The 100,640-nt window shown below is 70.3% G+C and carries 89 protein-coding genes and 2 riboswitches; of the genes, 28 read left to right on the top strand and 61 right to left on the bottom strand.

The window, feature by feature from the left end; translation table 11 throughout:
* Positions 1–145 precede the first annotated feature (145 nt).
* The 3 genes from ACWC1K_RS37565 to ACWC1K_RS37575 all read right to left on the bottom strand — a co-directional run bounded on the left by ACWC1K_RS37565 (position 146) and on the right by ACWC1K_RS37575 (position 4,448).
* Complete coding sequence (locus ACWC1K_RS37565) at positions 146–340, bottom strand: acyl-CoA carboxylase subunit epsilon (RefSeq protein ID WP_450837386.1); 195 nt, start codon at positions 338–340, stop codon at positions 146–148.
* A gap of 57 nt (positions 341–397) precedes the next feature.
* Entirely contained in the window at positions 398–1,981 is a 1,584-nt protein-coding gene (locus ACWC1K_RS37570) for an acyl-CoA carboxylase subunit beta (RefSeq protein WP_450837387.1), read from the bottom strand.
* A gap of 154 nt (positions 1,982–2,135) precedes the next feature.
* Entirely contained in the window at positions 2,136–4,448 is a 2,313-nt protein-coding gene (locus ACWC1K_RS37575; RefSeq protein ID WP_450837388.1) for a polysaccharide lyase 8 family protein, read from the bottom strand.
* Positions 4,449–4,606: 158 nt separating this feature from the next.
* Between ACWC1K_RS37575 and ACWC1K_RS37580 the strand changes: the two genes are divergently transcribed.
* On the top strand, positions 4,607–5,161 hold the full coding sequence (locus tag ACWC1K_RS37580; RefSeq protein ID WP_450837389.1) for a YceI family protein: 555 nt from the start codon (positions 4,607–4,609) through the stop codon (positions 5,159–5,161).
* A 122-nt stretch (positions 5,162–5,283) separates the two neighbouring features.
* Positions 5,284–5,922 carry a hypothetical protein gene (locus tag ACWC1K_RS37585; RefSeq protein ID WP_450837390.1) on the top strand — a complete coding sequence of 213 codons (639 nt, stop codon included), beginning with the start codon at positions 5,284–5,286 and terminating at the stop codon, positions 5,920–5,922.
* Between the two features lie 82 nt (positions 5,923–6,004).
* Here ACWC1K_RS37585 and ACWC1K_RS37590 read toward each other — a convergent pair whose 3' ends face one another.
* Both ACWC1K_RS37590 and ACWC1K_RS37595 read right to left on the bottom strand, forming a co-directional pair.
* Positions 6,005–6,553 carry a hypothetical protein gene (locus ACWC1K_RS37590; protein WP_450837391.1) on the bottom strand — a complete coding sequence of 183 codons (549 nt, stop codon included), beginning with the start codon at positions 6,551–6,553 and terminating at the stop codon, positions 6,005–6,007.
* Entirely contained in the window at positions 6,480–7,640 is a 1,161-nt protein-coding gene (locus ACWC1K_RS37595; protein ID WP_450837392.1) for an FUSC family protein, read from the bottom strand. The genes ACWC1K_RS37590 and ACWC1K_RS37595 overlap by 74 nt, the downstream gene beginning before the upstream one ends.
* Positions 7,641–7,702: 62 nt before the next feature.
* On the opposite strand from ACWC1K_RS37595, the gene ACWC1K_RS37600 reads away from it, so the two are divergent.
* A complete protein-coding gene (locus ACWC1K_RS37600) occupies positions 7,703–8,128 on the top strand; it encodes a MarR family winged helix-turn-helix transcriptional regulator (protein WP_450837393.1) in 426 nt (141 codons plus the stop codon).
* 20 nt (positions 8,129–8,148) lie between these two features.
* Here ACWC1K_RS37600 and ACWC1K_RS37605 read toward each other — a convergent pair whose 3' ends face one another.
* From ACWC1K_RS37605 to ACWC1K_RS37615, 3 genes are all read right to left on the bottom strand, one after another.
* On the bottom strand, positions 8,149–9,504 hold the full coding sequence (locus ACWC1K_RS37605; RefSeq protein WP_450837394.1) for a hypothetical protein: 1,356 nt from the start codon (positions 9,502–9,504) through the stop codon (positions 8,149–8,151).
* Positions 9,505–9,561: 57 nt separating this feature from the next.
* Positions 9,562–12,573: a glycoside hydrolase family 3 protein gene (locus ACWC1K_RS37610; protein ID WP_450837395.1), complete on the bottom strand. Its 3,012-nt coding sequence runs from the start codon at positions 12,571–12,573 to the stop codon at positions 9,562–9,564.
* Positions 12,574–12,647: 74 nt separating this feature from the next.
* On the bottom strand, positions 12,648–13,061 hold the full coding sequence (locus ACWC1K_RS37615; RefSeq protein WP_450837396.1) for an ATP-binding protein: 414 nt from the start codon (positions 13,059–13,061) through the stop codon (positions 12,648–12,650).
* 112 nt (positions 13,062–13,173) lie between these two features.
* Here ACWC1K_RS37615 and ACWC1K_RS37620 point away from each other — a divergent pair, with 112 nt between their 5' ends.
* Both ACWC1K_RS37620 and ACWC1K_RS37625 read left to right on the top strand, forming a co-directional pair.
* Entirely contained in the window at positions 13,174–13,980 is an 807-nt protein-coding gene (locus tag ACWC1K_RS37620; protein WP_450837397.1) for a helix-turn-helix domain-containing protein, read from the top strand.
* Positions 13,977–14,168, top strand: a complete 192-nt coding sequence (locus tag ACWC1K_RS37625; RefSeq protein ID WP_450837398.1) for a DUF397 domain-containing protein — start codon at positions 13,977–13,979, stop codon at positions 14,166–14,168. The genes ACWC1K_RS37620 and ACWC1K_RS37625 overlap by 4 nt, the downstream gene beginning before the upstream one ends.
* Positions 14,169–14,210: 42 nt before the next feature.
* Here ACWC1K_RS37625 and cimA read toward each other — a convergent pair whose 3' ends face one another.
* The 7 genes from cimA to ureA all read right to left on the bottom strand — a co-directional run bounded on the left by cimA (position 14,211) and on the right by ureA (position 22,173).
* Positions 14,211–15,815 carry a citramalate synthase gene (gene cimA, locus ACWC1K_RS37630; protein ID WP_450837399.1) on the bottom strand — a complete coding sequence of 535 codons (1,605 nt, stop codon included), beginning with the start codon at positions 15,813–15,815 and terminating at the stop codon, positions 14,211–14,213.
* A gap of 335 nt (positions 15,816–16,150) precedes the next feature.
* Entirely contained in the window at positions 16,151–17,428 is a 1,278-nt protein-coding gene (locus ACWC1K_RS37635; RefSeq protein WP_450837400.1) for a TolB family protein, read from the bottom strand.
* A 135-nt stretch (positions 17,429–17,563) separates the two neighbouring features.
* Positions 17,564–18,166 (bottom strand): TetR/AcrR family transcriptional regulator, encoded by a 603-nt coding sequence (locus tag ACWC1K_RS37640; protein WP_450837401.1) that lies wholly within the window; start codon positions 18,164–18,166, stop codon positions 17,564–17,566.
* Entirely contained in the window at positions 18,163–18,660 is a 498-nt protein-coding gene (locus tag ACWC1K_RS37645; protein WP_450837402.1) for a hypothetical protein, read from the bottom strand. Before ACWC1K_RS37645 ends, ACWC1K_RS37640 begins: the two co-directional genes overlap by 4 nt.
* A gap of 37 nt (positions 18,661–18,697) precedes the next feature.
* Complete coding sequence (locus ACWC1K_RS37650) at positions 18,698–19,765, bottom strand: agmatine deiminase family protein (RefSeq protein ID WP_450837403.1); 1,068 nt, start codon at positions 19,763–19,765, stop codon at positions 18,698–18,700.
* A gap of 33 nt (positions 19,766–19,798) precedes the next feature.
* Positions 19,799–21,493 (bottom strand): urease subunit alpha, encoded by a 1,695-nt coding sequence (locus ACWC1K_RS37655; RefSeq protein WP_450837404.1) that lies wholly within the window; start codon positions 21,491–21,493, stop codon positions 19,799–19,801.
* Positions 21,490–22,173: an urease subunit gamma gene (gene ureA, locus ACWC1K_RS37660; RefSeq protein WP_450837405.1), complete on the bottom strand. Its 684-nt coding sequence runs from the start codon at positions 22,171–22,173 to the stop codon at positions 21,490–21,492. The genes ACWC1K_RS37655 and ureA overlap by 4 nt, the downstream gene beginning before the upstream one ends.
* A 119-nt stretch (positions 22,174–22,292) precedes the next feature.
* Between ureA and ACWC1K_RS37665 the strand changes: the two genes are divergently transcribed.
* Positions 22,293–23,774 (top strand): cytosine permease, encoded by a 1,482-nt coding sequence (locus ACWC1K_RS37665; protein WP_450837406.1) that lies wholly within the window; start codon positions 22,293–22,295, stop codon positions 23,772–23,774.
* Positions 23,775–23,811: 37 nt separating this feature from the next.
* Here ACWC1K_RS37665 and ACWC1K_RS37670 read toward each other — a convergent pair whose 3' ends face one another.
* On the bottom strand, positions 23,812–24,900 hold the full coding sequence (locus ACWC1K_RS37670; RefSeq protein ID WP_450837407.1) for a branched-chain amino acid aminotransferase: 1,089 nt from the start codon (positions 24,898–24,900) through the stop codon (positions 23,812–23,814).
* 252 nt (positions 24,901–25,152) lie between these two features.
* Positions 25,153–26,196 (bottom strand): 3-isopropylmalate dehydrogenase, encoded by a 1,044-nt coding sequence (locus tag ACWC1K_RS37675; RefSeq protein WP_344404915.1) that lies wholly within the window; start codon positions 26,194–26,196, stop codon positions 25,153–25,155.
* 250 nt (positions 26,197–26,446) lie between these two features.
* Here ACWC1K_RS37675 and ACWC1K_RS37680 point away from each other — a divergent pair, with 250 nt between their 5' ends.
* Entirely contained in the window at positions 26,447–27,952 is a 1,506-nt protein-coding gene (locus ACWC1K_RS37680) for a purple acid phosphatase family protein (protein WP_450837408.1), read from the top strand.
* Positions 27,953–28,006: 54 nt separating this feature from the next.
* Here ACWC1K_RS37680 and ACWC1K_RS37685 read toward each other — a convergent pair whose 3' ends face one another.
* Entirely contained in the window at positions 28,007–28,138 is a 132-nt protein-coding gene (locus ACWC1K_RS37685) for a hypothetical protein (protein WP_115905715.1), read from the bottom strand.
* 285 nt (positions 28,139–28,423) lie between these two features.
* On the opposite strand from ACWC1K_RS37685, the gene ACWC1K_RS37690 reads away from it, so the two are divergent.
* On the top strand, positions 28,424–28,630 hold the full coding sequence (locus ACWC1K_RS37690) for a DUF5988 family protein (RefSeq protein WP_351475510.1): 207 nt from the start codon (positions 28,424–28,426) through the stop codon (positions 28,628–28,630).
* Here ACWC1K_RS37690 and ACWC1K_RS37695 read toward each other — a convergent pair.
* Genes ACWC1K_RS37695 through ACWC1K_RS37705 form a run of 3 tightly spaced genes read right to left on the bottom strand, consistent with a single transcriptional unit; the run spans position 28,627 to position 32,122 of the window.
* Positions 28,627–29,499 (bottom strand): alpha/beta fold hydrolase, encoded by an 873-nt coding sequence (locus ACWC1K_RS37695; RefSeq protein WP_450837409.1) that lies wholly within the window; start codon positions 29,497–29,499, stop codon positions 28,627–28,629. The genes ACWC1K_RS37690 and ACWC1K_RS37695 overlap by 4 nt on opposite strands.
* Before the next feature lie 26 nt (positions 29,500–29,525).
* Complete coding sequence (pruA, locus tag ACWC1K_RS37700; protein WP_450837410.1) at positions 29,526–31,157, bottom strand: L-glutamate gamma-semialdehyde dehydrogenase; 1,632 nt, start codon at positions 31,155–31,157, stop codon at positions 29,526–29,528.
* A 38-nt stretch (positions 31,158–31,195) separates the two neighbouring features.
* Complete coding sequence (locus ACWC1K_RS37705; RefSeq protein ID WP_450837411.1) at positions 31,196–32,122, bottom strand: proline dehydrogenase family protein; 927 nt, start codon at positions 32,120–32,122, stop codon at positions 31,196–31,198.
* Between the two features lie 128 nt (positions 32,123–32,250).
* On the opposite strand from ACWC1K_RS37705, the gene ACWC1K_RS37710 reads away from it, so the two are divergent.
* On the top strand, positions 32,251–33,462 hold the full coding sequence (locus ACWC1K_RS37710) for a PucR family transcriptional regulator (RefSeq protein WP_450837412.1): 1,212 nt from the start codon (positions 32,251–32,253) through the stop codon (positions 33,460–33,462).
* A 53-nt stretch (positions 33,463–33,515) separates the two neighbouring features.
* On the opposite strand, the gene ACWC1K_RS37715 is transcribed toward ACWC1K_RS37710, so the two are convergent.
* Complete coding sequence (locus ACWC1K_RS37715) at positions 33,516–34,097, bottom strand: TetR/AcrR family transcriptional regulator (RefSeq protein WP_450837413.1); 582 nt, start codon at positions 34,095–34,097, stop codon at positions 33,516–33,518.
* 95 nt (positions 34,098–34,192) lie between these two features.
* Here ACWC1K_RS37715 and ACWC1K_RS37720 point away from each other — a divergent pair, with 95 nt between their 5' ends.
* Complete coding sequence (locus ACWC1K_RS37720) at positions 34,193–35,713, top strand: MFS transporter (protein ID WP_450837414.1); 1,521 nt, start codon at positions 34,193–34,195, stop codon at positions 35,711–35,713.
* A 73-nt stretch (positions 35,714–35,786) separates the two neighbouring features.
* Here ACWC1K_RS37720 and serA read toward each other — a convergent pair whose 3' ends face one another.
* The 6 genes from serA to ACWC1K_RS37750 form a co-directional block, all read right to left on the bottom strand.
* Entirely contained in the window at positions 35,787–37,376 is a 1,590-nt protein-coding gene (gene serA / locus ACWC1K_RS37725; protein WP_450837415.1) for a phosphoglycerate dehydrogenase, read from the bottom strand.
* Between the two features lie 232 nt (positions 37,377–37,608).
* On the bottom strand, positions 37,609–38,607 hold the full coding sequence (ilvC, locus tag ACWC1K_RS37730; protein WP_030942878.1) for a ketol-acid reductoisomerase: 999 nt from the start codon (positions 38,605–38,607) through the stop codon (positions 37,609–37,611).
* A gap of 118 nt (positions 38,608–38,725) precedes the next feature.
* The gene (ilvN, locus tag ACWC1K_RS37735) at positions 38,726–39,250 is read right to left on the bottom strand and encodes an acetolactate synthase small subunit (protein ID WP_059128941.1); all 525 of its coding nucleotides are present in this window, start codon (positions 39,248–39,250) and stop codon (positions 38,726–38,728) included.
* Positions 39,251–39,272: 22 nt separating this feature from the next.
* Complete coding sequence (locus ACWC1K_RS37740; RefSeq protein ID WP_450837416.1) at positions 39,273–41,117, bottom strand: acetolactate synthase large subunit; 1,845 nt, start codon at positions 41,115–41,117, stop codon at positions 39,273–39,275.
* Positions 41,118–41,359: 242 nt separating this feature from the next.
* A complete protein-coding gene (locus ACWC1K_RS37745; protein ID WP_450837417.1) occupies positions 41,360–44,371 on the bottom strand; it encodes a putative bifunctional diguanylate cyclase/phosphodiesterase in 3,012 nt (1,003 codons plus the stop codon).
* 447 nt (positions 44,372–44,818) lie between these two features.
* Positions 44,819–45,769: a 2-hydroxyacid dehydrogenase gene (locus tag ACWC1K_RS37750; protein ID WP_450837418.1), complete on the bottom strand. Its 951-nt coding sequence runs from the start codon at positions 45,767–45,769 to the stop codon at positions 44,819–44,821.
* 74 nt (positions 45,770–45,843) lie between these two features.
* Between ACWC1K_RS37750 and ACWC1K_RS37755 the strand changes: the two genes are divergently transcribed.
* On the top strand, positions 45,844–46,842 hold the full coding sequence (locus ACWC1K_RS37755; protein WP_450837419.1) for an aldo/keto reductase: 999 nt from the start codon (positions 45,844–45,846) through the stop codon (positions 46,840–46,842).
* A 214-nt stretch (positions 46,843–47,056) separates the two neighbouring features.
* Positions 47,057–48,199 carry a PQQ-dependent sugar dehydrogenase gene (locus ACWC1K_RS37760; RefSeq protein ID WP_450837470.1) on the top strand — a complete coding sequence of 381 codons (1,143 nt, stop codon included), beginning with the start codon at positions 47,057–47,059 and terminating at the stop codon, positions 48,197–48,199.
* Positions 48,200–48,203: 4 nt separating this feature from the next.
* On the opposite strand, the gene ACWC1K_RS37765 is transcribed toward ACWC1K_RS37760, so the two are convergent.
* From ACWC1K_RS37765 to ACWC1K_RS37795, 7 genes are all read right to left on the bottom strand, one after another.
* A complete protein-coding gene (locus tag ACWC1K_RS37765; protein ID WP_450837420.1) occupies positions 48,204–48,395 on the bottom strand; it encodes a DUF6191 domain-containing protein in 192 nt (63 codons plus the stop codon).
* Positions 48,396–48,417: 22 nt separating this feature from the next.
* On the bottom strand, positions 48,418–51,456 hold the full coding sequence (locus tag ACWC1K_RS37770; protein WP_450837471.1) for a helix-turn-helix transcriptional regulator: 3,039 nt from the start codon (positions 51,454–51,456) through the stop codon (positions 48,418–48,420).
* A 143-nt stretch (positions 51,457–51,599) separates the two neighbouring features.
* Positions 51,600–51,785: a hypothetical protein gene (locus ACWC1K_RS37775; protein ID WP_450837421.1), complete on the bottom strand. Its 186-nt coding sequence runs from the start codon at positions 51,783–51,785 to the stop codon at positions 51,600–51,602.
* A gap of 209 nt (positions 51,786–51,994) precedes the next feature.
* The gene (locus ACWC1K_RS37780; protein WP_450837422.1) at positions 51,995–52,552 is read right to left on the bottom strand and encodes a hypothetical protein; all 558 of its coding nucleotides are present in this window, start codon (positions 52,550–52,552) and stop codon (positions 51,995–51,997) included.
* A gap of 87 nt (positions 52,553–52,639) precedes the next feature.
* The gene (locus ACWC1K_RS37785) at positions 52,640–53,212 is read right to left on the bottom strand and encodes a GNAT family N-acetyltransferase (protein ID WP_450837423.1); all 573 of its coding nucleotides are present in this window, start codon (positions 53,210–53,212) and stop codon (positions 52,640–52,642) included.
* A complete protein-coding gene (locus ACWC1K_RS37790; protein WP_450837424.1) occupies positions 53,190–55,433 on the bottom strand; it encodes an MMPL family transporter in 2,244 nt (747 codons plus the stop codon). Before ACWC1K_RS37790 ends, ACWC1K_RS37785 begins: the two co-directional genes overlap by 23 nt.
* 203 nt (positions 55,434–55,636) lie before the next feature.
* The gene (locus ACWC1K_RS37795; protein WP_450837425.1) at positions 55,637–55,924 is read right to left on the bottom strand and encodes a hypothetical protein; all 288 of its coding nucleotides are present in this window, start codon (positions 55,922–55,924) and stop codon (positions 55,637–55,639) included.
* Between the two features lie 186 nt (positions 55,925–56,110).
* Between ACWC1K_RS37795 and ACWC1K_RS37800 the strand changes: the two genes are divergently transcribed.
* A complete protein-coding gene (locus ACWC1K_RS37800) occupies positions 56,111–56,914 on the top strand; it encodes an SAM-dependent methyltransferase (RefSeq protein ID WP_450837426.1) in 804 nt (267 codons plus the stop codon).
* A 56-nt stretch (positions 56,915–56,970) separates the two neighbouring features.
* On the opposite strand, the gene gatB is transcribed toward ACWC1K_RS37800, so the two are convergent.
* The 9 genes from gatB to ACWC1K_RS37845 all read right to left on the bottom strand — a co-directional run bounded on the left by gatB (position 56,971) and on the right by ACWC1K_RS37845 (position 68,085).
* Positions 56,971–58,485, bottom strand: a complete 1,515-nt coding sequence (gene gatB, locus ACWC1K_RS37805; protein ID WP_450837427.1) for an Asp-tRNA(Asn)/Glu-tRNA(Gln) amidotransferase subunit GatB — start codon at positions 58,483–58,485, stop codon at positions 56,971–56,973.
* Between the two features lie 15 nt (positions 58,486–58,500).
* Entirely contained in the window at positions 58,501–58,743 is a 243-nt protein-coding gene (locus ACWC1K_RS37810) for a hypothetical protein (RefSeq protein WP_030942833.1), read from the bottom strand.
* Positions 58,740–60,242 (bottom strand): Asp-tRNA(Asn)/Glu-tRNA(Gln) amidotransferase subunit GatA, encoded by a 1,503-nt coding sequence (gene gatA, locus ACWC1K_RS37815; protein ID WP_450837428.1) that lies wholly within the window; start codon positions 60,240–60,242, stop codon positions 58,740–58,742. The genes ACWC1K_RS37810 and gatA overlap by 4 nt, the downstream gene beginning before the upstream one ends.
* 5 nt (positions 60,243–60,247) lie before the next feature.
* Positions 60,248–60,544 (bottom strand): Asp-tRNA(Asn)/Glu-tRNA(Gln) amidotransferase subunit GatC, encoded by a 297-nt coding sequence (gene gatC / locus ACWC1K_RS37820; protein ID WP_030851400.1) that lies wholly within the window; start codon positions 60,542–60,544, stop codon positions 60,248–60,250.
* A gap of 351 nt (positions 60,545–60,895) precedes the next feature.
* The gene (locus ACWC1K_RS37825; RefSeq protein ID WP_450837429.1) at positions 60,896–63,142 is read right to left on the bottom strand and encodes a putative bifunctional diguanylate cyclase/phosphodiesterase; all 2,247 of its coding nucleotides are present in this window, start codon (positions 63,140–63,142) and stop codon (positions 60,896–60,898) included.
* Between the two features lie 259 nt (positions 63,143–63,401).
* Positions 63,402–65,594, bottom strand: a complete 2,193-nt coding sequence (ligA, locus tag ACWC1K_RS37830; RefSeq protein ID WP_450837430.1) for an NAD-dependent DNA ligase LigA — start codon at positions 65,592–65,594, stop codon at positions 63,402–63,404.
* A gap of 15 nt (positions 65,595–65,609) precedes the next feature.
* Positions 65,610–66,611: a methionine synthase gene (locus tag ACWC1K_RS37835; RefSeq protein WP_450837431.1), complete on the bottom strand. Its 1,002-nt coding sequence runs from the start codon at positions 66,609–66,611 to the stop codon at positions 65,610–65,612.
* A gap of 173 nt (positions 66,612–66,784) precedes the next feature.
* A complete protein-coding gene (locus ACWC1K_RS37840) occupies positions 66,785–67,483 on the bottom strand; it encodes an SDR family oxidoreductase (protein ID WP_450837432.1) in 699 nt (232 codons plus the stop codon).
* Positions 67,484–67,545: 62 nt separating this feature from the next.
* Positions 67,546–68,085, bottom strand: coding sequence for an LOG family protein (locus tag ACWC1K_RS37845; protein ID WP_266960726.1), 540 nt, complete (start codon positions 68,083–68,085; stop codon positions 67,546–67,548).
* 50 nt (positions 68,086–68,135) lie between these two features.
* Here ACWC1K_RS37845 and ACWC1K_RS37850 point away from each other — a divergent pair, with 50 nt between their 5' ends.
* From ACWC1K_RS37850 to ACWC1K_RS37870, 5 genes are all read left to right on the top strand, one after another.
* Positions 68,136–68,459 (top strand): DUF427 domain-containing protein, encoded by a 324-nt coding sequence (locus tag ACWC1K_RS37850; protein ID WP_450837433.1) that lies wholly within the window; start codon positions 68,136–68,138, stop codon positions 68,457–68,459.
* Positions 68,460–68,518: 59 nt separating this feature from the next.
* Positions 68,519–69,292 carry an alpha/beta fold hydrolase gene (locus ACWC1K_RS37855; RefSeq protein ID WP_450837434.1) on the top strand — a complete coding sequence of 258 codons (774 nt, stop codon included), beginning with the start codon at positions 68,519–68,521 and terminating at the stop codon, positions 69,290–69,292.
* 140 nt (positions 69,293–69,432) lie between these two features.
* Positions 69,433–71,061: a glycosyltransferase family 2 protein gene (locus tag ACWC1K_RS37860; RefSeq protein WP_450837435.1), complete on the top strand. Its 1,629-nt coding sequence runs from the start codon at positions 69,433–69,435 to the stop codon at positions 71,059–71,061.
* Complete coding sequence (locus tag ACWC1K_RS37865; protein WP_450837436.1) at positions 71,058–72,086, top strand: glycoside hydrolase family 26 protein; 1,029 nt, start codon at positions 71,058–71,060, stop codon at positions 72,084–72,086. The genes ACWC1K_RS37860 and ACWC1K_RS37865 overlap by 4 nt, the downstream gene beginning before the upstream one ends.
* 10 nt (positions 72,087–72,096) lie before the next feature.
* Positions 72,097–73,737 (top strand): glycosyltransferase family 39 protein, encoded by a 1,641-nt coding sequence (locus ACWC1K_RS37870; RefSeq protein WP_450837438.1) that lies wholly within the window; start codon positions 72,097–72,099, stop codon positions 73,735–73,737.
* A gap of 6 nt (positions 73,738–73,743) precedes the next feature.
* Here the strand turns inward: ACWC1K_RS37870 and mnmA are convergent, their stop codons facing one another.
* Positions 73,744–74,880 carry a tRNA 2-thiouridine(34) synthase MnmA gene (mnmA, locus tag ACWC1K_RS37875; protein ID WP_450837440.1) on the bottom strand — a complete coding sequence of 379 codons (1,137 nt, stop codon included), beginning with the start codon at positions 74,878–74,880 and terminating at the stop codon, positions 73,744–73,746.
* A 60-nt stretch (positions 74,881–74,940) separates the two neighbouring features.
* Here mnmA and ACWC1K_RS37880 point away from each other — a divergent pair, with 60 nt between their 5' ends.
* A complete protein-coding gene (locus tag ACWC1K_RS37880) occupies positions 74,941–75,600 on the top strand; it encodes an N-acetylmuramoyl-L-alanine amidase (RefSeq protein ID WP_450837441.1) in 660 nt (219 codons plus the stop codon).
* Between the two features lie 80 nt (positions 75,601–75,680).
* Here ACWC1K_RS37880 and ACWC1K_RS37885 read toward each other — a convergent pair whose 3' ends face one another.
* The 3 genes from ACWC1K_RS37885 to ACWC1K_RS37895 form a co-directional block, all read right to left on the bottom strand.
* Positions 75,681–76,844 (bottom strand): cysteine desulfurase family protein, encoded by a 1,164-nt coding sequence (locus ACWC1K_RS37885; RefSeq protein ID WP_450837443.1) that lies wholly within the window; start codon positions 76,842–76,844, stop codon positions 75,681–75,683.
* Positions 76,845–76,961: 117 nt separating this feature from the next.
* The gene (locus tag ACWC1K_RS37890) at positions 76,962–77,246 is read right to left on the bottom strand and encodes a DUF4190 domain-containing protein (RefSeq protein ID WP_450837445.1); all 285 of its coding nucleotides are present in this window, start codon (positions 77,244–77,246) and stop codon (positions 76,962–76,964) included.
* Positions 77,247–77,283: 37 nt separating this feature from the next.
* Complete coding sequence (locus ACWC1K_RS37895) at positions 77,284–77,445, bottom strand: hypothetical protein (protein WP_181922309.1); 162 nt, start codon at positions 77,443–77,445, stop codon at positions 77,284–77,286.
* Positions 77,446–77,591: 146 nt separating this feature from the next.
* Between ACWC1K_RS37895 and ACWC1K_RS37900 the strand changes: the two genes are divergently transcribed.
* Entirely contained in the window at positions 77,592–78,218 is a 627-nt protein-coding gene (locus ACWC1K_RS37900; protein WP_450837446.1) for a TetR family transcriptional regulator, read from the top strand.
* 71 nt (positions 78,219–78,289) lie between these two features.
* Here ACWC1K_RS37900 and ACWC1K_RS37905 read toward each other — a convergent pair whose 3' ends face one another.
* The gene (locus ACWC1K_RS37905; protein ID WP_450837447.1) at positions 78,290–78,607 is read right to left on the bottom strand and encodes a hypothetical protein; all 318 of its coding nucleotides are present in this window, start codon (positions 78,605–78,607) and stop codon (positions 78,290–78,292) included.
* Positions 78,608–78,758: 151 nt separating this feature from the next.
* Positions 78,759–79,736, bottom strand: coding sequence for a helix-turn-helix transcriptional regulator (locus ACWC1K_RS37910; protein WP_450837449.1), 978 nt, complete (start codon positions 79,734–79,736; stop codon positions 78,759–78,761).
* Positions 79,737–79,840: 104 nt separating this feature from the next.
* On the opposite strand from ACWC1K_RS37910, the gene ACWC1K_RS37915 reads away from it, so the two are divergent.
* Positions 79,841–80,437, top strand: a complete 597-nt coding sequence (locus tag ACWC1K_RS37915; protein ID WP_450837450.1) for a TIGR03086 family metal-binding protein — start codon at positions 79,841–79,843, stop codon at positions 80,435–80,437.
* 372 nt (positions 80,438–80,809) lie between these two features.
* On the opposite strand, the gene ACWC1K_RS37920 is transcribed toward ACWC1K_RS37915, so the two are convergent.
* Positions 80,810–81,670, bottom strand: a complete 861-nt coding sequence (locus ACWC1K_RS37920; protein ID WP_450837452.1) for a thioesterase family protein — start codon at positions 81,668–81,670, stop codon at positions 80,810–80,812.
* A gap of 165 nt (positions 81,671–81,835) precedes the next feature.
* Between ACWC1K_RS37920 and ACWC1K_RS37925 the strand changes: the two genes are divergently transcribed.
* Positions 81,836–83,059: an alpha/beta hydrolase gene (locus ACWC1K_RS37925; RefSeq protein ID WP_450837454.1), complete on the top strand. Its 1,224-nt coding sequence runs from the start codon at positions 81,836–81,838 to the stop codon at positions 83,057–83,059.
* Here the strand turns inward: ACWC1K_RS37925 and ACWC1K_RS37930 are convergent.
* The 7 genes from ACWC1K_RS37930 to ACWC1K_RS37960 form a co-directional block, all read right to left on the bottom strand.
* A complete protein-coding gene (locus ACWC1K_RS37930) occupies positions 82,968–83,624 on the bottom strand; it encodes a trimeric intracellular cation channel family protein (RefSeq protein ID WP_450837455.1) in 657 nt (218 codons plus the stop codon). The genes ACWC1K_RS37925 and ACWC1K_RS37930 overlap by 92 nt on opposite strands.
* Before the next feature lie 32 nt (positions 83,625–83,656).
* The gene (locus tag ACWC1K_RS37935; protein ID WP_450837456.1) at positions 83,657–85,048 is read right to left on the bottom strand and encodes a M1 family metallopeptidase; all 1,392 of its coding nucleotides are present in this window, start codon (positions 85,046–85,048) and stop codon (positions 83,657–83,659) included.
* Positions 85,049–85,240: 192 nt separating this feature from the next.
* Positions 85,241–86,515 carry an ABC transporter ATP-binding protein gene (locus ACWC1K_RS37940; RefSeq protein WP_450837457.1) on the bottom strand — a complete coding sequence of 425 codons (1,275 nt, stop codon included), beginning with the start codon at positions 86,513–86,515 and terminating at the stop codon, positions 85,241–85,243.
* 14 nt (positions 86,516–86,529) lie between these two features.
* The gene (locus ACWC1K_RS37945) at positions 86,530–87,627 is read right to left on the bottom strand and encodes an ABC transporter ATP-binding protein (RefSeq protein WP_450837459.1); all 1,098 of its coding nucleotides are present in this window, start codon (positions 87,625–87,627) and stop codon (positions 86,530–86,532) included.
* The gene (locus tag ACWC1K_RS37950; RefSeq protein ID WP_450837460.1) at positions 87,624–88,625 is read right to left on the bottom strand and encodes an ABC transporter permease; all 1,002 of its coding nucleotides are present in this window, start codon (positions 88,623–88,625) and stop codon (positions 87,624–87,626) included. The genes ACWC1K_RS37945 and ACWC1K_RS37950 overlap by 4 nt, the downstream gene beginning before the upstream one ends.
* A 127-nt stretch (positions 88,626–88,752) precedes the next feature.
* On the bottom strand, positions 88,753–90,519 hold the full coding sequence (locus tag ACWC1K_RS37955) for an ABC transporter substrate-binding protein (RefSeq protein ID WP_450837461.1): 1,767 nt from the start codon (positions 90,517–90,519) through the stop codon (positions 88,753–88,755).
* Positions 90,520–90,611: 92 nt separating this feature from the next.
* Entirely contained in the window at positions 90,612–91,613 is a 1,002-nt protein-coding gene (locus ACWC1K_RS37960; RefSeq protein WP_450837462.1) for an ABC transporter permease, read from the bottom strand.
* A gap of 483 nt (positions 91,614–92,096) precedes the next feature.
* Here ACWC1K_RS37960 and ACWC1K_RS37965 point away from each other — a divergent pair, with 483 nt between their 5' ends.
* Both ACWC1K_RS37965 and ACWC1K_RS37970 read left to right on the top strand, forming a co-directional pair.
* A complete protein-coding gene (locus tag ACWC1K_RS37965) occupies positions 92,097–92,285 on the top strand; it encodes a hypothetical protein (protein ID WP_450837463.1) in 189 nt (62 codons plus the stop codon).
* Between the two features lie 559 nt (positions 92,286–92,844).
* Positions 92,845–93,357 (top strand): hypothetical protein, encoded by a 513-nt coding sequence (locus ACWC1K_RS37970; protein WP_450837464.1) that lies wholly within the window; start codon positions 92,845–92,847, stop codon positions 93,355–93,357.
* A gap of 199 nt (positions 93,358–93,556) precedes the next feature.
* Here the strand turns inward: ACWC1K_RS37970 and ACWC1K_RS37975 are convergent, their stop codons facing one another.
* From ACWC1K_RS37975 to ACWC1K_RS37985, 3 genes are all read right to left on the bottom strand, one after another.
* Positions 93,557–94,351, bottom strand: a complete 795-nt coding sequence (locus ACWC1K_RS37975) for an enhanced serine sensitivity protein SseB C-terminal domain-containing protein (protein ID WP_450837465.1) — start codon at positions 94,349–94,351, stop codon at positions 93,557–93,559.
* Between the two features lie 92 nt (positions 94,352–94,443).
* Positions 94,444–95,238, bottom strand: a complete 795-nt coding sequence (locus ACWC1K_RS37980) for an enhanced serine sensitivity protein SseB (protein ID WP_450837466.1) — start codon at positions 95,236–95,238, stop codon at positions 94,444–94,446.
* Between the two features lie 82 nt (positions 95,239–95,320).
* Positions 95,321–96,025, bottom strand: coding sequence for an AAA family ATPase (locus tag ACWC1K_RS37985; RefSeq protein ID WP_450837472.1), 705 nt, complete (start codon positions 96,023–96,025; stop codon positions 95,321–95,323).
* 172 nt (positions 96,026–96,197) lie between these two features.
* A riboswitch (glycine riboswitch) is annotated at positions 96,198–96,302 on the top strand.
* A riboswitch (glycine riboswitch) is annotated at positions 96,303–96,403 on the top strand. It begins immediately after the preceding riboswitch.
* Between the two features lie 43 nt (positions 96,404–96,446).
* On the opposite strand from ACWC1K_RS37985, the gene gcvT reads away from it, so the two are divergent.
* The 4 genes from gcvT to ACWC1K_RS38005 form a co-directional block, all read left to right on the top strand.
* Positions 96,447–97,565, top strand: a complete 1,119-nt coding sequence (gene gcvT / locus ACWC1K_RS37990; RefSeq protein ID WP_450837467.1) for a glycine cleavage system aminomethyltransferase GcvT — start codon at positions 96,447–96,449, stop codon at positions 97,563–97,565.
* Positions 97,566–97,694: 129 nt separating this feature from the next.
* Positions 97,695–98,072 (top strand): glycine cleavage system protein GcvH, encoded by a 378-nt coding sequence (gene gcvH / locus ACWC1K_RS37995; protein ID WP_099931447.1) that lies wholly within the window; start codon positions 97,695–97,697, stop codon positions 98,070–98,072.
* Between the two features lie 14 nt (positions 98,073–98,086).
* Entirely contained in the window at positions 98,087–99,352 is a 1,266-nt protein-coding gene (gene glyA / locus ACWC1K_RS38000) for a serine hydroxymethyltransferase (RefSeq protein WP_450837468.1), read from the top strand.
* A gap of 56 nt (positions 99,353–99,408) precedes the next feature.
* Positions 99,409–100,640: L-serine ammonia-lyase (locus ACWC1K_RS38005; RefSeq protein ID WP_450837469.1), on the top strand; the 1,232-nt coding region annotated here is incomplete at its 3' end.

Below are 100,640 nucleotides of genomic sequence, written 5' to 3' on the forward strand. Positions count from 1 at the left end.
GGCCGAGGAAGAGGTCGTCCATCCCTTCGCCCGCAAGCACATCGACGGCGGCGCCCGCACCACCTCGTGGCTGGCCACGACCGGATGGCTCTCCTACGCTCTGGCCACCCGTCCCACCCTGCTGACGATGGCGTTCGGCGGCGGCTCAGTGCCAGCTGTGCGGGGCGCGGAAGCCGCCCTCGCGCTCCAGGCGGCGCCAGCCTGCTTTGGCGCGGCCGCGGTGGGTCTGGGTGTCGTCCGACGGGGCGGCCGCGGCGCGGGCCAGGAGGACGGCCGTGATGGCGGCGACCTCCTCGGGCTCGGCGTGGCCCTTCTCGACACGAATGTCAGGGGAGTTCATAGGTCTCAGTCTCCGTGAGAGAGGTTTCCGCGAGGGTGTCGCGGAGGGTCCGCTGGGTTACTGCGGGGGGTTGCCGTGCTTGCGGGACGGCAGATCGGCGTGCTTGGTCTGCAGCATCGCCAGGGAGCGGATGAGGATCTCTCGGGTCTCGGTCGGGTCGATGACGTCGTCGACCAGGCCGCGCTCAGCCGCGTAGTAGGGGTGCATCAGCTCGGACTTGTACTCCTTGACCATGCGGGCCCGCATGGCCTCGGGGTCCTCGGCCTCTGCGATCTGTCGCCGGAAGATGACGTTGGCGGCCCCTTCGGCGCCCATCACGGCGATCTCGTTCGTCGGCCAGGCATAGGTGAGGTCGGCACCGATGGACTGGCTGTCCATGACGATGTAGGCACCTCCGTACGCCTTGCGCAGGATCAGCGAAATCCTCGGCACGGTCGCGTTGCAGTAGGCGTAGAGGAGCTTCGCGCCGTGGCGGATGATTCCGCCGTGCTCCTGGTCGACACCGGGGAGGAACCCCGGGACGTCCAGGAAGGTGACGATCGGGATGTTAAAAGCGTCACACATCTGGACGAAACGCGCAGCTTTTTCCGATGCCTCGATGTCCAGGACGCCGGCGAGGGTCTGCGGCTGGTTGGCGACGATGCCCACCACCTGGCCGTCCAGGCGGCCCAGCGCACAGATGATGTTGCGCGCCCAGCGCTCGTGGACCTCCAGGTACTCGCCGTCGTCGACGATCTCCTCGATCACCTTGGCCATGTCGTACGGCCGGTTGCCGTCCGCCGGGACCAGGTCGAGCAGCACGTCGCTGCGGCGGTCCGCCGCGTCCGTGGACTCCACCCGCGGCGGGTTCTCCCGGTTGTTCTGCGGGAGGAGGGAGAGCAGGTAGCGGACCTCGGCGATGCAGGTCTCTTCGTCGTCGTAGGCGAAGTGGCACACGCCGCTGGTCTCCGCGTGGACGTCCGCGCCGCCCAGGCCGTTCTGGGTGATCTCCTCGCCGGTCACCGCCTTGACCACGTCCGGGCCGGTGATGAACATCTGCGAGGTCTCGCGGACCATGAAGACGAAGTCCGTCAGGGCCGGCGAGTACGCGGCGCCACCGGCGCAGGGGCCGAGCATCACCGAGATCTGCGGGATGACGCCGGAGGCCTTGGTGTTGCGCTGGAAGATGCCGCCGTAGCCGGCGAGCGCCGAGACGCCCTCCTGGATACGGGCGCCGGCGCCGTCGTTCAGGGAGACCAGCGGGGCGCCTGCCGCGATGGCCATGTCCATGATCTTGTGGATCTTGGTGGCGTGGGCCTCGCCCAGCGCGCCGCCGAAGATGCGGAAGTCATGGGCGTAGACGAAGACCGTACGGCCCTCCACCGTGCCCCAGCCGGTGATCACACCGTCCGTGTACGGCTTCTTCGCCTCCAGGCCGAAACCGACCGCGCGGTGCCTGCGCAGCTGCTCGACCTCCTGGAAGGAGCCCGGGTCGAGGAGCAGCTCGATGCGCTCCCGGCCGGTCAGCTTGCCCTTGGCGTGCTGCGCCTCGGTCGCCTTCTCGCTCGGGCCGGCCAGCGCCTGCGCACGGATCCCGTGCAGTTCGGCCACTCGCCCGCGCGCGTCCGTCGGCTCACCCGGCGCCTCATCCAAAACGGTCATGTAGTGACCTTACGAAGCCCACCCAAGAAAGCGAGCCGTCGACTCCGTACAGTCTCCGGCCCGTTTTCCTGGTGCCACTGAACAGAACCCCGGCGGCATGCAGGCCTTCCGACTGCTCAGAGGGCGTCCGGCTTGTAGGGGACCCACAAAGCCGTCAGGTGAGAGCCAGCTCACAGCGATGAGTCGCACATGACACGCCTGGGGTAATCCGGAGCGTCGTTCGGCGGCCGGCGCAGAGGACTTCGACGGTGTCGTCGGCTCGCACCACCCCGCGCACCGGGTGGCTCCAGGTGATCTCGAACGGCTCGCCCGTTCGGGGTGGCTCGCTCACGCAGAGGGTAGCGGTGCGAGCGTGATGGCGTACGAGGACGCTCGCGGCCGCTGAGGCGGTCAGCGGGCCCGCCGTGCCGGGTCCCCAGAAGTTGGCGGCCGTCAGCCCGAGGGAGGGGACGCGGACGGCCTGGCAGGTGCTGTCGTTGGCGAGGAGCGACAGCCAGTGGGGGTCGGCGGCGCGGGAGGCCACGGCTCGGCGGGAGGCCCCGGGCATGAGGACGTAGACGTACGTGGCGTCGGTGGGGTCCGTGCCGTGGTCGAGCCAGAGGGTCTGCCAGCGGCGGGTGGCCCGCCGGGTGGTGCTGGTGGTGTTGATGTCGGACCAGGCGCCGGTGCGGTCCTCACGGAGGGTGTGCAGCCCGCCGCCGGGGACGACCCAGCCGCCGTGACCCTCCAGATGGGCCCAGCCCCTCCCCCGTACGAACTCCTGCGTCCCGCCCTCCCCCAGGTTGCGGTTGTCCACGACGGTCTCGACCGGGACGCCGTCGGAGCAGGTGATGCCCGCGCCGAGGCAGACCACCGCGTCCGTGACGCAGAACCACGACTTGCGGGCCTGGAGCGTCGAGCCGAGGCCCTTGAGGTGCTGGCCGACGGCCGCGTACTCGCCGTCCGTCGTGCCGCCGACCCAGCGAACGTCCGGCTTGGGCGCGCCCCACTCGCCGCCCGCCTTGTCGGGCAGCGGAAGGGTGGAGACGGTGGTGCCCGGGAGGCGGTACCAGTCGACGGTGGGCCAGAACCAGTCCGTGTACTGATCGGACCGACCGCTGCGCCCTTTCGGCCACCAGTAGAGCATTCCGGCGCCCGTGTGCCAGCCGCGCGGGTTCTCGCCGTTGCCGCACTCGTAGTACGCGATGCGGTCGCTGCACATGGCGATGCTCGCCGTGAAGTCCGGGCCGCGGTGGACGGCGCGGTCCATGGCCGGGAAGAGGCGGTGGCCGACGGGTTCGGGGGCGGCCGGGACCGGTGCGCCGGCGACCGCGTGCAGCCGGGCCAGGTCGGCGACGCCGAACTGAGGCGCCGTCAGGATCGGTGTCACGGTGTCCCGTTCGATCCAGCCCTTGAGGTACGAGTGCCAGCGGTCCCGTTCCGCCGCGCTCGCCCCGCCGGCCAGCAGGGCGACCGCCGCGATGATGCCCTGCCCGTGGAAGTGGTCGCTGCGCATGACCTGGCGGTCGTCGCTCTTGAGGTAACCGCGGCTGATCGCACGGCCGTTGACGCCGTCCATCACCAACCCGTCGTGGATCAGGGGCGCATAGGCGTGCTCGACGCTGTCGAGGACGATCTGCCGGTTCGGGTCGGTCACCTCCCACGCGGATCCCGCGAGGAGCGTGAAGAGGCGGCCGAGGCCGTCGAGCATCACCTGTCCGTACGTCCCCGAGTACGCGACCCAGGTGTGCTGCACGAACGAGCCGTCCGCGTACAGCCCGTCCCCCTTCGTGACGTACGGGAAGACCGGGGAGAGGCCGTCGCGGGCGAGGGCCAGCTTGGCGTCCGCGCGGCCCAGGATGCCGCGCAGGGCGACCGAGCGGCACAGGTCGACGCGGTTGGCGCCGGTGGAGGTGCCGGAGTAGTCCGTGAGCATCGTGTCGGGGATGAAGTGGTCGACGGCGGCGCAGGCCGCTTGCCGCCGGGCATCGGTGAGGTCGTCGTACAGGACCGCCGTGATGTCCATCAGCAGGCGGGGGCTGCCGATCTGCCATTCCCACCAGTTGCCGTAGCGGGTGGTGGAGGGGTTGTAGATCGTGGCGGAGAGGTGGTCGAGGCCGCGCAGGACGGCCTCGAGGAGGGCGGGGTCGCCGGTCGAGCCGGTGCCCTGCTGGACGTAGGCCTGGGTCATCGTCCACAGGCGGCCGTAGCTCTGGGTGATGCCGGAGGGCGGGTCGTAGGGGTAGCCGGGCCAGAGGGAGGTGGGGGTGGGGGCCATGGTGGCCCGGGCGGCGCGGGCGAGTGCGCCGGTTTCGGCGAGCCGGGAGGCGTACGGCTCCGCGGTGGGGTCGTAGCCGGCGCCGAGGGCGAGGTCGAGCCAGCGGCGGCGGAGGGCGTCGTAGGGGTCGGGGGCGGCGGCGCGGGCGGGGGGCGCGGCCGTGGCCAGGAGGGCCGCCGCGAGTAAGACAGCTCTGCGGGTGGGTCTCATGGAACCCCTGCGGTGTGTGGTCATGCCATGGGCACCTACCACCTCAGCGTAACCACGCCAACACTTTGCGGATGACGTTGAAACCCGAAGGGAATAGGTCTACGGTCGTTCCCGTTGAGTAGTTCAACGTTCAACATACTCACCCAGGGAGCACCGTCATGACGAACCCCGACCTGACCGCACTGACCGGCGACTACACGATCGACACGGCCCACTCCACCATCGGCTTCACCGTCCGCCACGCCATGGTCACCAACGTCAAGGGCAAGTTCCTCGACTTCACCGGGTCCCTGCACCTGGACGGCGGCGACCCGTCCGCGTCGTCGGCCTCCATCGACGTCAAGATGGACAGCATCGACACGGGGTCGGCCGACCGTGACGGTCACCTGAAGAGCGCGGACTTCTTCAAGATCGACGAGTTCCCGACCATGACCTTCCGCTCGACCTCGGCGGAGGCCCTGGGCGGCGAGGACTACCGCATCACCGGCGATCTCACGATCCTCGGCACCACCAAGCCCCTCACCATCGACCTCGAGTTCAACGGCGCCGCGAAGGACCCCTTCGGCAACGAGCGCGTGGGCTTCGAGGGCAAGGCGGAGATCAAGCGCTCCGAGTGGGGTCTGACGTGGAACGCGGCGCTGGAGACGGGTGGTGTGCTGGTCTCCGACAAGATCAAGCTGAACTTCGACATCTCGGCGATCAAGAACGCCTGATCCGGCGCCTGAACCCGCCCCACTGAGCCTTCACGGCATCTGCACCTGAGCGCGCCCGTCCTTCTGCATCAGAGGGGCGGGCGCTCGGTCATGCCCATGGAACGTCAGACCCAGGGGGACCCATGACCAAGAAGTCAGGACCACAGCACTATCCGGGAGCCGACCGCACCCACTGGTACCAGAAGCGCTGGCCGGGCGACGCCATGGAGGTCAACGTCGTCGTCCTGCACACCACCGAGTGCCGCACGCTGCCCGACTACGACGGCGGCCGGATGGCGCCGAACCTGACGGCGGTGCCGGACCTCACGGGCCGCAAGCTCGGCTGGTTCCAGCACTTCGACATCGACGTCTCCTCGCGCGCCCTGGTCAACCTGCCCGGCGGTGTCGAGACGAACACGCTCAATGTCTGCCAGGTCGAACTGGTCGGCACCTGCGACCCCGCCACCCACCGGACGTGGACGGATGCCGGGAAGGCGCACCTCTACTGGCCCGAGGCCCCGGAGTGGGCGCTGCGCGAGCTCGCCCGGTTCCTCGCCTGGATGCACGAGGAGCACGAGGTGCCGCTGAGCGGGCCCGAGCTGTGGCCGCCGTACCCGAAGTCGTTCGGGAGCCGGGCCGGGCAGCGGATGAGCGGGCGGGAGTGGAACGCGTTCAACGGGGTGTGCGGGCATACGCATGTACCCGAGAACGACCACGGGGATCCCGGGGCGATCGACTTCGACGGGTTGCTCCGGTTCGCGAAGTCGGCACTGGACGACTGAGCCGGCAGCTCAGCCGCCTTCGGGGACTCGGGACGCAGGGGCGGTCGCACTGATTTCTCGTGCGTCCCGTTTCTTCGAACGGTCACCGTCGGCAGATCTGCCGCACCGCGCGGTCGATGCCGGCGAGTTGGGCGGCGGTGGGCACGACGGGGGCCCGGCCCTCGCGGCGGGCGTTGCGCACGGTCACGAACAGCAGGGGCGTTCCCTGCCGCGGCAGGGGCAGCTGGCAGTAGACGTTCAGGCGGGTGTGCAGGATGCGGACCTGACCGGGCAGGAGCGCGGCGCCGGGAACGGGGAGGGTCTGCAGGAAGCCGTCGTAGCCCTGCCTCGTTCCCGTGAGGGTGACGGGAGAGGCGGAGGCGACGCGGAGGGTGATGCCGAGGTCCAGGGTGTAGCGCTGCGGCATCTCCACAGCGGTGATCCGGACGGTGGTGGCGGCGACCGGGTCGGGCGGCGGGCGCGTGGCGACGACGTATCCGAGAAGCACGCCCAGCAGGACCGCGCAGACCATCCCGACGACCGTCACCCGGACCCGGCGCGACAACGCCCGCCATCGCTCACCGAGCAGCGGTCGATCGTCGCCGAAGCCCTCGACGACGTCCTGTTCCTCCCCCTCGGGCGGGGTCACCATTCCCCAAGGGTAGGAGCGCGTGCGGTCGTTGGACATCCGTCGGAGCAGTCTTTGCCGCCGTCGCCCGCCTCCGCGGCACCGGCAGCAGCCACCACGCCGACGCCACCGACAGCGCCGCGCCCACGGCGATCCCTTCGAGGCGGGTAGGCAGCAGGTGCGCGGCGTCCTGGCCGAAGTAGCCGAGGAGGAGGGAGAGGGCGCAGGTCATTCCGGCGGCCCAGTAGGCGTAGTTGAGCGGGCGCAGCCACAGGGCGACCGCGAGGATCGTGAACATCAGCGCCACGGAGGCGTGACCGGTGACGCCGGCCGCGGCCACGCCCGTCGCCAGCAGCGTGCCGACACAGGCCCCGGCGAGGCGCTCGATCCCCTTGCGCAGCACGTCGTTCCGGCCGCGGTTGCCGCTCGCGGCGACGTACGCGGTGAGGACCACCCAGGGCCAGTGGTCGTCGAGGACCAGGCGGCCGAGGGCGAAGGCGCCGGCGATGCCGGCCGCCATCTGGAGGGCCATGCGGGTGCTCGGGCGGGGGTGCAGACGGGAGCGGCGCGGCGGCTGCTCGGGGACCGGCTCGGCGCGCCAGGGGCCGTACCGGTCTCCCAGTCCCTGCACCAGCCAGACCGAGCAGCACGCCAGCGCCCCGACCAGCGCCGACCAGAACCAGGTCACCAGCCCGCTCTGCGCCTCGGGCGGCAGTGCGGGGCCCGGGACGACCAGGAGGGCGATGAGCGGGAGCGTCAGCAGGGTGCCGGCCTTCGTGGCGGCCGGGCCGTAGCGGCGGATCCAGATGGCCAGCGAGATGCCCGCGGTGAAGACGGCGGCCCCGATCACGTAGTGGGCGGCGATCAGCCGGCCGAGGAAGATCGACGCGCCTGCCGTCACGGGCAGCACCACCAGCGCGGTGAGCCGGCGGCGGGTGTCCGCGGTGCGCTGGGTCGAGGACAGGGTGAGCGACAGGGCGACCGCGAGGACGAGCACGTCGGTGTGCAGTCCGGCGGCGCCCTCCAGCACGAGGGCGGCGGCCCAGCAGAGCAGCATCGCGGTCATCGTCAGAGCCGCTTCGTACGCGTTGCGTATTAATTTTGCGGTCACTCACCCGACAGTACAGGCCTTGCTGGCATCCAGATAGTAAGTAATCGCGTACGATCTCTTCCATGGACCATCTCGCCGAAGCCGCCCGCATCCGCCGTGGCGTCATGCGTCTGAACCGTCGGCTGCGGCAGGAGCGCGGCGACGGGAGTCTCAGCGCCAACCAGCTGTTGGTCCTCGGCCACCTGCACCGTCACGGTTCGGCCACCCCCGGCGAGGTCGCGGCGGCCGAGCGGCAGCGGCCGCAGTCGCTGACCCGGGTCTTCGCGGAGCTGGAGGCGGAGGGGCTGATCGTGCGGGAGCCGGGCGCGGTCGACCGGCGGCAGTCCGTGCTGTCGCCGACCGAGGCGGGGCGGCGGGCGCTGGAGCGGGACATGGCCGAGCGGGACGCCTGGCTGTCGCGTGCGCTGGCGTCGCTGAGCCCGACCGAGCGGGGCCTGCTGGAGCTGGCGGGGGCGCTGATGGAGCAGCTGGCGGACGCGGAGGTCTGAACCGCCCTTGCGCAGGGGCCTCAGAAACCTCCGCCGAAGTCCCCGCCGCCCCCGAAGTCCCCTCCCCCGCCGTCGCCGAAGCCGCCCCCGAAGTCACCCGGGTCGAAGTCCGCGCCGGAGGTGTCCCCGCCCTCGTATCCGCCGCCGAAGTCCCCGTAACCCGTTCCGTAGTCGGCCGCGTACGACGGGGTCGCCATCATGCTGCCCAGCAGGGTGCCGACGAGCAGGCCGGGCAGCAGGCCGCCGCCGAAGTAGCCGCCCGCCCAGGGGCCGTAGGCCGGGCCCGCGTCCCAGTACGGGCGGCGGCCCTGATCGGTGTCGACCTCGCGGACGACGGGGTCGCGGCCGTCGGCGAGGCGGGTGGCGTCGGCCGCGCAGACGGGGACCTCGCGCGGGGCACCGCCCGGGGGCGTCCACTCGGCGTCGGCGACGGACGGGCCGTGGCGGGGGTCGAAGAAGCAGGGCGGCCGCCGTTCGGGCAGCGGGCGGCCCTCGCGGCGGGCGGCGAGCAGCGCCAGCGAGAAGCGGCCGTCCTCCAGGGCCTGGGTCACGGCCCGCACGTCCTCGGGTCTACGGGCCTCGGCCATGGCCGACTTCGCCTGCTCGTAGGCGTCCAGTGCCCGTTCGTAGTCGGCACGCATGGCGTCGTCGGCGCCCGCCTCCGCCGGGTGGAAGTCGAGACGGTCCAGTTCCTCGCCGAAGGCCGTGATGTCCTCGTTGACCACGACCCGCAGTCGGTCCAGCGCGGCCCGCTGCTCCTCGGCCCTGCGGCGCCGGTTGCGGCGTACGAGCGTGTAGGCGCCCGCGCCGCCGGCCACCACCACCGCGCCCGCGGTGATCAGCGCGGTGGTCGAGATCCCGCCGCCACCTGAGGAGGGTCCCCAGCCCGACGGGGCGGAGCCGCCCATGTTGGTGAGGGCGCTGTTCGTGAAGTCGGTCAGCTGGGTGTGGGCGTCCTTCTCCCCCTGGACGCTGGTGACCAGGTTCTGCACGGCGGTGCGCGGCAGGACGGAGGAGTCGGCCCTCGCGTCGAAGCGGTCGCCCAGGCGGATCGCGTACAGGCCCGTGATGCCGGTGGCGGTGCGCAGGTTCCGGAAGAGGTTCGCCGTGGGGTAGCCGGCGGGCAGGACCGCCACGAAGAGGGGCTTGTCGGCGTCCTTGATCTGCTTGGCCAGGGCGTCGGCCTCGCCGGACGACAACTGGGCGCTCGCCGCCGGGTCGACGTAGACCGGGCCCTTGCGCAGGGCCTCGGCGATCGTCGAGACGCTCGTGGCGGCGGAGGCCGGCGGGGAGCCCGCCGACAGTACGGTCAGGGCGGCGAGCAGCAGGGCCAGGAGCAGCCCCGGGAGGCTTCGGGTCCGTACGACGGCCTTCATGGTTCGAAGCTACCCGAAGCCTCCCAAAACTGGTCGTCCTCGCCGGTGTCGTCCTCCTCAGGTGGTGGCGCGGTAGGCCGTGATCAGCTTCTCCACGGCCGCTTCGTACCGTCCGGTGAGCGAGAGGTGGTCCGCGTCGGCGAAGGGTTTCGCCACCGCCTGCGTGATGCCCGTGCCCGCCTTCTGCTGGACGATCAGCCGGGCCTTGGTGACGAGCGCGCGGCCGGTCTCGTCCGCGCCCTTCTTCTCGGCGCCGGCGGCTGCCACGGCGAGCGCCTTCAGAGTCGCCGCACCGCCCTCGGGCACCTTGGTCAGGGTCGTCAGACCCCAGCCGTACGGGAACTGCGGGTCGTACGCCGTGTCGCCGACGTTGATCGGCAGCTGGGCCTCGGACTTCGGCCAGGTGACCGGGAGCTGACCGGTGAAGGGGCGTTTGCCGTACAGCACGTCGGCCACCCCGTCGCCCTCCGTGCCCGGCAGCCAGGAGGCGACCAGGCCGTCGATCTCGCCGAGCCGGTCACCGATCAGCTGGGGGCGTCCGGAGACGATCAGCACCGCGCACTTCATGGCCGCGCACACCTTGTCGACGGCGGCCCGGTCGGCGGCGGAGAGCTGCAGATCGTGCCCGTTGCCGACGTCTCCGACGCCCTCGGCGTACGGGGTCTCGCCGACGACGACCACGCCGACGTCATAGCCGGCCGTGGGCGCGGAGGCGTCCTTGGAGTAGGTGACGTCTCCGTCCTTGCGCATCCCGGCGAGGATCGTCGTGCCCTCGGTGTGGGTGCCGGACGCGCCCTGCCAGGTGACGGTCCAGCCGCCGGTCTGGTTGCCGAGGTCGTCGGCGTTCGACCCGGCCACATAGACCTTCTGGTTCTGCTTCAGGGGCAGCACGCCGTTCGCGTTCTTCAGCAGGACCTGCGACTCGGCGGCCGCCTGCCTCGCGACGGCCCGGTGCGCGGCGGAACCGATCGCCGGGGCGCCGCTCGTGTCGGCGTACGGCTTCTCGAAGAGCCCCAGCCGGAACTTCTGCGTGAGGATGCGCGAGACGGCGTCGTCGATCCGCCGCTCGCTGATGCGACCGGCCTTCACCTCGTCGACGAGCTGCGCGGTGAAGTCCTTGTACGAGTACGGCACCATCATCATGTCGACGCCCGCGTCGACGGATGTGCGCACGTGGGAGGAGTAGTCGCCGGGGAGCTGGTCGATGGCGTTCCAGTCGCTGATCACGAAGCCGTCGAAGCCCATCCGGCCCTTGAGCACACCGTTGATCATGTCGGCGCGGGCGTGCATCTTCACCGGGCCCTGTCCGTCGCCGAGGATGTCGAGCGAGGAGTACGACGGCATGACCGTACCGATGCCCCGGTCGACGGCGGTCCGGTACGGAGCCAGGTGGACGGCCTCCAGCTGCTGCCGGGTGACCTTGGTGACGCCCTGGTCGATGGTGTACGTGCCGGTCGTGGACGAGCCGTACTCGGTGCCGCCGTCGCCGACGAAGTGCTTGGCGGTGGCGAGGACCTTGTCGTCGTGCTTCAAGTCCCGTCCGTCCGCCCGCCCTTGGAGGCCCTGGATGATCGTCTCCATGGACTCGACGAGGGCCGGGTCCTCGCCGAAGGACTCGTAGGAGCGCCCCCAGCGTTCGTCGCGGGAGACACAGAGGCAGGGGGCGAAGTCCCAGGGGATGCCGGTGGAGCGGACCTCGGACGCGGTCACCGCGCCTGCCTTCTCCGCCAGGCGGGGATCGCGGGTGGCGCCGAGGCCGATGTTGTGCGGCATGATCGTGGCCCCGACCAGGTTGTTGTGGCCGTGGACGGCGTCGACTCCGTAGATCAGCGGAATCTGGAACCGCGTTGCCTGCGCCCGCAGTTGGAAGCCGTCGATCATCTTCGCCCAGGCCTCGGGGGTGTTGGGCGTGGGCGTGGAGCCGCCGCCGGACAGGAGCGAGCCGAGGTCGTAGGCGGCGACGTCCCCGCCGTTCCCCACGGCTCCGCGCTCGGCCTGGGTCATCTGGCCGGCCTTCTCCGCCAGGGACATACGGGAGACGAGGTCGGCGACGCGCTTCCTGACCGGCAACTTGGCGTCCAGGTACGGCAGTCCGTGGGCGTCGATGACCGCCTGCGGGGTCTCGGCCGGGGGCTTGGCGCCGGTGACCGTGAGCTTGAGCGGGATCGTCTCGGCGGGCTCGGCGGACTTGTCGCGCAGGGTCGGTACGTGGATGGTCCGCGTCGCACCCGAGGCCGTACCGGCGGGGAAGGTGAGGGTTCCGGTGACCGGTGTGTAGTCCTTGCCGGGGTCGGCCGTACCGCCGGTGGTCTCGTACGTGACGGTCACTGGGTCGTCGACGGGGGCGGAGCCGGTGGTGGCGAGGGTGACCTTGACGGTGGCCGTGCCGCCCTCCTTCACCGGGTACACGGCGGCGTCCGTGGTGACGGAGGCACGCAGGGACTGGTCGGCCTTGCCGTACAACTCGACGTCGTCCATGGCGAATCGGCCCTTGACGCCGACCGGGAGGGTGACGGAGTAACCCCACATCTGCGTCAGCCCGAGGACGTGGTCGATGCCGCCGACGGGCTGGTAGTCGGTGCGGTAGACGAAGTCGGTGAAGGGGATCTCGACCTGTTTCCAGCCGGTGAAGTCGTCGGTGAAGGAGGTCGTCCAGAGTTCGGAGGCCTCGCCGTTCGCGCCGCCGTCCTTGATCTCGAAGGCGACCTTCTTGTTGGTGTCCTGGCCGTCCCACCAGAAGCGGATTCCCTTGTGGGCGGACCAGTCGTGGGCGGGTGCGTTGGCGGCGTAGTCGTGGGTGAAGCCGCCGTAGCCGCTGATGTCGTAGGTGCCGGTGAGCACCTTCTCGCCCTCGGGGGCGTCCGGTCTGGCGGTCAGTTGCAGCGTGGGCGGATCGTCGCTGTCGCCGCCCCAGGTGAAGATGCCCTCCGCGGGCTGGGAGGCGAAGGGGACCTCGCCCTCGAAGCGGTCGACGGGCGTGGGAGCCGGATCGTCGACCGCCTGCGCGACGGCGAGGGGTAACAGGGCGGTGAGCAAGGCGGTGGAGACGAGCAGGGCGGCTCTTCGCATGGCGTTCCCTCAACTCTCTTGTCCCACAAATGACTTAGTTCACCTCGTGAGTTAACGAGTGGCGCAGGAAGCCGTCAAGACGGCCGACAGCCCCGGAACTCACACCAGACCACCTTGCCGGGCTCCCGCTGCCGCACGCCCCAGTCGTCGGACAGCGCGGCGACCAGCAGGAGCCCGCGACCGCGCTCCGACTCCGGCGTGACGTCCGGGGTACGGACCTCGCCGGGACCGCTGTCCTGGACCTCGACGCGGAGTACTCCGGCGGTGTCGAGCCCCAGATCCAGCCGGAAACAGCGGCCCGGCGGGACGCCGTGCAGGAGGGCGTTGGTGGCGAGTTCGCTCACGCAGAGCAGTACGTCGTCGCTCCGCCGGGTCAGCGCCCAGTCGGCGAGGGTGATACGGGCGAGATCTCTGGCCACGGCTACTGACCTGCGGTCGCGGGGGTAGAGGGCGGTACGGGCGTGGAGGAGTTGGGGGTGGGTGTTCATGGGGCGACTGTCACAGGGAGTCACTACAGTGGGGCAGTGGGTGAGGTCGTAGTTCTGATTACTACGAGCTCAGTACGAGGCATTCCGGTGCGCACGGGGGAAGAGGTTGGCCATGACGAAGAAGGTCAGTGCGTGGCAGGTGGTTGGTGCACTCGTGGCGCACTTCCGGAGGGAAACCCGCCTGACGCAGGAGCAGTTCGCCGAGATGGCGAGCATTCACGTCGACACGGTCGGGTCGATCGAGCAGGGGAGGCTGGCGCTCCAGCCGGACCGTGCGGAACAGTTCGATGAACTGCTGGAAACCAAGGGGGCGTTGGCGCTGCTGGTGGCGCGGATGCCGGTGCGGGAGAAGGTGGTGCAGTTCGCGCAGGGGTACGTGGATCACGAACAGGAAGCGCTGAGCATCCTCTCGTACCAGAGCCTGATGGTTCACGGACTGCTTCAGACCAGGGAATACTGTCGCGCCGCCTTCGACGCTCGATACCCCTCCCTCGGCAGCGAGACCGCCGAACAATGGGTGAACGCGCGCATGGAACGGCAGTTGGTCTTTGAGCAGGAGCGGCCTCCCGTGTGCCATTTCGTCATGGAGGAGAGCATCCTCAAACGCCAAGTCGGCGGTCCGGAAGTGATGCGGGAGCAGTACCGGCGGATCCTGGAGTACACGAAACCCGTCCACATGAGCTTTCAGATCATGCCCATGGACCGGATGCCCCACGCCGGACTCGCCGGACCCATGACCCTGCTGAAAACCCGCGAGCATGCGGACCTCGTCTACCTGGAGGTACAGCGCGCCAGCTTCCTCGTTGACGACCCGAACGAGGTCAATGACTATCAGCTGAAGTATGGAATGCTGCGGTCACAGGCGCTCTCGCCGGATGAGAGCGTGCGCCTCGTCGAGGGATTGCTAGGAGACCGATGAGCACCGCACTGCAGTGGTTCAAGTCCAGCTACAGCAGCAATGAGGGCGGCGAATGCATCGAGGTCGCCACGCAGCCCACCGCCGTCCACATACGCGACTCCAAGACCACCGGCCCCAACCTCACCGTGTCGCCGCGCACTTGGGCGGCCTTCGTCGGGCTCGCCCGGCAGGAAGGGCACGGCGCCTAGCGGGGGCCTTCGCGGACGAAGGCCCCCGCCCGACCGACGGAGTTACTCCGCGGGCTCCACCCCGGCCCGCAGCAGCCCGTACGTGTACGCGTCCTCAAGTGCCTGCCAGGACGCGGCGATCACGTTCTCCGCGACGCCGACCGTGGACCACTCGCCGGAGCCGTCCGACGTCGAGATGAGGACCCGGGTCGTGGACTGGGTGCCGTGGACGCCCTCCAGGATGCGGACCTTGTAGTCGACGAGGTCCAGCTTGGCCAGCTGGGGGTAGATCTTCTCCAGCGCCACGCGCAGGGCGCGGTCGAGGGCGTTGACCGGGCCGTTGCCCTCCGCGGTGGCGACGATGCGCTCGCCCTTGGCGTAGAGCTTGACGGTGGCCTCGTTGGCGTGGGTGCCGTCGGGGCGGTCCTCGACGATGGCCCGCCAGGACTCGACCTCGAAGTACTTCAGCGGCTTGCCCTCGACCTCGGAGCGGAGCAGCAGCTCGAACGAAGCGTCCGCGGCCTCGTACGTGTAGCCCTTGAGCTCGCGCTCCTTGACCCGCTCGACGACCCGGCCGACCAGTTCGCGGTCGCCGCCGAGGTCGACGCCGAGTTCCTTGCCCTTGAGCTCGATCGAGGCGCGGCCCGCCATGTCGGACACCAGCATGCGCATCGTGTTGCCGACCAGCTCGGGGTCGATGTGCTGGTACAGGTCGGGGTCGACCTTGATGGCGGAGGCGTGCAGGCCGGCCTTGTGGGCGAAGGCCGAGACACCGACGTACGGCTGGTGCGTGGAGGGGGTGAGGTTCACGACCTCGGCGATGGCGTGCGAGATCCGGGTCATCTCGCGCAGCGAGCCCTCGGGCAGGACCTTCTTGGCGTACTTGAGCTCCAGGGCCGCGACGACCGGGAAGAGGTTGGCGTTGCCGACGCGCTCGCCGTAGCCGTTCGCCGTGCACTGGACGTGGGTGGCGCCCGCGTCGACGGCGGCAAGGGTGTTGGCGACCGCGCAGCCGGTGTCGTCCTGGGCGTGGATGCCGAGCCGGGCGCCGGTGTCGGCCAACACCGTGGAGACCACGGCCTGGACCTGGGCGGGCAGCATGCCGCCGTTGGTGTCGCAGAGGATGACGACGGACGCACCGGCATCCGACGCGGCCCGTACGACGGCCTTGGCGTACTCCGGGTTGGCGCGGTAGCCGTCGAAGAAGTGCTCGCAGTCGACGAACACCCGGCGGCCCTGCTCACGCAGGTACGAGACGGTGTCGCGGACCATCTCCAGGTTCTCGTCCAGCGTCGTCCGCAGGGCCAGCTCCACATGCCGGTCGTGGGACTTCGCGACCAGGGTGATCACCTCGGCGCCCGAGTCCAGGAGCGCCTTGACCTGCGGGTCCTCGCTCGCCTTCGCGCCGGCCCGGCGGGTGGCGCCGAAGGCGACGAGCTGGGCGTGACGGAAGTCGATCTCCTGCCGGGCGCGGGCGAAGAACTCGGTGTCCCGCGGGTTGGCGCCGGGCCAGCCGCCCTCGATGAAGCCCACGCCGAAGTCGTCCAGGTGCCGTGCGATCGCGAGCTTGTCGGCGACGGTGAGGTTGATGCCCTCACGCTGCGCGCCGTCGCGCAGGGTGGTGTCGAAGACGTGGAACGAATCGTCGAGCTCGCTGGTTGCGGTCATGGTGTTCAAGGCTCCTGCTGTTGGATCCCGTTGGATCGCGGTCTGTACCGGAATGACCGGCTCCACCGTCCCCAATGGTCCCTCGCGCTCCGCTCCCGGCTAGGGGTGGGCCAGAAAAGCGAAAAACCCCTCGCGGGTGCGAGAGGTCTGCGCGCGGGTCGAGGACGACGGTGTCCACCCGTACCTGGTCGTACGTGGCGGTCACTGCGGACCGGCGCGCCTGCTGCCAATAATCGTGGCGAACGAGAGCACGGGGGCAGTCTGGCACAATCCGCCCCCGTGTTCACTGTCCGTCTCAGGATGCGAGCACTGTGCTGATCAACGCAGGTGGCGGGTCAGCGCATACGGCGGACGAAGCCGTCGTAGAAGCCGTTGGTGTCGCCCGCGACGAGCCGGCCGGACTCGCTGCCGAGGCCGATACGGCGGGCGCCCGCGCTCACCGCGTACACGGCGACGGGCTCGTCCGTGACGGGTCCGCCCGTGACGGACTCGCTGACCAGGCGGGTGGAGCCGGTGCGCAGGTCGCGGAGGTAGACGTTGTCGGGCCCGGGGCGGCCGTCCGCCAGCCGCGGCTGTGCCTGATAGGTGACGTACCGGCCGTCGGGACTGAGCACGGGTTGGCTGATCCCGTCCTCGCCCGCGGGGCCGGCCTTGACCCGCCGGGTGACGTCCCGGCGCAGGTCGCGGACGTAGACCGTGGAACCGGTGCCGGGGTCCTCGCCCGGGACCAGTTCCTCGTCGCCCCAGTAGGAGAAGGCGATGGTGCGGCCGTCCGCGGAGAGCGAGGCGGGCAGCGCGTACCGCTGGGCCGGGGTGCCGTCCGGTGTGACGTTGACCTGTTCCTCGGTGCCGGTGCGGCGGTCGTGCACCCAGGTGCGGCCGTAGGAGCTGCGCGGCACCAGCTGGGTGTACGCCACATAGCGGCCGTTGTCGCTCAGGCCCTGGAGCAGGGAGGGGTTGTCCGGGCGGTCCCGGTTGCTGATCCGCTCCACGGTTCCGGTGCGGCGGTCGAGGAGATACACGATCCCGAAGAGGTCGCGGGCGTTCGTCTCCATCCGGTCGGCCTTGGCGTTGAAGGCGATGTAGCGGGCGTTCGGTGACATCACGGCGGCGGCGGTGAAGGCGGAGCCCCCGTCGAGGGCGACGCTGATCCGCTCCGTGCGGCCGGTGCGCCGGTCGTGCAGATAGACGTCCTGGGCCGCCTCGTTCGTGGGCGGGTTGTCCCAGTGGACCAGGTTCCTGGCGTTGGAGCTGAACAGCACGTACCGGCCGTCCGCGCTGATGGCCCGTGCCTCCGACCAGCCGCCGACCGCCTGCGCGCCGTCCGAGGCGACATTGACCCGCTCGACCGTCCCCCTGCGCAGGTCACGCACGAAGACGTCCGAGGTCCTGTTGGTGTCGCCCGGCACCAGATTGGACGCGTACGCCGTGAAGAGCGCGAACCGGCCGTCCGCGCTGAACTGCGGTCCGTACGCGTTGTCGTCGGCCTGCTCCCCCGTCGCCGACAACGTGACCCGTTCGATCCCCGGCCCGGGCGCCGCTGCCGCGGACGGTGACGTCGCCGTCAACGCGACCATGGCTCCCGCCACCACCGCGACGGACATCCCACGCATGACTCTGAGCACGATTCCCCCTGTGTTCCCCGTATGACGCTTGTCCCCGGCCCTGCGCCAAGGGCTCCTTTCGAGGCAAACGCACCAGACGGGACAGCGTCAATCCGCCGAATTGAGTACAACCGGGGCGCGGGCTCAGCCGTCCGCGAGCAGGCTCTCGTCCAGGAACTCCCGTACATGGCCGAGAACTTGCGCCCGGTCGGTCCCGCGCAGCCCGATCGCCACATGGATCGAGAAGCCGTCCAGCAGGGCTCGCAGCCGGGCCGCGTAACGGTCGGGGTCGACGCGGCGGAACTCTCCCCGCGACACCCCCTCCGCGATCAGCGCCACCAGGTCGCGGTGCCAGACGCCCTCGATGGCGGCCTGCCGGTCGCGGGCGTCCTCGTCGGCGTTCTGCGACCGGTTCCAGACCTCCAGCCAGAGGGTCCAGTGCGGGTCGCGGTGGCCGTCGGGGACATACAGGTCGACGTAGGCGTCGAGCCGCCCACGGGCCGTGCCGCCGCGCGCCAGCAGCCGTCCGCGCTCGGCGCCCAGCCGGCCCTCGCTCCACTCCAGGGCCTGGAGCAGCAGCTCGTCCTTGGTGCGGAAGTAGTAGAGGAGATGCCCGCTGCTCATGCCGACCTCATGGCCGAGCGCCGCCATGGTGAGCTTCTCCAGACCGCGCTCGGCGATCATCTCCATCGCGGCGGTGAGAATGCGTTCCCGGGGCGGGGCGGGGGTGCGGCGGGGGCTGCTCATACGGCGGTCACCCGGACCGCGTCGGGCAGGAAGTGCGTCTCGTACGGCCCGGTGCAGTCGGCGAAGAGGGTCGCCACGACCGCTCCGCACGCGCCGCACACCTCGTTGGGCCCCTCGCGGCCGGGCGGCCCGCAGCAGCCGATCTCCTGGAACGCGGGATTCTGCGCGAGATACCCGCGGGTGTCCCCGGGGTGGACGACCAGGGTGTCGCGCGGCCCGGCCGAGACCAGGAACCCCGGGCCGTCGGGGTCCCCCATCCAGGAGTTGCCCGGGTGGGCGATGCCGGCCCACTCCGGGTCGGGGTGCGGCACGTACGGCGCCCCGCACGCCTCCGGGTCCACGGCGTACGTCCCGCGCGGCATCGTCGCCGGGGCGCGGCGCACGCCGTCGGCGCCCTTGCTGCCGTCGTACTCCGGGCGGGCCGGTACCTCGAGCAGCGGACGCAGTGGCTCGGTCAGCCGGCCTCCGCAGGCGGCGCAGATCAGCACGTTCACCCGTATGTTCTACCTGACGGTGCTGCCCCGCGGGCCTTCACCGGACCTTCGGCTGCTGCTGCGTGATGCAGTGGATGCCGCCCCCGCCCGCGAAGATCGTCCGGGCGTCCACGAGGGTCACCGTCCGCTCCGGGAAGAGCCGGCGGAAGATCCCGGCGGCGATCTCGTCGCGCGGGTCGTCGAAGGCGCAGAGCACGACACCGCCGTTGCAGAGGTAGTGGTTGATGTAGGAGTAGTCGGCCCAGTGGCCGTCGGCCTCCAGCACGGTGGGCGCCGGGACCTCGACGACCTCCAGGCTGCGGCCCCGCGCGTCGGTCTGCGCCCTCAGCAGCCCGATGACCTCCTTCGTCACCTCGTGGTCCGGGTGCGCGGGGTCCGGCTGGGAGTGCGCGACCACGACACCGGGGCGTGCGAACGCGGCGACGATGTCGACATGGCCGAGGGTGCCGAAGACGTTGGGGGTCCCCCCACGCCCTTCAGGCAGTGGGGGAGGGTAGTCGCCGGTGAGGCCGCGGGGCAGCCAGATCGCCTTGCGCGTGCCGAGCTGCGCGTGGATCTCCGCCTCGACCTGCTCCTTCGTCCAGCCCGGGTTGCGCTCGGGGCCGAGCTGCACGGTCTCCGTGAGCAGGACCGTCCCCTCGCCGTCGACGTGGATCGCACCGCCTTCGTTGACGAGCTTCGAGGCGTACGTCCTCGCGCCCGCGAGGTCCGAGACATACGCGGCGATCTTCGCGTCGTGCTCCCAGCGGGCCCAGCCCTGGGCGCCCCAGCCGTTGAACGTCCAGTCGACGGCGGCGAGTTCACGCCCGTTCGTGAGGAACGTCGGGCCGATGTCCCGCATCCACGCGTCGTCCAGCTCGCGCTCGACCGTGTCGACGTCCGGGCCCAGCAGCGCCTGCGCGTGCGCCGACTGCCCCGGCCCGCACACCACCGTCACCGGCTCGAAGCGGCGGATCGCACGAGCGACCGCGGCCCAGGCGACGCGCGAGGCGGCGAGATCCTCCGGGTCCTCGAAGGTGGGATTCGGCCCCGGCCACGCCATCCAGGTGCGCTCGTGCGGGGTCCATTCGGCGGGCATGCGGAAGCCGTCGGCGGCAGCAGACATGAGCGGTCCTTGTCAGAGGATTCAGAGGAAGTATCAGAGGAAGTAGAGGCGGTTGAGGGAGACGGAATCGGCCGGCTGCGAGCGGACCGGCTCTCCGTCGAGGGTGACCAGTCCGGTCCGCTGGTCGACATCGACCGCTCCGGTACGGGAGTTGAGCCGCAGGTCGGCCGGTCCGATGCCGCGAGTGCCGCGCACGGCGACCCTTCTGCGCCGGGTCGGCATGGTGTCGTTGCCCTGGTCCAGGGCGGCCTGGGCGACGAAGGCGACGGAGATCTCGGCGGGCGTCGCGCCGTGCGCCCCGAACTGCGGTCCGAGGACCAGCGGTTCACAGGTGTCCGTCGCCGCGTTGGGGTCGCCGACCACGCCGTACGCGGGGAAGCCGGACTTGAGGACGAGCTGCGGCTTCGCTCCGAAGTACTCCGGCCGCCACAGCACGATGTCGGCCAGCTTGCCGACCTCGATCGAGCCGACCTCGTGCGAGAGGCCGTGCGCGATGGCCGGGTTGACGGTCAGTTTGGCCATGTACCGCAGGACGCGCTCGTTGTCGTGCTCGGCCGGGGCGCCGAACTCGGCCTTCATCTTCCCGGCCATGGCGAAGGTACGGCGGACGGTCTCGCCGGCCCGCCCCATGCCCTGCGCGTCGGACGAGGTGATGCCGATCGCCCCCAGGTCGTGCAGCACGTCCTCGGCGCCCATGGTCCCGGCGCGGATGCGGTCGCGGGCCATGGCGGCGTCGCCCGGCAGGTCGGTCTTCAGGTCGTGGACGGAGACGATCATGCCGTAGTGCTCGGCGACGGCGTCCCGCCCGAAGGGGAGGGTGGGGTTGGTGGAGGAGCCGATGACGTTCGGGACACCCGCCATCTTCAGGACGTTGGGGACGTGCCCGCCGCCGCACCCCTCGATGTGGAAGGCGTGGATGGTCCGCCCCTCCAGCACCCGCAGGGTGTCCTCCACCGACAGGCACTCGTTCAACCCGTCGCTGTGCAGGGCGACTTGGACGTCGTGCTCCTCGGCGACGCGCAACGCGGTGTCCAGGGCGCGGGTATGGGCGCCCATGTCCTCGTGCACCTTGAAGCCGCTCGCGCCGCCCTCCGCCAGCGCCTCCACCAGGGGCGCGGAGTGCGAGGACGAACCGCGCCCCAGGAAGCCGATGTTGACCGGCCAGGCGTCGAAGGCGTTGAAGGCGTGCCGCAGCGCCCAGGGCGAGTTGACGCCGACCCCCCACACGGGTCCGAACTCCTGCCCGATGAGCGTGGTCACGCCGGACGCCAGCGAGGCCTCCATGATCCGCGGCGAGAGCAGGTGCACGTGCGTGTCGACGGCACCGGCGGTGGCGATGAGCCCCTCACCCGACACGATCGAGGTACCCGTACCGACGACGACATCGACCCCGTCGAGGGTGTCGGGGTTCCCGGCGCGCCCGATCGAGCAGATCCGCCCCTCCCGGATGCCGATCGACACCTTCCGGATCCCCTGCACGGCATCGATCACCACCACATTGCTGATCACGACGTCGCAGGTCTCCCGGACGGCCGCCGCCTTGAGGTGCAGCCCGTCGCGGGCGGTCTTGCCGAAGCCGGCCAGGAACTCGTCGCCGTACCGCTGGGAGTCGGACTCGACGCGGACGGTCAGCCCGGAGTCCCCGAGCCGGATGCGGTCGCCGGCGCGGGGACCGTGGGTGGCGGCGTAGGCACGAGGGTCGATGCTCGGGCGCTGGTCGTTGCTCATCGTTCTGCTCCCAGATATCCGCAGGCGGCGGCCCTGCGCAGGGCCTCTTCCTTCGCCCCCGGCGCGTCCAGCGCCCCGTCGACGAGCCCCGCGAACCCGATCGCGACCCGCTCACCCCCGACCGGCACCAGCCCGACCTCGACGCTCTCCCCCGGCCCGAACCGCACCGACGACCCGGCGGGCACGGCGAGCCGCATCCCGTAGGCCTGTTCCCGTACGAAGTCGAGGCGCGGGTTGGCCTCGAAGAAGTGGAAGTGGGAGGTGACGGAGACCGGCACGGTGGCCGTGTTGGTCACCGTCAGCCGCACGGCCGCCTCGGGCTCGGCATGCTCGGGCCCGGGCAGCAGCGCGCCCGGCGCCTGCTCCCCCAGCCCGCCCCCGCCGATCGGATCGCTCACCACCGCGAGCCGCGAACCGTCGTCGAAGACGGCCTCGACATGCACCTCGGTGACGACGTCCGCGACGCCCGGCAGCACATCGGCCGGGCCGAGGACCGACCGGGCGCGCTCGATGGCCTCGGAGAGCCGGGCGCCGTCGCGGGCGGCCTCGCAGACGGTGTCCGCTATCAGCGCGGTGGCCTCGGGCACGTTGAGCCGAAGGCCCCTCGCCCGCCGCGCCCGGGCCAGCTCGGCGGCCCCGAAGAGCAGCAGCCGGTCGCGTTCGGTCGGTGTCAGCCGCATGTCCATCCCTCCATTTAGAGCAGCACTCTAAACATAGAAATGCGGAAGAGGAAGGTCTTGACGACCATGACGTGAAGGGTCACATTGAGTGCCGCTCTAACCCAACCGAAAGGGCCGCCATGCCGATCTCGATGGAACAGCGCGGAGTGGACACCATCCCCGAGGAGGAACGCACCAGCGGGCCCCGCGACCTCGTCTCGATCCTCCTGGGCTCCAACCTCTGTCTGGGCGTGATCATCTTCGGCTGGCTGCCGCCGTCGTTCGGCCTGGACTGGTGGTCGTCGCTGAGCTCGATCGTGGTCGGCACGGTGGCGGGCACGGCCCTGACGGCGCCCCTGGCGCTGATCTCCCTGCGCACCGCGACGAACCTCTCCACCTCCTCCGGCGCCCAGTTCGGAGTGCGCGGGCGGCTGGTCGGCTCGGTGGTCGGACTGCTCCTCGCCCTCGGCTACACGGCGCTGACCGTGTGGATCGGCGGTGACGTGATGGTGGGCGTGCTGCGGCGGCTGTTCGGTCTGCCGGTGGACGGAGTGGCGTACGCCCTGGTCTACGCGGTCCTCGCCGGGGCGACGGTCGCCGGCGCGGTGTACGGCTACCGGGTGCTGCTGGCCATGTCCCGGGTCCTGGCGATCGGCATGACGGCGCTGCTGGCGCTGGGCGTCGTCGCGTACGCCCCGCACTTCACGACGTCGGCGATCCCGGAGACCGGCGGCTACCTGCTGGGTGGCTACTGGCCGACCTGGTTCCTGGCGACGGTGGCCGCGGGCCTGTCCGGCCCGATCGCCTTCATCACCCTCCTCGGCGACTACACCCGCTACATCTCCCCGGCCCGCCACTCCTCCCGCCGGGTCCTGCACGCAACCTGGCTCGGACTGATCCTGGGCCTGCTGGTCCCCCAGCTCTTCGGCACCTTCACTGCGTACGCGGCCCGCGCGGCGGCGGACTACGCGGGCCCGCTGGTGACGGCGTCCCCCGCCTGGTACCTGATCCCGCTCCTGCTGTCCGCCTCCGCGGGCTCGGTCGGCAACGCGGGTCTGATGCTGTACTCCATGGGCCTCGACCTGGACGCGATCCTGCCGCGGGCGTCCCGGGCCCGAGCCACGTACACCGTCGCGATCGTCGCCACGGCCTGCGTCTTCATCGGCCACTACACCTGGAACGCCCAGTCGGCGATGACGTCCTTCGTCCTGCTCCTGACGGCCATCGGCACCCCGTGGGCGGTCATCACCCTCATCGGCTTCGTGCGCTGCCGCGGGGTGTACGACGCGGACGCCCTCCAGGTGTTCAACCGGCGCTCGCGGGGCGGGATCTACTGGTACCGGGCGGGGTGGAACGTGCGGGCGGCGGTGTCCTGGGCGGTGGGCGCCGGGTTCGGCCTGCTGGCGGTGTCACTGCCGTCGTACGAGGGCCCGCTGCTGTCACTGACGGGCGGGGTGGACTGCAGCTTCGTACTGTCGGGGCTGGTGGGCGGCCTGACGTACGCGGTGCTGCACCTGAGGGTGCTTCCCAAGCCCCGGCCGGCCTCCCCAGCCCGTCCGGCGCTTGAGGACGAGGCCGTCCAGGCCGAAGCGGAGCGCCTGGGGGGCGCAGCCCCCCAGTAGGGTCACCGCACCCCCCGCACAGAACCCCGCTCAGCCCTCAGCCGAGAACGTGCATCCAGCCGTGCTTGTCCTCCGCCGTGCCGCGCTGGATGTTCAGCAGGGCCTCGCGGAGCTTGAGGGTGACCTCGCCGGGCTCGCCGCCCGCCTGCTGCCACTCGGCGGTCGCGCGCTTGACGGTGCCGACGGGGGTGATCACGGCGGCGGTGCCGCAGGCGAAGACCTCCGTCAGCGTGCCGTTCTCGGCGTCGCGCTGCCACTGGTCGATGGAGACGCGGCCCTCCTCGGACTCGTAGCCGAGGTCGCGGGCGACGGTCAGGAGCGAGTCACGCGTCACGCCCTCCAGGATGGAGCCGGTCAGCGACGGGGTGACGATCTTGTCGCCGTACACGAAGTACAGGTTCATGCCGCCGAGTTCCTCGACCCACTTGTGCTCGACCGCGTCGAGGTAGCAGACCTGGTCGCAGCCCTTGGCGGCGGCCTCGGCCTGGGCGAGCAGGGAGGCCGCGTAGTTGCCGCCCGTCTTCGCGTCGCCCATGCCGCCGGGGACGGCGCGGACGCGGTCCTCGGAGAGCCAGATGGAGACCGGCTTGACGCCGCCGGGGAAGTAGGCGCCGGCCGGGGAGGCGATGACCAGGAAGAGGTACTCGTTGGCGGGCTTCACGCCCAGGCCGACCTCGGTCGCGATCATGAAGGGGCGCAGGTAGAGGGACTCCTCGCCGCCGTGCGCGGGCACCCATGCCTTGTCCTGCTGGACGAGGACGTCACAGGCCTCGATGAAGGTCTCGACCGGCAGCTCGGGCATGCCGAGGCGGTGCGCGGAGCGCTGGAAGCGGCGGGCGTTCATCTCGGGGCGGAAGGTGGCGACCGAGCCGTCCGGACGGCGGTAGGCCTTGAGGCCCTCGAAGATCTCCTGCGCGTAGTGCAGGGTCATGTTCGCCGGGTCGAGCGAGAGCGGGCCGTAGGGGACGAGCTGGCCGTCGTGCCAGCCGCGGCCCTCGGTCCACTTGATCGTCACCATGTGGTCGGTGAAGTGGCGGCCGAACCCGGGGTTCGCCAGGATCGCCTCGCGCTCCGCGTCGGAGAGCGGCGAGGCCGAGGGCTTGAGCTCGATCGTGGGCGTCGTCATGAGTGGTTGTCCTTCACCGGTTGTGTGTGACGGGCCGCGCTCACGTCCGTACGGCCGGTGGCCAGTGCCAGGACGCCCGAGCATTCCCTCATTCCGCGGCTCCGCGTTCGATTATCGCAAGGCGGGGACCGTGGAAGAAACGGCGTGAAATGCGGCCCAGGGGATGATGGTGGCACCCGGCGGGGACACAGCGGAAGCCGCCGGGTGCTGATGCGACCCGGCGGCTTCGAAAGGTTCGAGAGGCGGCGGGGGTCAGCCGGCTACTCGTACGGCCAGCGCGTCGCCGATCTCCGACGTGGAGCGGGCGGGCTTGCCGGTGCGCTCGGCGAGGTCGGCGGAGACCGCCTCGTCGATACGGGCGGCCTCGGCCTCGTAGCCGAGGTGGCGCAGGAGCAGCGCGACGGACAGGACCGTGGCGGAGGGGTCGGCCTTGCCCTGGCCCGCGATGTCGGGCGCCGAGCCGTGCACGGGCTCGAACATCGAGGGGAACTCGCCGGAGGGGTTGATGTTCCCGCTGGCGGCGACGCCGATGCCGCCGGAGACGGCCGCGGCGAGGTCGGTGATGATGTCGCCGAAGAGGTTGTCGGTGACGATCACGTCGAAACGGCCGGGGTCGGTGACCAGGTAGATGGTCGCGGCGTCGACGTGGATGTAGTCGGTGGTGACCTCGGGGAACTCCTCGGCCACCTTGTTGAAGATGTTCGTCCACAGGTGCCCCGCGAAGGTCAGCACGTTGTTCTTGTGGACCAGCGTGAGCTTCTTGCGCGGGCGGGCCTGGGCGCGGGCGAAGGCGTCGCGGACGACGCGCTCGACACCGAAGGCCGTGTTCACGGAGACCTCGGTGGCGACCTCGTGCTCGGTGCCCTTGCGGATGGTGCCGCCATTGCCGGTGTACGGGCCCTCGGTGCCCTCGCGGACCACGACGAAGTCGATGCTCGGCTCGCCGGCCAGCGGGGTGGCGACACCCGGCAGGAGCTTCGACGGACGCAGGTTGACGTGGTGGTCGAAGGCGAAGCGGAGCTTGAGCAGGAAGCCGCGCTCCAGGACGCCGGAGGGGACGCTCGGGTCGCCGATGGCGCCCAGCAGGATGGCGTCGTGCTTCTTCAGCGCGTCGAGGTCGGCGTCGGTGAGGGTCTCACCGGTGGCGTGGTAGCGCTGGGCGCCGAAGTCGTACTCCTTGGTCTCCAGCTTCACATCCTGCGGAAGGACGGCGGAGAGGACCTTCAGACCTTCGGCCACGACCTCCTGGCCGATGCCGTCACCGGGAATCACTGCGAGATTGATGCTGCGAGACATGTCGGCACCCTACTCCCCGTCCCATGGAATGACATGCCGTGTCCGCCATACGGACATGCCGGTGACGGGTGGCGCCAACTGGTCGTCGCCCGTTCACCCGTATGTCTGGCGGGCGTTGGCCATCGCTGGGAAGTTCCTTCCCATGACTGTGCCCTCCAGGGGACGGCCCCCATCAGCGGCTCCGCCGCGGGCCCCCGGACCCCCCGTACCCGACGTCGGCATCCCGCCGCAGCTCGCAAGCCGCATGAGCATGGCCGAGCAGCACGAGTACCTGCGTACCAAGCTGATCCGGCGCCGCACGCTGGTGACCGCGGGCGCGGTGGCGGCGGGCGGGCTGCTGAGCGGCTGCGGCGGTGGATCGGGAGCGCAGGGCACGAGGACCTCGGCGCCCGGGAGCCCGGCGGTGCACGGCTCGGTCGTCGCCCCGTTCGGCCGGCATCTCGCCTTCGGGGCCGACCCGAAGTCGCAGATGCGGGTCTCCTGGCAGGTCCCGCTGGCCGTGCGGAAGCCATATGTCCGCATCGGCCTGAAGCCCGAGGATCTGAGCCGGAAGATCGAGGCCGAGGTCCGCGCCCTGCACACCCCGGGCGTCACGGGCGTACGGCCGGCGCTGGAGCAGTACTACCTCCATGCGGCCCTGGACGGCCTGCGCCCCGGCACCACGTACTACTACGGCGTGGGCCACGAGGGCTTCGACCCGGCAGCCCCGAAGCACCGCTCGACGATCGGCACCTTCCGCACCGCGCCGGCCTCCCCGGAGAAGTTCGTGTTCACGGCCTTCGGCGACCAGGGGGTCAGCCAGGCCGCGGCCGCCAACGACCACGTCATCCTGCGCCAGAAGCCCGCCTTCCACCTGCACGCGGGCGACATCTGCTACGCCGACACCAATGGCCGGGGCGAGAAGTCGGACGGCTACGACCCCGCCTTCTGGGACCTGTTCCTCAAGCAGAACGAGCCGGTGGCGAGGTCGGTGCCGTGGATGGTGACGACCGGCAACCACGACATGGAGGCCTGGTACTCGCCGGAGGGCTACGGCGGCCAGCTGGCCCGCTTCTCCCTCCCGGACAGCGGCTTCGACCCGCGCACCGCGCCCGGGGTGTACGCGTTCACCTACGGCAACGTCGGCTTCGTGGCGCTGGACGCGAACGACGTCTCGTACGAGATCCCCGCCAACTTCGGCTACAGCGGCGGCAGGCAGACGAAGTGGCTGGACGAGAAGCTGGCCGAGCTGCGGTCGGCGCAGGGGATCGACTTCGTCGTCGTCTTCTTCCACCACTGCGCCTACTCGACCTCCGCGCACGCCTCCGACGGCGGGGTACGGGCGGAATGGTTGCCGCTGTTCGCCAGGCACCAGGTGGACCTGGTGATCAACGGGCACAACCATGTGTACGAGCGGACGGACGCCATCAGGAACGGCGGGGTCGGCAGGCCGGTCCCCATCGGCGCGTCGACCGACCCGGCACGGGACGGGATCGTGTACGTCACGGCGGGTGGCGGCGGCCGTGATCTGTACGGCTTCCCTGCGAAGGAGAGCTACGAGGGACACGTCACGCCCCACGACTCCGTCGACACCTTCCGCTGGACGAAGTCGAAGGCGTCCGCGCCGGAGAGCGTGGAGTGGTCGCGGGTGCGCTACCGGGGCTTCTCGCTGCTCACGGTGGAGGCGGAGAGCGGCGCGAGGCCCGCCCTGAAGGTGTCGGCGCTCACGGACAGCGGCGAGCGCATCGATCACTTCGAGGTGCGGCGCGGGGTGTGAGTCCGCGCCGCACCTCATGCGGGTGCGGCTCCCGGCTCAGTGGTGATGCCCGGCTCAGTGGCCGGTCGAACCGCCGTTGTCCCTGCGGTCCAGGGCGCGCTGGAGGGCGGCTGCGGCGTTCTTTCGGTCGGACTCGCTCGTACGGGAGAGGTGACGGACTCGGCGGCGTGCGGTCGTCTCGGCCATGGGAAATCGACTCCTTCGACATCCGGGAGTGCGGAAAGGGGTTACGAGACGCCGGATGGGGCGGGGAGCGGTGCCGCAGGGGTTGCCTGCACGGGGCACGCTCACGACCGCCATTCGCTTGGTCGAGCGAGACGTTCGGCTCCTACAAAAGTAAGCGAGCGGGCCCGGTCTGTCTCCACAATTACTCGGACTTCCTACTATCTGAGACGGTGGATTGGGTCACACGTCTCTGATCAGGTGTAATGTCGTTTTCTGCCGGACTCCAACCGAGGGAAGGGTGAGGTCATGCCCGACACGGTCAAGGCACTTCTCGAGGGCGGCCCGCAGGATCTGCCCGCACGGATCGTCCCGGTCGACACCTCCGGACCGGACCTGAAGATCGAGCTCCGGAACGGCTACGAGCACTTCAGGGCGACCTCGCGTCACGCGAACACCCCGGAAGGCAGCCTGCCGGTGTACGAGTGGTGGGAGCGGACGGAGATGCCCGGCTAGGCCACCACCGACCCGACCGCCTCCCGGAAGCCCTTCGGGTCGTCCGTCCACACCATGTGCCCCGCGTCCGGCAGGATCACCCGGCGGACGCGAGGCAGAGCACGTTCCAGGGAGTCCACGGCGGAGCGGGGGCGGATGTCCTGGGCGCCGTCGAGGATCAGGACCGGCAGATCGAGGGCGCGGCAGGCGTCGTGGAGCTCGGGAGTCCCCCAACTGCGCCCGCGTTCCTGGTTGAGGGCCTTGCCGCACTCGCGGTTGATCCCGAACCAGGGGTCGGCCATCCGTTCGGCACGCTCCAGCGCCCGCTCATGGTCCTGGAACTCGGCCGACCACTGCAGGACCGCCGACTCCCGGTCCTCGTCGTCGGATCGCACCGGCCGGTCGTCCAACTCCCGCCGGCGGGCGAGGCGTTCGGGCTGCTCGCCGAGGCGGGCGAGGAGGTTGGCCAGGAAGGCGGGGTGCCAGTCGGAGTCAGGTCCGATGCCCGTGCCGGCCACGTACACGAGCAGGCTCACCCGCTCCGGGTGCGCCAGGGCGTAGCTCAACGCGAGCTGCGCGCCCCACGAGTGGCCCAGCAGCCGCATCCGCTCAAGACCGAAGTGCCGTCGTACGGCGTCGAGATCGGCGACGAAGCGGTCGAGCGTCCAGGGACCGGTGACCTCCCGCTCCGAACGCCCGCAGCCCCGCTGGTCCCAGCGGACCACCGGCGTCAGGTCGGCGAGCAGCTCCGCCAGGTCCTCGAAGTAGTCCCAGAGCCCCGGCCCGCCGTGGCAGAGCACCAGGGGTTCGCCGGAGCCCGACCGGGCGGCCCACAGACGTACGCCGTCGTCGGCCACCACGGTCGGGCTCTCGTCCTGCTTCACCGTCATGAGGGGCAGTCTGCCCCGGTGCCGGGTCAGCCCATGTGCGGGTAGGTGTAGTCGGTCGGCGGGACCAGCGTCTCCTTGATCGCTCGGGTCAGGGTCCAGCGCATCAGGTTCTGCGGCGCGCCGGCCTTGTCGTTGGTGCCGGAGGCGCGGCCGCCGCCGAAGGGCTGCTGGCCGACGACGGCGCCGGTCGACTTGTCGTTGATGTAGAAGTTGCCGGCCGCGTAGCGGAGCTTGTCCATGGTGTACGCGGCCGCCGCGCGGTCGCCCGAGATAACCGAGCCGGTCAGCGCGTAGTCGGACACCGACTCCATCTGGGTCAGCATCTCCTCGTACTTGTCGTCCTCGTAGACGTGCACGGCGAGGAACGGGCCGAAGTACTCGGTACGGAACACCTCGTTCTCCGGGTCGGAGCACTCGACGACGGTCGGGCGGACGAAGTAGCCGACCGAGTCGTCGTAGCTGCCGCCCGCGACGATCGTGCAGGTGGGGTCGGACTTGGCGCGGTCGATGGCCGCCTTGTTCTTGGCGAACGCGCGCTCGTCGATGACCGCGCCGATGAAGTTCGAGAGGTCGGTGACGTCACCCATGGTCAGGTAGTCGACCTCGGCCGCGAACTCCTCCTTGAAGCCGGAGTTCCAGATCGACGCCGGGATGTAGGCGCGGGAGGTGGCGCTGCACTTCTGGCCCTGGTACTCGAAGGCACCGCGGGTCAGGGCGGTCTTGAGGATCGCCTTGTCGGCGCTCGGGTGGGCGACGACGAAGTCCTTGCCGCCGGTCTCGCCGACCAGACGCGGGTAGGAGCGGTACTTCTCGATGTTGTTGCCGACCGTCTTCCACAGGTACTGGAAGGTCTTGGTGGAGCCGGTGAAGTGGATGCCGGCGAGGTCGCGGTGGACCAGGGCGACCTTCGACACCTCGATGCCGTCACCGGTGACCAGGTTGATGACGCCCTTGGGCAGGCCCGCCTCCTCCAGGAGCTGCATCAGCAGCACTGCGGCGTGGGTCTGGGTCGGGGACGGCTTCCACACGACCACGTTGCCCATCAGCGCGGGCGCGGTGGGCAGGTTGCCCGCGATCGCCGTGAAGTTGAACGGCGTGATCGCGTAGACGAAGCCTTCGAGCGGGCGGTGGTCGAGACGGTTCCAGACGCCCGGGGAGTTGGCCGGGGGCTGCTCGGCGAGCAGGTCGCGGGCGTACTTGACGTTGAAGCGCCAGAAGTCGACCAGCTCGCAGGGGGTGTCGATCTCGGCCTGCTGGGCGGTCTTGGACTGGCCCAGCATGGTGGAAGCGGCCAGCGTCTCGCGCCAGGGGCCGGCGAGGAGTTCGGCCGCGCGCAGGATGATCGCGGCGCGGTCGTCGAAGGACATCGCGCGCCAGGCGGGCGCGGCGGCGAGGGCCGCGTCGATCGCGTCCTGCGCGTCCTGCTGGGTGGCGTTGGCGTACGTGCCGAGGCGTGCCTTGTGGTTGTGCGGCTGCACGACGTCGAACCGCTCGCCGCCGCCCATCCGCTTCTCGCCGCCGATGGTCATCGGCAGGTCGATGGGGTTGTCGGCCAGCTCCTTGAGCTTGGCCTCCAGGCGGGCACGCTCGGGCGAGCCGGGGGCGTAGCCGTGCACCGGCTCGTTGACGGGGGTGGGGACCTGGGTCACAGCGTCCATGGGATCCGTAACTCCTTGTACGTGAGCGGGTGTTCGGGTCAGCCCTTGGTGAGGGTCGAGCGGACGAAGAAGAGGAGGTTCGCCGGCTTCTCCGCCAGGCGGCGCATGAAGTAGCCGTACCAGTCGGTGCCGTAGGCGGTGTAGACGCGCATGCGGTGACCTTCGGCGGCGAGCCGCAGATGCTCGTCGCTGCGGATGCCGTACAGCATCTGGAACTCGTACTCGTCCAGCTTGCGCCCGGCCTTGCGGGCGAGTTCCTGGGCGATGGAGATCAGGCGCGGGTCGTGGGAGCCGATCATCGGGTACCCCTCGCCCTCCATCAGAGTCTTGAGGATGCGGACGTACGCCTTGTCGATCTCGTGCTTCTGCTGGTACGCGACCTCGGCGGGCTCCTTGTACGCGCCCTTCACGAGCCGGACGCGGCTGCCGGCGTCGGCGAGGCGTCGGGCGTCGGCCTCGGTGCGGAAGAGGTACGCCTGGATCACGCAGCCGGTCTGCGGGAAGTCCTTCCGCAGTTCCTCGTGGATGGCGAACATCGAGTCGAGCGTGGTGTGGTCCTCGGCATCGAGGGTGACGGTCGTCCCGATGGCGGCGGCGGCCTCGACGACGGGGCGGACGTTGGCGAGCGCGAGTTCGTGCCCGCCCTCCAGCGCCTGCCCGAACATCGACAGCTTGACGGACATCTCGACCCGCTCGCCGAGGCCCAGGTCGCTCAGCCGGTCGATCAGCGCGAGGTAGGCGTCGCGGGCGGCGGTGGCCTGCTCGGGGGTGGTGATGTCCTCACCGACGACGTCCATCGTCAGCTCGAGGCCCCGGCCGGTGAGGCTCTCGATGATCGGTACGACGTCGTCGACGGTCTCGCCGGGGATAAAGCGGTCGACGACCTGCTTGGTCACCGGGGCCGCCGAGATCAGGCGTCGCATCCGGTCGCTGCGCGACGCGGCAAGAATCACGGGACCCAGCACGGGGCACCTCCACAAACCAGCAGATAGAACCACCGTGAAACCTAAGGATCTCTCCGATCCTCAGCCATCGACAGCTGTCACGCATCCGTGCCGCAGATCTCAGACAGATGTATGAAGCGGGCCCGGAAATGCGGGAGAATGCCCGAGTGACGTCCGAAGCTTTCAGCCATGCCGGTGACTACCAGGAGCTGGTCGACGAGATCTCCGAGCTCCTCGGCGTCCCCGCGACCCTGGAGAACCGGGACTTCGAGCTGATCGCCTTCGGCGCGTACGACAGCGAGGGCGACCTCGACGCCTCCGCGCTGGACCCGGTGCGCACCCGCTCGATCCTGACGCGGCGCTCCACGTCCGCGGTCCGTTCGTGGTTCGAGGGCTTCGGCATCACCCGGGCGACGGGCCCGGTCCGTATCCCGCCGACCCCCGAGGCGGGCGTGTACCGGGGACGCATCTGCCTTCCGGTACGCCATCGGGGTGTCGTCCTCGGCTATGTCTGGCTGCTGGACTCCGACCCCGGCCCGACCGAGCGGCAGCTGACCGCCGCCATGGACGTGGCGGCACGCATCGGCGCGCTGCTGGCGGACGAGGCGCAGCACGGCGCCGACCTCACCCGGGAGCTGCGGGCCGTGCTCACCGCGGAGCGCGGCTGGCCGCAGGACATGGCGGTGGCGGAGCTGCGCACCGCGCTGGGCTCGCGCGCGGACGGTCTGCACACGGTGGTCTGCGTGACCCCCTGGCCGTCCGCCGACCCGGACGACGCCCCTTCGGTGCGTACGGTGCCGGGGGCGACGGCGCTGTGCACGGTGCCGTGGGGCGCGTCCTCCCATGCCCTCGCCCTGCTGGTACGGCTGCGTTCGGCGGACGTCCTGACGCCGGCCACCTCGGCGGCGGGGCGGCTGCTGGAGCGGGCGCGGCAGCTGGAGGGGGGCGGCACGGCGGCGTGCGGGATCGCGGCCGCGCGCACGGGGCTCGCGGAGCTGGCGACGGCCTGGCGCGAGGCCCTGGCGGCGGCGCGGGCCGCACTGGCGGAGCCCCGGCTCGGTCCGGTCGCGGAGTGGGCGCACATCGGCCCGTTCCGCCTGCTGACCGCGCTGCCCTCCGAAGCGGCCCACGACCCTGCCGTACACCCCCTGTTGTCCCCCACCTACCGCGAACTCGCCCGCACGGCCGAGATCTACCTCGACTGCGCGGGCCAGGCCGCCCGCACGGCGGCCGAACTGGGCATCCACCGCCAGACCCTGTACTACCGCCTGTCCCGCGTGGAAAAACTGACGGGCCTCGACCTGGACGACGGCGAGGACCGGCTGCTCCTGCACATGGCGTTGAAGGGCGCGAGGCTGTAGCCGTGCCGCTGCCGATGCGGTAACTCGTCACACCGCATACGGCCCCAGGAGGCTCAGCTCCTCGTAGCCCCGGCGATCACCTGGCGCAGCCCCTCGGTGAGCTGCTCCGCGGTGGGCGCGGTCTTCGGGTCGAAGTTCCACTGGGCGATGAGGCCTGTCATGAGGGTCACGTAGAACATGCCGAGCGTGTCGGCGGTCTCGTCCGAGACGTCCTCCTCGCGCCCGCCCATGAGCATCGGCACGAACCCGCGCCCCGCCTCCCGCTGGGCCCGCACCAAGTGGTCGCGCAGCTCGGGCATTTGGTCGCCCATGACCACGATCTCCATGCTGAGGTGCCAGATCGAGCCCGGCGCGCGCATGGTGCCGATGACGTTCGACCACACCTCCTGGAACCGTTCGAGGGAACCGGGCTCGGCGCTCGTCGCGGCTCCGTCCCCCTCGAAGGCGTCCCCCATCCCCTCGACCAGCGACACATACGCCTGCGCCAGCAGGGCGTCCTTCGACCCGTAGTGGTAGCCGATCGAGGCCAGGTTGGTCCCCGAGGCCTTGACGATGTCGCGCGCCGTAGTGCGCGCGAACCCCTTCTCCAGCAGGCAGCGCTTGGCGCCTTCGAGCAGATCCTCACGGTGTCCCATGCCCCCACCCTACTCCGATCCATACAACCGTCCTATACGAACGACTTATACAAGCGTTCTAGACAAACGTTTAATACGCCCGTACAGTCCCTGTCATGACGAACCCGACGAGCACCACCACAACCCCGGCCGGCCACCTGGCCGGCCGCCGCGAATGGACCGCACTGGGCGTGCTGATGCTCCCGTTGCTGCTGGTCTCGATGGATGTCTCGGTCCTGTACTTCGCGATCCCGGCGATCAGCGCGGACCTGGAGCCGAGTGGCACCCAGCAGCTGTGGATCTTCGACATCTACGCCTTCGTCCTGGCCGGCCTGCTGATGACGATGGGCTCCCTGGGCGACCGCATAGGCCGTCGCAAGCTGCTGCTGATCGGCGCGGCGGCCTTCGGCATCGCGTCGCTCACCGCGGCCTACGCGAACAGCGCCGAGACCCTGATCGCGGCCCGCGCGGTCCTCGGCGTCGGCGGCGCGACCCTGATGCCGTCGACGATGGCGCTGATCCGCACGATGTTCACCGACCCGGGCCAGCGCGCGAAGGCGATCGGCCTGTGGTCCGGTGTGATGACGGCCGGCATCGCGCTCGGCTCGGTGATGAGCGGTGTCCTCGTGCAGTACTTCTGGTGGGGCTCGGTCTTCCTGGTCAACCTGCCCGCGATGGCCCTGCTGCTGATCCTCGGCCCGTTCCTGCTGCCCGAGTCCCGCGACCCCGCCCCCGGCCGCTTCGACTGGCTCAGCGTGCCCCTTTCGATGGCCGCGGTGCTCCCCGTCATCTACGGCCTCAAGGAGATCCCGTCCGAGGGCTGGCATGCCCAGTACGTCGTCTCGATCACCGTCGGCCTGCTCTTCGCGACCGCCTTCGTCCACCGTCAGCGCACCGCCGCCGCACCGATGATCTCGCCGGCGCTGTTCCGCGGCCGTGGCTTCGCGCCCTCCGTCGTCCTCAACCTCATCGGCTCGTTCGCCATGATGGGCTCGGCGTACTTCACCACGCAGTACCTTCAGTCGGTGCTCGACAAGAGCGCCATGGAAGCGGCCCTGTGGGCACTGCTGCCCTCGGTGCCGATCGGCATGGCGGCCCCACTGGCGACCTCCCTGGTCCAGAAGGGCGTCGACCGCGCCTACGTGGTCACCGCGGGCTTCGCGATCGGCGCGGCCGGCTACGCGCTCTTGGCCTTCGTGGGCACGGACTCCCTCTGGCTGGTCCTGGTCGCGTGCGGCGTCCTCGCCTCGGGAATCGTCATGGTCATCTCCCAGATCACGGACCTGGCGATGAGCAGCGCCCCGGTGGAACGGGCGGGCTCGGCGTCCTCCCTGATGGAGACCGGCGCCGAGTTCGGCGGCGCGCTCGGGATGGCGATCCTCGGCTCCGTCGGTACGGCGCTCTACCGCCACGAGATCCCCGCCTCGGCCCCCGCTCCGGCCCACGAAACACTGGGCGGCGCACTGGCGGTGGCCGCTCAGCTCCCGGGGCGCGCGGGAGACGCCCTGGCGGCGACGGCGCGCGAGGCGTTCACCAGCGGAATGCACGGCGCGGCGATCGCCGGGACGGTGGTCCTGGTGGGGGCGGCGGCACTGGCGGCGAGGGCGCTGCGGGGGATTCGCGTCAGCGACAAGTAGCAAGCAGCAAGCAGGGCAACGCGAAGGGGCCGAGCCGACTCACGTCGGCTCGGCCCCTTCGGTTGGTGATCTGTCAGACCAGGTTCACCGAGCGGGCGAACGTCGCCCCGATCTCCGCCTCGACCTCGACCAGCACCGCGGGGGGCACCGTGTCGTCCACGGTCAGTACGGCCAGCGCCTCGCCGCCGGCCACGGCCCGCGAGACCTGCATACCGGCGATGTTGATCCCCGCCTCGCCGAAGATACGGCCGACCGTGCCGACGACACCGGGACGGTCCTCGTACCGCAGCACCACCATGTGGTCGGCAAGGGCGAGATCGACGTCGTAGTCGCCGACGGCCACGATCTTCTGGAGGTGCTTCGGGCCGGCCAGCGTGCCGGAGACCGAGACCTCCTCGCCGCCGGTGAGCGTGCCGCGCACGGTGACGACGTTGCGGTGGTCGGCCGACTCGGAGCTGGTGGTCAGCCGCACCTCGACGCCGCGCTCCTGCGCGAACAGCGGGGCGTTGACGTACGACACCGTCTCGTCGACGACGTCCTCGAAGACACCCTTGAGGGCGCTGAGCTCCAGCACCTTCACATCGTGCTGGGTGATCTCGCCGTACACCTCGACGTCGAGGCGGACGGCGACCTCGCCCGCGAGCGCGGTGAAGATACGGCCGAGACGCTCCGCGAGGGGCAGGCCCGGCTTGACGTCCTCGGCGATGACGCCGCCCTGGACGTTCACCGCGTCCGGCACGAGCTCACCGGCGAGGGCGAGGCGCACCGAGCGGGCGACGGCGATACCGGCCTTCTCCTGCGCCTCGTCGGTGGAGGCACCGAGGTGCGGGGTGGCGACGACCTGGTCGAACTCGAACAGCGGGGAGTCCGTGCAGGGCTCCTTCGCGTACACGTCGAGACCGGCACCGGCGACCCGGCCCTCCTTGAGGGCGGAGTACAGCGCCTCCTCGTCGACGATCCCGCCGCGCGCGGCGTTGACGATGCGCACGCTCGGCTTGACCTTGCGCAGCGCCTCGTCGCCGATGAGGCCCACGGTCTCGGGGGTCTTGGGCAGGTGGACGGTGATGAAGTCGGAGACCTCGAGCAGCTCGTCCAGGGACAGCACCTTCACGCCCATCTGGGCGGCGCGCGCGGGCTGGATGTACGGGTCGTAGGCGACGACCTTCATACCGAACCCGGACATGCGCTGGGCGACCAGCGCACCGATCCGGCCGAGGCCGACGACACCCAGGGTCTTCTCGGCGAGCTCGACGCCCGTGTACTTGCTGCGCTTCCACTCGCCGTTCTTCAGCGCGGCGTTGGCCTGCGGGATGTGGCGGGCGGTGGCGACGAGGAGACCGCAGGCCAGCTCGGCGGCGGTCACGATGTTCGAGGTGGGGGCGTTGACGACCATCACGCCGGCCTTGGTGGCGGCGGAGACGTCGACGTTGTCCAGGCCGACGCCGGCTCGTGCGACGACCTTCAGCTTCTTCGCGGCGGCGATCGCCTCGGCGTCCACCTTGGTGGCGGAGCGGATCAGGATCGCGTCGACATCGGCGATGGCCGGGAGCAGTTCGGCTCGGTCCGCTCCGTTGCAGTGCCGGATCTCGAAGTCGGGGCCAAGCGCGTCCACGGTCGCGGGCGACAGCTCTTCAGCGATGAGTACGACGGGTTTCGAGCTCACGTGAGTCCTCACAAGTCCAATGCGGACGGCCGTCCCGACGGCCGCAGGCGGTGGAGGTTTGCTAGCCGCGTGGAAGACGCACGACGCTGTGGGCCTGACGCGTATGTAGTACGGCAGTGTAGTGGCGCCGCGACCATCGTCCTGCGCCTCTCCGGAAGGATCACCCGTCCGTGAGTGGACGGTCTGGACAACGGGGCCGGAGCAGTCCGCTCCGGCCCCGTCGCCATGAGGCTTACGCCTCCTCGTCGACCCAGCTCATCAGCTTGCGCAGCTGCTTGCCGGTGGTCTCCAGCAGGTGCTCGGAGTCGGCCGTCTTGTACTCGTTGTACTTCTTCAGACCGCCGTGGTACTCGGCCATCCACTCACGCGCGAAGGTGCCGTCCTGGATCTCGGCGAGGACCTTCTTCATCTCGGCCTTGGTGGCGTCGGTGATGATCCGCGGGCCGGTGACGTAGTCGCCCCACTCGGCGGTCTCGGAGATCGACCAGCGCATCTTCTCCAGGCCGCCCTCGTACATGAGGTCCACGATCAGCTTCAGCTCGTGCAGGCACTCGAAGTACGCGATCTCCGGCTGGTAGCCCGCCTCGGTCAGCGTCTCGAAACCGGCCTTCACCAGCGCGGCCGTACCACCGCACAGGACGGCCTGCTCACCGAAGAGGTCGGTCTCGGTCTCCTCGGTGAAGGTCGTCTTGATGACGCCGGCGCGGGTGCCGCCGATGCCCTTGGCGTACGACAGCGCGAGCGCGAAGGCGTTACCGGTCGCGTCCTGCTCGACGGCCGCGATACACGGAACGCCGCGGCCCTCCTCGTACTGGCGGCGCACCAGGTGGCCCGGGCCCTTGGGGGCGACCATGCAGACGTCGACGTTCGCCGGGGGCTTGATGAAGTCGAAGCGGATGTTCAGGCCGTGGCCGAAGAACAGCGCGTCGCCGTCCTTGAGGTTGTCCTTGATGGACTCCTCGTAGACCTGGGCCTGGATCGGGTCCGGGACCAGGATCATGATGACGTCGGCCTCGGCGGCGGCCTCGGACGGCGTCACCACGCGCAGGCCCTGCTCCTCGGCCTTGGCCTTGGACTTGGAGCCCTCGTGCAGACCGACACGGACGTCGACACCCGAGTCACGGAGCGACAGCGCGTGGGCGTGGCCCTGGCTGCCGTAACCGATGACCGCGACCTTGCGGCCCTGGATGATGGACAGGTCGGCGTCGGCGTCGTAGAACAGCTCGGCCACTTTGGGTTCTCTCCTTGAGTGCAGGTTGTGCGTCCCACCGTATGACGGCGGGCGGAAGGGAAGTTTCGGGGTCTCGGAATACGGGCGGCCGGTGTCACCCGGCCGCCTCAATACGTCGTTACGCCGACCGGTCGAGCGCGCGCAGCGACCGGTCCGTGATCGAGCGGGCGCCCCGGCCGATCGCGATGGTGCCGGACTGGACGAGCTCCTTGATGCCGTACGGCTCCAGCATCTTGAGCATGGCGGACAGCTTGTCGCTGCTGCCGGTGGCCTCGATCGTGACGGCCTCCGGGGAGACGTCGACGGTCTTGGCGCGGAACAGCTGGACGATCTCGACGATCTGGGAGCGCGTCTCGTTGTCGGCGCGCACCTTCACCAGGACGAGTTCGCGCTGCACGGCCTGGGCCGGCTCCAGCTCGACGATCTTCAGCACGTTGACCAGCTTGTTGAGCTGCTTGGTCACCTGCTCCAGCGGCAGGTCCTCGACGTTCACCACGATGGTGATGCGGGAGATGTCGGGGTGCTCGGTGACGCCGACCGCGAGCGAGTCGATGTTGAAGCCGCGGCGGGAGAACAGGGCGGCGATCCGGGCCAGGATGCCCGGGGTGTTCTCCACCAGGACGGAGAGCGTGTGCTTGGACATGGTCTGGTTGCGTCTCTCTCGCTCAGTCGTCTTCGTTGTCGCCGAAGTCGGGGCGGACGTCCCGGGCGGCCATGATGGTGTCGTTCGAGGTGCCGGCGGCGACCATCGGCCACACCATCGCGTCCTCGTGGACGATGAAGTCGATGACGACGGGGCGGTCGTTGATGGAGTTCGCCTCTTCGATGACCTTGTCGAGGTCGGCGGGGTTCTCGCAGCGGATCGCGTAGCAGCCCATGGCCTCCGACAGCTTCACGAAGTCGGGGACGCGGGTGCCCCTGGCCTCCGGGTTGACGTCGTCGGGCCCGGAGTGCAGCACGGTGTTGGAGTAGCGCTGGTTGTAGAACAGGGTCTGCCACTGGCGGACCATCCCGAGGGCGCCGTTGTTGATGACGGCGACCTTGATCGGGATGTTGTTCAGGGCGCAGGTGGTGAGTTCCTGGTTGGTCATCTGGAAGCAGCCGTCGCCGTCGATCGCCCAGACGGTCCGGTCCGGGGCCCCGGCCTTGGCGCCCATCGCGGCCGGGACCGCGTAGCCCATGGTTCCGGCGCCGCCGGAGTTCAGCCAGGTGGCGGGCTTCTCGTACTGGATGTAGTGCGCGGCCCACATCTGGTGCTGGCCGACGCCCGCGGCGAAGATCGTGCCCTCGGGCGCGAGCTGCCCGATGCGCTCGATGACCTGCTGCGGGGCCAGCGAGCCGTCCTCGGGCTGGTCGTAGCCGAGCGGGTAGGTGTCGCGCCACCGGGAGAGGTCCTTCCACCAGGCGCTGTAGTCGCCCTGATGGCCCTCGGCGTGCTCCTTCTGCACGGCCTGGACCAGGTCCGCGATGACCTCGCGGGCATCACCGACGATCGGCACGTCGGCCGCGCGGTTCTTGCCGATCTCGGCCGGGTCGATATCGGCGTGAACGATCTTGGCGTACGGGGCGAAGCTGTCCAGGTTGCCGGTGACGCGGTCGTCGAAACGGGCACCGAGGGCGACGATCAGGTCGGCCTTCTGCAGCGCGGTGACGGCGGTGACCGCACCGTGCATGCCCGGCATTCCCACGTGCAGCGGGTGGCTGTCGGGGAATGCGCCGAGCGCCATCAGGGTGGTGGTGACGGGCGCTCCGGTGAGTTCTGCGAGGACCTTCAGCTCGGCGGTGGCGCCGGCCTTGAGCACGCCGCCCCCGACGTAGAGGACCGGCCGCTTGGCGCTCGTGATCAGCTTGGCGGCCTCGCGGATCTGCTTGGCGTGCGGCTTGGTGACGGGCCGGTAGCCGGGCAGGTCCATGACCGGCGGCCAGGAGAAGGTGGTCTTCGCCTGGAGGATGTCCTTGGGGATGTCGACCAGGACCGGTCCCGGGCGCCCGGTGGCGGCGATGTGGAACGCCTGCGCGATCGCCCGGGGGATGTCCTCCGCCTTGGTGACCAGGAAGCTGTGCTTGGTGATCGGCATGGTGATGCCGACGATGTCCGCCTCCTGGAAGGCGTCCGTGCCGATCGACTTGGAGACGACCTGACCGGTGATCGCCACGAGCGGCACCGAGTCCATCATCGCGTCGGCGATCGGCGTCACCAGGTTGGTGGCACCGGGGCCACTGGTCGCCATACAGACACCGACCTTGCCGGTGGCCTGCGCGTAACCGGTGGCCGCGTGACCGGCGCCCTGCTCGTGGCGGACCAGCACGTGGCGCACCCGCGTGGAGTCCATCATCGGGTCGTACGCCGGCAGGATGGTGCCGCCAGGAATGCCGAATACCGTCTCGGCCCCGACCTCCTCGAGCGAACGGATGAGGGACTGCGCACCCGTCACGTGCTCGGGTGCGGACTGCTGTCCTCCGGATCGGGGCCGCGGCTGCGGATGGGCCCCGGTGGCCTGCTCGGTCATCGTCAGTCTCTTCTCGATGCTGAGGGTTTTTGCGAGGTTTGTACGGTGTTCAAGCGCTGCACGACTGGTGCCTGTGCAACAAAAAACCCCTCGTGCCGTAAGGCAAGCGAGGGGAGCGCGCCGGGTGTGGTCGCTGGGAGTTCCGGGTCCGTCCGGACATCGCCAGCTCAGCCGACGCGCTTTCCAAGTACGAGAATTCGGGTGCGCATGGCACAGACCCTCCCCCCGGCACGCACCACGTGTCAAGTGGGTGGGACGGGAGTCTCATTATGTGAGCGGAGGGCACTTCCGCCTCCCAGAACAGCGGGCACACCACTGGTGTACACCCCCGCGCCGCCGCCCGCGAACGCGGGCTCGATCGGGCCGTGCGGTACCGGATAGTGGCCGGAAGCCAGCGCCCGGCGCACCCGGACCTCGTCCAGCGGACCGGAGAACGCCATGCCCTGCCCGTGCGTGCACCCCATCGCGCGCAGTGCCACGACCTGTTCGGGCAGGTCCACGCCGTCGGCCACGGACTGCAGCCCGAGGTCGGTCGCGATCCGCAGCAGCCCACTGGTGATCTTGTGCAGCCGCGCGGACTCGACGACGCCCTCGACCAGGCTGCGGTCGAGTTTCAGCACGTCGACGGGGAGTCTGCGCAGCGCCGTGATCGCCGCGTAGCCGCTGCCGAAGCCGTCCAGGGCGATCCGCACGCCGAGCCTGCGCAGGGCGGCCAGGCGTCGCTCCAGCTCGTCCAGGGAGACCCGGGGGTCGGTGTCGGACAGCTCGATCACCAGGGAGCCGGACGGCAGCCCGTGCCGGGTCAGCAGGGCCTCGATCGAGCCGAGCGGCATCGAACGGTCGAGCAGCCGCCGGGCGCTCATCGGGACCGCGACGGGCACGGACAGCCCCGTGCCGGTGCGCTCGGCCGCCTGCTCCACGGCCTCCTCCAGCATCCAGCGGCCGAGCTCGGCGGTCTTGTCACTGTCCTCGGCGACCCGCAGGAACTCGGCGGGGGTGAACAGCACCCCCTGCGAGGACCGCCAGCGCGCCTGTGCCTCGACCGACGTGATCCGGCCATCCTCCAGACGGACCACGGGCTGGTGCAGCAGCGCGAACTCGCCGTCGTGCAGTGCGGCACGCAGCCGGGTGGCCAGCTCCGCCTTGCGTACGACGTCCTGCTGCATCTGCGGGGCGTACAGCTCGACGCGGCCCTTGCCGGCCGCCTTGGCGCGGTACATGGCGAGGTCGGCGTTGCGCAGCAGCTCGCCCGCGCCGAGGCCGGGCTCGGCGAAGGCGACGCCGATGGAGGCCGCCACCCGGACATCGTTGCCGTCGATGAGGTACGGCTGCGAGAGCGTGATCCTGAGGCGGTCGGCGAGCTCCAGGATGTGCCGTTCGCGCGCGGAGCGGTCCCGGGTGCCGTCCCCCACGATGAGGGCCGCGAACTCGTCACCGCCGAGCCGGGAGGCGGTGTCCCCGTGCCGGACCGCGTCCTGGAGTCTGCGGGCGGCCTGGACGAGCAGCTCGTCCCCGGCCTGGTGCCCGATCGTGTCGTTGACGGCCTTGAAGCCGTCGAGGTCGATGAAGAGGACGGCCGTACCGCGCAGGGACACCCGGTCGGCGGCCCGGCGGCCGGAGAGGGCCTGCTGGACGCGCTTGGTGAACAGGGCACGGTTGGGCAGGTCGGTGAGCGGGTCGTGCTCGGCGTTGTGCTGCAGCTGGGCCTGCAGGCGCACTCTTTCGGTCACGTCCCGGCTGTTGAAGATGAGGCCGCCGTGGTGGCGGTTGACCGTGGACTCGACGTTGAGCCAGCCGCCGTCGCCGGACCGGAAGCGGCATTCGATGCGCGTAGTGGGTTCCTCGGGCGGGCTGGCGGCGAGGAAGCGGCGCACCTCGTGCACCACGCAGCCCAGGTCCTCAGGGTGGATGAGATTGGCCAGTTCTGTACCCACGAGCTCCTCGGCGGGCCGTCCGTAGACCCCGGCGGCGGCCGGGGAGACATAGCGGAGGATGCCGTTGGGCGCGGCGATCATGATGACGTCGCTGGAGCCCTGCACCAGGGAGCGGAAGTGGTTCTCCTTCTGCGCCAGTTCCTGGGTGAGGGTGATGTTGTCGAGCAGCATGATGCCCTGGCGCACCACGAGGGCGAGCACCACCGTGCCGCCGGTGAGGAGCACCACGCGGTCGACCCGGTGGCCGTTGAGCACCGTGTAGAGGATCCCGAGGGTGCACACGGCTGCCGCGAGATAGGGCGTGAGGGCGGCCAGGGAGCCGGCGATGGGCCGGGCGCCCGGATACCGGCCGTGATCGCCTCCCTGTGGTGCCGGGTGGTGCTGGTGCGCGCCGCCCCGCTGGCCCGGCACGTGTTCGTGCACCACGCGCGTGTGCCCGTCGAGGTCGCACCGGTCGGCCTCGGGCTGCTGCCCCTGCCGGGGCGCGGCCCAGGGGGCGTACGCCAGGAGCAGGGAGCCGGCGAACCAGCCCGCGTCGAGCAACTGGCCCGAGTGGTAGCTGTTGTGCAGCAGCGGCGAGGTGAACAGGGCGTCGCACATCACCGTCAGCGCCAGCGCGCCGATGGCGGTGTTGACCGCCGTGCGGTTCACCGCGGAGCGCCTGAAGTGCAGCGCGAGCACCATGCTGACCAGGGCGATGTCCAGCAGGGGGTAGGCGAGCGACAGCGCGGTGTGCGCGACGCTCGGCCCGTCGAACTTGGCCGCCTGGGCGAGCGCGAGGCTCCACGACAGCGTGAGCAGCGAGCCGCCGATCAGCCAGGCGTCGAGCGCGAGGCACACCCAGCCGGCCTTGGTCACCGGCCGCTTGGCGAGCACCAGGAGTCCCACGATCGCGGGCGGCGCGAAGCACAGGAAGAACAGGTCGGCATAGCTGGGAGTGGGCACCTGCTCCGCCAGCACGACCTCGTACCACCCCCAGACCGCGTTGCCCAGGGCGGCCATGGCGGAGGAGAGGGCGAACAGCAGCCAGGCGGGTCGAAAGCGGACACGGCGGCTGCGGGCGTACAGGAACAGCGACACGGCGGCGGTGCCGGCCGCGGCGCTCAGTCCGAAGTCGCCCATGATCAGCGAGAGTTCGTCCGAACCCCAGCCGAACGCGGAACCGACGGCGTATCCCGCGCAGACCAGGGCCAGCACGAGTTGCGGGACCAGGCCGGGTCCGCGGCCGACGGCCGGCGGACGGGGCAGCAGCCTCCCCGGCGAGGGCTGTACCCGCACCACTGCGTCGAGGGTGGTCGTGGGGGGCGGGGGCGAGCTCACCGGGCCCACCCGGTCCGCATCGCTCCCAGGTCCCGCAGCTCCCGGTGCGCTGGGTGCGCATGCCCCCGGCGGCTGTGCCTGCGGTGGTGATGGCTGTGACGGCAGCCGTGACTGCCGTGGTGACCGCGTCTGCGCGCGGCCGTACGCCAGAGTCGCCTCCGGCGGCCCCGTCGCGTCGGATCGCTCGCCCATAGGCCGTGCATCGCCCGTCGCCCCCCTCACAGTCTGAATTTCCATCCCCGGCGCCGAACGGTGCGGCGCAGCCCCTGCTCGGGACGATACACCAGTCTCGTCACTCAGGGACATAGTTCCTCTACGCTCCGTGACGACCAGCGGGAATGTGAGCACGGACCGCGTCCGCAGGGTTGCGGAGGGTACCGGAAACGGATTGCACGCCCGTTGCGTCCCTCGCGCGGGGCGCGCACGGGGACGCTCAAGCCGTCGGGGTCACGCGCCGTCTGCGCCTGTCGTAAGGATCACGTTGCGCAGCGGCTCCCGGTTCACGAAACGGGTCAACTGGTCCACCAGCAGTCGCTTGGCGCGGGGCAGAAACGCGGACGTGGGGCCGCCGACATGGGGGCTGATGAGGACTCCCGGGGCACGCCACAGGGGGTGTTCGCGGGGCAGCGGCTCCGGGTCCGTGACGTCGAGTGCCGCGGTGATGCGGCCGGTCTCCACCTCGGCGAGCAGGGCCTTGGTGTCGACGACGGGGCCGCGGGAGACGTTCACCAGGAGCGCGCCGTCCTTCATGCGCGCGAGGAAGTCGGCGCCGGCGAGGCCGCGGGTGGCCTCGGTGAGGGGCGTGACGAGGACGACGACATCCGCTTGTGGCAGCAGGGTGGGCAGATCGGTGAGCGGATGCACCGGGCCGCGCGCCGTGGTGCGCTCAGAGCGCGCGACGCGCGCCACCCGCGCCACCTCGAACGGAACGAGCCGGTCCTCGATGGCGGCACCGATCGACCCGTATCCGACGATGAGGACGTTCTTGTCGGCCAGCGCGGGCCGGAATCCGCCGAGCCACTCCCCGCGGCCCTGGGCCCGCACGAAGTCGGGGACGCCGCGCAGCGAAGCGAGGATCAGCGTGAGCGCGAGCTCCGCGGTGCTCGCCTCGTGCACCCCGCGCGCGTTGCACACCTGCACGCCGGGACGCAGGTGCTTCAGCCCCGGCTCCAGGCTGTCGATGCCGGCCGACAGGGTCTGTACGACCTGCACGCCGCTCAACGCCGGCAGGGGACGTATGCCCACGTCACCGGGCTTCATGTAGGGAACGACGTAGTAGACGCAGTCGGCAGGGTCCCCGGGGAAGTCGTCGGCGCCGTCCCAGAAACGGTAGCTGGGGCCTTCGGGAAGCCCCTCGATGGTGTCGGGCGGGATGGGGAGCCACACGTCAGCAGTCATGTCAGGAGGCTATGTCAGGGCCACGGCAGCGCAGAGGTTAGGTTGGGGGCCAGGAGAGGGAGGGTCACGAGCAGGTGGAGCGCAGGACGATCGGCGCGGGGGCACTCGCGGTGGGGGCCGTCGGACTCGGGTGCATGCCGATGAGCTGGGCGTACAGCGGGTCGCGGCAGCGGGGTGACGCCTCGCTCAGGGCGGTGCACCGGGCGCTGGACGCGGGCTCGACGCTCCTGGACACGGCCGACATGTACGGCCCGTTCACCAACGAGCTGCTGGTGGGGCGGGCGTTGAAGGATCGCCGCCAGGACGCCTTCGTGTCGACGAAGGTCGGTCTGCTGGTGGGCGAGCAGCACATCGTGGCCAATGGCCGCCCCGGTTATGTGAAGCGCGCCTGCGACGCGTCCCTGAGGCGCCTGCAGACGGACGTCATCGACCTCTACCAGCTGCACCGCGAGGACCCGGAGGTCCCGGTCGAGGAGACGTGGGGCGCGATGGCGGAGCTCGTCCGGGCCGGAAAGGTACGGGCGTTGGGCCTGTGCGCGGTGGGCGCCCGCGGCGGCCGGCGCTCCGGCGGCCGACTGCACGACGCGACGATCAGGCAGCTGCAGCGCGTCCAGCAGGTGTTCCCGGTGAGCGCGGTGGAGGCCGAGCTGTCGGTGTGGTCGCCGGAGGCACTGGAGTCGCTGCTGCCGTGGTGCGAGGCGCGTGACGTCGGCTTCCTGGCCGCGATGCCGCTCGGCAACGGCTTCCTGACCGGCACGCTCACCCCGGGCCAGGGCTTCGAACCGGACGACGTGCGCGCCCGCCACCCCCGTTTCACCGCGGAGATGATGGCCGCGAACCAGCCGATCGTGGCCGGCCTGCGCCGGGTCGCGGCCCGGCACGGCGACGAGGTCACGCCCGCCCAGGTGGCCCTGGCCTGGGTGCTGGCCCAGGGACGGCACGTGGTCCCGGTCCCGGGCACCAAACACGAACACTGGGCAGCGGAGAACGCCGCGTCCGCAGCGCTCCGGCTGACCCCGCAGGACCTGGCCGAACTGGCGGAACTGCCGGGCGCGCGGGGATCCTGGGACTGACCCCGACGGTTCGCGCGGAGACGACAGCCGCACCGACCCATGCGCCGGCGCAGGCAGGGCGGTGGTCGTGGGACCGGGAGCGGGCGGGTGGGCGCGGCGGCGGAGATTCGGGATCCGTGGACCGGGAACCTGCGGGGACGCGAGCAGTGTAAGACAAGTAGAACCTGCCGCTGGACCGCCCCCCGAAGGGACCGAGACCGTGCTACGACGAGCTGTGCCGGCCGCGCTGGCCACGACCGCGCTCCTGCTGACAGCGGGCTGTTCCTCCGGCGGAGGGTCCGGCGGCGACGGTACGGGGGCCGGCAGCAGCACCGCCGCGAGCGCGTCCCCCTCGCGGCAGGCCGCCGAAAAGGCCCCGCCCGCCAAGGGCTCCGTCAAGGTGCTGCGCACGGTCGCCACCGGACTGAAGACCCCGTGGGGCCTCGCCCGGCTGCCCGGCGGGGGCCTGCTCGTCTCCTCCCGTGACGAGGGGACGATCACGAAGGTCGACGAGAAGACCGGCAGGAAGACCGAGCTGGGCAAGGTGTCCGGGGTCTCCCCCGCCGGAGAGGGCGGCCTCCTCGGCATCGCGCTCTCCCCGGACTACGCCGCGGACCACATGATCTACGCGTACTTCACCTCGGCCTCGGACAACCGCATCGTCCGTCTGCTGTACGACGCGAGGAAACCGGCCGGCGAACAGCTGGGCGCGCCGGACACGATCTTCAAGGGCATCCCGAGGGGCTACATCCACAACGGCGGCCGGATCGCCTTCGGCCCGGACAGGATGCTGTACGCGGGCACGGGCGAGAGCGGAAACCGCGGCCTGGCCCAGGACAAGAAGTCGCTGGGCGGCAAGATCCTCCGTCTGACCCCGGAGGGCGACCCGGCTCCCGGCAACCCCTTCCCCGACTCCCCCGTCTACACCTACGGTCACCGCAACGTTCAGGGCCTGGCCTGGGACCCCGAACAGCGCCTGTTCGCCTCGGAGTTCGGCCAGGACACCTGGGACGAGCTGAACGCGATCAAGCCTGGCGGCAACTACGGCTGGCCGGACGCCGAGGGCAGGTCGTCCGCTCCCGAGTACCACAACCCGATAGCCCAGTGGCACACGGACGACGCCTCGCCCAGCGGTATCGCCTACGCCAAGGGCTCGATCTGGATGGCGGGCCTGAAGGGGCAGCGTCTGTGGCGCATCCCCCTGAAGGGCACGGCGGCCTCGGCCGCTCCGCAGTCCTTCCTGCAGGGCGAGTACGGCCGCCTTCGGACCGTGGTCTCGGCCGGCGGCGACAAGCTGTGGCTGACGACGAGCAACACGGACGGCCGGGGAGACCCGAAGTCCGGCGACGACCGAATACTGGAGCTGCAGGTCGGCTGAGGGGTCACTCCTCGGCAGCGTCCGTCTGCTCCTCCTGCCGAGGCGGCCGTACGACGACCTTCCCGGACTCGAGGTCTATCGGCCCGCGTCCGGGGTCGTTGTCGCCGACGTCCTCGCGGGTCAGTTCCAGCCTCTTCTTCTCGTCGCGGGTGTGTTTGCGGCCGGGTGCGAAGAGTTCCTCGAAGACGTTGAACATCGCTTTCCCTTCAGCTGCTCCGTCATCCGGCGATCAGGCGGTCGCCGTCCCCCGGCGGGAAGAGTCCCCGTCGATGCGCCACCGCCGCCGCCTCTCCTCTTCCTGAGACGCCCAGCTTGCCCAGAATGTTCGACACATGGACGCTGGCGGTCTTCGGGGAGATGAAGAGTTCCTCGGCGATCTGGCGGTTGGTACGGCCTGCGGCGACCAGGCGCAGGACGTCACGTTCCCGGCCGGTGAGGCCGAGCGCCTCCGCCGGGTCGGCGGGCCGAGGGCCCGGGACGCGCTTGAGGGCGAGGCGGGCCCGCTGGGCGAGCAGGGCGACGGCGTCGGCAAGGGGGCGGGCGCCGAGGTGGTCGGCCACGGCGTGGGCCAGGCGCAGCAGTTCGGTGGCGCGGTCGCGCTCGTCGTCGCCGCCCGAGGCGAGAAGGGCCTCGGCCAGCCGGTGGCGGACACGGGCGAGGTCGTAGGGGCGGTCCAGGGCTTCGAAGGAGGTGACCACGTCCGACCAGGTGTCGGTGGTGTCGCGGCCCTCGGCGCGGGCGAGTTCGGCGCGGACCCACTGCTCGTGGGCGAGCCAGATGGGGGTGTCGGTGGTGGTCTTCTTGACGGCCTCGCGGAGCCGTTCCAGGGCGTCGGCACGGCCCTGGGCCGCCGCGGGCAGGGCCCGGGCGTCGGCCTCGGCGGTGGCTGCGGCGAGCAGCAGCGGCCAGCCGTAGCGCTGGGTGCCGGGCGGTATGTCGGAGACCAGGGCTCGGGCGAGTTCGGCCCGGGCGTCGAGGAGGCGGCCCTCGCCGGCGGCCACGCCGATCTCGATGCGGGAAAGAAGCAGGGTGTGCTGAGGCATGGGATCGTGCGTGCCCAAGTAGCCGCGGGCGGCGGCGAGTTGACGGGCGGCCTCGGGCAGGTCGCCGCGGCCGAGGGCGACGTGGGCGAGACAGCTGGCGCCGCCGCCCCGGGGCTTGGCGCCGTGTCCCACGCGCAGGGCGCCGGCCGCCGCGTCGGCGGCCTCGTCCCAGCGGCCCAGGGAGTAGAGCGCCTCGGAGAGGTTGGCCCACACCCAGGCCTCGGAGTCCAACTGGCCGAACTTCCTGGTGTAGACGAGGCCTTCCTGGAGGAGGGGAACGGCTTCGCGGGTACGGCCGACCGCGTCCAGTTCGGAGGCCAGATTGACGTAGGCGCGACCGGCGACGTACGAGACGCCTTCCTTCAGGGCCAGGTCCTTGACCTCGTGCATCTCGGCGAGGCCCGCCTCGACGGAACCCGCGTCGACCATCAGGCCGCCGTAGGTGAGGCGGGCGTTGAGCTCGGTCTCGCGGGCGCCGACCATGCGGGCGTACTCGACGGCACGCTCGGCGGAGGAGAGGGCGTCGGGGCCGGGTTCGTGCAGCATCGACCAGTTGGCGGCGGTGGAGAGCACCTCGGCGTGCACCTCGGAGGGCGGCAGTCCGCGGACCAGCTCCTGGGCGGTGCCGAGTTCCTTCCAGCCGTCGCCTCGGGCGAGGGCCTGCACGAGACGGGAGCGCTGGACCCAGAACCAGGCGGCGCGCAGGGGATCGCCCTCCTCCTCCAGCAGATGCAGTGCCCGCTTGGTGATCTGCAGGGCGCGTTCGCGTTCCCCGGACAGCCGGCCGGCGACCGCGGCCTCGGCCATGAGGTCCATGTAGCGCAGGGGTGTGGTGGCCGGGTCGCAGCCGCAGGGAGGGTAGACCTCGGTGTAGTCGATGGGGCGCAGCCGGTCCCGTACGTCCTCGGGGGCGGTGTCCCACAGCTCCATCGCCCGTTCCAGGAGCCGCAGTTGCTCGCTGTAGGCGTGGCGGCAGCGGGCCTCGACGGAGGCGTCCAGGACGGCGGGCAGGGCCTTGGCCGCGCTGTGGGCGTGGTACCAGTAGCTGGCCAGGCGCATGACGCGCTGGTCGGCGGGGACGAGCGCCGGGTCGGCCTCCAGGGCCTCGGCGTAGCGGCGGTTGAGGCGGGAGCGCTCGCCGGGCAGCAGGTCGTCGCTGACGGCCTCGCGGACCAGCGAGTGGCGGAAGCGGTAGCCGTCGCCGGCGGTCGTGGCCAGCAGGATGTTGGCGTTCACGGCGGCCCGCAGCGCTTCGATGAGGTCGTCCTCGGCGAGCCCGGCGACGGCGGCGAGCAGCGGGTACTCGACGGTGGAGCCGCCCTCGGCGACGATCCGGGCGACCCGCTGCGCGATCTCGGGCAGGCCCTCGACACGGACCAGGAGCAGGTCGCGGAGGGAGTCGGTGAGGCCGGTGCCGCAGCCCTCGCTGGCGCAGACGGCGAGTTCCTCGACGAAGAAGGCGTTGCCGTCGGAGCGTTCGAAGATGTCGTCGATCTGGGCGGGGTCCGGTTCGGCGGCGAGGATGCCGGCGATCTGACGGCCGACCTCCTCCCGGTTGAAGCGGCCGAGTTCGACGCGGCGGACGGTGCGCAGCCGGTCGAGTTCCGCGAGCAGGGGGCGCAGCGGGTGACGGCGGTGGATGTCGTCGGCGCGGTAGGTGGCGAGGACGACCAGGCGGCCGGTGCGCAGGGTGCGGAAGAGATAGGCGAGGAGGTGGCGGGTGGAGGCGTCGGCCCAGTGGAGGTCTTCGAGGGCGACGACGACGGTCCGGTCGCCGGCGGCACGCTCCAGGACGCGGGCGGTGAGTTCGAAGAGGCGGGCCATGCCCTCCTCGTCATGCCGCCCTCCGGAGGTTTCGCCCAGTTCGGGCAGGAGCCGGGTGAGCTCCTCCTCCTGGCCGGCGGCCGCGGCGGCGAGCTGGTCGGGCAGTTCGCGGCGCAGGGCGCGCAGGGCGGTGGAGAAGGGTGCGAAGGGCAGCCCGTCGGCGCCGATCTCCACACAGCCGCCGAGCGCGACGACGGCGCCCTGACGGCAGGCCGCGGTGGCGAACTCCTCGACCAGCCGGGTCTTGCCGACCCCGGCCTCGCCGCCGATCAGGAGGGCCTGGGGGGTGCCCGCGGCGGCTTGGGCGAGGGCGTCGTTCAGCGTGTCGAGTTCTTCTCTTCGGCCGACGAACACGGGGCTTACGGACCTGGTCTCCACGAAGCCGAGCATCGCACGGGGGTCCGACAGCGCGGGAACGGTTTTCGTCCGGGTGCTGCCGCCCCCGGACCCCGGCTTCGGCCCTGGAGGGGCCTTGTCCTCGAACGCCGGGAGGGCCGGCTTTCCGCGCCCGCCCTCCCGGAGCGAGACCGCGCTCACGCCGCGCGGGCGGAGCGTAGCCGGCGAAGACCCCGGCTATGGCTTTCCTCCTCGGCGGCGTGGCGGGTGGCCTCGTGGCGGGCGGCGCGGCGGCCGCGGACGACCTCGCGGGCCAGCCGCTCCTGCTCGGCCTCGCGGATGAGTTCGGCGGAGCGGAACTGGGAGATCTCGTACTCGTACATGGTGTGTCCCTTGTGAGTGGTGGTTTTCGGGCTTCGCTTGCTGCGATGCCTCAACCTTCGTCTCCAAGGGGGGTGCGCCACATCGGGAGAGTTCCGCATCTTCGGGCCCTCCGGGGGCCTTAGATGTGCGTGAGGGGCCTCAGGTACATCCGTAAGGTGCTCACGGATGCCCTAAGACCCCTCAGGACCTGCGGTGATGCGGTGGTGGTTCAGCTGGTCGACGGCAGGCCGAGCAGGATGTCGGTGTACTTCAGGACGGCCAGCAGCAGGCCGATGACGCCGAGCGCGACGCCGCCCCAGGCGACCGACTTGATCCAGACCGGCTGGGGCCTGCCGGGGGCGCCGAAGGCGGGCCGGGCGAGCACCACGACACCGACGACCAGCGCAAGCAGCGCGAACAGGCCGCCCCACAGGGCGCTGGTCTGCCAGGCGTCGCCGTAGACCTCCTTGACCTGCTTGGCGACGGTCGCGGTCTGCGAGGTCTGCAGCTGGCCCACGAGCGTCTCGCGCGCGGCGGCCACCGTGCCGATCCAGCTGCCGGTCAGCGAGACGATGCCGAGCCCGGCGGAGACGACGGCGCCCGCGCCCTGGCCGACGCCGGAGGGGCCTTCCTCGTCGCTCACCCGGTCGCTCTCGACAAGGTCCGCCTCGGCGGTCGCCTCCTCGGGGGTCTCCTCGGCTGCGGTGGCGTCCACCGTCTCCTCGTCGGGCTTCACTTCGGTGGCCTCGGTCGTGCCGGCCTCGTCATCAGTCTTGGTGGTTCCCATACCTCGCACCGTACGGACGCTGTCTGAGAAGTCTCTTAATGATCGTCGGGGCGATCGCGGAGGCCTCTTCTTACGGATTACGGATCGTCAATGATCGTTGTGTTCGGCACGCGCGCGTGCTTCGCGCCACTCCGGGGCGAGGATCGACCACACCTCGAGGTCGTGCCGCACCCCACCATAGGGGTGCGCCTGGCGCCGTACACCGTCGCGGGTCATTCCGAGGCGCCGGGCGACGTTCAGACTGGGTACGTTCCCCGAGGCCGCGACCCATTCGATGCGGTGGATGCCGCGCTCCTCGACCGCCCAGTCGATGAGCACCCGCATCGCCCGGGTGACCAGTCCACGGCCCGTCGCCGCGGGCTCCAGCCAGCAGCCGACCTCGGCGTTGCCGGTCTCCGCGTCGAAGTTCAGCGTGAGCACGCCACCCACCAGCTTTCCGTCCAGCCAGATGCCGTGGAGCGAGCCGGTGTCGGCGGCGCGCATGTCGGCGTACCGCTGGAGCACCTCCCGTGCGGAGGGGACGTCGACGGCCTTGGAGCCGAAGGCGATGAACTGTCCGATGAAGTCCCGTCCGCGCTCCAGATGCGCCAGGAACTCCTCGCCGTGCCACGGCTCCAGGGGACGCAGTTCGGCACCGTCACCCAGAGGTATCGCGTACATCCTCGTCCTGCCCCTTCGCCAGTACGTCCGCCACCTCGGCGTCCGTCGCCGCGGCCAGCCTCTCATGGGCCGCGCGGGCTTCTGGCGGTTCGATGCTGATGCGGGGCAGGCGCTGGTCGAGCCAGCGGGGCAGCCACCAGTTGGCGCCGCCGAGCATGTGCATGAGGGCCGGTACCAACAGGGTGCGGAGCACGAAGGCGTCGAGGGCGACCGCGGAGGCGAGCGCGATGCCGAACATGGCGATCACCCGGTCGCCGCTGAGCACGAAGGCGAGGAAGACCGAGATCATGATGACCGCGGCCGAGTTGATCACCCGGCTGGTCTCGGCGAGCCCGACGCGGACGGCGCGCCGGTTGTCGCCGGTCTCCAGCCACTCCTCGTACATCCGGCTGACCAGGAAGACCTGGTAGTCCATGGACAGCCCGAAGAGCACGGACACCATGATCACGGGGAGGAAGGGCTCGATGGGACCCGCGCGGCCGAGGCCCAGCAGCTCGCTGCCCCAGCCCCACTGGAAGATCGCGACGACGATTCCGAAGGCGGCGGCGACGGCGGCGACGTTCATCGCGGCGGCCTTCACCGGGATGCCGATGGACCGGAAGGCGAGCAGCAGGAGCAGACAGCCCAGGCCGATGACGACGCCCACGAACAGGGGCAGCTTGCCGACGATGACGGCGGCGAAGTCGTCGTAACTCGCCGTCACACCGCCCACGCGCAGATCGAGCGAGGTGCCGGTCTCGGCGCGCGGCAGCACCTCGGTGCGCAGCCGGTCGACGAGGTCGCTGGTCTTCTGCGACTGGGGCTCCGACTCGGGGACGATCGTGAAGTACGCGGTGTCGCCGCCGGTGTCGTAGGTCACCGGAGTCACCGACGCCACGCCCTCGGTGGTGCGGATGGTGGCGTCGAGGTTGTCGAGGGCGAGCTTGTCCTCGGCGCCGTCGACGCGCGTCACCACGGTCAGCGGCCCGTTCACGCCGGGCCCGAAACCGTCGGCGAGGAGGTCGTAGGCCTGCCTGGTGGTGGATGTCTTCGGGTCGTTGCCCTGGTCGGAGGTGCCCAGGTGGAGGGAGAGGGTGGGCAGCGCCAGGACGGTCATGACGACCAGCGCGACGATGCCGAGCACCTTGGGGTGGCGTTCCACGAAGGCGGACCAGCGGTGGGCGAGGCCGGTCGGCAGCTCCGGCTGCGGGCCGTGCTCCTCCAGATGGCGCCGCTCGCGCCGGCTCAGGGCGCGCGGGCCTATGAAGGACAGCAGGGCGGGCAGCAGGGTGACGGAGGCCGCGACCGTCAGGACGACGGTCAGCGAGGCGGCGATCGCGACGCCGTTGAGGAAGCTCAGCCTGAGGATCAGCATCCCCAGCAGGGCGATGCAAACGGTGGCACCCGCGAAGACCACGGCGCGTCCCGTGGTTGCCACCGCGCCGGTGACCGCCTCGGTGACGGACAGCCCGCGTTTGAGTCCGCGTCGGTGTCTGGTGACGATGAACAGCGCGTAGTCGATGCCGACGCCGAGTCCGATCAGCATGCCGAGCATGGGCGCGAAGTCGGCGACTGTCATGGCGTGCCCGAGCAGCACGATCGCGCCGTAGGCGGTGCCGACGCCGACCAGCGCGGTCGCGATGGGCAGCATCGAGGCGGCGAGCGAGCCGAAGGCGAGGAAGAGGACGGCGGCGGCCACGACCACGCCGACCACCTCGGCCAGATGTCCGCCCGCGGACTCGGTGAGCCCGATGGCGCTGCCGCCGAGTTCGACCTGGAGACCGTCGGCCCGGGCCGCCTCGGCCGTGCGGACGACGGCCTCGGCCTCGGGTTTCTTGATGTCCTCGGCCCGGTCCGCGAAGGTGACCGTGGCGTACGCGGTGTGCCCGTCGGCGCTGATCCGGCCCGCGCCCTGGCCGTCGTAGGGGCCGCTGACGGAGGCGATGCCGGGCAGGTCCGCGATCTTGTCCAGGGTCTCGGTCATCGTCTGCTCGACGTCGGCGGCCCGGACGGTGCCGGAGGTGGTGTGCCAGACCACGGTGTCGCTGTCGCCGCCGAACCCCGGGAAGCCGTCCTGCAGCAGCTGCATGGCCCGGCCGGACTCGGTGCCGGGAGCCTCGTAGTCGTTCGAGTACGCCGAGCCGGTGACGGCGGCGGCCGCGCTCACCCCGCCGAAGGCGAGGAGCCACAGCAGTACCGCGACGAGGCGGTGCCGAACACACCAGCGTGCAAGGGCTGCCACGAACGAGCTCCCGGAGGATGATTTGTGGATCTTTGACCGGGAACAGCCGTGAAACTGTCGTTCACAAGATGAACAGCCCGCAAAGAACGCATGAGCAATGCGAGGACCACTCTTGCAGGCAGAAATGATCGTTTACGCCGTTCATGGGCTTATTCACGGGAATGGGAGGCAGATCACAGGACAGTAACGACCACTCTGTCACCTCAGTCGAACTGGTCCCCCAGCGCCATCACCATCGCCCCGACGATCAGCAGCCACAGCGCCCGTCGGGTGCGCCCCCGGGAGCCGAGCACCGAGGCCAGCGCACAGACGGCGGCCCCGAAGGCGTAGGCGGCGGGCACCACCGCCGGGGCGGGACCAGAGGCTCGAAGCACGGAGGCGGCCAATCCCGCGAGGGTCAGCAGCGCTCCCGTTCCGGCCGCCGTCCAGCGGGCCCGGCGCGCGTCCACGACATCCGTGTCCGGTATCTCGGAATCAACGCGTCCGTTCATGGCGGGCGAGCGTAGCGCCTCCCGCCGGGAAACCAGGTGCGGGACGCCCACGAGGGCTGCTAGCTTCCGCCCGTCGACAGTCCCCGGCTCCTCGCCGACGACCGAAGCGGGTGCATTGTTTGAAGGTCCGACCGAGCTCCTACGCATCGACTTCCCCTACGAAGATCACAAGGAGCCCGTTCACCGATGTCCGACACCAGGACCACGAACGACGACCTGACTGACCGCCTCACCCACCCCCGATGGGCCCGCAGCAACCGCTACGACGCCCGCTGGACCGTCGAGAACCAGATGGGCCCGCACGCGCTGTGGCTGCTGGAGTGGCTGGCCCCCGCGCTCGGCCTGGAGGAGCTGCGCCCCGGCGCCCGCGTCCTCGACCTGGGCTGCGGCCGCGCGATGACGTCCGTCTTCCTCGCCAGGGAGTACGACGTCCAGGTCACCGCGGCCGACCTGTGGGTGAAGCCCGACGACAACGCCGTGCGCATCGCCGAGGCGGGCGTCGCCGACCGGGTGCTGCCCGTGTACGCCGAGGCCCACGACCTGCCCTTCGGCCAGGACACGTTCGACGCGATCGTGTCCGTCGACGCGTACCAGTACTTCGGCACCAACGACCTGTATCTGCCCACGCTGACCCGGCTGTTGAAGCCGGGCGGACGGATCGGGATCGTCGTACCGGCACTCCGGCAGGAACCGGAGGGCGCCGAGCCGCCGGAGCACCTGAAGGAGTACTGGGAGAAGGACCCCGGTTTCTGGGCGTTCCACACCCCCGCGTGGTGGCGCCGCCTGTGGACCCGCAGCAGGGCCGTGGAGGTCGAGACGGCCGACTGGCTCGAGGACGGCTGGCGCGACTGGCTGCTGTGGAGCGAGGTGTGCGCCGAGGAGAGCTCCAGCGCGTTCATGGCGGACATGGCGCGCTGGTCCGTGGACCTCATGCACGCCGACGTCGATCATCTGCTCGGCTTCGCACGGATCGTGGCACGCCGGCGGTGAGCTGACATGCCTCGGGGGCTGCGCCGGTACGCCGGCGCAGCCCCCGAGTCGCGTGCTCAGCCCTCGCTGACGCCCAGCTTCTGAAGGATCAGCTCCTTGACGCGGGCCGCGTCGGCCTGACCGCGGGTCGCCTTCATGACCGCGCCGACCAGGGCGCCCGCCGCGGCCACCTTGCCTCCGCGGATCTTGTCGGCGATGCCCGGGTTGCCGGCGATGGCCTCGTCGACCGCCGTACCCAGCGCCGAGTCGTCGGAGACGACCTTCAGACCGCGCTTGTCGACGACCTCGTCCGGGGTGCCCTCGCCCGCGAGAACGCCCTCGATGACCTGGCGGGCCAGCTTGTCGTTCAGATCACCGGAGTTGACCAGCGCGGTGACCCGGGCGACCTGCTCCGGCGTGATGGCCAGCTCGTCGAGCGAGATGCCCGACTCGTTGGCGCTGCGCGCCAGTTCACCCATCCACCACTTGCGGGCGGAGGCCGCGTCGGCACCGGCGTCGATCGTCGCGACGATCGGGTCCAGCGCACCGGCGTTGAGGATCGCCTGCATGTCGGTGGCGGAGATGCCCCACTCGGCGAGCAGCCGGGTGCGGCGGGCCAGCGGCAGCTCGGGAAGGGCCGCCCGGATCTCCTCGACCCACTCGCGCGAGGGGGCCACCGGCACCAGGTCCGGCTCGGGGAAGTACCGGTAGTCCTCGGCCTCTTCCTTCACCCGGCCCGAGGTCGTCGACCCGGTGTCCTCGTGGAAGTGGCGGGTCTCCTGGATGATCGTGCCGCCGCTGTTCAGCACGGCCGCGTGCCGCTGGATCTCGAAACGGGCCGCACGCTCCACGGACCGCAGCGAGTTGACGTTCTTCGTCTCGGAGCGCGTGCCGAACTTCTCGCTGCCCTTGGGCATCAGCGAGAGGTTCACGTCGCAGCGCATCTGCCCCATCTCCATGCGGGCTTCCGACACACCGAGCGCCTTGATGACCTCGCGCAGCTCACGGACGTACGCCTTCGCCACCTCGGGGGCACGGTCGCCCGCGCCGACGATCGGCTTGGTGACGATCTCGATGAGCGGGATGCCGGCGCGGTTGTAGTCGAGCAGCGAGTGCGAGGCGCCATGGATACGGCCCGTCGCGCCGCCCACATGGGTCGACTTGCCGGTGTCCTCCTCCATGTGGGCGCGCTCGATCTCCACACGGAAGGTCTCGCCGTCCTCCAGCTGTACGTCGAGGTAGCCGTTGAAGGCGATCGGCTCGTCGTACTGGGAGGTCTGGAAGTTCTTCGGCATGTCCGGATAGAAGTAGTTCTTCCGGGCGAAACGGCACCACTCGGCGATCTCGCAGTTCAGCGCGAGACCGATCTTGATCGCGGACTCGACGCCGGTCGCGTTGACGACCGGGAGCGAGCCGGGCAGGCCGAGGCAGGTGGGACAGGTCTGCGTGTTGGCGTCCTGACCGAGTTCGGTCGAACAGCCGCAGAACATCTTGGTCTTGGTGCCGAGTTCGACATGGACCTCGAGGCCCATGACGGGGTCGTACGACGCCAGCGCGTCCTCGTACGACACCAGGTCGGTCGTGGTGGTCACGGTGAAACTTCCCTCTCAGCCCAGCAGGACGTCGTCGTCGCCCAGCCGCTTCAGCTCGCGGTACAGGATGGCGAGGCCGGTGACGATGCCGACGGCGGCGACCGTCGCGTCGATCAGCCGCAGCGTGTCCTGTTCGGCCTTGGCCTTCTTGATCCGCTTGGCGACACCGAACGCGCCGAAGGCGGTGGTGGCGATGGACACGTACGTACCGGACTTGGACTTCTTGAAGTCCTTGGCCTTGGTCAGTGCCTTGGTCACAGCGACGGAGCCTCCTCGAGGAGCGGGTGCCCCCACCTTTCCACGAAGGCGGCCTCGACGGCTGCGCCGACCTTGTAAAGACGGTCGTCCTTCAGCGCCGGGGCGATGATCTGCAGCCCGACCGGGAGGTTGTCCTCCGGGGCCAGACCGCAGGGCAGCGACATGGCCGCGTTGCCCGCCAGGTTGGTCGGGATGGTGCAGAGGTCGTTGAGGTACATCGCCAGCGGGTCGTCGATGCGCTCGCCGATCGCGAAGGCGGTGGTCGGGGTCGTCGGCGAGACGATCACGTCGACCTGCTCGAAGGCCTTCTCGAAGTCGCGCGTGATGAGCGTGCGGACCTTCTGGGCGGAGCCGTAGTAGGCGTCGTAGTAGCCGCTGGACAGGGCGTAGGTGCCGAGGATGATGCGGCGCTTGACCTCCGGGCCGAAACCCTCCTCGCGGGTGAGGGAGGTGACCTCCTCGGCGGAGTGCGTGCCGTCGTCGCCGGAGCGCAGGCCGTAGCGCAGACCGTCGAAACGGGCGAGGTTCGAGGAACACTCGCTCGGCGCGATCAGGTAGTACGCCGACAGCGCGAGGTCGAAGCTGGGGCAGTCCAGCTCGACGATCTCGGCGCCCAGTTCCTTCAGCAGCGCGACGGACTCGTCGAACCGCTGGACGACGCCGGCCTGGTAGCCCTCGCCGCGGAACTGCTTGACGACGCCGACACGCATGCCCTCGACGCTGCCGTTGCGGGCGGCCTCGACGACCGGCGGGACCGGGGCGTCGATGGACGTGGAGTCCAGCGGGTCGTGCCCGGCGATGACCTCGTGCAGCAGCGCCGCGTCCAGGACCGTACGGGCGCAGGGACCGCCCTGGTCGAGGGAGGAGGAGAAGGCGACCATGCCGTAGCGGGAGACCGCTCCGTACGTCGGCTTCACACCCACCGTGCCGGTGACGGCGGCCGGCTGGCGGATGGAGCCGCCGGTGTCGGTGCCGATGGCGAGGGGCGCCTGGAAGGAGGCGAGCGCGGCACTCGACCCACCACCGGAGCCACCGGGGATCCTGGTCAGGTCCCACGGGTTGCCGGTCGGGCCGTACGCACTGTTCTCGGTGCTGGACCCCATGGCGAACTCGTCCATGTTGGTCTTGCCGAGGATGACGACGTCGGCCGCCTTCAGCTTCTTGGTGAGGGTCGCGTCGTACGGCGGGATCCAGCCCTCGAGGATCTTCGAACCGACGGTCGTCGGGACGCCCTCGGTGGTGAAGATGTCCTTGAGCGCGAGCGGGACACCGGCGAGGGGGCCGAGCTTCTCGCCCCGCTCCCGCTTCTCGTCGACGGCACGGGCCTGGGCCAGGGCACCCTCGCGGTCGACGTGCAGGAAGGCGTGCACCTTCTCGTCGACGGCCTCGATACGGGCCAGGTGGGCCTCGGCGACCTGGACGGCCGTGAGCTCGCCGGAGGCGATCTTCGCGGCGGTCTCGGCGGCCGTGAGCTTGATGATGCTGACGTTCTCCGTCATGGCGGTTAGTCCTCCCCCAGGATCTGCGGCACCTTGAAACGCTGCTGCTCCTGGGCCGGGGCGCCGGAGAGCGCCTGCTCGGGGGTGAGCGAGGGACGGACCTCGTCCTTGCGCATGACGTTCGTCAGCGGGAGCGGGTGCGAGGTCGGCGGTACGTCTTGGTCGGCGACCTCGCTGACGCGAGCCACCGCGCCGATGATGTCGTCCAGCTGGCCTGCGAAGTGTTCGAGCTCTTCGGGCTTCAGCTCCAGACGCGCCAGCCGGGCGAGGTGGGCGACCTCCTCGCGCGTAATGCCAGGCATGCAGCGTTCCTCTGGGGTGAGTGTGTGTGGTTTGGGCCGGGGCTGGTCGTCACATTCCCGTCGTCCGCCCGAAGGGCGGGCCTCGCGGCGTCCGGTGCGTGCGATCGCAAGGCGCCGGAGCGTCCTCGTGGCGGAGCCACGTGGACGATTCGGCAACGCGGCGAGCGTGCGTGCCAGGCGTCGCGAGGCAGACGGGAATGTGACGACTAGCCCCAATCCTATGGGGCGGGGCCCGGTGACCGTGAAACGGTTTCCCGGACCATACGCCCAAGAGGCCGTCGGGGGTCAACGGCGCCCGTCCCGGGTCTCGGCCCCCGCCTCCCACCGGCCCTAGGGGTGGGCCGTGGGGAACTACTCGTCGGTCGCCGCGGCCGGCAGGGCCGCCCGGGGCCGCTGCCAGCCCCGCGACCCGCGCGCCCGCAGCCACGCCGTCGTCTCCTCCGGCGGCATCGCGGCGGCGACCAGCCAGCCCTGTACGGCGTCGCAGCCGAGGTCCCGCAGCCGCTCCCAGGTCTCGTCGTCCTCGACGCCCTCCGCGACGACCAGCAGACCGAGGGAATGAGCGAGGTCGACGGTGCAGCGGACGATCTCCGCGTCCTCCGCGTCGACGGCGAGGCGGGCCACGAAGGAGCGGTCGATCTTCAGCTCGCTCACCGGAAGCCGCCGCAGGTGCACCAGGGAGGAGTAGCCGGTTCCGAAGTCGTCCAGTGACATCTTCACGCCGTGCCCGGTCAGCCCGGCGAGTGTGTCGGCGGCGCGCTGCGGGTCCTCGAGCAGGACGTGTTCCGTTATCTCCAGTTGGAGCGCTCCCGCCGGGACGCCGTGCCGGGCCAGCCGGGCGGCGACGGAGCCCGCGAAACCGGGGGTGTGGACATCACGCGGGGAGACGTTGACCGCGACCGGCACATACAGGCCCTGCGCCCGCCACCGGGCCACCTGAGCCAGGGCCGTCTCCAGGACGTACTCCGTGAGATGGGGCATCAGCCCCGAGGACTCGGCGATCGCTATGAACTCGTCCGGCGGCACCTTCCCGCGCTCGGGATGCACCCACCGGACCAGGGCCTCCAGGCCGGCGACCTGTCCGTCGAAGCGGACCTTGGGCTGGTAGTGCAGCTCCACCTCCTGCGCGTCCAGCGCCCGGCGCAGATCGCCCAGCAGGCCCAGCCGGTCCGGTGTGTTCGAGTCCCGCTTGGACTCGTACACCTCGACGCCGGTACGGTCCCGCTTCGCCTGGTACATCGCCACGTCCGCCCGCCGCAGCAGCCCTTCGGCATCCAGCGCGTGGTCCGGGAAGACGGCGACGCCCGCACTGGCCTCCAGCACGAGGGTGAGCCCGTCGAGGTCGAGCGGGGAGCTGAGCGCGGCGACCAGGCTCCGGGCGAGGCGGGTCGCGGAGGTCGTGGAGTCGGCGACCGGCAGTAAGACGGCGAACTCGTCACCGCCGAGCCGAGCGGCCTCCGCTCCCCGCGGGAGCGCCAGGCGCAGCCGGTCGGCTATCTGCAGGAGCAGCCGGTCACCGGCGAGATGGCCCAGGGTGTCGTTGACCGAGCGGAAGCGGTCCAGGTCGATCAGCATCAGGGCGGCGCGGGCGCCGATGCGTTCGGCGTCGTCCAGCGCGGTCCAGATGCGCTCAAGGAGCCACTGCCGGTTGGGCAGCCCGGTCAGCGGGTCGCGCAGCTGCTCCTCGGCGCGGGCGCGGGCTATCCACAGGGTGGAGTCGAGGGCGATCAGCGGGATGGCGAAGAGCGGCAGCAGCACCGGCTGGGCGGCGGCGACCACGCAGACCAGCGGGGCGATGCCGAGCAGCGCGACCGCGACCAGGCCCTGTCTGACCAGGGCGGTGCGGGCGACGGTGGGCAGCCCGCCGTGGCGCGGGGCGTGCAGGTACCAGAGGAGGGTGCGGGTGACCAGGAGGTACGCGACGGCGACCAGCATCACCTCGGGCGCCGTGTAGAGGGTCCAGGTGTCGGGGTTCCAGGGTTTCTCCACGGACGGCACGCGTCCGAAGGCGCCCAGCACCAGGGCTCCGGCTCCGATGCCGAGGATGTCCACCGCGCCGTGCAGCACGCCCTGACGCCAGCGGTTGCGCCGGGCTATGCCGACCAGCACGACCACGGTGAGGCTGACCATTCCGGCGGGCACCCAGCCGTACAGCATCAGGACGGCGAGGGTGAGGGCGGCGCCGGAGCCGGTGCCGCCCCACCAGCGGGAGCGGCCGAGCATGACCAGGTGGCCGACGATGATGCCGGTCAGCACGGCGAAGGACCAGCCGACGGTGCCGGCCGGGAAGAGCGCGTGCGTGCCGGTGAAACCGCGGTAGAAGCCGGCGCCCAGGACGAAGGCGGCCGCCGCGACGACCGCCGCGGGCAGCGCGGGCAAGGACATGTGCCGTTCGTGTTCGGGATCCGGCAGTCCGGGAGGGTGGTCGGCGGTGAGATGCGGGGCGCGCCCGTCCGTCACGGTGTACTGTCCGGTGGCGCGCCCCTCCGCACCCGGACGCTCCGAAGTCCGCCCGGCCCACCGGCTCGCCCGCCATGCACCGGTGACCCGGTGCAGGCGCAGCCGTGAGTCAGGGGCGGCGCTCTCGGTCGGTTCCATTCCCGTCCCTCTCACAGCCGGCGGTGCCCACGCCACGCGGCCCGTTGCCCGACATCCGTCAACGGCACCGCGTTGGAAAACCCTTCCCCTTGCTCGTCAGGAGCAAGGGGATGCCCCAACCGCAGCTGGGCACGGCAGGTGCACACCTCAACAGTAGGCCGCAGAAGGCTTCCACGGGCAGCGGTCGTAGACGGTTGCCCGAATGCACCCCGGCCACCCGTATGCATCTGGTATGCGCCGATCGGGTGGCCTTCAATCGCTATTCCTCAATGGGAATCGCAACTTCGGCCGCTGCGTCCGGCCCTTGTTCGAGCAGGACGTTGAAGCCCTCCTCGTTCAGAACGGGCACTTTGACCTGCATTGCCTTGTCAAATTTCGACCCAGGATTGTCACCTACGACAACGAAGGATGTCTTCTTCGAAACAGAACCGGTTACTTTCGCTCCGCGGCTCTGCAGCGCATCCTTCGCGCCGTCGCGGGTGAAGTGCTCGAGCGTGCCGGTGACCACGACGGTCAGCCCTTCGAGCGGGCGCGGGCCCTCCTCCTCGCCCGAGCTCTCCTCCTCCATGCGCACGCCCGCGGCGCGCCACTTGCGGAGGATCTCCTGGTGCCACTCCTCGGCGAACCATTCCTTGAGGGAGGCGGCGATGATTCCGCCGACGCCTTCCGTGTTCGCCAGCTCCTCCTCGGTGGCCTGCTCGATGCGCTCGATCGACCGGAACTCGCGGGCCAGCGCCTCGGCGGCGACCGGGCCGACGTGACGGATCGACAGGCCCGTGAGGATGCGGGCGAGTGGGCGCTCCTTGGCCGCGGCGATGTTCTCCAGCATGGCAACCGCGTTCTTCTTCGGCTCGCCCTGCTGGTTCGCGAAGACCGTGGCGACCTTCTCCTCGCCGGTCTTCGGGTCGCGCTTGGGCAGCCCGCTGTCCTGGTCGAGGACGTACGCCTTGATGGGCAGCAGCTGCTCGATGGTGAGGTCGAAGAGGTCGCCCTCGTCCACGAGCGGCGGGTCCTTCGGCTCCAGCGGCTTGGTGAGGGCGGCCGCGGCGACATAGCCGAAGTGCTCGATGTCCAGCGCCTTGCGGCCCGCCAGATAGAACAGCCGCTCGCGCAACTGCGCCGGGCAGGTGCGGGCGTTGGGGCAGCGCAGGTCGACGTCGCCCTCCTTCATGGGCCTCAGCGCCGTGCCGCACTCGGGGCACTCGGCCGGCATCACGAACTCGCGCTCGCTGCCGTCGCGCAGGTCGACGACCGGGCCGAGGATCTCCGGGATCACGTCACCGGCCTTGCGCAGCACCACGGTGTCGCCGATGAGGACGCCCTTGGCCTTGACGACGTCCTGGTTGTGCAGGGTGGCGAACTCGACCTCGGAGCCCGCCACCGTGACCGGCTCGACCTGGGCGTACGGAGTGACCCGGCCCGTGCGGCCCACGCCCACGCGGATGTTGATGAGCTTGGTGTTGACCTCCTCCGGCGCGTACTTGTACGCGATCGCCCAGCGCGGGGCGCGGGAGGTGGAACCGAGCCGTCCCTGGAGCGGGATCTCGTCCAGCTTGACGACGACTCCGTCGATCTCGTGCTCCACGGAGTGGCGGTTCTCGCCGTAGTACGCGATGAACTCCCGTACGCCGTCGAGGTCGTCGACCACCTTGTTGTGCCGGGAGGTGGGAAGGCCCCAGGTCTTGAGGAGGTCGTAGGCCTGGGAGAGGCGGGTGAGGCCCTCGAAGCCCTCCAGGGCGCCGATGCCGTGGACGACCATGTGGAGCGGGCGGGTGGCGGTGACGCGGGGGTCCTTCTGGCGCAGTGAACCGGCCGCCGCGTTGCGCGGGTTGGCGAAGGGCTTGTCGCCGGCCTCGACCAGGCGGGCGTTGAGCTCCTCGAACTTCTCCATCGGGAAGTAGACCTCGCCGCGGATCTCCACGAGGTCGGGGACGCGGTCACCGCTCAGCCTGTCCGGGATCTCCGCGATCGTACGGACATTGGGGGTGATGTCCTCGCCCGTGCGGCCGTCGCCGCGGGTCGCCGCGCGCGTGAGGCGGCCCCGCTCGTAGGTGAGGTTGACGGCGAGGCCGTCGACCTTGAGCTCGCACAGGAGGTGGTAGCCGGGCCCGCCGACGTCCCTGGCGACGCGCTCGGCCCAGGCGGCCAGCTCCTCGTCGCTGAAGGCGTTGTCCAGGGAGAGCATGCGTGAGCGGTGCTCGACGGAGGTGAACTCCGTCTCGTAGGCCCCCGCGACCTTCTGGGTCGGCGAGTCCGGCGTGCGCAGCTCGGAGTACTCCTCCTCCAGCGCCTCCAGGGAGCGCAGGAGCTTGTCGAACTCCGCGTCGCTGATGACCGGAGCGTCCTTCACGTAGTACCGGAAGCGGTGCTCCTCGATCTGCTCAGCGAGCTTCGCGTGCTTCTCCCGCGCCTCGGCGGGCACCGTCGTCTCCGCTTGCTTGTCGCCGGCCACCGTGTTGTCCTCCCGTTACTCTGGGTTGTCCGCGAGGGATCTCGCCGCCCGGACGCAGTGGGCGAGTGCCCTGCGTGCGTAGTCCGGGGAGGCCCCCGCGAGTCCGCACGACGGCGTGAGGGTGACCGCCTCCGCGAGAAGACCCGGTTGCAGCCCCAGCCTGCGCCACAGCGTCCTGACACCCATGACGCTACCGGCAGGGTCTGACAATGGGCCGTCCGTGCCCGGTACGACACCGGCGAAGAGCCGGGTACCCGCTTCCACCGCCTCTCCGATCGTGTCGTCGTCACGCTCGGTGAGGAGCGAGAAGTCGAAGGAGACCGCCGCCGCACCCGCCCGTCGCAGGAGGGCGAACGGGACGTCCGGTGCGCAGGAGTGGACCACGGTGGGGCCGTCGCTGTGAACCCCGACGACCTCGCGGAGGGTGGCCTCGACGAGCTGGCGGTCGACGGCGCGGTGGGTGCGGTAGCCGCTGGCGGTCTTCACCCGGCCGCGCAGGACGGCGGTGAGGGAGGGCTCGTCGAGCTGGAGGACGAGGTGGGCGCCGGGGATGCGGCGGGCGACCTCGGCGAGGTGCTGGCGGAGGCCTTCGGTGAGGGAGGCGGCCAGGTCGCGGCAGGCGCCGGGGTCGGAGAGGGCCGACTCGCCGTTCTTCAGCTCCAGGGCGGCGGCGAGGGTCCAGGGGCCGACGGCCTGCAGCTTGAGCGGCCCCTCGTACCCCTGCGTGAACTCCTCGAGTGCGTCGAGGTCCTCGCCGAGCCATGATCTGGCCCGCTTGGTGTCCCGTCCCGGGCGGTCCCCGATCCGCCAGCCGCTGGGCTCCACGCGCGCGTACAGCTCGACGAGCAGTCCGGCGGTTCTGCCGATCATGTCCGCGCCGGGGCCGCGGGCGGGCAGTTCGGGCAGGAAGGGGAAGTCCTCGAAGGTCCCGGTGACGGTTTTGGCCGCCTCGCGGGCGTCGCCGCCGGGCATGGATCCGATGCCGGTGGCGGGGCCGAAGGAAAGGTCTGCGTTCACATGTGAAGCCTATGTTTTTCGCCCCCGCCGCCCCTACCCGTCCCGGGGGCCGGCCCCCGGACCCCCGCTCCTCAAACGCCGGAGGGGCTGTTTTTGATCTTTTCAGCCCGTCCGGCGTTTGAGGGCGAGGCCGTTCAGGCCGAAAGCGGGGGTCTGGGGGCGCAGCCCCCAGGTCACCGACCCGGTCGTACCGTCAGGTCGTTGATCTCCGCGTCCCGCGGCAGATCCACCGCCAGCAGGATCGTCGTCGCGACCGACTCCGGGTCGATCCACTTCGACGCGTCGTACTCCTTGCCCTCCTGCTGGTGGACCTTGGCCTGCATCGGGCTGGCGGTACGCCCGGGGTACACGGAGGTGACGCGGACGCCGTTGCCGTGCTCCTCGTGCCGCAGGGCGTCCGCCAGGGCCTTCAGGCCGTGCTTCGAGGCCGCGTAGGCGGACCAGTCCGCGTGGGCGTTCAGGCCCGCGCCCGAGTTCACGAAGACCACCTGGCCCCGGGCGGCGCGGAGTTGGGGCAGGAAGTGCCGGGTCAGCTCGGCCGGGGCGATCAGGTTGACGTTGAGCTGGTGGCGCCAGGACTTCGGGGTGAGCTCGCCCACCGGGCCCAGGTCGACCACACCAGCGATGTGGAGCAGGGAGTCCACCCGGTCCGGCAGCGTCTGGTGCGAGAACGCCCAGGACAGCCTGTCCGGGTCGGCCAGGTCGCCGACCAGCGTCCTCGCACCGGGAAACTCGGCCGCGAGCTCCTTCGCGCGGCCCGCGTCGCGCGCGTGCAGGACGAGTTCGTCCCCGCGCGCGTGGAGGCGGCGGGCGACGGCCGCGCCGATGCCGGAGCCCGCTCCGGTGATCACATGGGTAGCCATGCCCGCCATGCTCGCACCCGCCGGCGCCCGCGGGCGCCCCGCCCTCTTTCGCCGCCCCCGTCATGCGCGCCTCACTCGACGCCCTGGCTCTCCTCCAGGTAGGCCAGCGCACCCACCGGCTCCTCCGCGAAGAACACCAGGTCGGTGAGGGGCCGGGGCAGGAACCCCTCGTCCTCCATGCGCCGGAACTGCTCCTTGAGGCCGTCGTAGAAGCCCGCCGTGTTGAGCAGGACGACCGGCTTGTCGGTGTGGCCGTGCTTCTTCAGTTCCAGGATCTCGGTGGCCTCGTCCAGGGTTCCCGTCCCGCCGACCATGACCACCACCGCGTCGGCCTTCTCCAGGAGCAGCTTCTTCCGCTCGGCGAGGTCACGGGCGATCACCATCTCGTCCGCGCCCTGCCGCGCCTTGGCCGCCAGGAAGTCCACGGAGACCCCGCACAGCCGTCCTCCGGCCTCCTGCACTCCGTCGGCGACCACCTTCATCAGGCCGACGTCCGAACCGCCCCACACCAGCGTGTGACCGCCCTTGCCCAGCAGCTTCGCGAACTCGCGCGCGGGGCGCGTGTAGCGGTCGTCGAGGTCGGCGGCGGAGAGGAAGACGCAGATTCGCATGCCCTCACCGTACGTGGGAAGAAAGGGGCCGCCGCGAGTGCTTTGCCGGTATGGCCGAAGGACACACGATCACCATCGAGCAGATTGACCGGCACGTGCGCGTGGTGCACGGCGAGCAGGTCCTGGCGGAGAGCGGACGGGCCCTCGTCCTCAGGGAGACGGGCTGTCCGCCGCGGTACTACCTGCCCGCCGAGGACGTACGGCTCGATCTGCTGACCCCGTCCGACACCCACACCTACTGCCCGTTCAAGGGCACCGCGAGCTACTGGTCGCTGCCGGACGCGGCGGACCTGGTGTGGTCCTATCCCGAGCCCAAGCCCGAGGTCGCCCAGATCAAGGACCACCTCTGCTTCTACGAAGTCGAGGTGTCGTGAGCGAGGTCTTCAGCGCGTAAGGGCGATTATTTCCCTGCCTTGGGGCAGTCTCCACAGGCATGGACAAGAAGACCATTTCGCACGACGGCACCTCCCTCGCGTATCAGCGCACCGGGCAGGGGCCCGCCGTCATCCTCGTCAGCGGAGCGATGTCGACGGGTGCCACCGTGGCGCCCCTCGCCGGGCCGCTCGCCGGCCGTTTCAGCGTCGTCTCCTACGACCGCCGGGGCCGCGGCGAGAGCGGTGACACCCAGCCGTACGCGGTGGCCCGCGAGGTCGAGGATCTCGCCGCCCTCATCGACGCGGTGGGCGGCGAGGCCTCGCTGTACGGCATCTCGTCGGGTGGCGCGCTGGTCCTGGAGGCGGCCGCGAGCGGGCTGCCGGTCCGTCGGGTCGCCGTGTACGAGGTGCCGTTCGCGGTGTACGAGGGCGGCGCGAAGGAGCGCGCCGAGTACACCGAGCGACTCGACGAGGCGCTCGGGCAGGGACGGCGCGGGGACGCGGTCGAGCTGTTCCTCAGGCTCACCGGGCTGGCCGAGGAGATGATCCAGGGCGCCCGCAACTCCCCCATGTGGTCCGGCATGGAGGCGATCGCGCCGAGCCTGGCGTACGACAACGCCGTGATGGGGGACGGTCTGGTGCCGCGGGACCGGCTGGCCGGGATCGATGTGCCCGTTCTGTCCCTCGCGGGCAGCGCGAGCCCCGCCTGGATGCGGAAGGCCGCCCGGATCGTGGCCGAAACGGTACCTCAGGGGACGTATCAGGTCCTGGAGGGTCAGACACACATGGTGGACCCGAACGTCCTTGCGCCGGTGCTGGCGGAGTTCTTCTAGATGGGCGCGCTCCCACGTCAAGACTTGAGGAAGGTGAAACACACCCGGGCGGAATAGTCACATAAGATTCACCACGAACTCGCGCTTCCGGCGAGCCTCCTTGTCCCCCGGCATTCCGGCTCGCTTGTGGAGCACGACCCATGAATACCGCGCACACCTTGTCCGACGGCGGCATCCCGGCGGTCCCGCCGCAGCGTCGCCGCCGGGCCGAACCGCGCAAGGCCCTTTCCGGCCAGGACCGGTCGGGGCTGCTGCCCTCCCCTCCCGACGACCGGGAGAAGATCTCGTACGTCAGGCGTCACACCTGGGTGCTGACGTACTCCTCCCTCGTCGGGTTCGTGTGCCTGGTGGTCAGTCAGGTGGAGGCGGCGGCGACCAGCTCGTGGATCTGGGCGTACATCCCGCTTCTGCTGCTGTCCGTGGTGAGCTTTCTGATCTCGTTCCGGCTGGACTCCTTCACCCCCAGCTTCGACCTGCGCGGGCACCGCCGTCTGGTCAAGGCCTGGCAGCCGGAGCGGTATCCGGACGTGGACGTGTTCCTGCCGGTGTGCGGGGAGCCCATCGAGGTGCTGCACAACACCTGGCTGCATGTGCGCACGCTGGCCGAGCGCTACCCGGGGACGGTCACCCCGATCGTGCTTGACGACTCCGACGACGCCGAGATCGGCGCGATGGCCGAGGACTTCGGCTTCCGGTACCTGGTGCGGCCCAACCGGGGCTGGATGAAGAAGGCGGGCAATCTGCGGCACGGCTTCGAGCGCTCCTCGGGCGAGTTCATCCTCATCCTGGACGCCGACTTCGCACCCCGCGCGGACCTGCTGCACGAGCTGCTGCCGTACATGGACCGCGAGCCGCGCACCGGAATCGTGCAGTCGCCGCAGTTCTTCCGGGTCCTGGACCAGCAGAACTGGATCGAGCGCGGGGCCGCGGCCGTGCAGGAGCTGTTCTACCGCAGCGTCCAGGTGTCCCGGCAGAAGAGCGACGGCTCGATCTGCGTCGGCAGCTGCGCGGTCTACCGGCGCAGCGCCCTGGCCGAGATCGGCGGCACCAGCCTGGTCGAGCACTCCGAGGACATGTACACCGGGTTCGAACTACGCGCGCGTGGATGGGATCTGACCTACGTACCGGTCGCGCTGTCCACCGGGGTGTGCCCGGACACCGTGGGCGCCTTCTACAGCCAGCAGTACCGCTGGTGCATGGCCTCGCTCGCGATGCTCGGCAGCAAGGACTTCTGGCGCACGAAGATGCGCTTCGTCAGCCGGCTGTGCTATCTGTCCGGATTCGTCTACTACATCGAGACCGGACTGCTGACCTTCAGCGGCCCGCTCATCGCCCTGACGATCATGCTGGCGGCCCCCGAGCAACTCAAGCTGGCCAACATCGGCCTGGTGCTGCCCAGCGTCATCTACCTGACCGTGATCTACCCGATCTGGCACCGCAACCCCTACCGCCTGGAGGCCTGGGCCACCCGCATCCTGTACGGCTGGGCGCACGCCTTCGCCATCTGGGACACCGTGCGCCGCCGCCCGATGGGCTGGACGCCGACCGGAGCGGGCGGCGCCAAGGGCAGCAAGACCCGCCGTCTGTGGATCGGCATGTGGGCCTGGAGCGGGACGACCGCCGTGGCCTGGATCGCGGTCGCGGTCTGGCGGATGAGCACCTCGCTCAGCCCGTCCGACTACGCCCTGATGCTCGCCTCCGGCCTCTTCTACGGCGTCGCGGTCGCCCGCGCCCTGATCCAGCCGCGCGCCGAAGAGGCCGCCGCATGAGCCGTATGACACGTATGAACCGGACGATCCGTGTGACCAGCCCCCGTCTCCTGCTGCTCGCCCTCAGCGGCTTCCTGCTCGCCGCGGTCTCCGCCTGCGCGCCGCCCGCCCCGCAGGTCCCCGCGGCCGCGGCGGCCGAGGCGCAGCAGCAGACGCAGAGCGCCGAACCGCCGTACGACATACGGCCGTTGCTGAAGCCGGACCACAAGTACCTCGGTGTCGCCTTCAACGGCTCGCCCCGCGCCACCGCGCCCGTGACCGCCTTCGCCGGGAAGGCGGGGAAGCAGCCCAACCTGCGTGAGTACTACGCGAAGTGGGGCGACCCGTTCCAGGCGGACGTCAACCGGGCCGTGTGGGACGACGGCCAACTGCCCTTCCTGGTCTGGGAACCCTTCTCCCGTACGGCCGCGCAGATCGCGGCCGGACAGGACGACGCGTACATCCGGGAGTTCGCGGACGCCGTGCGCGACTGCAACCGGCCGCTCGCGCTGAGCTTCGGGCACGAGATGAACGGCGGCTGGTACCCCTGGGGCAGCAAGAAGACCAGCGCGGCCGACTTCGCGCGCGCGTGGCGGCACATCCACGACCTGTTCACGGACGAGGGCGCGGCCGACGTCATCTGGGTGTGGAGCCCGAACGTCGTCAACCCGGTCCCGGACGTCCGGCTGAAGCCGTACTACCCGGGTGACGCGTACGTGGACTGGGTCGGCGTCGTCGGCTACTACGCGCTGCACGGCCCGACCACCTTCCGCACCCTGTTCGGGCCGACCATGACCGAGATCCGCCGCTTCAGCGACAAGCCGCTCCTGATCGCGGAGACGGGTGTCCAGGCCGGGGAGAGCAAGCCCACCGAGATCGCCGACCTGTTCGCGGGTGTACGCGCGCGTGCCGACGTCCTGGGCCTGGTCTGGTTCAACCTCAAGAAGGAGGCCGACTGGCGCATCGACAGCGGCCCCTTGTCGCTCGCCGCGTTCCGGAAGGCCGCCGCGGACGGCTCCTTCGGCTTCGACGTCCGCAATCCGTAGGGGGCCGCAGATGGAGCAGAACGACTCGACCATGCAACTGCCCGTGGCGCCGCCGAAGGCCCGCCGCCGGGTCGCCGAGACGATGCAGCTGCGGGTGCTGCGGCCCAGGCCGGGCGGCTACACCCTGCGCCCCGTCCCGGACTCGGGCTGGTCGGCGGAGGCCAGCTCGCGCCGTGTCTGGGTCAGCCGGCTGGTCCTGCTGGCCCTGCTGGTCGTACAGACCGCGCTGTCGCTGCGCCTGCAGAACACGGCCTTCGAGGACGAGGCGCTCTACCTGTTCGCCGGGCACGCCGAGCTCGGCCATCTGCTGCACGGCACGAAGCTCTACGGCGGCTTCGAGAGCTACTTCTCCGGCGCGCCCGTCCTCTACCCGGTCCTGGCGGCCGCCGCCGACTCCGTGTTCGGGCTGGCCGGGGCGCGCGCGCTGAGCCTCGCCTGCATGCTGGGCTGCACGTCCCTGCTGTACGCGATGACGCGCCGCCTGTTCAACGAGCGGGCGGGTCTGTGCGCGGCGGGTGTCTTCGCCATCGCCCAGTCCACGGCGTTCATGGGCAACTTCGCCACCTACGACGCCCTCGCCCTGTTCCTGCTGGCGCTGGCCGCCTGGATCGTCGTCCGCACCTCGGACGCGCACCCGCTGCTGACCCTGCTCGCGGCGCCCGTCGCCGCGCTCGCCGTGGCGGTCAAGTACGCCGCGGCGCTGTATCTGCCCACCGTGGTGCTGCTGTGCGTCCTGACCGCCTACCAACGGCGCGGTCTGCCGCGCGCGTTGCTGCGGGGCGTGCTGCTCTCCCTGGGCACCGCCGCGCTGTTGGGCGCGGGGCTGTACGCCTCCGGGTACCTCGCGGCGATCCAGTCCACCACGACGGCCCGCGCGGCCGGTACGACGCCCGCCGGGCAGATCCTGCGCGACTGCGCCCGCTGGGGCGGCCTGGCGGTCGCCGTGGCCCTGGTGGGGGCGTTCTCGTACGTCCGCACCGGACGGATGAGCGAGATGCCGGGCTGGCGCGGGAACCTGCCGGGGGCCCGCTGGCGGGCCGCGCTCGGAGTGGTGCTGGTCGGCACCGCCCTGCTCGCGCCCGCCTACCAGCTGCACCTGCACACCGAGGTCTCGCTGCACAAGCACATCGGCTACGGCCTGTTCTTCGCGGCGCCGCTCGCCGGGGTCGGCGTCACCCGGCTGATGGGCGCGCACTTCAAGTACCCGCAGTGGGCGATCTTCCTGGGCGTGGTGCTGCTCTCCAGCGGCATGTCCCAGGCGTACGACAACTTCCACGCCTGGCCCGACTCCAGGGGCCTGGTGGCCGCGATACGGCCCTATGTGAACGCCCACGGCCACTATCTCGCCGACACCTACGAAGTACCGGTCTACGAGCTGGGCAAGGCCACTTCGTACCGGCAGTGGAACTCGACGTACACGATCGACTACACGACCCGTTCCGGGCGGCACCTCACGGGCGCGGAAGGCTTCAAGGCGGCCGTGGCCGAACGGCACTTCACGCTGATCGTGCTCGACCGGGGCAACCCGACCGGTCAGAGCACGGCCGTCCGGGACGCGCTCGTCCACTCGACCGGCTACCGCCTCCTCGGCACGGTGCCGTACGCCGCGGGCTGGGGCAGCAGCCGGTTCGAGCTCTGGGCGCCTTCCTAGAGACGGTCAGGCGACCGACGTCGTCGTCCTCGCGCGCGTGGTCGTCGCGATCGTCGCCGAGCCCACCACGCGCGTGCCGTCGTACAGCACGATCGCCTGGCCGGGGGCGACACCGCGGACCGGCTCCGCGAAGGAGACCTCCAGGGTGCCGTCGACCAGTTCGGCGGTGACCTCGGTCTCGCCGCCGTGGGCGCGCAGCTGGGCGGTGTACGTGCCGGGCCCGGAGGGGGCCGTGCCGCACCAGCGGGGCTTGATCGCGGTCAGGGCGGTCACGTCCAGGGCGTCGGCCGGGCCGACCGTCACCGTGTTGTTCACCGGCGAGATGTCCAGGACGTAGCGCGGCTTGCCGTCGGGGGCCGGGGTGCCGATGCGCAGGCCCTTGCGCTGGCCGATGGTGAAGCCGTACGCGCCCTCGTGGGTGCCGATCTTCGCCCCGGACTCGTCGACGATGTCGCCCTCGGCCTTGCCGAGGCGGTTCGCGAGGAAGCCCTGGGTGTCGCCGTCGGCGATGAAGCAGATGTCGTGCGAGTCGGGCTTCTTGGCGACCGCGAGACCGCGGCGCTCGGCCTCGGCACGGATCTCGTCCTTGGTCGTCACGGTGTCGCCGAGCGGGAAGAGGGCGTGCGCCAGCTGCCTCTCGTCCAGGACGCCGAGGACGTACGACTGGTCCTTGGCCATGTCCGAGGCGCGGTGCAGCTCGCGGGTGCCGTCCTCGTTCACGATCACCTGGGCGTAGTGGCCGGTGCAGACGGCGTCGAAGCCGAGGGCCAGGGCCTTGTCGAGCAGGGCCGCGAACTTGATCTTCTCGTTGCAGCGCAGGCAGGGGTTCGGGGTGCGGCCGGCCTCGTACTCGGCGACGAAGTCCTCGACCACGTCCTCGCGGAAGCGGTCGGCGAGGTCCCAGACGTAGAACGGGATGCCGATGACGTCGGCGGCGCGGCGGGCGTCGCGGGAGTCCTCGATGGTGCAACAGCCACGCGCGCCCGTGCGGAAGGACTGCGGGTTCGCGGAGAGCGCGAGGTGGACGCCGGTCACGTCGTGGCCGGCCTCCGCGGCGCGGGCGGCGGCGACGGCGGAGTCCACTCCGCCGGACATGGCGGCGAGTACGCGAAGAGGGCGGGGGCGCTGCGGGGTGTCAGTCATAGCCCTTCAAGAGTACGGGGACTCGGGAACCGGAGCCCACGCGTATCCGTTGGTGATCGCATGGGGGCGAGCGGGAGTGACTCGGACCGGCGGATCGGGCGCCGTGCGCTGCTGCTGGGCGGCGCGGCGGCCGCGGTCGGCGCGGCGGTGCTGGCGCGTGAGGAGCTGTCGCACCTGTGGTGGCGGCTGCCGGGGGTGGAGAAGCCGCGCACCCCGGGTGCGGTCGACTTCCGGGGTGCGCAGTGGCTGGCGGCCTCGCCGGCGAACTACCGGCGGGCCGACCGGCCGGACGACTACGCGATAGACCGGGTGGTCGTCCATGTCACCCAGGGCGGCTTCGCGAGCGCGGTCAAGGCCTTCCAGGACCCGGACCACAAGGCCGCGGCCCACTACATAGTCCGCAAGAACGGGCACGTCACACAGATGATCCGCGAGCTGGACGTGGCGTTCCACGCGGGCAACCGCGAGTACAACGAACGCAGCGTCGGCATCGAGCACGAGGGTTTCGTGGAGGACAGATCGTCCTTCACGGACGCGATGTACGCCTCCTCGGCGCGGCTGACCGCGGGGATCTGCCGGCGGTACGGCATACCCGTCGACCGCGAGCACATCATCGGGCATGTGGAGGTGCCGGGGACGGACCACACCGACCCGGGGCGGTACTGGGACTGGGACCGGTACATGGGGCTCGTGCGGTCGGTGAGGACAACGAAGTCGTAAAGGCTTCCGCCGGGACGAGGTGCACGAGGACGAGGGGATGACGGCGTCCCTCATGGCGACGGAGAGCCGACGGCGCTCGTTCAGGTGAGCCCGGCGGCCCGAGCCCGCTCGACCGCCGGGCCGATCGCCTTCGCCAGGGCCTCGACGTCGGCCTCCGTGGAGGTGTGTCCGAGGGAGAAGCGCAGGGTGCCGCGGGCCAGGTCGGGGTCGGTTCCGGTGGCCAGCAGGACATGGCTGGGCTGGGCGACGCCGGCGGTGCAGGCGGAGCCGGTGGAGCACTCGATGCCCTGGGCGTCGAGGAGCAGCAGCAGGGAGTCGCCCTCGCAGCCCGGGAAGGTGAAGTGGGCGTTGGCCGGGAGGCGGTCCACCGGGTCGCCGCCCAGGATCGCGTCCGGAACCGCCGCGCGGACGGCCTCGACCAGGCTGTCGCGCAGTGCGCCGATCTCCCGCTCGAACCAGTCGCGCTGCTCGGCGGCGAGGCGTCCGGCCACCGCGAAGGAGGCGACGGCGGGGACGTCGAGGGTGCCGGAGCGGACATGGCGCTCCTGGCCGCCGCCGTGCAGGACCGGTACGGGGGTGTACTCACGGCCCAGGACCAGGGCGCCGATGCCGTACGGACCGCCGATCTTGTGCCCGGAGACCGTCATAGCGGCGAGTCCTGAGGCGGCGAAGTCGACCGGGACCTGGCCGAAGGCCTGGACCGCGTCGGCGTGCAGCGGGATGCCGAACTCCCGTGCCACGTCGGCGAGTTCACGGACGGGCATGACCGTGCCGATCTCGTTGTTCGCCCACATCACGGTGGCCAGGGCCACGTCGTCGGGGTTGCGGGCGATCGCCTCGCGCAACGCCTCGGGGTGGACCCGTCCGTACGGGTCGACCGGGAGGTACTCGACGGTGGCGCCCTCGTGTTCGCCGAGCCAGTGCACGGCGTCGAGGACGGCGTGGTGCTCGACGGGGCTGGCGAGGACGCGGGTGCGGGCCGGGTCGGCGTCGCGGCGGGACCAGTACAGGCCCTTCACGGCGAGGTTGTCGGCCTCGGTGCCGCCGGAGGTGAGAACGACCTCGCTGGGGCGGGCGCCGAGCGCTTCCGCGAGGGTCTCGCGGGCCTCCTCGACGGTACGGCGGGCCTGCCGGCCGGAGGCATGGAGGGAGGAGGCGTTGCCCGTGACGCTCAGCTGGGCGGTCATCGCCTCGACTGCCTCGGGGAGCATCGGGGTGGTCGCGGCGTGGTCGAGGTAAGCCATGGTGGGGCCGATTCTACGGGGCCCCCGTCGCCGGCCGTACGTCCGGACCGGGCGGTTCGGCGACCGGGCCCCGTCGTCCTCGGGGAGGTCGGCCGTTCGTCATGGTGCGCTCCGGGCTCACAGGCTCCACGAAACAGTGTTGGACATCTGCATGGCGATCACCAGGACCGCCAGGTCGGCCACGCCCAGGGCCATGCCCAGGTACGCGCGGCCCCGGCGGGCGGTACCGCGCCAGAGGGCGACGGCGGCCAGGACGATGGCGACGGGGCCGAGGAAGACGTTCAGCACGAGGAGGCCGAGGAGGCCGAGGATGAAGGACGCGACGGCCATGCCGTCGGCGTCGCGGGCGGGCTTGCGGGTGGTGGTGTCGGTGCGGCTCGTGGCCGGGGCGGTGAGTTGCATCGTGCTCAGCTCCTGGGGACGGAAGTCGGTCGGGTGGTCAGTTGGCCGAGGTGCGGCGGCTGTGGCGCTCGCGGGCGGCGAAGATGCCGAGCCAGACGGCGATGCCGACGGCCACGAGAGCGGTGACGGTCAACGGCGCGTGGGCCACGGTGCCCAGGACGACGCCGAGCAGCATGAGTGCGGCGACGAGGAACAGCATGGGATTCGATCCCCCTCCGTGCGCCCCGGGAGGGCGCCTCTGGTTAAGTTTCGGTGAACGGTTGTAGTAACACTTGTTCACTGACTTCAGAGTCTAGCGCGCCTGACGGCTTTGCAAATCCAGAGAACAGTTGTTAACTGGATGACATGAGTCACACCCTCGGCATCCGGCAGGCCCAGAAGCAGAAGACCCGGCAGGCGCTCCTGGACGCGGCACTCGGCCTGCTGGAGGAGCAGAGCCTGAGCAGCCTGGGCCTGCGCGAGGTCACGCGCGCCGTCGGCGTCGCCCCGACCGCCTTCTACCGCCACTTCCGCTCCATTGCGGATCTCGGCGTGGCCCTGGTCGAGGAGGCGCTGGGCAGCCTGCACCCGATGATCCGGACGACGGTGTCCGCGGCCGACTCCAGCGAGGAACGCATAGCGCGTGCCATCGAGTTGATCGCCGGCCATGTGGACGGGTACCCCGCGCATGTCCGTTTTATCGCCCGCGAACGACATGGCGGGGTCCAGCCGGTGCGGGAGGCCATCCGCGACCAACTGGCCCGGTTCGCCGAGGAGGTGAAGGGGGAGCTCGCCAAGGACCCGGAGTCCGAGGGCTGGAGCGACGACGACCTGCTCATGCTGGCCCATCTGTACGTGGACCAGATGCTGGTCACCGCCTCGCTGTTCCTGGAGACCCTGGAGGGCGCCAAGGAGGACCGGGAGCGCGTGGCGCAGATCGCGACCCGTCAGATGCGGCTGATCAGCATCGGGCGGCACCACTGGATGGACTGAGCCCGGGCGGCAAGGGGCGGCACCCCCCGTTTTCACCGGGAGTGCCGCCCCTTGCCGTACGGCGTCCGCGGTCAGTTCTCGGTGGCCTGCGCGGTGGGGGCGCCGCTGGGTGCGGCACCGCCGCCACCGGGGCCGCCCTGACCGCCGCCGCAGCCGCCGGGGGCGCCGGAGGGCCTGGCGGTGGCGTTGCCGGTGGGGGCACCCGAAGCGGCACCCGAAGGGGCACCGCTCGGGCGCCCGGAGGCGTTGCCGGCCGGTGCCTGACAGGCCTGCTGCTGCCCCGAGTCGCCGCTGTCGGACGACGACGAGTCGCCCGAGCCGCAGGCCGCCAGGACCAGAGGCGAGAGCGCCAGCAGGGCCACTGCGGGGACGAGACGCACACGCTTCATGAGAATCAACTCCAAGGAGGATGAAGGGAGATGAGGGAGCCTCGAGTGCGGGAACTCAATCAACGGCGCTCAGGGCTTCCTTGGGGGCGGCCTGTCCCCGGCCTGTGATTCAGGTAAAGCGGATCCCAAGAGACCGCGCTGACCTGCTACTTCACAAACCGCTCTCGCCCACTCGCTGGTACAGGTCCGTGACAGAGGCGGCCGCGGCGGCCAGCTCCGCACGCACCTCGGGCGGCGAGAGGACCTCCACGTGGTCGGCGAACTGCAGCAGCTGGCGCGCCTGACCGACGACGCCGTACGAGAGCCGCGCGGTCACCCACTCGTCCTCGCCGTCGTCCTCGGGGAGCCCGGCGAGCTGCGCGGCGTGCAGGCGCAGGAACATGTCGAGGCGGTCGCGGCGGACGCGGACGGCGACGTCGAGTCCGCCGGGCCGCTCCTCGACCTGGCGGCGCAACACCTCCCAGGCATCGGCGAGTTCGACCCCCGGCCGCCGCTTCACCCCGTCGTCCAGGACGGTGGCGGACTGCACCCGGTCGGCGCGGAAGAGCTGCGGTTTCGCGCGCCGGTCGGCGACGAGGTACCAGATGCCCGCCTTCGACACGAGCCCGTACGGGTCGACGGTGTACGTCCGCGCCTGCTGCGCCCCGCTGTGCCGGTAGCGCAGCCGCAGTCGGCGGTCGGCGAAGACGGCGTCCTGCAGGGTGTCCAGGTCGACGGCGGGCTGCGGACCGCCCTTCCAGCGCGTGGCGTCGACGAGGATGCGGCGGGAGGTCACCTCGGCGGCGGGGCGGTACGGCGCCGGCAGTGCGGCCATCACCTTGCGCAGCGCCGAGCCGAGCGCCGCGTCCAGGCCGAGTGCGGCGTGTGCGCCCTGGGCGGCGAGGATGAACAGGGCGCGGGACTCGTCGGCGGTCAGCCCTGTGACGTCCGTACGGAACCCGGCGAGCAACTCGATCCCGCCGTGCCGTCCGCGCTCCGCGTAGACCGGGACACCGGAGGCGGACAGAGCCTCTACGTCCCGGTAGATGGTCCGCACCGACACCTCGAGCCGGTCGGCGAGTTCGTGTGCGGGGACGCGGCCGCGGGTCTGCAGGAGCAGCAGGATCGAGAGCAGTCGGTCGGACTTCACCGCACCAGAATCGCGCCGTACGAAGTCCCCGGCAAATGTTGACGGAAACTGTCAGGTTATGCGGCGACTCTCTGACCCGAAGAGACCGTCAGAGAAAGGCCCCGATGAACGCCATGAACGCCATCGACCCCCGCCCCGTCTACACCCGCGCCACCGAGCAGGCGGCGGCGCTCATCAAGACCGTACGTCCCGAGCAGCTGGCCGGACCGACTCCCTGTACCGAGTTCGACGTGCGCACGCTGCTCAGCCACATGGTCGGCGGCACCCTGCGCATCGCGGTGGTCGGCGAGGGCGGCGACGGGCTCGCCGTACGCCCGTTCATGGACGGCGTGGCCGACGACGACTGGACGGCCGTGTACGACGAGGTCCGCACCCGGGTCCTCAAGGCGTGGGCGGGCGACGACCGCATGGAGGCGCCGGTGCGCGTCCCCTGGGGCGAGGTCCCGGGCCGCGCGGCCCTGTCCGGCTACGTCATGGAACTGGTGACCCACACCTGGGACCTCTCCGAGTCCCTGGGCCACCCGCTCGAACTCGACCCGGAGCTGGCCGCCTTCGCCCTCGCCACCGCCCGCCGTGTTCTGCCCGACCCGCAGCGCGACGAGCAGACTCCCTTCGCCGACCTCCTGCCGGCCCCCGAAGGAGCCGACAGCTACAGCCAGTTGGCAGCCTGGCTGGGACGGGCTCCACTCAGCCGAGCCTGACCGCCCACCACGGTCCGCTTCTCGATCCCGCCCCCGCCGCCCCTACCCCTTCCCGTCCCCTGGGGGCTGCCGCCCCCAGACCCCCGCTTCGGCCTGAACGGCCTCGTCCTCAAACGCCGGACGGGCTGAAAAGATCAAACCCCGGCGGGCGGAAATCAGCCGCTCCCGGCAAAATCCAGCCCCTCCGGCGTTTGAGGAGCCGGGGTCCGGGGGCCGGCCCCCGGGTCGGGACGGGAAGGGGCGGCGGGGGCGAAAATCCTCTGGCCTGCGCAACCGGCCCCCGAAGAGGCCGGCGCCCGCGGGCAGAGTGCGTCCCGGCACCGGGGTGCAGGCCGCTCGCCCGGCCCCGGCGCAACCCGCGGCGCGCCTCGCTCAGCCGAGCCTCACGCGGGCCAGCTGGCGGGACTGAGCCACCAGGCGGTCGTTGCTGTCCCAGACCTCCGCGTCCTCCTCCAGGAAGCCGCCGGCCAGGTTGCGGGTGGTGATCGAGACGCGGAGGGGGCCGGGGGCCGGGCGGGAGCGGACGTGGACCGTGAGTTCCACCGTGGGCACCCAGCCCTTCAGGCCGAGTTCGAAGGCGGTGGGCGGGAGCGCGTCCACCGCAAGGAGGAGGGAGAGCGGGTCGGCGTCCCGGCCGTCCGCCAGGCCGAACCAGGCGCGCATCTCGCCCTTGCCCGAGGGGGCGCCCAGGGCCCAGCCCAGGGTCGACGGGTCGAGCTTGATCATCAGGCGGTCGGTGATCGCCGAGCTGCCATCCACGGGGGCCGGGCCGTCCTGGGGGCCGAAGCACTGGTCCATGGGCGGGAACGCCGGCGGTTGCGCCGTCGTCCGCACGTCGTCCGGCAGGGCGTCCAGGTCGCCGTAGGAGGCGAGGACACGGATGCGTTCCACCTCGCTGCCCTGCTCGTCGTACTGGAAGAGCGAGGCCTGGCCGGTCGACAGGGTGCGGCCCGTGCGTACGACGTCGGTGCGGACGACCGCCGGGCCCGGCTGGGACGCCGTCAGGTAGTGCGCCGAGATCGTGAACGGGTCGGCGTGCGGCAGGGCGTCCGCGAGGGCGCGACCGAGGACGGCCAGCAGATAGCCGCCGTTGACGGCGTTGATGATGGTCCAGCCGGCGGAGAGGTCGATGTCGTACACGCCGGGTGCGCGCGCGACGAGCGCGGTGTCCCGGTCGAACTCGCTGTCACCGATGGCGGCCCTGGTGGCCTGCGCGGAAGCTGCTTCTGGCATGCCTGAACCGTACAATGACAAACTACTAAGCGGTAGCTTTCCAGGTTACGGGCGCATGACACGTTCCATTCGGCCGCCGTCCTCCCGGGTGAGGTTCCGGCAATTTCTTGGTAAGTGTCCCCACTCGTCCTCAACCCCGGGGCACCTCTCCCCCTCTATGGGGACATGAGCCTCACCGGGACTCCGTTCCTCTACACGCTGATCGTGCTGTTCGCGATCGCCCTGATACTGCCGCTCGCCCTGTGGACGAGGATGCGCGGGCCGAGAGCGCTGCGCATGGCGGCCCGGACGCTGATGCTGCTGTTCGCCCAGGGGACGGCCGTCGCGTTGGTCTTCGTGTTCATCAACAACGCCAACAACCTCTACGACAACTGGGCCGACCTGCTCGGCACGGGCAACCATGTGCAGCAGGCGGCCAACCTGGGCGCCGACGGCACCGGCGGAATAGCGCTGAAACGGTTGCCCAGGGTCAAGCAGGACTTCACCCCGGCCACCGGACCGGGCATGCGCGGGGTGCGCGAGACCCAGCTCAAGGGCCGTGTCTCCGGCGTGAACGCCGAGGTCTACGTGTGGCTGCCGCCGCAGTACGACGAGCCCCGCTACCGCCACCACAAGTTCCCCGTGGTCGAGCTGCTCCCCGGCTACCCGGGCTCGGCGAAGGCCTGGTTCGGGTCGATGAAGGCGACCCAGCAGCTGGCCCCGCTGATGCGCAGCGGCCAGGTCGCGCCGTTCATCCTGGTCGCCCCGCGCACCAACCTGCTGGCCGGCGTGGACACCGGCTGCGCCAACATCCCGGGCCAGGTCAACGCCGACAGCTGGCTCAGCATCGACGTACCGAAGATGGTCATGGACAACTTCCGCGCCGAGCCCGGCCCCAAGGGCTGGGCGGTCGCCGGATACTCGGCCGGGGCGCACTGCGCGGTCAAGCTGGCCGTCGCGCACCCGAACCGCTACATGGCCGCGATCAGCATGTCCGGCTACAACGACCCGATCGGCGAACGCAATTCGCTCGCCTCGCAGAACCCGACGGTCCGGGCCGAGAACAACCCCTATCTGCTGCTGCGGAAGGCACCCACCCCGCCCCGGATCGCACTGTACGTCTCCGGCCAGCCGCGCGACGGCTACGAGGCCGGCGTCGCCCTCGAACAGATCGCGAAGGCGCCGACCACGGTGCATGTCATCTTCATCCCGAAGAGCGCGGGCGGCCACACCATGGCGCTGTGGAGGCCGCAGGTGGTCCCGTCGTTCCGCTGGCTGACCGTGGAGATGGGCCAACACCACGCGCGGGCCCGGAGCACTACTCCTCCCGCACCGTCGACCGGCGATTCCACGCACGCGGCGCTCGCCAGTGGTACTTCATCGCGAGCAGGCGCAACACGAAGGCGGTGACGACCGCGAGCCCGCTGGTGAACGGAGTCAGGGCGTCGTAGCGGAGGCACAGGACGGCCATGGTGGAGCCGACGATCGCTGGGACCGCGTACAGATCGCGGTCCCAGCGCAGCAGTGACGGCACCTCGTTGGCCAGGACGTCCCTGAGCACACCGCCGCCGACCGCGGTGGCGAGGCCGAGGGTCGCCGACTGGGTGAGGCCGAGCCCGTACTCGTACGCCTTGATCGTTCCGGCGACGCAGAACAGGCCGAGACCGGCCGCGTCGAAGACGTTGACGGCGACCTGGATGCGCTCGACGTGGGGGTGCAGGAAGACCACCATGAGAGCGGCGAGCAACGGGGTGATGAAGTAGCCCAGGTCCGTGAAGGCCGCCGGGGGCACGGCCCCGATGATCAGGTCCCGGAACAGCCCTCCGCCCAGCGCGGTGACCTCGGCGAGCACGGCGATGCCGAAGACGTCGAAGTTCTTGCGGACGGCCAGCAGCGCGCCGGAGATGGCGAACACGAAGATGCCGACGAGGTCGAGCGTGTGCTGGACGGAGGGGCTGAACAGTTGATGGAGCACCCCACATTCTTACTCGGGGGCCCGCACCGTCCTCACAGGGCCGGTTTGCCGGTGGTGTAGATCCACTTCTGGAACAGGTCGTCGAGGTTCTGTCCGGAGATCTTCTCGGCGAGCGCGATGAACTGCCCGGTGTTCGCGTTGCCGTAGCGGTGGATCCTGGTCCAGGCCGGCAGCAGCCTGAAGAACGCCTCGTCGCCGATGCGTTCGCGCAGCGTCTGGAGCGTCATCGCCCCGCGCTGGTAGACCGCGGAGGCGAACATGGTGTCGCGCTGCGGGTCGGCGACGGTGATCTGCCAGAAGGGGCTGTCGGCGGCGCGGGCGTTGTAGGCGGCCAGGAAGGAATCGTGGGCGCTGCGGGTGCCCTGGTGCTCGGCCCACAGCCACTGGGCGTAGGTGGCGAAGCCCTCGTTGAGCCAGACGTCCTTCCAGCGCTCGACCGAGACCGAGTCGCCGAACCACTGGTGGGCGAGCTCGTGCACGATCGTCGACTCGCTGCGCACGGCCGAGTACGCCGGCTTGCTCTGCACCTCCAGCGAGAACCCGGCCTGGGGCATGTCGTCGACGATCGCGCCGGTCTCCTCGAAGGGGTACGGCCCGAAGACCTGCGACCAGTAGTCGGTGGCCGCCGCGGTGACGGCGTACACGTCGACGTTGTTGCTGTTCGCGAGCACCGGGTCGATGGCGACGTAGATCGGGATCCCGGAAGGCGTGGTGCCCGTCTTCACGTCGAACTTCCCGATGGTGGCGGTCGCGAGATAGGTCGCCATGGGTTTCGACTCGCGCCAGTGGGTGTACGTCGTGTCGCCCTTGTCGTACGTCGAGACGAGACGGCCGTTGGAGACGCCGGTCAGCCCCTTGGGCGCCTTGATGCGGATGTCGTAGGTGGCCTTGTCGTCGGGGTGGTCGCTGGACGGGAACCAGGTGGAGGCGGCATTGGGTTCGCAGGCGACGAAGACGCCGTCGGGGGTCTTCATCCACCCGTAGTCGGAGCCGAAGATGATCGGGCCGTTGAGGGGTTCGGGGACACCGCCGTAGGTGACGGTGACCGTGAAGGTGTGCCCCTTGGGGAGCACTCCCTTCGGCGTGACGCGCAGTTCGTCGCCGTCCCGGGTGAACCCGGCGCGTCTGCCGTTCACTTCGACCGCGGTGACCTCCAGCTTCTGCAGGTCCAGGTCGAAGGAGGAGAGGGCCTGGGTGGCGCGGGCCGTGAGCGTCGTACGGCCGTCCAGGCGGTCGGTGTCCGGGTTGTACGCCACGTCGAGGGCGTAGTGGCGGGCGTCGAAGCCGCCGTTGCCGAGGTCGGGGAAGTAGGTGTCGCCGATGCCCGGAGCGCCCGGGGTGGGGGCGGAGGAGGCGGCTATGACGAAGAAGGAGGCCGCCGCGGTCGCGACGGCCCCTAAGCGTGCCGAACGGGAGAGTGCCATGGGTAGCCCCTTCGGTGCGTGGTCCGATCAGACGGATACGCCCGACTCTGCACTCCCCCTGATGGGCATGTACATGGCTTTACCAAGTCGTCATGCCTGTCGGGGAGTTGACTCCTGTCCGGTCCCGTAGTCGCGCGAATGCTCCGGCAGCCCGTTCGGACTGCCGGAGCATTCACCCTGACGGGTTCCGGGTTACTTCTCGCCGCCGGTTTCCGGCTTCCCGGACTCGGCGGCGGGCGCCGCTTCCGCGGGCTCCTCCGCCTCCGCGGGCTCCTCCGCTGCCACGTCTGCCTCGGTCTCGGTCTCGGCGGCGACCTCCGCCGCCACCGCCGCCGACGTCTCCGCCGACTCCGCGAGCACCTCGTCGGCGACCAGCTCGGCCGCCTCCTTGGCGACCGTCAGCAGGACGGTGTCCTGGGGCGCCTGGTCCTCGAAGTTCTCCGGGTGGTGGCAGGCGACCTGCTGGCCGGGCTTCAGCTCGACCAGCTTCGGCTCGGTCGTCTTACAGATCTCCGTCGCCTTCCAGCACCGCGTGTGGAAGCGGCAGCCGCTCGGCGGGGAGATCGGCGACGGCACGTCGCCCCGGAGCAGGATGCGCTCGCTCTTGGCGTGCTTGCGCTTCGGGTCCGGGATCGGCACCGCCGACATGAGCGCCTTGGTGTACGGGTGCATGGGCGCCCGGTACAGCGACTCACGGTCGGCCAGCTCGACGATCTTGCCGAGGTACATCACCGCGATCCGGTCCGAGACGTGCCGGACGACGGAGAGGTCGTGCGCGATGATCACGTACGTCAGGCCCAGCTCCTGCTGGAGGTCGTCGAGCAGGTTGACGACCTGCGCCTGGATCGACACGTCCAGCGCGGAGACCGGCTCGTCCGCCACGACCAGCTTCGGGTTCAGGGCGAGCGCGCGGGCGATGCCGATGCGCTGGCGCTGGCCGCCGGAGAACTCGTGCGGATAGCGGTTGTAGTGCTCGGGGTTGAGACCGACCACCGACAGCAGCCGCTGCACTTCCTTCTTGACGCCGCCCTCGGGCTTGACGCCCTGCAGCTTGAAGGGAGCGCCGACGATCGTGCCGATGGTGTGGCGCGGGTTCAGCGAGGAGTACGGGTCCTGGAAGATCATCTGCACATCGCGGCGCAGCGGACGCATGCCGCTCACCCCGAGGTGCGTGATGTCCTTGCCCTCGAACTCGACCGTGCCGCCGGTCGGTTCGAGCAGCCGGGTGATCAGCCGGCCCATCGTCGACTTGCCGCAGCCGGACTCGCCCACGACACCGAGGGTCTCGCCGGCCTTGACCTCGAAGTCGATGCCGTCGACCGCGTGCACCGCGCCGACCTGCCGCTGGAGCAGGCCCTTCTTGATCGGGAAGTGCTTCTGGAGCCCGGTCACCTTCAGCAGCGTTTCGCCGGGCGCGGCGTCCGCCTTGGTGACCAGGTCGCCTCGGCTCTGCGCAGGGATGCTCACTGCCTTGTCCTCGCTCACAGCTTCGGCGCAATCTCTTCGGTCCAGATACGCTCCCGCTGCTCCTGCGTCATGTGGCAGGCGGCCCAGTGCCGGCTGCCGACCTCGGTCAGCTCGGGGCGGACCGTGCGGGTGACGTTGTCCTTCGGGATGTCGGCGTACGGGCAGCGCGGGTTGAAGGCGCAGCCGGACGGGACGTTGATCAGGGAGGGCGGGGATCCCTTCACCGGGATCAGGCGCTCCTGCTGCTCGCGGTCCAGGCGCGGCATCGAACCGAGCAGGCCCCAGGTGTAGGGGTGGCGGGGCTCGTAGAACACCTTCTCCGCCGGACCGCGCTCGACGCAGCGGCCGCCGTACATCACCAGGATGTCGTCGGCGAGCTCGGCGACGACGCCCAGGTCGTGGGTGATGACGATGACCGCGGAGCCGAACTCCTTCTGCAGATCCCGGATCAGGTCGAGGATCTGCGCCTGGACGGTCACGTCCAGGGCGGTCGTCGGCTCGTCCGCGATGAGCAGTTCGGGGTTGTTGACCAGCGACATCGCAATCATCGCGCGCTGGCGCATACCGCCGGAGAACTCGTGCGGGTAGCTGTCCACCCGCTTGTCCGGCTGCGGGATGCCCACCCGGTCGAGCATCTCGACCGCACGGCGCTTGGCGGTCTTCTTGTCGACGTCGTGGTGGATGCGGTACGCCTCCACGATCTGCTGGCCGACCGTGTAGTACGGGTGCAGCGCGGACAGCGGATCCTGGAAGATCATCGCCATGTTCCGGCCGCGCAGCTTGCGCACCTCGCGCGGGTCGGCGCTCAGCAGCTCGGTGCCGTCCAGCCAGATCTCGCCGGAGATCTGCGCCTTGCGCTTGCCGTACTGGCCGGCCGTGTGCAGGCCCATGATGCCGAGCGAGGTCACCGACTTGCCGGAACCGGACTCGCCCACGATGCCGAGGGTCTTGCCCTTCTCCAGCTTGAAGGAGAGCCCGTCGACGGACTTGACCAGGCCGTCGTCGGTCGGGAAGTGCACCTTCAGATCGCGCACTTCCAGGAAGGAGGTCGGGGCCGGCGAGGCCGAGGTGGGTTCGCCCACGGCTGCTCCGGTCTTGCTGAGTTCGGTCATCCCAGCCTCACTCGCGGGTCGATGACGGCGTACAGAAGGTCGACGGCGAGGTTGGCGACGGCGATCGCAAGGGCCGCGAACAGGGTCACCCCGAGGATGACCGGCAGGTCGTGGCTGCTGATGGCCTGCACCGCGGCGAGGCCGAGTCCGGGAAGGTTGAAGGTGGACTCGGTCAGCACGGCACCGCCGAGCAGGGCACCCAGGTCCAGGCCGAAGACCGTGAGGATCGGGGTCATGGCGGAGCGCAGGGCGTGCCGTGTGATGACGGTGCGTTCGCCCAGGCCCTTGGCGCGGGCGGTGCGGACGTAGTCCTCACCGAGCACCTCGAGCATGGTGGCCCGGGTGAGCCGGGCGTACATCGCGGCGTTCAGCAGGGCCAGCACGATCCAGGGCAGCAGCAGGGTCTCGAACCAGGTGCCGATGGAGTCGCCGGTATTGAGGTCGTCCTGGATGTGGATCCAGCCGAAGCTGTGGACGAAGATGCCCATCGCCACCATGCCGGTGAAGAAGACCGGCAGCGACACACCGCCGAGGGCGCCGATCATCGCGGCGCGGTCCCAGATCGAGCCGCGCTTGAGCGCGGAGACGATACCGGCGGCGACACCGCCGACGAGCCACAGCACGCAGGCGCCGAGGGCGAGCGCGCCGGTCACCGGCATGGCCTCCTTGAGGGTGTCCCACACCGGCTTCTCGGTGACGAAGGAGTAGCCGAAGCAGGGGGCCGGGCAGTGGGTGACGTCGTTGCCGTTGGCGTAGTCACGGCCCAGCGGGATGGCCTTGACGAAATCCCAGAACTGCACGAACAGCGGCTGATCCAGGCCGAGCTTGGTGCGAATGCCTTCGATCTGTTCGGCCCCGGTGGCCTTGCCGGCGAAGAGGACGGCGATGTCCTGGCCCGCCCATTTGGGAAGCATGTAGAAGACGGTGAAGGTCGCGAGCAGGACGACCAGCACCATGATGAGTACGGCGAACAGGCGCCGGATGAGATAAACAAGCACTGTGCTCGGCCCGGCGGCGGCCGAAGGCCCCCTTGTGAGGAGCCTCCGGCCACCGCCCAGGCCATCACCTGCCCTTCGGACTGGCGGGTTTCGGCGGCAAGGGTCGGGTCACTTCAGGATGCGGCGACTACTTGACGACGCCCAGGGACACGTAGTCGTAGCGGCCGCTGTAGGCGGCGGACGAGTAGATGTTCGTCACGCGCGGACCGCGCCACGAGATGTTCTTCTCGTAGATGAACGGCATCCAGTCGGCGTTGTCGATGATCCGCTTGTTCAGCTGCTCGTACAACGACGTGGCCTTGGCCTTGTCGGTCGTGGCGATCGCATCGTCGAAGATCTTGTCGATCTGCGGGTCCTTGAGCTGCGACTCGTTGTAGTTGCCGTTCGGCACGAGGAAGCGGCTGTCGAACAGCGGCTGCGCGTAGCCCTGGCCGGTCGAGAAGTCCGGGCCCCAGCCGCTCATCACCATGCCGTAGCCGCGGTCCTTGGTGACCTTCGGCGAGCCGGTGATGCTGGAGGCCTGGGCACCGTCGATGGAGTCGACCTCCAGCTTGATGCCGACCTTGCCGAGAGCGTTCTGCAGGGCCTCGGCGGCGTCGACCTCACCCGGGTTGTTGGTCCGGGCAGTGATCTTGGTGGAGAACCCGCTCGGCTTACCGCACTGCTTCAGCTCGTCCTTCGCCTTGGCCACGTCCGGCTTGCCCTTGCGGGCGAGGATGCCGTACGGGTCGTAGTTGTTGTAGCCCGGGATCGACTTCGGGAAGATCGAGGTGGCGATGTCACCGCCGGCGACCGCGCCGCCACGGGTCTGCTGAAGGCTGGCGAAGTCGGTGCCGTAGAAGACGGCCTTGCGGCAGTGGACGTTGTCCAGCGGCTTCGCCGGGTGGACCAGGGCCACGTAACGGACGAAGGACGTCTGGATGTTGTCGATGTCCGCGCGGTGGTCCTCGACAGCGGTGACACGGCCCGACTGGGTCATGCCCGTGCCGTTGACGTCGATGTCGTAGTCGCCCTCCATCAGCTTCTTGTCGTTCTCCTCCAGGTTGGCGGAGACCGTCACCGTGATCTTGTCCGGGAGGGCCGGACGGATCGGGTCGGAGGCCTTGTTCCAGGCGGTGTTGCGGACCAGGACCGTGCTCTTGCCCGGGTTGTACGACTGGATCTTGTACGGGCCGGAGGAGAACGGGTGCTGGGTGTACTTGGCCCCCGTGTCCTTGCTCGCCTTCACCGGCGCGCCGCAGGGCATGGCGAGGAACTGCTCGAAGTCACCGTTGGGCTTGGGCAGGTGGAAGACGATGGTCTGGTCGTCGGGCGTCGAGATCGCCTTCAGGCCCAGCTTGTCCTTGGACGTGTCCTTGTACGGACCCTTGTACTCGCCCTTGGGGTCGAGCGTGTTCTTCAGATAGCCGGGACCGCCGGTGATGACGTCGGTCGCCCAGGCGCGCTCGATGCCGTACTTGATGTCCTTGGAGGTCAGCTTGGAGCCGTCCTCCCAGGTCAGTCCGGAACGCAGCTTGTAGGTGTAGGTCTTGCCGTCGCTCGACACCTGCCCGGGGCCGGTGGCGAGGTCGCCGACCAGCTTGTTGGACGCCGCGCCCGGCTTGGTGTCGTAGGTGACCAGGGTGCGGGCGTAGTACCGCGAGAAGTCCCAGCTCATGCCGTAGTACTGGCGCTGCGGGTCGAGGGAGTCGAAGTCCTGCTTGCCGATGAACTTCAGCGTCCCGCCCTTCTTGGTGGACGCGTTGACGACCTTGTTCAGAGCGGCGTTGTAGCCGGCTCCCTTGTCCTTGCTGTCATTGTCGCTGCCGCCGCCGCACGCAGTGGTGCTCACCAGCGCCGCGACAACGAGGGCCGCGCCAGCAGCGAGCCGCCGCTTCGGGAAACCTGTGGGCATTTTCTCGTAACCTCCGAGATTCGCGGTCCCGGCCTCGGCCGAAGAACCATGGAGAAGAGCCACCTGACGATGCGGCAGGGGCAGATCGTGGATCAGCGCGTTCCCTTGGGATCCAGCGCGTCGCGCAGGCCGTCACCGAAGAGGTTGAAGGCCAGGACGGTGATGAAGATCGTGACGCCCGGGAAGACCATGAACATCGGGTCGTGCTCGTAGGTCTGCAGCGCGTCGCGCAGCATGCCTCCCCAGGACGCGGTCGGCGGCCGGACACCCGCGCCGAGGAAGCTGAGGGCCGCCTCCGTGAGGATGTTGGTGGGGATCATCAGGGTCGCATAGACCAGGATCGGCGCGACCAGATTGGGCAGCAGTTCCTTGAACAGGATGTGCCGGCTGCCGCCGCCCAGGCTTCGCGCGGCCTCGACGTACTCGCGCTCCCTGAGGCTGAGTGTCTGCCCACGGACGATACGGCCCACGTACGGCCAGCCGAAGAAGCCGATGACCAGGACGAGTACGGCAACCCGCACGCCCGTGCCGGTCAGGCCCAGCAGATCGTCGGGCAGCACCGAGACGAGGGAGATGATGAACAGCAGCTGCGGGAAGGACAGGAACACGTCCATGATGCGGCTGATCAGCGAGTCGACCCAACCGCCGAAGTAGCCGGCGACGATACCGAACAGGGTGCCCAGCACCGTCGCCACCACGGCGGCGAGGAAGGCCACGAGGAGCGAGATGCGAGCGCCGTAGACGATGCGGCTGAAGACATCACGCCCCTTGTTGGGCTCGACGCCGAACAGGAAGTCGCCGCTCACACCGCCCCAGGCGCCCTGCGGGAGGTTGGTCAGGGGGTCCAGCTTGTCCTGGTGGAACTCGTTCGGGGGGTGGCCCAGCAGGGAGACGATCAGCGGGGCAAAGACGGCGACGAGCACAAGGAGGAGGACCGTCACACCGCCCGCCAGAGCCAGCTTGTCCTGCTTCAGGCGCCTCCAGGCGATCTGCTTCAGCGACCGGCCCTCGATCTTCCCGGCTCCCGCCTCCACGGGATCGGCAGACGCAGTCGGGTCCGCTTCCGCGGCCATGTCATGCAGTGGCGCCGTCATCTGGACAGGGACCCCTCTCAACCGGCGGTGGCCGGCCCACACTTGCCGCTGGTAGCGGCGCCAATCAATCCGTTTGCACACAGGGGCGTACCCCTTGAAGGGGGAGTCTTCAACGCTTGCGCAATCAGGTGCCAGCCTTGACGGCGAATGGATGCGCAACCGTGATGCAGGCTGCGGTTTCCCGTTATGCGGACAGCGAGTAGCGCCGACGGTACGCGAACTGACTGAAGCGCGATCCGCGTGACCTGAATCACAGCATGGAGATGGCTTGTCGGTTTTGGGTCTTTGGTCAACAACTGCCCGAGGCGCAAGTCGGGACATTCACTGCGAGTTGCTCGCGCGTTGACTCCTGCAAACGAGAGGAAATGAGCGTGCCTTGAGGCGGTGGGGCTCTCCCTTCCCCAATGCCATGGCAGCACACGGATGTTGAGACCTGCGCTCCTCATCGTTGATCCGACGCGCTCAGGGCGTGATGCACCTTTTGTGCAGTTGGTCGGGCGCAAAAGAACGGGGAATCCGACCACACGCAGGAGGTTCACCGCGAGCGGTGCGGCGCAGCACCAGCGCATCCGGCTGCACCACCTGGCCCGGAAGCAGACGGTGGCCAAGTACGGGTGGAGCGTTCCCGACTGCGCCAAGACGCGGGTCGTCTGGAAGCGCGAGGACGTATAGCGTCCGCGCGACTGCCCATCGACAGTCGCCGTGACGGCGCATGAAGCACAGGAACGGGACTCCGCACCGCGGGCGGGGTCCCGTTCTCGCTGTCCGGGCACCGCCGCCCGGGGCATGCGAGCAGGGCTTCGGCGCAGTCGCGTGACGTCCGATTCGCCGATGCCCCGGGTACGTCCCTGAAGCGGGATGTCTTTCCAGGGAAGGGACTTCGGCTGCCGGCGCGTACACCGCGTGGGTCTCGCGGGCACTGGCAGATCATCACGAACCGGGCATCAGGCGAATACGTCGAGGCCCCGCCTGTCACCCGATCAGGGGCCACGACTGAAAGTGCCGCGTGTTTGCCGATTCTTTTACCGATACCGACTGATTCTCTTACCGCTACCGGCTACGGCCTGTTGATGCTCCCGTATCAATTCCCTGAATTCTCCCTACCGGCAGGAAGGGGGGGAATTTACCTCAGGAGAACCTCAAATTTCGCCGGCACGCCTTGTCATGCGCACGGTTCTGCCTCTAGGTTTCCACTGCGCCCAACGGGGGTGCCATGAGAGAAAGAGCGGCAATGCGCAAGGTAGTTGGTCTGGCAACAGCACTTTCATCCACCGTTGCACTCACAGCCATCGTCGGGACGGGAACAGCTATGGCTGCCCCCCGGGGGTGCCCGCCGGACGTCGCTGTCGGCATCACCGCGCACCACACGCACTTCATCGGCAGTGCGAACAAGTTCAAGGACGGCAAGGGCGGCACCATCTCCGTGAGCGTGACCAAGGCGGGGACCCTGTCGGCCAGCATTTCCGCAGGGGCCGAGGTGTCCGTCTCTGACGTCATCGCCTCCGCCAAGGTTTCCGTAAACAGCACCATCACCAAATCCGTCGCCGTGACCGTCGGGCACACCTACTCGCACAACATCTCGTCGAACAAATACGGGCACGCGTGGTACGGCACGTGGGGATACAGCGTCGACTGGCAGAAGACCCGCGACAGGCCCGACTGCACGCAGCAGGTCCTGGACAGCGGGACCGCCATCCTTCCCGTCAAGGAAGTCGGCTGGCGGTACTGGGAAACCTCTTCCTGAACCCCCCAGCACAGCGCCGTGCCACGCGTGACGGCGCAACCCCGGCACCATCGCATTGGTGGTACTGGTGAAAGGCTGCAACGGGCCGACCACCCGTTGCCAGAACCTGTGGATGCGCGAGAGCGCGCCGAAGCAAGGCACAACGCGTGAGAACGGGACCCCGCACCGGTGCGGGGTCCCGTTTCCTTTGCTCTCGTGCTCAGTATCCGCCCCGCACCGGCGGGTAGCCGTACCCGCCCGCCGGAGCCTGGGCCGGAGCGGCCGCGTGGGCCTCGCGGTCGTAGAAGGGGCGGGCGCTCGCGCGCATCCACAGCGCCACGGGGTCGTACTCGTCCGACATCGCCACCGTCGACACCGGCAGTCCGTCCGGGACGGCGCCGATGGACTGCTGCATCATCGCCCGCACCGAGTCCACCGCGGGCGGGCTGGTGTCGTACACGTCGAGCCCGATGGCGAGGTACGGCGCCCCGAGCGCCGGCTGCACCCAGGCGCGGCGCAGCGAGCGGACGGCCGGGGTGCGGTGCGCGTTCTGCGCGAGCAGGGCGTAGAACTGCGGGATCTCGATCGTGGGTTCCGACATCCGCAGCGGTCCGGCCGCCTGGCGCTCCAGACCGGTGGCGATACGGCGGAGGTCCAGCCAGGGAATGCCCACGCCGCCGCCCGGGGCGTGCGGGTTGAGCCAGAGGCCGAAGTGGTCGGGGTACAGGGTCCGGGCGACGTCAAGGCCGTCGACCACCTCGTACGACCTGTTCCAGCCGCTGGCCGAGAGTTCCTGGGCGGAGGTGACGCACGGGGCGTAGCCGTAGCCGTCGACCTCCATGTTTCCGTACTGGGCGTCCGGGGAGCCCGCCTGGCCGTGCCACAGGAGCATCCAGACCTGGCCGGAGCCGGGGGTCGCGAGTGCGCGGAGGAGTGCCTCGTAGGCGTCGTAGCGCCCTGGCGTCACCTGGCGCAGCATGTTCTCGACCGTCCCGGTCGTGGTGCTGGCGCTCACGTGTGTGCCCCTTCTGGTGGTTGCCCCGCGTATGCCAACAGCTTAAGCGCCCGGGAGCTCGGGATTTGGTGGTCCGTTCCCCCTGGCAGCACTTACAGGTGATCCCTCGTGTAGAAGGGGCGCACCTGTTCGCGCATCCACATCGCCACCGGGTCGTCCGTCACGTCCAGGAGGACCAGGTTGACCGGCCACTGGGTGGGGATCCTGGTGATGGCGCGGCTCAGGGCCTCCAGGGGGAGGGCTCTGATGTCACCCTCCCGCTGGGAGAGTTCGACGCCCACGAACATCACCGGGTCCGCCGTCTCGACGGCGGCGAGGCAGCGGCGGGCCGTGACGACCACGCCCGTCTCGGCGAACTCGGCGGAGGCCGCGGCGAGGAAGTCGATCGGGTCGTCCTGCCAGTCCGGCTCGAAGAGCTTGACCCGGCCGCCGGAGGCGGGGCCGTCCAGCGGGGTGCGGCCCACGCGGCAGAGTTCGGCGACGGCGGCCGGCGGGAGCGGAATGCCGATCACGCCGTCCGGGTTCACGGCGAGACCGACCTGCGGGGGCAGTCCGCGGGCGAAGTCGACGGCCGGGGCGATCGTGTACGCCATGTGGGAGCCGACGACCTGCCGGAACTGCTCCTCGGAGCTGAAGACCGGCACAAAGGCCTGGCCCTCGATCTCCAGCGTGGGCAGGTCGAGGGGGCCGCTGTTCAGGTCACCGCCGTTCGGCAGCGGCACCCAGAGGAAGCTGCGGCCGAGCACCTCGAGGATCCGGCCGCCGGCCGAGGGTATGCCGAGGGAGGCCGACAGCACCTCCTCCAGCTCGTTGCCGGGCCATCCGCCGTGCGGATGGGGGTGCGCCTGCATGGGAAAGTCCGCGGGGAGATCCGCTGCGAAGTCCATCTGTGTCCGACCGCCTGCTGAGAACCACTGCTGTGGCTGGAAAGGCTAGCGGGTGGGGCGGACAAAGGGGGTGGTCCGTGCGTCAGCCCGCGAAACCGATTCTGCGCAGCACGTCCGCCGCGTCCCGGTCCAGCAGCACCGCCGAGCCGACGCCCTCGGGCAGGTCCCCCCGCTCCACCGCGCGGATCAGCCGGGCCGCTGCCGTGCGGTGGCGCAGGAAGGCGTAGCGCGAGACGCCGCGGCCGCGCTCGCGCTGGCCGTCCAGGGCCGTGCCGGGCGTGACGTCGAGCAGCAGCAGATGAAGGGTGCCGCCGCGGCGGCGGGCCTCGCGCGCCAGCCAGCCGCGCACCCAGGCCTGCGTACCGCAGTCGTGCACCACGACCCCTTCGCCGCTGCGCAGGGCGCGGCGCAGTCCGGCGTAGTGGGCGAGGCGGACGAGGGGGCGGTAGACCCCGTAGGGCAGGAAGCGGGGCGTGCGGGCCTCCCAGCGGTCGCGGGCGTCCTGGGAGTCGATGCGGAGGCCGCGGACCGCGCGCTCCATCAGCGTGGACTTGCCGCTGCCGGGCAGGCCGGTGACCACCACGAGGTCACGGGGGCCGAAGAGCAGGGCGTGCGGGCTGTGCCCCGAGCGGTCGCGCAGGTCGCGGACCACGGGTGCCGTGCGGGTCCCCCCGCGCGAGCGCAGCCGAGCGTGGGGGCCGCGTGCGTCCCCGGCCGGCGCCACGGGCTGCTCGGGCAGCGCGACGGCCGAAGTCGTGGCGTACACCGTGGTCCTGTTCACCGTGATCGTCCTCCCTGCGGGGTCAGGAAAGGTTCTCCCCATCTAATGTAAAGAGAAGGTAATGCACGATCTCTCGCGGTTCCGTTCGGTTCCGGCCACAGCCCAGTTACAAGATGGGGCCCTGCCGCAGACGGACGAGGCGTGCAATGATGTGCGCGCCAACTGCATACCGGCCGCTTGAATCCGCGCGGGAGAGTCCCCGGCAGTACGTCTGTGTCGCTGGGGCGCCGAAGGAGCAAGTCCCTCCCTTGAATCTCTCAGGCCCCGTTACCGCGCGGGCGAGGCACATCTGAAAAGCGGGCCACCGGATCCGGTGGTCCCACCCAAGGTGCAAGCCATGACTTCATGGCGAACCTCTCAGGTTCCGATGACAGATGGGGAGGAACGACCTCGCCCGTCTGCATTCGCCCTGGGAGACGACCGTCCGATGAGCAGCACCGCACCCCGTCACACCGCGCTCGATGCCCTGCATCGCTCGCTCGGTGCGACGATGACCGACTTCGCCGGCTGGGACATGCCCCTGCGCTACGGCTCCGAGCGCGACGAGCACCTCGCCGTACGCACGAAGGCCGGGCTCTTCGACCTCTCCCACATGGGCGAGATCACCGTCACCGGCCCGCAGGCCGCCCAGCTCCTGAACTTCGCCCTGGTCGGCAACATCGCCTCCGTCGGCGTCGGCCGCGCCCGCTACACCATGATCTGCCGGGCCGACGGCGGCATCCTGGACGACCTGATCGTCTACCGGCTCGGCGAGACCGAATACATGGTCGTCGCCAACGCCTCCAACGCCCAGGTGGTGCTGGACGCGCTGGTGGAGCGTTCGGCCGGCTTCGACGCCGAGGTGCGCGACGACCGGGACAACTACGCGCTGATCGCCGTGCAGGGCCCCGAGTCCCCCGGCATCCTGAAGTCGCTCACCGACGCCGACCTCGACGGCCTCAAGTACTACGCCGGCCTGCCCGGCACCGTCGCCGGCGTCCCCGCCCTCATCGCCCGCACCGGCTACACCGGCGAGGACGGCTTCGAGCTCTTCGTCGCCCCCGGTGACGCGGAGAAGCTGTGGCAGGCGCTGACCGAGGCGGGAGCGCCCCTCGGGCTGGTGCCCTGCGGGCTGTCCTGCCGCGACACCCTGCGCCTGGAGGCGGGCATGCCGCTGTACGGGCACGAACTGTCCACCTCGCTCACGCCGTTCGACGCCGGGCTCGGCCGGGTGGTGAAGTTCGAGAAGGAGGGCGACTTCGTGGGGCGCGAGGCGCTCCAGGAAGCGGCCGCCAGGGCTGCGGAGAACCCGCCGCGCGTCCTCGTCGGCCTGGTCGCCGAGGGCCGTCGGGTCCCGCGCGCCGGGTACGCCGTCGTCGCGGGCGGCGAGGTGATCGGTGAGGTCACCTCCGGTGCCCCCTCCCCCACGCTGGGCAAGCCGATCGCGATGGCGTACGTCGACGCGGCGCATGCGGCGCCCGGCACCGAGGGTGTCGGCGTGGACATCCGGGGCAGCCACGAGCCGTACGAGGTCGTGGCGCTGCCGTTCTACAAGCGCCAGAAGTAGACACTGACCGAGACTGGGCGAGGGGGCGCCGTCCCCGGACGTGACCCCGCGCACATTTTCGCTGCTCACACGCGTTTTCAGCAGTCCCCGATTCATCAGCACTCCACCGCGTACAGGAGAATTCAGGCCATGAGCAACCCCCAGCAGCTGCGTTACAGCAAGGAGCACGAGTGGCTGTCGGCCGCCGAGGACGGTGTCTCGACGGTCGGCATCACGGAGTTCGCGGCCAACGCGCTCGGCGATGTCGTCTACGCCCAGCTTCCCGAGGTGGGCTCCGCCGTGACCGCGGGCGAGACCTGCGGCGAGCTGGAGTCGACCAAGTCGGTCAGCGATCTGTACTCCCCCGTCACCGGTGAGGTCACCGAGATCAACGAGGACGTGGTGAACGACCCGTCCCTGGTCAACTCGGCCCCCTTCGAGGGCGGTTGGCTCTTCAAGGTCCGCGTCACGGAGGAGCCGGCCGATCTGCTCTCCGCCGACGAGTACACCGCCCAGAACGCCGGCTGAGGAGCCGTAGACGCATGTCCGTACTGAACACGCCCCTGCACGAGCTCGACCCGGACATCGCCGCCGCGGTCGACGCCGAGCTGCACCGCCAGCAGTCGACGCTCGAGATGATCGCCTCGGAGAACTTCGCGCCGCTGGCGGTGATGGAGGCCCAGGGCTCGGTCCTGACCAACAAGTACGCCGAGGGATATCCGGGCCGGCGCTACTACGGCGGCTGCGAGCACGTGGACGTCGCCGAGCAGATCGCCATCGACCGGGTCAAGGAGCTGTTCGGCGCCGAGTACGCCAACGTGCAGCCGCACTCGGGTGCCTCCGCCAACCAGGCCGCGCTGTTCGCGCTGGCCCAGCCCGGCGACACCATCCTGGGCCTGGACCTGGCACACGGCGGCCACCTCACCCACGGGATGCGGCTGAACTTCTCCGGCAAGCAGTTCAACGTGGTCGCCTACCACGTGGACCCGGCGACGGGGCTGGTCGACATGGCCGAGCTGGAGAAGCTGGCCAAGGAGCACCGCCCGAAGGTGATCATCGCGGGCTGGTCGGCGTATCCGCGGCAGCTGGACTTCGCCGAGTTCCGCCGGATCGCCGACGAGGTCGAGGCGTACCTGTGGGTCGACATGGCGCACTTCGCGGGCCTGGTCGCGGCCGGGCTGCACCCCAACCCGGTGCCGTACGCCGATGTCGTGACCTCCACCACGCACAAGACGCTGGGCGGCCCGCGAGGCGGCATCATCCTCGCGAAGCAGGACTTCGCGAAGAAGCTGAACTCCTCGGTCTTCCCGGGCTTCCAGGGCGGCCCGCTGGAGCATGTGATCGCGGCGAAGGCGGTCTCCTTCAAGGTCGCCGCGAGCGAGGACTTCAAGGAGCGGCAGCGGCGTACGGTGGAGGGTGCGCGCATCCTGGCCGAGCGGCTGACGGCGGCGGATGCCCGCGAGGCCGGGGTGAACGTGCTGTCCGGCGGCACGGATGTGCACCTGATCCTGGTCGACCTGCGCGAGTCCGCGCTGGACGGGCAGCAGGCCGAGGACCGGCTGCACGAGGTCGGCATCACGGTCAACCGCAACGCCGTCCCGAACGACCCGCGCCCGCCGATGGTCACCTCGGGGCTGCGGATCGGCACCCCGGCGCTGGCCACCCGCGGCTTCACCGCGGAGGACTTCGCCGAGGTCGCGGACGTCATCGCCGAGGCGCTGAAGCCGTCGTACGACGTCGAGGCGCTCAAGGCCCGGGTCAAGGCGCTTGCCGACAAGCATCCGCTGTACCCCGGTCTGAACAAGTAGTTCCCCGGTGGGGGCACCCGACGACGTGTGCCCCCACCCTTTTCGGAGGAGTTCCCGTGGCCATCTCGGTCTTCGACCTGTTCTCGATCGGCATAGGCCCGTCGAGCTCCCACACGGTGGGACCGATGCGCGCGGCCCGCATGTTCGCGCGACGTCTGCGGGGCGAGGAGCTGCTGGGCTCCGTCGCGTCCGTCCGTGCCGAGCTGTACGGCTCCCTCGGCGCGACCGGCCACGGCCACGGCACCCCCAAGGCGGTGCTGCTCGGCCTGGAGGGCGCCTCGCCGCGGACGGTGGACGTGGAGACGGCGGACGAGAGGGTGGCGGCGATCAAGTCGTCCGGCCGGATCCGGCTCCTCGACGAGCACGAGATCCCGTTCTCCTTCGACGACGACCTGAAACTGCACCGCCGCAAGGCCCTCCCGTACCACGCGAACGGCATGACCCTGTGGGCGTTCGACGCCTCGGGCACGGAGCTGCTGTCGAAGACGTACTACTCGGTGGGCGGCGGCTTCGTCGTCGACGAGGACGCGGTCGGCCAGGACCGCATCAAGCTGGACGACACGGTGCTGAAGTACCCCTTCCGCACGGGCGACGAGCTGCTGCGCCTGACGAAGGAGACGGGCCTTTCCATCTCCGCCCTGATGCTGGAGAACGAGCGGGCCTGGCGCACCGAGGACGAGGTCCGCTCGGGGCTCCTCGACATCTGGCGGGTCATGCAGGCGTGCGTATCCCGTGGCATGTCCCGTGAGGGCATCCTGCCCGGCGGTCTGAAGGTGCGGCGCCGGGCCGCGCTCTCCGCGCGCCAACTCCGCGCCGAGGGCGACCCGTTGGCGCACGCCATGGAGTGGATCACGCTCTACGCGATGGCGGTGAACGAGGAGAACGCGGCGGGCGGCCGCGTGGTGACCGCCCCGACGAACGGCGCCGCGGGCATCATCCCGGCGGTCCTGCACTACTACATCAACTTCGTGCCGGGCGCCGACGAGGACGGAGTCGTCCGCTTCCTGCTGGCCGCGGGCGCCATCGGCATGCTCTTCAAGGAGAACGCCTCCATCTCCGGCGCCGAGGTCGGCTGCCAGGGCGAGGTCGGCTCGGCCTGCTCGATGGCCGCGGGCGCGCTCGCGGAGGTGCTGGGCGGCTCTCCCGAACAGGTCGAGAACGCCGCCGAGATCGGCATGGAACACAACCTCGGCCTCACCTGCGACCCGGTCGGCGGCCTGGTCCAGATCCCCTGCATCGAGCGCAACGGCATGGCCGCGGTCAAGGCGGTCACCGCGGCCCGGATGGC

This window comes from Streptomyces sp. NPDC001492, assembly GCF_053597275.1.

Excerpts from the sequence above, each read along its gene's own strand:
- gcvH (WP_099931447.1), top strand. The coding sequence starts at position 97,695 with ATGAGCAACCCCCAGCAGCTGCGTTACAGCAAGGAGCACGAGTGGCTG.
- ACWC1K_RS37840 (WP_450837432.1), bottom strand. The coding sequence starts at position 67,483 with ATGGCGGGCATGGCTACCCATGTGATCACCGGAGCGGGCTCCGGCATC.
- ACWC1K_RS37885 (WP_450837443.1), bottom strand. The coding sequence starts at position 76,844 with ATGGCTTACCTCGACCACGCCGCGACCACCCCGATGCTCCCCGAGGCA.
- ACWC1K_RS37605 (WP_450837394.1), bottom strand. The coding sequence starts at position 9,504 with ATGAAGGCCGTCGTACGGACCCGAAGCCTCCCGGGGCTGCTCCTGGCC.
- ACWC1K_RS37695 (WP_450837409.1), bottom strand. The coding sequence starts at position 29,499 with ATGACGGTGAAGCAGGACGAGAGCCCGACCGTGGTGGCCGACGACGGC.
- ACWC1K_RS37905 (WP_450837447.1), bottom strand. The coding sequence starts at position 78,607 with ATGAAGCGTGTGCGTCTCGTCCCCGCAGTGGCCCTGCTGGCGCTCTCG.
- ACWC1K_RS37670 (WP_450837407.1), bottom strand. The coding sequence starts at position 24,900 with ATGACGACGCCCACGATCGAGCTCAAGCCCTCGGCCTCGCCGCTCTCC.
- ACWC1K_RS37625 (WP_450837398.1), top strand. The coding sequence starts at position 13,977 with ATGAGCACCGCACTGCAGTGGTTCAAGTCCAGCTACAGCAGCAATGAG.
- ACWC1K_RS37650 (WP_450837403.1), bottom strand. The coding sequence starts at position 19,765 with ATGTCTGCTGCCGCCGACGGCTTCCGCATGCCCGCCGAATGGACCCCG.
- ACWC1K_RS37800 (WP_450837426.1), top strand. The coding sequence starts at position 56,111 with ATGTCCGACACCAGGACCACGAACGACGACCTGACTGACCGCCTCACC.
- ACWC1K_RS37960 (WP_450837462.1), bottom strand. The coding sequence starts at position 91,613 with ATGACGGCGCCACTGCATGACATGGCCGCGGAAGCGGACCCGACTGCG.
- mnmA (WP_450837440.1), bottom strand. The coding sequence starts at position 74,880 with ATGACTGACACCCCGCAGCGCCCCCGCCCTCTTCGCGTACTCGCCGCC.
- ACWC1K_RS37615 (WP_450837396.1), bottom strand. The coding sequence starts at position 13,061 with ATGAACACCCACCCCCAACTCCTCCACGCCCGTACCGCCCTCTACCCC.
- ACWC1K_RS37915 (WP_450837450.1), top strand. The coding sequence starts at position 79,841 with ATGAACGCCATGAACGCCATCGACCCCCGCCCCGTCTACACCCGCGCC.
- ACWC1K_RS37825 (WP_450837429.1), bottom strand. The coding sequence starts at position 63,142 with ATGGAACCGACCGAGAGCGCCGCCCCTGACTCACGGCTGCGCCTGCAC.
- ureA (WP_450837405.1), bottom strand. The coding sequence starts at position 22,173 with ATGCGGCTGACACCGACCGAACGCGACCGGCTGCTGCTCTTCGGGGCC.
- cimA (WP_450837399.1), bottom strand. The coding sequence starts at position 15,815 with ATGACCGCAACCAGCGAGCTCGACGATTCGTTCCACGTCTTCGACACC.
- gcvT (WP_450837467.1), top strand. The coding sequence starts at position 96,447 with ATGAGCAGCACCGCACCCCGTCACACCGCGCTCGATGCCCTGCATCGC.
- ACWC1K_RS37580 (WP_450837389.1), top strand. The coding sequence starts at position 4,607 with ATGACGAACCCCGACCTGACCGCACTGACCGGCGACTACACGATCGAC.
- ACWC1K_RS37855 (WP_450837434.1), top strand. The coding sequence starts at position 68,519 with ATGGACAAGAAGACCATTTCGCACGACGGCACCTCCCTCGCGTATCAG.
- ACWC1K_RS37715 (WP_450837413.1), bottom strand. The coding sequence starts at position 34,097 with ATGGGACACCGTGAGGATCTGCTCGAAGGCGCCAAGCGCTGCCTGCTG.
- ACWC1K_RS37635 (WP_450837400.1), bottom strand. The coding sequence starts at position 17,428 with ATGCGTGGGATGTCCGTCGCGGTGGTGGCGGGAGCCATGGTCGCGTTG.
- ACWC1K_RS37675 (WP_344404915.1), bottom strand. The coding sequence starts at position 26,196 with ATGTCTCGCAGCATCAATCTCGCAGTGATTCCCGGTGACGGCATCGGC.
- pruA (WP_450837410.1), bottom strand. The coding sequence starts at position 31,157 with ATGGACGCTGTGACCCAGGTCCCCACCCCCGTCAACGAGCCGGTGCAC.
- ACWC1K_RS37585 (WP_450837390.1), top strand. The coding sequence starts at position 5,284 with ATGACCAAGAAGTCAGGACCACAGCACTATCCGGGAGCCGACCGCACC.
- ACWC1K_RS37570 (WP_450837387.1), bottom strand. The coding sequence starts at position 1,981 with ATGACCGTTTTGGATGAGGCGCCGGGTGAGCCGACGGACGCGCGCGGG.
- ACWC1K_RS37880 (WP_450837441.1), top strand. The coding sequence starts at position 74,941 with ATGGGGGCGAGCGGGAGTGACTCGGACCGGCGGATCGGGCGCCGTGCG.
- ACWC1K_RS37870 (WP_450837438.1), top strand. The coding sequence starts at position 72,097 with ATGGAGCAGAACGACTCGACCATGCAACTGCCCGTGGCGCCGCCGAAG.
- ACWC1K_RS37750 (WP_450837418.1), bottom strand. The coding sequence starts at position 45,769 with ATGACTGCTGACGTGTGGCTCCCCATCCCGCCCGACACCATCGAGGGG.
- ACWC1K_RS37980 (WP_450837466.1), bottom strand. The coding sequence starts at position 95,238 with ATGGACTTCGCAGCGGATCTCCCCGCGGACTTTCCCATGCAGGCGCAC.
- ACWC1K_RS37620 (WP_450837397.1), top strand. The coding sequence starts at position 13,174 with ATGACGAAGAAGGTCAGTGCGTGGCAGGTGGTTGGTGCACTCGTGGCG.
- ACWC1K_RS37925 (WP_450837454.1), top strand. The coding sequence starts at position 81,836 with ATGAGCCTCACCGGGACTCCGTTCCTCTACACGCTGATCGTGCTGTTC.
- ACWC1K_RS37970 (WP_450837464.1), top strand. The coding sequence starts at position 92,845 with ATGCGCAAGGTAGTTGGTCTGGCAACAGCACTTTCATCCACCGTTGCA.
- ACWC1K_RS37590 (WP_450837391.1), bottom strand. The coding sequence starts at position 6,553 with ATGGTGACCCCGCCCGAGGGGGAGGAACAGGACGTCGTCGAGGGCTTC.
- ACWC1K_RS37690 (WP_351475510.1), top strand. The coding sequence starts at position 28,424 with ATGCCCGACACGGTCAAGGCACTTCTCGAGGGCGGCCCGCAGGATCTG.
- ACWC1K_RS37955 (WP_450837461.1), bottom strand. The coding sequence starts at position 90,519 with ATGCCCACAGGTTTCCCGAAGCGGCGGCTCGCTGCTGGCGCGGCCCTC.
- ACWC1K_RS37775 (WP_450837421.1), bottom strand. The coding sequence starts at position 51,785 with ATGTACGAGTACGAGATCTCCCAGTTCCGCTCCGCCGAACTCATCCGC.
- ACWC1K_RS37770 (WP_450837471.1), bottom strand. The coding sequence starts at position 51,456 with ATGCTCGGCTTCGTGGAGACCAGGTCCGTAAGCCCCGTGTTCGTCGGC.
- ACWC1K_RS37600 (WP_450837393.1), top strand. The coding sequence starts at position 7,703 with ATGGACCATCTCGCCGAAGCCGCCCGCATCCGCCGTGGCGTCATGCGT.
- ACWC1K_RS37575 (WP_450837388.1), bottom strand. The coding sequence starts at position 4,448 with ATGAGACCCACCCGCAGAGCTGTCTTACTCGCGGCGGCCCTCCTGGCC.
- gatA (WP_450837428.1), bottom strand. The coding sequence starts at position 60,242 with ATGACGGAGAACGTCAGCATCATCAAGCTCACGGCCGCCGAGACCGCC.
- ACWC1K_RS37900 (WP_450837446.1), top strand. The coding sequence starts at position 77,592 with ATGAGTCACACCCTCGGCATCCGGCAGGCCCAGAAGCAGAAGACCCGG.
- ACWC1K_RS37935 (WP_450837456.1), bottom strand. The coding sequence starts at position 85,048 with ATGGCACTCTCCCGTTCGGCACGCTTAGGGGCCGTCGCGACCGCGGCG.
- ACWC1K_RS37665 (WP_450837406.1), top strand. The coding sequence starts at position 22,293 with ATGCCGATCTCGATGGAACAGCGCGGAGTGGACACCATCCCCGAGGAG.
- ACWC1K_RS37845 (WP_266960726.1), bottom strand. The coding sequence starts at position 68,085 with ATGCGAATCTGCGTCTTCCTCTCCGCCGCCGACCTCGACGACCGCTAC.
- ACWC1K_RS37785 (WP_450837423.1), bottom strand. The coding sequence starts at position 53,212 with ATGTACGCGATACCTCTGGGTGACGGTGCCGAACTGCGTCCCCTGGAG.
- glyA (WP_450837468.1), top strand. The coding sequence starts at position 98,087 with ATGTCCGTACTGAACACGCCCCTGCACGAGCTCGACCCGGACATCGCC.
- ACWC1K_RS37860 (WP_450837435.1), top strand. The coding sequence starts at position 69,433 with ATGAATACCGCGCACACCTTGTCCGACGGCGGCATCCCGGCGGTCCCG.
- ACWC1K_RS37920 (WP_450837452.1), bottom strand. The coding sequence starts at position 81,670 with ATGCCAGAAGCAGCTTCCGCGCAGGCCACCAGGGCCGCCATCGGTGAC.
- ACWC1K_RS37685 (WP_115905715.1), bottom strand. The coding sequence starts at position 28,138 with ATGGCCGAGACGACCGCACGCCGCCGAGTCCGTCACCTCTCCCGTACG.
- ACWC1K_RS37765 (WP_450837420.1), bottom strand. The coding sequence starts at position 48,395 with ATGTTCAACGTCTTCGAGGAACTCTTCGCACCCGGCCGCAAACACACC.
- ACWC1K_RS37610 (WP_450837395.1), bottom strand. The coding sequence starts at position 12,573 with ATGCGAAGAGCCGCCCTGCTCGTCTCCACCGCCTTGCTCACCGCCCTG.
- ACWC1K_RS37680 (WP_450837408.1), top strand. The coding sequence starts at position 26,447 with ATGGCCGAGCAGCACGAGTACCTGCGTACCAAGCTGATCCGGCGCCGC.
- ACWC1K_RS37795 (WP_450837425.1), bottom strand. The coding sequence starts at position 55,924 with ATGAACGGACGCGTTGATTCCGAGATACCGGACACGGATGTCGTGGAC.
- ACWC1K_RS37565 (WP_450837386.1), bottom strand. The coding sequence starts at position 340 with ATGAACTCCCCTGACATTCGTGTCGAGAAGGGCCACGCCGAGCCCGAG.
- gatC (WP_030851400.1), bottom strand. The coding sequence starts at position 60,544 with ATGCCTGGCATTACGCGCGAGGAGGTCGCCCACCTCGCCCGGCTGGCG.
- ilvN (WP_059128941.1), bottom strand. The coding sequence starts at position 39,250 with ATGTCCAAGCACACGCTCTCCGTCCTGGTGGAGAACACCCCGGGCATC.
- ACWC1K_RS37890 (WP_450837445.1), bottom strand. The coding sequence starts at position 77,246 with ATGCAACTCACCGCCCCGGCCACGAGCCGCACCGACACCACCACCCGC.
- ACWC1K_RS37710 (WP_450837412.1), top strand. The coding sequence starts at position 32,251 with ATGCGGGAGAATGCCCGAGTGACGTCCGAAGCTTTCAGCCATGCCGGT.
- ACWC1K_RS37655 (WP_450837404.1), bottom strand. The coding sequence starts at position 21,493 with ATGAGCAACGACCAGCGCCCGAGCATCGACCCTCGTGCCTACGCCGCC.
- ACWC1K_RS37720 (WP_450837414.1), top strand. The coding sequence starts at position 34,193 with ATGACGAACCCGACGAGCACCACCACAACCCCGGCCGGCCACCTGGCC.
- ACWC1K_RS37740 (WP_450837416.1), bottom strand. The coding sequence starts at position 41,117 with ATGACCGAGCAGGCCACCGGGGCCCATCCGCAGCCGCGGCCCCGATCC.
- ACWC1K_RS37850 (WP_450837433.1), top strand. The coding sequence starts at position 68,136 with ATGGCCGAAGGACACACGATCACCATCGAGCAGATTGACCGGCACGTG.
- ACWC1K_RS37865 (WP_450837436.1), top strand. The coding sequence starts at position 71,058 with ATGAGCCGTATGACACGTATGAACCGGACGATCCGTGTGACCAGCCCC.
- ACWC1K_RS37640 (WP_450837401.1), bottom strand. The coding sequence starts at position 18,166 with ATGAGCAGCCCCCGCCGCACCCCCGCCCCGCCCCGGGAACGCATTCTC.
- ACWC1K_RS37945 (WP_450837459.1), bottom strand. The coding sequence starts at position 87,627 with ATGACCGAACTCAGCAAGACCGGAGCAGCCGTGGGCGAACCCACCTCG.
- ACWC1K_RS37895 (WP_181922309.1), bottom strand. The coding sequence starts at position 77,445 with ATGCTGTTCCTCGTCGCCGCACTCATGCTGCTCGGCGTCGTCCTGGGC.
- ACWC1K_RS37780 (WP_450837422.1), bottom strand. The coding sequence starts at position 52,552 with ATGGGAACCACCAAGACTGATGACGAGGCCGGCACGACCGAGGCCACC.